We start from the raw sequence: 113,342 nt of genomic DNA, 5'->3' as shown, positions 1-113,342 counted from the left end.
GCGGCTCGGGGGTCCTGGTGGGCCACGAGACCGCCCCGGAAGAGTGGCGAGAAGGACTCGCCGAAGGTGTCCGGCGCGGCGACTTCCTCCTTCAGGACTACGTCCGGCCGGATCGCCTGACGATGGACTTCACCAACCTGGAGACCGGCGAACACCTGCGGACCGACGTGCCGTACTCGGTCGGGCCGTACACGTTCGGGCGGCAGTCCTTCGGGTGCTTCCTGCGCGTCGGGTCGCACGAGCACGGCGAAGTACTGAACCTGAAGCGGGCCGTCCATGTCACCGGGCCGTTGCTGGTGTCGCCGCGATGACATCGTTCGACTGGGCCGGCCGGCCAGGGTTCGATGCCTGGGGCAACTTGCCGGACGGCCTGCGAGCGGACATCCTGGCTGCCGGGGGCACGGGGTGGCAGGACGTCTTCCACGAGATCGCCACTTACAACGAGACCTGGCGACCGCTGCGGCCGGTCCTGATGGACAAGACCTGGCTCGAAGAGCTCTACGCGCTGAGCGATCGGATGCTGCAACTGCTCTTCGAGTGCTGCCGCCGCCGGGCCAGTACGGCGGGGGAGCTACGGAAGCTGCTCGGGATCCCGGACGGCAGGGTCGAATTCCTGGACGACTCCGAGCCGCTCGGTGAGCACCTGCTGATGTCGGGCCGGCCGGACATCCTGCTGACCGACGGGGTGCCGAAGTTCGTGGAGTTCAACGTCGGCAGCGATGTCGGCAGCGTCTGGGATTCCGAGAAGGTCTCGGCGCGCTTCCTGGACCTCTTCCGTACTGCGGGGTTGGCGGGGCGCCTTCCCGTGGAGGCGCCGCTGTCCGCGGTCGACCGGCGTTACGCCGCGATCCGGGAGACGCTCGGGCTACCGGCCGGCGCCCGGCTGACGATGGTGTTCCGGACCGACGGCGAGTATCCGGAGTCGCACGACCCGGAGAAGCTGGTCGAGTTGCTGCAGCCGTTCGTCGTACGGGGGCGGGAGAACGGCTACGACATGGATGTGCAGCCGGTCGACTGGCTGACGCTGGGGCCTGACGACCAGTTGATCGGCCGGGGGCGGCGGGTCGAGGCGATCCTTCGGCTGTTCGTTTGCTCGGAGATGCCGCCGACAGTTGGTCTGCAGGCGATCAAGGACGCCTTGCAGGCCGGGACGGCAGCGTTGTTCACGTCCGCGGCGTCGTGGTTGATCAGCAACAAGCTCGTGTTCGCGTGGTTGTGGGAGGACGCGGCAGAGCTTCCTCCTGAGGATGCTGCCTTGGTTCGTGCGCACCTGCCGCGGACGCGGATGCTGACCTCGGCGCTGGTGCCGTCCGTCCTGGCCGAGCGGGAGCAGTTGGTGCTCAAGCCCGCGGACGAGTTCGGTGGCTCGGGTGTCGTGGTCGGGCGGGAGGCGTCGCCCGAGGAGTGGACGGCGTTGGTTTCGGAGGGCGTCACCGAAGGGCTGCACCTGGTGCAGGACTACACCCGTCCTGACCGGATGACGATGGATTTCGTGCACCTGGAGTCCGGGGTACACGAGGAGGCCCAGGTGCCGTTCTCCATCGGGCCGTACACCTTCGGCCGGCAAGGAGCCGGTTGCTACGTCCGGATCGGGAGCCAGGGCGAAGGCGAGGTCCTGAACCTCAAGCGCAACGTGCACGTCACCGGCTCGCTGCTGCTCGGTGACGCGTGATGTCAGCGGTACTCCAGCACCCGTGGCCCGATCGCCGGTTGGTGGATCGCGCTTCTCGTCAGCCCGGCGGCGGCCGCGATTTCGTCGTACTCGGCCAGCGTTCGTTCCCGGCCGTGACCGAGGACGAGCATCAGCAGGTCCATGGAGGCGAAGGCGACGGGTGCGGTCTCGGCGGATTCGATCACCAGCACGCAGCCGCCTGGCTGGAGGGACCGCGCGGCCCGGCGCAGCGCGTCGGTGGCGGCCTCGTCCTCGAAGGAGTGCAGGAGGTAACGGAACACGAAGACGTCCGCGCTGGGCAGGTCGAGCTCGAACAGATCACCGGCCAGTACTGCGGTGCGCTCGGTGAGGCTGTGGGTGCGGAACCGTTCCAAGGCTGCGGGTGCGCTGACGGGCAGGTCGACCAGAGTGCCGCGCAGGTGCGGCAGTGCTTCGAGCAGGCCGACCATTTGAGCGCCGGTGCCGCCGCCGACGTCGACGACATGCTCGTACGCCGACCAGTCGAGCGCCTTGGCGAGCAATGGTGCCTCCTGGACAGCGCGGATCTCCATCAACTCGTCGTACGACGCGGCGGCCTTGGGGTCGAGGCTGGTCTTGTTGCCAGCGGCAACAGGTCCGCCGGCCTTGACGGTGCCGAGCAGTTCGAAGAAGGCGCGGTCCATGTGGCCGCCGAAGCCGTCCAGGTCCAGCCAGCGACGCAGGCCGCCGGGTGCGTCGTCGAGCAGCCATTTGCCGGCCTCGCCGAGCTCGTAACCGGTGGCGGTGCCGCTGAAGATGCCGCGGGCGACCAGGTAGCGCATCAGCCGGCCGAGCGCCTGCTCGTCGGCTCCGGCCTTGTCGGCCAGCGCGCTCAGCTCGATCGGGCCGGCGGCGAGCAGATCGGCCAGCCGCAGAGTGGCGGCCGCCCGGAGCGCCATCGGCGGGATCAGATCGGACATCGCGGCCAGCTCGGCGGGACCCAGTGGGTCGGTCATCCTGATTCTCCTGTCGATTGCGCTACGGGGGTCGGCTCGGACTTCTGTGTGGCACCGCGCAGGTGCCTGGCCAGCGGAATCACGGTGGCGGCCAGCAGCACCAGCGCCGAGACGAGGATGGTGGCCTGCAGCCCGATCCCGGCGACGGCCGCGCCGGTCAGTGCGCTGCCCAGCGGGATGCCGGCCACCGCGACCGCACCGACGACGCCGAAGACCCGGGTCTGGAGCTCGACCGGGATCCGCTCGTACAGCACCGCGCCGACGACCGGGTTGACGCCGGCCATTCCGAGGCCGGCGAAGAATGTCACCACCAGGACCACGGTGAGGTTGCCGGTGAGGCCGAGGACGAGAATCTTCGGTGCCCCGCCGATGGCCGCTCCGACGAAGAACGCCAGCATTTGCGGAATCTTTGTCGCAAAGATCGTGAAAAGCAGGTTCCCGGCCAATGAACCGGCCGCGAAAACACCCATGATCCAGCCCAGCCCGGTGGCCGAACCGAATTGCCCGCGAACCCACAGCGGAAGCAGCACGACGCCGTTCGCGTATTGGAAGAAATTCACCATGAACAGCATTCCGAGCATGCCGAGCAGAATGCGGTCGGAACGCAGGAACGCGAACCCGCCCGCGAGTGCTCGCCAGTACGGCTCCTTGGCCGGTGCGGCCGTCTCGGGCTCGGGCGCGGGGTTGACCAGCAGGCCGACCAGGAGCGCCGCCACGGCGTACGTGCCGGCGTCGATCCAGATCGTGTGGTGCGGCCCGATGGTCGCGACCAGGACGCCGGCCAATGGGCCACCGACGAGCCCCGAGGTGCGGTTCATCGCCTCATATGCGCTGGTCACACGCAACATCGGGATGCCGGACTCGGCCGTGGTGGGTCGCAGCAGCACGTGCTTCGTGCGGTCGCTGACGCCGCGCAGACCGCCCGAGACGCCGATCAGCAGGCACAGCTGGACGAAGCCGAGGTGCCCGATCGCGGCCACCAGGCCCATCGCCAGCGCGGAGCCCAGGTCGCAGCAGACCGACGTACGGCGCATGCCGAAACGGTCCGCGATCGGCGCCGCGAGCACGCTCGTCAGCAAATACGGGATCATTTCCGATGCGGCCACCAGGCCCATTTTCGCCGCACTGCCGGTACTGATCAGGACGAGCCACGGAACAGCCACCAGAGAAAACCGGCTGCCGAACGTCGAGAACACATCGGCGGTGAGCAGTGCGTAAAGACCGAGTCGTTTGCCCCGGACGTTTTCCGGCATGGTCACCCCCTGCTGCGTCGAGACCGCCCCCGGGGCACACAGTACGACATGGAAAAGGTTCAGGTAAACGCTCCGGTGGGGGATTCAGCGGAGATGTTGAGAATGCCGAGGCTGCATTTTGCCGCGCCCGGAAACGGGTGCGTTCAGGGGAGGAACAGATGGCGGAGATCACTGGGGACGCGGATCGGATCGTGGCGGCGCTGGCGGCCGGCGGCGGGCAGTTGGACCCGTACCCGCTGTACGCCGAGCTGCACGAGCTGGGGCAGGCGAGCGCGTTGACCTCCGGCAAGCTGCCGTACGCAGCGGCCGCCTACGGGTACCGGGCGGTCGACCAGATCATGCGGGACGCGACCTTCGAAGTGCACGACGCGCTCCGGCTGGAGCCGATGAGCCCGACCTGGCGCGACCACCCGGTGCTGGTCACGCTGATGAACTCGATGATGTTCAGCAACGGCGACCGGCACGGCCGGATGCGCGCCCTGTTCCGCAAGGTGTTCACGCCTCGCCGGGTACAGGAGATGGAACCCGACGTGATCGCGATCGCCGCCGAGCTGCTGGACCGGATCGAGCTACTGGGTGCCGACGGCGCCGAGGTCGACTACATGGCCGAGTTCGCGTACCTGCTGCCCGCGCGGGTCGTCGGACGGCTGCTCGGCCTGCCGGACGACGACATCAGCTGGTTCCGCGCACAGGTCGACGTGATCAACGACTGGCTGGACTTCCGCCGCAAAGGGCCCGAGGTGCTCGCCGCTGCAGACAAGGCGGCCGCCGACATCACGACGTACTACCTGGACCTGATCGCGCAACGCCGGGCCAAGCCTGAAGGAGACCTGATCAGCGACCTGGTCCGCGCGGTTGCCGACGGCACCCATCAGGTCACCGATCTGGAGCTGGTCGGCAACCTGCTGGTCCTCTTCAACGCCAGCTTCAGCACCACGATCCACCTGTTCGGCAACGCGATACCGCTACTGCTGGGCGGCTCTGACGGGCGTGCACAGCTGTTGAAGGATCCGGCGGCGTACGTCGAAGAGGTGCTGCGGTACGACACGCCGGCGCACGTGTTCATCCGTCTGGCGAGCAGGGACACCGAGTTCCTCGGCGTACCGCTGAAGGAGGGGCAGCTGGTCGCAGTACTGACCGGGGCGGCGAACCGGGATCCGCGGCGGTTCGCCGATCCGGCCCGGTTCGATCCGGCCCGGCCGGACAACCAGCCGATCAGCTTCGGCGCCGGCGCGCACTACTGCCTCGGCGCCGCGCTGGCCCGGACCGAGGCACAGCTGGCGCTGCCGATGGTGGTCGAGCGGTTCCCGCAGTTGGCCCTCGGCAGCGAGCCGGTCCGCACCGACCAGTTCATCCTGCGCGGCTACAAGTCGCTGCCGGTCACCGTGTCGTCGCTGGTTACGGCCGGGGGTAGTGCTGATGCATCAGGGTGATGTCCTTCAGTTCCGCGTCGCGCGGCGTGTCCAGCACGTTGCGGATGGTCCGGGCCATCGTCTCGGGCTGCACCCACTCGTCCGGGTGGTACTCCTTGCCCTCCTGCGCGTGCACCTTCGCCTGCAGCGGGGTGGCGACGCGGCTGGCGAAGATGCTGCTCACCCGGACACCCTTGTCGAACTCCTCCAGCCGGAGCGTCTCGGCGAACGCTTTGAGTCCGTACTTGCTCATCGTGTAGCCGATCCAGCCCGGCCACGGGTAGAGCCCGACGAGCGAGTTGACCAGTACGACGGTGCCGCGGCCTGCCCGGAGCGCCGGAAGCGCGAGCCGGGTCAGCTCCGACGGCCCGACCAGGTTCACCTCGAGATGCTCCCGGATGATCGCCGGATCGCTGTCCTCGAACGGGCGGCCCTCGCAGATGCCGGCCGCATGCACGACGCCCGCCAGCCGGTCGGGGAACGTGAGGGTGCCGGCCAGGGTGTCGGCGTGGCCGATGTCCCCGGTCAGCACCTGGCTGCCGGGCAGTTCCACGGCCAGCTTGTCGAGCGCCTCGCGGTTGCGCCCGAACAGCACCAGGGCGCGGCCATCGGCGTACAGCAGCCGGGCCAGCGTGCTGCCGATGCAGCCCGAGGCGCCGGAGATCAGGATCGCGTCGTTGTCAGCCATGGCCGGACTGTAGACGAAGTCGGGCATTTTCGGCAGTGTTCGGAAATCACCATCAGAGGATCACCGTGAGCGAGGAGCAGCCAGTGTCGAGTGCGCCCAACCCAAATGTCATCTACCCATTCTCCGATCGTCGGCGCACTGTTTTCCTGAAACCCCTGATTACGGTTCCCTATGTCCAAATCGGGGAATTCACGTATTACGACGACCCGGATGATGCGGCCGGTTTCGAGCGCAACAATGTGCTTTATCCGTTCGGCCCGGAGAAGCTGATCATCGGCAAGTACTGCCCGATCGCGGCCAAGGCGACCTTCCTGCTCTCCTCGGCCAACCACCCACTGGTCGGCGTCACGGCGTACCCGTTCTTCATCTTCGGCGGCGAGTGGGCCGAGCGGACGCTGGAGCCTGCCCTGGGCGCCCCGCGCAAGGGCGACACGGTGATCGGCAACGACGTCTGGATCGGGTACGGCGTCACCGTGATGCCCGGCGTGACGATCGGCGACGGCGCCATCATCGCCACCGGAGCGGTGGTGACGACCGACGTCCCGCCGTACTGCGTCGTCGGCGGCAACCCTGCGCGGGTGATCAAGCACCGCTACCCCGAGGAAGACGTAGCCCGCCTCCTCCGAGCCGCGTGGTGGGACTGGCCAGTCGACCTGGTCACCGAACACGCCCACACCATCTTCACCGGCACCCCACGCGACGTGGAGGAGATCGCGCTCAAGGCAGGGCTGATCGCGGAGGAGTAGGTGCGAGCCGCGCCTCGCCGCCGGCTGCCTCCCTCCCGGCTGCGCCCCTCCCGGCTGCCTCCCTCCCGGCTGCGCCCCTCCCGGCTGCGCCCCGCCCGGCTGCGCCTCCGCCGCCTTCGACCTGGCACCGCGTACCGACGGACAGGAGGTAGTCGCCCCCACCGCCGGCAGCCACGCTCACCACCGCCTCTTCACAGGCCGCGCCGCCCGCTACCTCCTGTCCGTCGGTACACCCCTAGGCGGCGAGGGCTACACCTGCTGCAGGTGTTCGCCCAGGCGGCGGATGGTGACGGCTGCGGCCACGGCGTCGCTGCGGGCGTTGCCGTGGCGGCCGTCGGCGCTGTAGAGGGTGGGGTCGGTGGACAGCGGGTGGTCGGTCAGGTGCACGTGGATGGTGCCGAGGCGCTCGGCCATCGATTGGGTGCGCTCAGCCAGCACCGCCATCCGGGTGCGGAGGCCGGGGCGGAGCCAGTCGACAACAGCCGGCGAGTAGCCGACGTTGAACATGCCGAGGGTGATCACGTCGGCGCCGGCCGCCTGCAGCGCGGCGACCATTGCGGTCAGCTCGGCGTCGACAGCGTCCGGGTTGTAGCGGGCGCTGAAGGCGTCGTTCCCACCTCCGACAACCAGCGCCAGATCCGGCGCAAAGGCGAGCGCAGGCTCCAGTTGCTGAGCGCGGATCTCATGTGCCCGCAGCCCGCTCACACCCAAGTTCAGATACTCCAGCGACGGCGCTGCTGCCCGCAGCTCACACGCCAGCCGATCAGCCCACTGCAGGTCGCTGTAGCCCGGCACTGGCTCGCACAGCCCCTCGGCGACGCTGTCACCCAGTACTACGAACCGCCGCCACGGGTGACCCGCCAGCAGCTTCAACGACTCGCCCTCGGCCAGGCAGTACTCGTCGGTCGCCTCGGTGATCATGCCGCCTCCTCAGGCGTCGGCGCCTTGTAGTGCGCGAGCTCAACAGGTCGTCGCCACAGCCGGTACACGGGCACCAGTGTCACCAGCAGCAGGATGACTCCGGACGCCACCACCGCGGGCCGCAGCCCGAACACAGCGACGCCCCACCCGGCGAGCACCCCACCGATCGGAATCCCGATGAAGGCGATCGCCCCGGTCACGCCGAACACCCTGGTCTGCAGCGCAGCGGGCACCCGCTCGTACAGCGTCACGCCCATCACCGGGTTCACCGCTGCGTTCGCGACGCCACAGCAGAAGCTCACGGTGACCACCAGCCACAGGTGATGCGACAGCCCGAGCGTGAACAGCCGGGGCGCTCCACCGACGGCAGCGCCGATCACGAAGGACCCGTACTGCGGTAGGCGCGGCCCCAGCACGGTGAAGATCACGTTGCCGAGCAGTGCCCCAGCAGCGAACCCGCCGAAGAGCAGCCCGAGCGCAGCGGGCGACTTGAGCACCTGCTCGACCCAGAGCGGCACGAAGACCGCAGTACTGGCCTGGTTGAACACGTTGAGGAAGAAGATCATCACGATCATGCCCAGCAGCAACTGGTCCTTGCGGATGTAAGCGAACCCACCGCGCAGCGCCCGGAAGTACGGCTCCCGCTCAGGCGCCGGCTCATCCGTGGCGGCAGCCGGTGGGAGCCGGACCAGCGTGGCGATCAGCGCGGCGCAGACCAGGAACGAGATCGCGTCCACTGTGATCGCCTTGTTCGGTCCGATCCAGCTGATCAGCAGTCCGCCCAGCGGCGCCCCGATCAGCGTGGCGGTCCGGGTGAAGCCCTCGTACGAGGAGGTAACTCGGATCATCTTCACGCCGGCCGCGTCGGCCATCGGCTTGAGCATCACGTGCTTGACCCGGTCGCCGCACCCGCGCAGTGCACCCGCGACGGCGACCAGCAGGCACAAGCCCACGAACGACGACCCGGGCGAGAGCACGATCACGGCCATCGCGAGGGCGCTGCCAAGGTCGGTGACGATCGACGTACGGCGCAACCCGAACCGGTCGGCCAGGGGAGCCGCGAGCACGCCCGATACGACGTACGGGAGCATCTCCGCGCCGGCGACGAGGCCCATCTTCGCGGGGCTGCCGGTGGTGGTCAGCACCAGCCAGGGGATCGCCACCATCGACACGCGGTCGCCCAGGACGGACAACACGTCCGCCGTGAACAGCGCGATCAACCCGGTCTTGCGGCTCATGAAGCGCCTACGGCAGCTGTGCGGCTAGGCGGCCGGATGAGGTGAGGAAAAGCGGTGGGGTGAGTGGTCATGACTCGGAGGCGTATCTGGCTCGCAGGGCGACCTTGTCGACCTTGTGGGCGGAGGTGAGCGGCAGCTCGTCCAGGAACTCGACAGTGCGCGGGGTCCACATCTCGTTGAACTCGTCGCGCACCAGCTTGCGCAGCTCCTGGTCGGTGACGACAGCACCCGGGTAGCGCACGACATACGCGTGCGGCACCTCACCGAACGCCTCGTCCGGTACGCCGATCACAGCAGCGGCCTGCACACCGGGCACCGACTGCAGCAGGTCCTCGATGGGCCTGCAGTACACGTTCCAGTTGCTCGCGCCCGTGACGATCGTGTCCTGCACCCGGTCCACCACGTACAGGTAGCCGTCGGCGTCCAGGTAGCCCAGGTCACCGGTGCGGACCCAGCCGTCCACGATGGCCCGCTCGGTGAGGTCCGGACGCCCCCAGTAGCCGACGAAGCGCAGTTTGCTGGTCGCGTAGATCTCCCCGGTCTCGCCCGGCTTCAGGACGTGCCCATCGGCGTCGCGGATCTCCACCCGGACGTCCCCGTACGGCGCTCCCGAGGACCGCAGTCGCTCGGGGTGCTCCGGGTCCTCGGTGAGCCCCGGCTGGGCAGTGACCACGATGACTTCGCTCAGCCCGTAGACGATCCGCAGTACGGGGCCGAACCGCTCGATGGCCTGCCGTAGCCGTGACGGCGCCGCCGGTCCGGCCCCGACGTTGAGCATGAACAGGCTGCTCACGTCGGTCGTCGGCAGGTCGGGATGGTCCAGCAGCTGGTACAGCAGGGGCGGTGACACGTACGTCGAGTTGATCCGCTCGCGCTCGATCGTGGCGAGCGCGCGGCCCGCGTCCCACTGGTCCTCGAGGAACAGCACGCCGCCCATGAACAGGTTGAAGAAGCTGGTGATCTGGCCGCTCGCGAACGCCATCGGCGAGTGCGACAGGTGCCGCAGTACCGGTAGCCCGGCCGCCAGGTAGTCGGCGGCCAGGGTCAGGATCTGCTCGTAGAACGCCTGCCGGTGATGCACCAGCTTCGGCTCGCCGGTGGTGCCGCTGGTCTGCAGGCAAGTGGCGGGCTCGTAGTCGCCAGGCTCCGGCCGGAACGGCTCGGTAGCTCTCGCCGTGAGCAGGTCCGGCCCGAGCCCACCAGGCCCGAGGCAGTGCACCGGTACGCCGAGTTGAACGGCCAATCGCTCGCCGAGCACCGCCTTGGTGGTGGCGTCGTAGACGAAGACATCGGCCTCGGACAGCCGGGCGAACGCCTCGATCTCCCGCCGGCCCGCGATCGGTGCGATCCACATCGTCCGCGCGCCGACCAGATGCAGTGCGAGTTGCAGGGCCGGCAGCTCGATCGTGTTGCCCGCGAGCACCAGCACACCGGTGCCGTGGCCGATCCCGCGCTCGGACAGCACAGCGGCCAGGTCGAGCACCTGCTGACGTAACCCGGCGAAGCTGATTCGTCGCTCACCGGCAACGATCGCGTCGGCATCGCCGTACTCCGAGAACAGGCGCAACGCGGCCACGACATAGGACCCGGACTTTTCCAGGCTTTCGCCCAGCACGAAATCGACCGACATACACCCCACCCCTCCTCGATCCGGCCCGAGCGTACGTCGAGAATTCCGCCGCCACCAGTTCTCGGTGAATTCAAGCGACTAATTCAAGGCGCCCGTTGACGTGTCAGGGATCCGGAACTAGGTTTCCGTCACCGCCATACGCGCAGGGCAATTCTGGCCCGTCGCGCGCCAACCCATTGGGGGGTTGTTCCATGCGCATTCCCAGTAGTCTCCGTACGGCCGCGGTGGCCGCGGCCGTCTCACTCGCGGGCTCCAGCCTGGTGTTCACCGGATCGGGGGCGTCGGACTCCTCCGACGGTCACCGCTCCGAGTGGGTCGGCAGCTGGGCGGCCGGTGTCTCGCACGGCGAGGCGACCGGCTTCACCGCCACCGGCCTCAACAACCAGAGCGCCCGCTACGTGGTCCGGCCGTCCGTGGGGGGCGACAAGGTCCGGATCCGGTTCTCCAACATCTACGGCGACCGCCCGATCCAGATCGGTGCCGCCACCGTGGCCAAGGCGGACACCAGTACGCCGGTCGCTTCCGACATCGACACGTCGTCGCTGCGGACGCTGACCTTCAACGGCTCGCCGACCGCGGTGATGAACAAGGGCGCCGAACTGCTCAGCGACCCCGTCAACCTGCGGGTGCCCGACCTGAGCACGCTGGTGATCAGCGTCTTCTACCCGACCGCGACCGGCCCGACGACCTGGCACGCCTCGTCGACGCAGCAGAACTTCTTCGGTCCGGGCGACCTGACCAGCGCGGCCGACGGTACGCCGTACATCACGACGCGGGCCTGCTGCTGGACGTTCCTGTCCGGCGTCGACGTGCAGACCGACCACTCCGACGGCGCGATCGTCGTGCTCGGAGACTCGATCGCCGACGGTCTGCTCAGCACGCTGAACGGCAACAACCGCTGGCCCGACCAGCTCGCCGAACGGCTCGCGGCCGACCACCGCCACGACACCCCGGGCGTGCTGAACGTCGGCATGGCCGGCAACCGGCTGCTGCACGACAGCCCCGACCCGATCCTCGGCGCCCCGAACGGCATCGAGCAGCTCGGCGTGAACGCGCTGGCCAGGCTGAACGAGGACGTCTTCGCCCAGACCCAGCCGAAGGTCGTCATCACCCACCTCGGCGTGAACGACATCTGGATGGACGACGCTCCGGCCGACCAGATCATCGCGGCGCTCAAGCAGATCAACAGCCAGCTGCACGAGCGGGGCATCCGCAGCCTCGGCGCCACCATCACGCCGTACGGCGGTTTCACCACCCCCGGTGGCTGGACCCCGGAGCGTGAGCAGACCCGGCAGACGGTCAACGCCTGGATCCGCAGCACGCACGAAACCGACGGGTTCATCGACTTCGACAAGGCCGTTCGCGACCCTGCCGACCCGACCAGGACCCTGGCCGCGTACGACGGCGGTGACCACATCCACATGAACGACGCCGGTTACCAGGCGATGGCCGACGCGATCCCGTTGCAGCTGGTGCGGTGAGGGATGACCACCGCCGCACAGGTGCTCAAGGGGCTGTTCAGCGCAGCCGGTCTGGACGACCCGTACCAGTACTACGCCGAACTGCACCAGCTCGGACCCGTCTGCCTGCTCGACGACGGCGGCCCCTATGCGGCGGTGGTCACCGGTTACGAAGCCGCCGATCAACTGCTTCGTGACCAGCGCTTCCGCGTCACCGACGACGCGTTCACCGACGAACGCAGTGGCTCGGGGTGGCGTGAGCATCCGTTGCTGGCGGTGCTCAACAACTCGATGATGTACAGCAACGACAGCCGCCATACGCAGGCGCGGCGGCTGTTCCACCAGGTGTTCACTCCGCGCCGGGTGGCCGACCTCGAGCCGGCCGTCAGCGAGTTGGTCGACGGCCTGATGGACGCGATGGCGGACCGCTTCGACGCCGACGGGGAGGCGGACTTCATGACGGAGTTCGCCTACCTGTTGCCGAGCAGCGTGGTCGCCGCGCTGCTCGGCATCCCGCAGAGCGACCTGTCCTTCTTCAGGCCGCGGGTCGAGCGGATCAACGACTTTCTCGACGTGACCGGCAAGACCGACGAGGTACTGGCCGCCGCCGACCAGGCGACGGTCGAGCTGTCTGACTACTACCGGTCGCTGATCGCCGAACGGCGGGCCGCGCCCGAGAACGATCTGATCAGCCAGCTCGTCGCGGCGATCGACGCCGGTGAGCATCAGGTCTCCGACGACGACCTGATCTGCAACCTGTTGGTGTTGTTCAACGCCAGCTTCGTCACCACGATCCACCTGATCGGCAACGGGATGCAGTTGCTGCTCGACCGGCCCGAGGTGCGGAAGGCCGAGATCCCGCCGTTCGTCGAAGAGGTACTGCGGTACGAGGCGCCGGTGCAGTTCGTCGCGCGCTTCTCCAACGAGGAAACGACGGTGGCCGGCACAGTGATCCCCGCCAAGCAGTTGGTGCTCGTCATGCTCGGCGCCGCGAACCGGGATCCCTCCCGCTACAAGGATCCGGACCTCTTCGACCCCGCGCGGACCGACGTGAAGCCGCTCAGCTTCGGTGCCGGGCCGCACTACTGCCTGGGCGCCGCGCTGGCCCGGGCGGAGGGGCGAATCGCCTTCCCGCGTTTGCTGGAACGGTTCCCGTCCTTGCGGCCGGCCGGACCGACGGTTCGCAATCCACAGCAGTTCCTCCGTGGCTACAAGTCGATGCCGGTGGCGCTATGACGATCAACGGGACGGCAGATGAGATCCTCGCCGAGCTCCAGACCGACGCCGGTCGGCGCGCGCCGTACCCCTTGTACGAAAGGCTGCACGCGCTCGGGCCGGTCAATCTGACCCCCGCCAGCCCGGCGTACGCCGCGGTGGCCAACGGGTATGCGGCGGTCGACCAGATCCTGCGTGATCCTCGCTTTGTCAAAGGTGGTCCGCCGCCTGCGCCGGATGCGGATCCGATCACCAAAGCGCTGAGCAACTCGATGATGTTCCGGACCGAGCCGGACCACGGCCGGATGCGGCGGGCTTTCCATGCCGCGTTCACGCCCAGGCGGGTGGCGGCGCTGGAGCCCGAGATCACCGCACTCACCGACGACTTGCTGGATCGCCTTGCAGGCTTAGGTTCTGACGGTCCGGTCGACTTCATCGCGGAGTTCGGTTATCTGCTGCCGGCCGGGGTGATGAGTGCGCTGCTCGGCATCCCAGCACCCGATCTGGACTGGTTCCGGACCCGGGTGCAGCGGGTCGAGGACTACCTCGACTTCGGGGGCCGTACTCCGGAGAAGGTTGCCGCTGCCAACAACGCTGCCACCGAAATGTCGGAGTACTACGCGTCGCTGATCGCCGCCCGTCGCTCCGAGCCGGGCGACGACCTGATCAGCGCACTGGTCCAGGTGATCGACGCAGGCGATGGTGATCTCACCGACGACGAGCTGATCGGCAACCTGCTGGTGCTCTTCAATGCAAGCTTCGTCACCACCATCAACCTGCTCGGCAACGCGATCCCGCCGCTGCTCGAGAGGCCGGAGTTGGTGAAGGCTCTCGCGAGCGATCCCGCGGTGGCGGAAGCCTGTGTGGAGGAGGTACTGCGCTGGGACGGCACCGCGCAATTGGTGGTGCGAACAGCGTCGGAAGACCTCGAGGTCGCAGGGGTGACCATCCCTGAGGGCGGTCTGGTGCTCGTCATCCTCGGCGCCGCCAACCGTGATCCCGCGCGCTTCCCCCATCCGGAGGTGTTCGACATCGAGCGTCCGGACAAGCGGCACATCACGTTCGGCGCCGGAGCGTACTTCTGCATCGGTGCGGTCCTCGCCCGGGCGGAAGGCCGGCTGGCGCTGCCGCGGCTGTTCCAGCGATTCCCCGACCTGGCGCTCGCGAGCCCGCCGGTGCAGAGCGCCGGACTCGCGCTCCGCGGCTTCGCCGCCATGCCTGTTGTCTTGGGCAACTAAAACTTCCTGGAGAATTCTGATGCCGTTGGATCCGCAGGTCGAGGCGATGCGCTCGCAGCGCGAGGCCGACCAAGTTCCCCAGCTCTATACCCAGACGCTGGCCGAGGCGCGAGCGGCAGACCTGGCCTCGATCCAGGCGGCCGGTGGTTCGCTGGAGCAGGTCCACCACGTCGAGGACCTGGTGATGGAGGAGTCCGGCCTGCCGTTGCGGATCTACCGGCCTGAAGGGACCGATCCGCTGCCGACGCTGGTGTACTTCTTCGGCGGCGGCTGGACGCTGGGCAGCATCGACACAGCCGACGGCATCTGCCGGCAACTGGCCAACGCCGTTCCGTGCCAGGTGATCACCGTCGGCTACCGGCTGGCACCGGAGAATCCGTTTCCGACAGCCGTCAACGATTGTCACCAGGCGGTCCAGTGGATCGCCGCCCACGCTGCTGAACTCCAAGTCGACCCTGCTCGCATTGCTGTCGGCGGAGACAGTGCCGGCGGCAACCTTGCGGCCGCAACCACCTTGCTGGCAAGGGACTCCGGTCCAGCGCTGGCTGCTCAGCTACTTGTCTACCCCAACACTCTCTACGGCTCGGACACCGCCTCGATGCGGGCCGGTGACGACCCGTTCCTCTTCAACCGGACCTCGGTCGACTGGTACTGGGGCCACTACCTCACCGACCCTGCAGACGGCCGGAACCCGCTCGCCTCTCCGCTGCTGGCCGAGTCGCATGCGGATCTCCCACCCGCTCTGGTGATCACCGCGGAGTACGACCCGCTCCGCGACGAAGGCGAGTTCTACGCCGAGAAGCTGTATGCCGCGGGCGTGCCGACGCAGCTCAGCCGGTACGACGGGATGGTGCACGGCTTCTTCGCGATGTCGGGCGTACTGGACGGCGGCCGGAAGGCGATCGCGGAGGCCGCCGAGTTCCTGCAGCGGACCTTCGCCGATGGCTAGCTCACTGGACGACTACGAGGCGATGGCTTCGCTCCTGCTGTCCGCCGGAGTACGAGATTTCGTTGCCGGGGGCAGCGGTTCGGAGACGACGCTGCGACGCAACCGGTCGGCGCTGGACGCGGTCACGGTGACTCCGCGGGTGCTGACCGGCGTCTCGTCGCCTGACCCGTCGACGCGGCTGCTTGGGGCACCGGCCGCGATGCCGGTGGCGGTTGCTCCGATGGCCTATCAGCAGTTGGTGCATCCGGATGGCGAACTCGCACTCGCTCGCGCCGCCGCGGAGGCCGGAATCCCCTACGTCATCAGCACTTTGAGCAGTCGGCCCCTGGAGAAGATCGCGGCCGAAGCCACCACGTGGTTCCAGCTGTACTGGTTGCGGGATCGCGCGATGGTCGAGTCGCTGATCGATCGGGCCGAGCAGGCGGGGTGTGCCGCGCTGATGGTGACGGTCGACGTACCGGTGATGGGACGACGGCTGCGCGACGTACGGAACTCTTTCCAGCTTCCCGCCGAGGTCGTCGCCGCCAATCTGGTCGGCAGTCGCACCGAGGCGCATGTCGGGGTTGCCGGGGCGTCGGCCGTTGCGACCCATACGGCGTCGGCGTTCGAGCCTTCGCTGTCGTGGAACGATCTGGAGTGGATCCGGCGCCGTAGCCGGCTTCCCCTGGTGGTGAAGGGGATTCTCGACCCGCGGGATGCCAAGTGTGCTGCGGAGGCAGGTGCTGAGGCTGTCGTCGTGTCGAATCATGGCGGCCGTCAACTGGATGGCGCCCCGGCCTCGATCGATGCGCTGGCCGCTGTGGTCGAAGTGGCCAATTGCGAGGTGCTGCTGGACAGTGGCGTGCGTAGCGGCACCGACGTACTGCGTGCGCTCGCGCTCGGGGCATCCGGCGTACTGGTCGGGCGACCGTTGCTCTGGGCAATGGCTGTCGACGCTGCTACCGAAGCGCTGGGGTTACTCGGCACCGAACTGACGCAGGCGATGATGCTCGCGGGCTGTGCGACGGTGGCCGATGTCGCCGAGTTGACGACCGGGAGGGCCTGATGGCTGATCTGCAAGTGGTGGACCTGCACGCCTCGCTCACCGATCGCGCGCTGAACTCGATGAACTTCCTCAACGAGATCTCGCACCACTACCCTGACGCGATCTCGCTGGCGGCCGGCCGCCCCTCGGAGGAGTTCTACGCGATCGAGGACCTGCATTCGTACTTGGACATCTTCAGCCGGCATCTGTGCGACGACCTCGGGTACGACGAGGCGGCGGTCCGGCGCACCTTGTTCCAGTACGGCCGGACCAAGGGCATCGTGCATCACCTGGTCGCCCGCAACCTCGCGCTGGACGAGGGGATCGAGGTCGACCCCGAAGCGCTGGTGATCACGGTCGGCTGCCAGGAGGCGATGGTCCTGGTACTGCGGGCACTTCGGGCCGACCCGAAAGATGTCCTGCTGGTCGTTTCGCCTGCCTATGTGGGCATCACCGGCGCGGCTCGGCTGGTCGACCTGCCGGTGCTTCCGGTTGCTGGAGGCAACGATGGGGTGGACCTGGAGGATCTGGTCGCCGTCGTCAAGGCGGCCCGGGCCGAAGGGCTCCGGCCGCGAGCCTGCTACGTGATGCCCGACTTCGCCAACCCGTCCGGGCTGAGCCTCGACCTGGAGACCCGGCGGCGGTTACTTGCGGTCGCGGCAGAGCAGGAGCTTCTGCTGCTCGAGGACAACCCGTACGGGCTCTTCCCGGCCGCCGGTGTGGATCGGGTGCCGACGCTGAAGTCGCTCGACACCGGACGGCGGGTGATCTACCTGGGCTCCTTCGCCAAGACGGCCCTGCCCGGTGCTCGCGTCGGCTATGTGGTCGCGGACCAGACGGTGGCCGCGCCGGACGGCTCGGTCGGCCTGCTCGCCGACGAGTTGTCGAAGATCAAGAGCATGGTGACGGTCAACACCTCGGCCGTCGCCCAGGCGGTGATCGGCGGCAAGTTGCTGGCGAACGACTGCAGCCTGATCGCGGCGAACCAGCGCGAGCGGGCGATCTACGCGGACAACCTGCGCGCGGTGACCGATGGTCTCGCCGCTCGCTTCCCCGGCGGGGAGGTGACCTGGACTGTTCCGTCCGGCGGCTTCTTCGTCGTCGTCACGGTCCCGTTCGCGGTGGACGACGCCTTGCTGGAGAAGTCGGCCCACGAGTACGGCGTGCTGTGGACGCCGATGAGCCACTTCTACGACGGCGACGGGCCGATCAACGCGCTGAGGCTCTCCTGCAGTTCGGTAACCCCCGACCAGATCGACGCCGCTCTGAACCGCCTGGCCGCACTCATCACCGATCAGCTCTGAATTGGTCCTCTCGCCGGGTCGAGAACTGGATCTGTAGGGCAGACCGGTTCGCTTCTACCGTGAAGGTATGACTGAGATCGCATGCGAGGCGCCCCTGCTCCCCGTCGTTGCGCAGCGGGAGCGTCTGATCACCCGGCAGTTCGCGCTCCTGCTGCTGATGGTGCTCGGCTCCGGGCTGAGCATGTACCTGCTCACCTCGGTCGTGCCGCTCTACCTCGCGACGAACGGCGCCGGCGGTGTCGGCGCCGGCCTGTCGACCGGCGCGATGATGCTCTCAGCTGTCGCAGTGGAACTGCTCGTACCGCGGATGCTGGGCCGCTTCGGTTACCGCGGCACCATCGGAGTCGGCCTCGTACTCCTCGGAGCGCCCTCGCTGGTGCTGCTCCTGACCGCCTCGCTGCCGGTCGTGCTCGCCGTCTGCGTAGTGCGTGGCGGTGGCCTGGCGATCATGGTCGTCGGCGCGGTCGCCCTGGTCGCCGACCTCACCCCGGCACACCGCCGAGGCGAGGGTCTCGGCCTGTACGGCGTGGTGGTCGGCGTACCGGCGATCATCGGCCTGCCGCTCGGCGTGTATCTGACCAACGTGATCGGATTCGGAGCGCTCTTCGTCGTCGCGGCGGTTGCGTCGTTGGGTGGCCTGGCGTTCTTGGCCGGCCTGCCAACTCGTAGTACGGAAGCCGAGCCGCAGCATGTGAAGGTGCTCGGCGGATTGCGGGGGAGCGGGCTGCTGATGCCGACGCTCGTGTTTGCCGCGGTGACTGTGGCGGCGGGGATCAGCGTGACGTTCGTACCGCTCGCGGTTTCCGCCGATCGGCACGCCCTGGTGGCTGTCGCGCTGCTCGTCCAGGCGATCGCGGCTCCGGCGGCACGCTGGGTCGCAGGCCGGTACGGCGATCGGGTCGGGCCGGCCAGGCCATTGGTCGTCGCTTTGCTACTGGCCGCGCTCGGTGCGGGCGCGCTGGTGTTCATCGGCAGCGGCGTCGCCGTGGTGGTCGGCGCCGCTGCTTTCGGCCTGGGCTTCGGCGCCGCCCAGAACCTGACCCTGGCGATGATGTACGACCGCGTCCCCCGATCCCACTTCGGCCAGGTCAGCGCCCTGTGGAACCTCGCGTACGACGGCGGCTGGGGCCTTGGCGCCATCCTCTTCGGCGCCGTAGTAGCCGGGACCGGCTACTCACTTGCCTTCGGCTTGACCGCAGCAGTAGTAGCCGTGGCGATCGTCCCCGCACTCCGAGCAGCCCGCACAGCAGCCAATTGAAGAAGTTGAAAACGGAGGAGGTGCGTGGGGAACGGCGTACGGGGGTCAGAGTTTGCGGAGGCGGACCCAGCGGACGGCGTGGTCGGCGCCTTTGCGGAGGACGAGGGTGGCGCGGGAGCGGGTGGGGAGGATGTTCTCGCGCAGGTTCGGGCCGTTGATGCCGTCCCAGAGCGACTCCGCCTTCGCGATCGCCTCGTCGCGACTCAGTTCGCCGTAGCGGACGAAGTACGACTCCGGGTTGCGGAACGCCGTCTCCCAGAGCTTGAGGAAGCGGTGCACGTACCAGGACCGGATGTCGTCGGCCGCCGCGTCGACGTACACCGAGAAGTCGAAGAAATCACTCACCGCGAGCCCGCTCTTGCCGTCCGCGTGCCGGGGCGCCGGCTGCAGCACGTTGAGACCTTCGAGGAGCAGGATGTCCGGCTGCTCGACCGTGGTCCGTACGCCGGGCATCCGGTCGTAGTGCAGGTGGGAGTAGACCGGCGCCTCGACGCTGTCCATCCCGGACTTCACCTCGACCACGAAGCGCAGCAGCGCCTTGCGGTCGTACGACTCCGGGAATCCCTTGCGCAGCATCAGCTTGCGACGCTCGAGCTCCGCGTTCGGCCAGAGGAATCCGTCGGTGGTGACGAGCGCCACCCGCGGGTGCTCGGGCCAGCGCGCCAGCAACTCGCGCAGCAACCGGGCCGTGGTGGATTTGCCGACGGCAACCGAGCCGCCGATGCCGATCACGAACGGTGTCCGCATCGCGGCAGGCTTGCCGAGGAACGCCTCGGTGTCGGAGTGCAGCGCGCGGGCGTGCCGGACGTACAGCGACAGGATCCGCGACAGCGGTAGGTAGACCTCGCGGACCTCGTCGATGTCGATCTCGTCACCGAGACCGCGCAGCCGCTCGATCTCCTCGGCCGTCAGCGGTGACTCGGTGGTCTCGGCCAGTTGCGCCCAGGCGGCGCGATCCAGCTCGGTGTACGGGGTCACCTCCCGCGGCGGCTGCAGCATGGGGCCCATTCTTCCCATACCCGGCCGGGCTACGCTGACCGGCATGTGCGGCTACGAGACTGCGGGTGTGTCAGTTGTCACACCTGGTCCCTCATGATCGTCGGCGTGGGCATCGATGTGGTCGACGTCGAGCGCTTCATGAAAACGCTGGAGCGCACGCCCGGACTGCGGACCAAGGTGTTCACCCCGGCGGAGGCGAGCAGGCCGCCCGCGTCGCTCGCTGCCCGGTTCGCGGCGAAGGAAGCGCTGGCGAAGGCGCTGGGTGCGCCGGCCGGAATGCACTGGCACGACGCCGAGGTCCGCACCGATGACACCGGTCGGCCGTGGCTGGAGATCACCGGCACTGTTGCCGAGCGCGCTGCGCAGCTGGGGGTTCAGAGCATGCACCTGTCGCTGAGCCATGACGCCGGCATCGCGTCGGCGGTCGTCATCCTGGAGGGTTGAGATGCGGCACGCCCACACCGTCGAACAAGTCCGCTCCGCCGAGGCCGACCTGATGACGCGCCTTCCTGAGGGCACGCTGATGCAACGCGCCGCCAGCGGCCTGGCTGTTGCCATCAGCAACTACCTCGGTCACACGTACGGCGCCCGCGTGGTGCTCCTCGTCGGCTCCGGCGACAACGGCGGCGACGCCTTGTACGCCGGTGCGCACCTGGCCCGTCGAGGCGCCCAGGTGACGGCGATCCTCCTGTCCGACCATGCGCACGAGGCCGGCGTCGCCGCGCTGACCGCCACCGGCGGCCGAATCCACTCGCTCGACTCGACGGCCGAAGGTGGGTGGGCGGCGGCGATTGCCTCGGCGGACATCGTCGTTGACGGGATCGTGGGGATTGGTGGGCGACCGGGGTTGAAGCCGGAGGCGCAGAACGTCGTACAGGTTGCTGTTGACCACGACGTACCGATCGTTGCCGTGGACATGCCTTCCGGGGTGGATGTCGACACCGGCGAGACCCCGGCCGAGCATGTGAAAGCCGCCTTCACGGTGACCTTCGGCACGCACAAGATCTGTCACTTCGTCGATCCGGCCGCCGCCGCGTGCGGTCCGGTCCACCTGGTGGACATCGGCCTGGACCTGCCAGAGCCTGCCGTTTCGGCGATCCAGGACGCGGACATCCGCGAGCGCTACCCGGTCCCGCACGGCGAGTCCGACAAGTACTCCCGTGGCGTGCTCGGGTTGATGGCCGGCTCCACGCAGTACCCGGGCGCGGCCGTCATCGCCACCTCGGGTGCTCTGGCCGGCCCGATCGGCATGCTCAGGTACATCGGACCCGACGAGGTCGCGACCGCGGTCCGCGCCGCCCACCCCGAAATCGTCGCGGGTGAAGGCCGCGTCCAGGCGTGGGCGATCGGCTCGGGGCTGGGCGACGAACTCGAGGTCGACAAGGTCCGCGACCTGCTGAACGCGGAGGAGCCGGTCCTGCTGGATGCCGACGGATTGAAGGCGCTCGACGATTCGGGCGACCACATCGGCGTACTGGCTACTCCGCACGCCGGTGAGCTGGCCCGACTGCTCGGCGTCGAGCGCTCCACCGTCGAGGCCGAGCGGCTGAAGCACGCAAGGCTGGCGGCGGAGCGATTCGACGTGACGGTCCTGCTGAAGGGCGCGACAACCGTCATCGCCGCCCCCGACGGGCAGATGCGCGTCAGCAGTAACGCCACCCCCTGGCTCGCCACCGCCGGCGCGGGCGACGTACTGGCCGGCCTCTGCGGATCCTTCCTCGCGGCCGGCCTGACCCCGCTCGATGCCGCAAGCCTCGGCGCCTACCTCCACGGCGCAGCCGCCCACCTGGCCTCCGCCTCCGGCCCCCTCACCGCCATGCAGGTAGCAGCAAAACTCCCCGAGGCAACCCGGCTGCTGCTGGACGGTCCCGCCTGAGGTGTACCGACCGACAGGAGGTACGGCGCGCACTCGTCAGGTGTCACGCTCAACGACGCCGGCCTTGGGCCGCTTCTGGTGGACACCTCCTGTCGGTCGGTACACACAACTACCGGCCGACGAGGTCGAGCCCGCTTCCATCAGAGCGGCGAAGCTGGAGGTGGTTGGCGTCGATGGTGTAGGTGACGTCGCCCCTGAGCGTTGAGTAGACAGCTACCTGTACGGCGTTGGCGTCGGTCGGACAGGGGACGGTGTTGGTGACAGCAAGCTCGCCGAACGTGATCTTGGAACCGGTGATCGAGACCGGGCCCTGGAAGTCGTTGCAGCCCGTCGATCCGGTGACCCGCTCGCCGTTGATCGTCAGGTGAGCCTGGGCGACACCGGTCGAGTGGGAGGCCGTCTCGCCGCTGACCACTGCATCCAGCGTCCACCGGGTGCCGTCGAGGGTCAGGTCGGGCTCCGCCTTCTCCTTGTCGACCAAGGAGATCTCCGTGCTACCCGAAGAAATCTCGAGCTTGTCGCCGGTCAGTTTCCAGGTCGGGCTGGACGTCAGCAGCTTCGCCAACCAGTTGTCCTGGGCGGCCCGCGGGGTGTCGCAGCCCATGTCGGTGATGGCGAGATCCTTCACCCCGAGCTTCCCGCCGCTCATGGATACCTTCTCGGCACCCATCGAATTGCAGCCGGCGTTCGCGCTCAACCGTCCGTCCGGCAGGAACTGCAACTGGATCCGGGTCTTCGGCGCGAGCTGCTTCGGCTTCCCGTTCTCCGTCACGGCCGTCGACAAGTAGGACTTCCCCTGCAGGGACGACCCGGCGCCCGACTCGTCGCCGCATCCACTCAGGACGACGACCAGTCCGGCAACGACGACAGCAGCACTCATCCGCATCCTCACAACCTACGGACGCCGTCGAGTCTCCGGACGTTGCAGAAGTCCGCAGCCTCAGTCCGAAACGTGATTCCGTAGCACCGCCGCCGCATGGTCGACGTCTTGGTCCGTGGTCGACAGGTGGAAGCCCAACCGGAGACGGCCGGCCCGGAAGGACGCGACGATTCCGGCCTTCTCCAGCAACGCCGGCACCTCGTCGTCAGCACTGGCCGACACGATGGCCGAGGCGAACGCGGGAGCCTTCAACCCGGTCTCGGCACGGAACCGCTCGGCCAGACCGATGCTGTGCTCGTACAGAGCTCGATTCCCTACGTCTCGAAGGAGTTCCAGCGCGGGCGCGGCCGCGAGCCAGCAGTGCCAGGCCGGCGACAGATCGAGGCGGCGAGCACTCGCGGCAAGCCGCAAAGGTGAGCCGTAGATGCTGCTCCATGGCTCCTCGCCGGCGTACCAGTTGGCGTTGAGTGGCGTCAGCTCGTCGAGCAGTTCCGGCTGCACCGTGAAGTACGCCGTACCGCGCGGGGCGAGCAACCACTTGTAACCGCCCGCTGCCGTGAACGCGTACTGCGAAGCGTCGATCGGCAGCCATCCGATCGCCTGAGTGGTGTCGAGCAGGATTCGTACGCCGGTCTCCCGCAGCGCCTCGAGATCGGCGACCCGGCCGTCCGACGACTGCACGGCGGACACGGCGACCAGGCTCGTCTCGGGCCGTACCTCGTCCGCGAGCCGTTCCAGCGGCACCTCGCGAACTCGATGCCCGAGCGCGAAGAACGGGAACGTGAGACTCGTGAACTCACCCTCCGCCACCAGAACCTCCCCACCAACCGGCAGCCACTGCGCGACCAAGCCCACGAAGCCCGACACCTGACTGCCCACCGCGACCAGCTGCGGATCCACCCCCACCAACTGCCCGTACGCCGTACGTGCGCGCTGCAGCGGATCGTCATAGCTCACCGGGTTCGCTGTGCCGCCTCGCCACTCGGCAAGCCCCTTCTGCAAGGCATCCCAGCTGCGTCGCGGAGGCAACCCGAACGTCGGGGTGTTCAGGTAGGTCACCGTCGAATCGAACTCCTGCTGCGCTTCGGCCACTGATCTCATGACTCCAGCCTCGGCACGATCCAGCTCAAGCGCCAGACCGTCCTCCTGTGACAAGACCAAAGCTAGGCTTTGAGGATGGATCCTCGGAGACTGCTGATCTTCCGTGAGGTCGCGCGGCTCGGCTCGCTGTCGAAAGCGGCCGATGCGCTGGGCTGGACGCAACCGGCCGTAGGCCAGCACATGCAGCGACTGGAACGTGAGATCGGTATCCCGCTGCTCCTCCGGTCGGTTCGGGGGATCACCCTGACCGAGGCCGGCGCGGCTCTTCTCGTCCACGCGGACGCGATGGCGGCCCGTCTCTCGGCCGCGGAATCCGAGCTGCAGGCGCTGGCGACGCTGCAGCAGGGCACGCTTGCGCTGGTGGCGTTCCCGTCGGCCGCGGCCGTACTCGTCCCGCCCGCACTCGCCGACCTGGCCGCTCGCGCACCCGCTCTCGACGTACGGCTGACCGAGGCCGAACCGCCTGAGGCGCGGGCCGAGATCCTCGCCGGAACCGCGGACCTCGCGCTGGTCTTCGATCACCTCGGCCAGTCGGAGCACTCAGACCTGGTGACCGAGGAGCTGTTCAAGGACCCGCTGCGCGCAGTACTGCCGGCCGGACATCGACTGGCGCGGCGTGGCAAGCCGGTCGCGTTGGGGGATCTCGCGGGCGAGCGGTGGATCGCGGGGTGTCCGCGGTGTGAGGCGCATCTCCTGAGTGCGACCGCCGAGGCCGGGTTCGTGCCCGACGTACGGCATCGGACCGATGACTATGTGGTGGTGCAGCGGTTGGTCGCTGAAGGACTCGCCGTGACGTTGTTGCCACAGCTCGCGTTGACTGCCGCGCCTGGGCGAGGTGTCGTCGCGTTGCCCGTTCGTACTTCGCCTCGCCGGGTGGTGTCCGCGTTGCTCCGGGCCGAGATGAGACAGAACGCCGCGGTCGTCGCGGCCATCGAGGCCCTGCGTAGGGTTGCGGTGTGACTCGACCCGCGCTGGTGATCTTCGACAACGATGGTGTGCTGGTTGACTCCGAGCGACTGGCCAACGGGATCCTGGCTGAACTGCTCACCGAGGCCGGGCTGCCGTACACCTTGGAGGAGGCGGTCCGCGACTACATGGGCGGCAGCATGGTGTCGATGCGGCAGAAGGCCGAGGCCAAGCTGGGCGCGCCGTTGCCGGCCGACCTCGAGGACCGCTACCACCACCGGTTGTTCGAGGGCTTCGAGCACCTGCAGCCGGTGCCCGGCGTACGAGAGGTCCTCGATGGACTGGATGCCGACGGTACGACGTACTGTCTGGCCTCGTCGGGGACGCATCAGCGGATCCGTACGGCGCTGACGACGGTCGGGTTCTGGGACCGGTTCGAGGGGCGGATCTTCAGTGCCGACGATGTCGAGCACGGGAAGCCGGCGCCGGATCTGTTCCTGCACGCGGCGCACACGATGGGTGTGAAACCCGACGAGTGCGTGGTCGTCGAGGACAGCCCGCTCGGCGTCGCCGCCGCCAACGCCGCCGGCATGCGCGTCTTCGGCTTCGCCGCGATGACTTCGCGCGACAAACTCGCCTCCGCCACCGCGATCTTCGCCGACATGAGAGAGCTTCCAGCTCTGATCGAGAGTGCCTGAAAGTGTCCGCCGGGATCGTTCTGGGTATTCTCTCGGGACCGACCGGAGGAGGGGTGTCCGGACCGCCTGGGGGAGTTGGGCCGGAGGGCCTGAGAGACTAGGTGGGCTATGTATGACGCTGCCGAACCACTGACGGTGCGGGCCGAAGCAGTGGTGGACCTCGCTGCGATCCGCCACAACGTCGCTGCGCTGCGCTCCCGGGTGGAGTCCGCGCAACTGATGACCGTGGTGAAGGCCGACGCCTACGGCCACGGGATGGTCCCGGTTGCCCGGGCAGCACGCGAGGCCGGTGCCGACTGGATCGGCGCGGCCGTCCTCGACGAGGCACTCAGCCTCCGGGCCGCCGGCGACACCGGGCCGATCTTCTGCTGGCTGACCACACCGGGTGAGCCGGTCGGCGAAGCGATTGCCGCCGGCATCGACCTGTCCGCCGCCGCGCCGTGGGAGATCGCCGAACTCGCCGGATCGGTGACCGACCGGCCGGCCCGCGTGCACCTGAAGATCGACACCGGCCTGAGCCGCGGCGGTGCGGTAGCGGAGGAATGGCCGGCGCTGCTGCGGGCGGCGCAGCGCGAGGAGAAGGCCGGGCGGATCGAGATCGCCGGGATCTGGTCGCATCTGGCCAATTCGGACGAGCCGAAGAGCCCGGTGAACGAAGCCCAGGTGGCCGCATTCGTCTCGGCCATCGAGGTCGCGGCCTCGCTCGGCGTGGAGCCGCCGCTGAAGCACCTGGCGAACTCGGGCGGCACGCTGGCGCTGCCGGAGACCCATTTCGACCTGGTGCGGCCCGGCATCGCGACGTACGGGCTGTCCCCGTTCGGGCACGCGCTGCCGTCGGCCGAGCTCGGGTTGCGGCCTGCGATGACGTTGCGGGCCCGGCTCGCCATGGTCAAGCGGGTGCCGGCCGGGACGGGCGTCTCGTACGGGCTCACCTGGACCGCGCCGAGGCCGTCGACGCTCGGGCTGGTCCCGCTCGGGTACGGCGACGGGCTGCCGCGGCACGCCTCGAACTCGGCCCCGGTCCAGGTCGCCGGTCAGCGGCGAGGGATCGTCGGGCGGATCTGCATGGACCAGTGCGTGGTCAACCTCGAGGACGACCCGGCGAAGGCCGGCGACGCCGTCGTACTGTTCGGCTCGGGCGCGAACGGTGAGCCGACCGCCGACGACTGGGCGGACGCCGCGGGGACCATCAACTACGAGATCGTGACCCGCCTAGGCGCCCGCGTGCCCCGGCGGTACGTCGACACCGCGGAGGCGACCGGCTGATGTCGAAGGCAGGACGCACCGCGGGGTTGATCGGAGCCGCGGTCGGAGTGCTGGCTGCGGGAGCAGCGGCCGGTGTCGCGGTCGAACGGCAGATGATCGGCCGTCGTTCGGGCCAGCGCGCCCAGCTGGAAGCCGAGCCGTTCGGTTCACTGCGCGGTACGCCGCACGTCTTCACCGCGGACGACGGCGTCGAGCTGTACGTCGAGATCGACGAGCTCAAGCGCTCCCGGCGACCCGCCGCGCCGCCGAAACGCAGGCTGCGGCGCAAGACGCCGGACGGGCCCGAGGACCTGACGCTGATCTTCGCGCACGGGTACGGGCTGAACATGGACTGCTGGCACTTCGAGCGTCGCGACCTGGCCGGGATCGGCACGATGATCTTCTACGACCAGCGCTCGCACGGGCGGTCCGGACGGTCGCCGAAGGAGAACGTCAGCATCGAGCAGCTCGGTCGCGACCTGTACGGGATCCTCGAGAAGTATGCGCCGACCGGGCCGGTGATCCTGATCGGTCACTCGATGGGCGGCATGTCGATCATGGCGATGGCCGAGCAGCACCCGGAGATCTTCGGCGACCGGATCATCGGCGTCGGACTGTGTTCGACCAGCGCCGGTGCCCTCGACCAGACCCCGATCGCCTTACCAGGCAGGGCCGGCATGCTGGTACGCCGATTGGCCACCCCCACCGTCGCCGCGCTCGCGCGCATCCCCGATGTGGTCGAGCGCGGCCGTAAGGCCGGGACGGACATCAGCTACCTGCTGACCCGGAAGTACTCGTTCGGCTCCGAGGTGCCGCCGGCCTTCACCGAGTTCGTCAACGAGATGATCGCCGCGACGCCGATCTCGGTGATCGCGGAGTTCTACCCGATCTTTGCCCTGCACAACAAGTACTCCGCGCTGGAGCCGTTGCAGAAAGTGGAGTGTGTGGTGGTCGGCGGCGACTCCGACCACCTGACGCCGTTCGAGCACTCCGAGGAGATCGTCCGGCACGTGCCCGGCGCCGAACTGGTCGAGGTGAAGAACTGCGGTCACCTCGGCCTGATCGAGCACCACCGCGAGTTCACCGCCGCTCTGCTCGGGATGATCGAGCGAGCCGAACAATCCCTGGGACACAGATGACCGACCTGCACGTGGTGGACGCCACGGAAGCCACCGTCGACGAGATCGTGACGGTGATCCATCACGCCTTCGCGGCCCGGCGAGTCCTCGATCCGCCGTCGACCGCCCTGTCCGAGAACGCCTCCACCGTCGGCGCCGCCGTCGCGGCGCACGGCGGCCTGCTCGCGCGCATCGACGGCGTACCGGCCGGTGCGATGCTGTTCGACGTGGCCGGCGACGTGCTCGGGCTGCGACGAGTTTCGGTGAACCCGCGCTTTCAGGGCCGTGGCGTCGCGTCGGCGATGGTGGGTTGTGCCGAGGACACTGCCCGGCTGCGTGGGTTGCGTCGGGTCAGGCTGATCGCTCGCGAGGAACTGCCCGAGACCGTGGAATTCTGGCGCCGGCGCGGGTACTCGGTGGTGGAGCAGCGCGGCCACGACCTGATCTACGCGAAGGCGATGCCGATCGAGCTGACCGTGCCGACGGCCGACGAGATGCGCTCGTACGGCGAAGAGCTCGCCGGGCAACTGCGGGCGGGCGACGTACTGGTGTTGTCCGGTGACCTCGGTGCGGGCAAGACGACGTTCACGCAGGGACTCGGCGCGGGGCTGAAGGTGCGCGGCGACATCACCTCGCCGACGTTCGTGATCTCGCGGGTGCATCCGTCGCTGTCCGGTGGACCGGCGCTCGTGCACGTCGACGCTTATCGGCTCGGCGGGATCGCCGAGTTGGACGATCTCGACCTGGACGCCAGCCTGGACGACGCGGTGACCGTGGTCGAATGGGGACACGGGCTGGCCGAGACGCTGGCCGCGGACCGGCTCGACATCGTGGTGACGCGCGGCGACGACGACACGGACGAGACCCGCGACCTGCGGGTGACACCGGTCGGCCGGCGCTGGGCCGAGACCGGCGTACGGCTTTCTGTTGTGGAGGACTGAAGTGCTGCTTGCTTTCGATACGTCCAGTGCTGCCGTGACTGTCGCGCTGGCAGATGCTGTTTCCGGCGAGGTCCTTGCGTCGTCGTCGACGGTCGACGCCTTGCGGCATGGTGAACTGCTGGCGCCGGCCATCGCTGCGGCGCTCGCCGAGGCCGGTTGCACACCACGAGAGTTGACGAAGATCGCGGTCGGCGTCGGGCCGGGGCCGTTCACTGGTCTGCGGGTCGGACTGGTCACCGCGCGGACGATGGCGGACGTGCTCGGCATCGAGGTTGTGGGGGTTTGCAGCCTGGACATCCTCGCTCTGCAGTCGCCTGTCGAGCAGCCGGTCGCGGTCGCCACCGACGCGCGTCGCAAGGAGATCTACTGGGCGCTGTACGACAGCCCTGCCGAGGACGGCAGCCGTCGCCGCATCGAGGGCCCTGCCGTCGATCGCCCCGCTGATGTCGCGCATGTGCTGGCCGGCCTGCCGATCACCGGGCGCGGCGTCACCCTGTACGCCGAGGCGCTCGGCCGCGGCCCGTCTGCCGAGGTCATCGAGTACCCATCCGCCGAGGTGCTCGCTTCCGGCGTCGCAACTGGTGCGCTACCGACCGTCCTTCCGGACCCGCTCTACCTCCGCCGCCCGGACGTCACCGTGTCGGGCGGCCCGAAGAGCGTGCTGCCCACATGAGACCCAACATCCGCCCGGCGACCGCAGCAGACCTGGATGCGGTGGTCGCTCTGGATCAGGCGTGCTTCGCCTCAGCGGTTGGGGGCGCTGCTCTGACCGCCACGCCTTCCTTCACCGGCCCTTGGAGTGCAGGTGCGTGGGCGGAGGAGTTTGCTCGCGTGGGGAACGATCGGGTGGTGCTGGTTGCGAATGAGGGCGAGGTTGTCGGATATGTAGTACTGCTGGTTCCTGCTGCTTTGGAGGATCCGGTGGATCTGCTGCGGATCGCGGTGGCGCCGGCGGAGCGGCGTACCGGGATCGGCCGGCAGTTGATGTCCGCGGCACTGCAGCGATGCACGGGACGGACCATTTTGTTAGAAGTTGCTGAGAGCAACGAATCCGCGAAGGCGTTGTACCGCGGGTTCGGATTCACCGAGATCAGCCGGCGGCGCGGGTACTACGCCGGCGGCGAGGACGCCGTCATCATGCGATGGCAGGAGGACCATGACTGAGAACGAGCCGCTGATCCTGGGCATCGAGACGTCGTGCGACGAGACCGGGGTCGGCATCGTCCGCGGGCAGACCCTGCTCGCCGACGCGATCGCCTCCAGTGTCGAGGAGCACGCCCGCTTCGGCGGCGTCGTACCGGAGGTCGCCAGCCGCGCCCACCTGGAAGCGATGGTGCCGACGATCCGGCGCGCCTGCGAGACAGCCGGGATCAAACCGACCGACGTCGACGCCGTCGCCGTCACGAGCGGCCCGGGCCTGGCCGGCGCCCTGCTGGTCGGCGTCGCCGCCGCCAAGGGACTCGCGCTGTCACTCGACAAACCCTTGTACGGCGTGAATCACCTCGCCGCACACGTTGCCGTCGACACCTTGGAGCACGGCGATCTGCCGAAGGGCTGCGTGGCGATGCTCGTCTCCGGCGGCCACTCGTCGCTGCTCGCCGTCGAGGACATCACCGACGGCGTACTGCCGATGGGCTCGACCATCGACGATGCCGCGGGGGAGGCGTTCGACAAGGTCGCGCGGGTGCTGGGCCTGCCGTTCCCCGGAGGTCCATATATCGACAAAGCGGCTCGCGACGGCGGCGACCGGCTGTACGTGAAGTTCCCGCGCGGGCTGACCAGTCAGCGCGATCTGGAGCGGCACCGGTTCGATTTCTCCTTCTCCGGCTTGAAAACCGCGGTTGCCCGCTGGGTGGAGGCGAAGCGTCGCGACGGCGAGGACGTGCCGGTGAACCACGTGGCGGCGGCCTTCCAGGAGGCGGTCTGCGACGTGCTGACCCGCAAGGCGATCGACGCCTGCAAGGACCGCGGCTACGAGCACCTGCTCATCGGCGGCGGCGTCGCGGCGAACTCGCGACTGCGGACGATGGCCGAAGAGCGTTGCGCGGAAGCGGGCATCGCAGTACGGGTGCCACGGCCGGGTCTGTGTACCGACAACGGCGCGATGATCGCCGCCCTCGGGTCGGAACTCGTCCGTGCCGGCAAGGCCCCGTCCCCGCTGGACCTGCCGGCCGACTCGTCCATGCCGATCACCACGGTGCTCAACTGATGATCCGCGAACACCCGGCCGGCTTCGTCGCCGACGACGATGTCTCGCGGATCGATCTCGACGTGGTGCACGGCTTCCTGCGTACGGCGTACTGGTCGCCAGGCGTTCCGCGCGAGGTCGTGGCGCGGGCGATCGCCAACTCGGTCGTCGTCGGCGTCTACGCACCGGACGGAGCCCAGGTCGGCTTCGCGCGGGCGACGACCGACCGCGCGACGTTCGCCTGGATCGGCGACGTCTTCGTGCTTCCGTCGCACCAGGGTCAGGGTCTCGGCCGCTTCGTCGTGGAGACATTGCTGGACCACCCGGACCTGCAAGGTCTGCGCCGCACGATGCTCGCGACGGCCGACGCCCACGAGTTGTATCGCTCGTACGGCTTCGAGGATCTGCCCGATCCGAGTCGCTTCCTCGTGATCCAGCGACCTGCGGCCAGCCTGTACGGCGCCGTCTCCGAGAGCGCTCCTGCCGAGCGGGCATGACCGACGCCGAGCCGTGGATCGATTTGCTGGCTGCTCCTGCGGGAGCGACCGATCTCGTGCTGCTCGCACACGGCGGCGTGGTGGACTCGTTCAAGAACCCGCATTCCTGGCGTGCGCCGCTGCTGCGGATGTGGCCCTTCGCAACCGCTGCTCGCTCCGCCGCGCCTGGTGCGGCCGTCGGGTTGATGCGCTACCGGTATCGCGGATGGAACGGCGCCGCCGCGTCGCCCGCGGCTGACCTGCGCACTGTTCTGGACGGGCTTCCGCCGCGGATCCGTCGCGTCGTCCTGATCGGGCACTCGATGGGTGGGCGCGCAGTGGTTGCTGCAGGCAATCATCCCTTGGTGTCGGGTGTGCTCGCACTGGCGCCATGGCTCCCGCCCGGCGAACCGCTCGTGCCGCTCCGCGGCCTCGTCGTCTTCGCCCACGGCACGCTCGACCGGATCACCTCACCGGCCCAGACCGCCGCCTACGCCCGCCGACTCCGCAGTACGGGAATCCCCGTCGCCATGCTCACCGTCGACGGCGACAAACACGCGATGCTCCACCGCGCCGCGGACTGGAACACCCTCGTCCACCGCTTCACGACAGCAGCCCTGAGCGCCCACGCCGAACCCGCCGACTGTGATGCACTCACCACGGATCCCGGTCGCACCGATCCACTGCCGGCCTGGAACGGACGCGCATCTCTCTCGTCCGGCATCGCCTCGATCGCCAAAGCCCGCTTCGGCACCCGCCTGAAAACCTGGTAGCCGCGCGCAGGAAACCTGCTAGCCGCGCGCAAGGACCTGCTAGCCGCGCGCAAGCTGAAAGAGCTGGGGACGCCTTACGCCGCTCCGCCCCCAGCTAACGGCCAGCGACCAGCCGGTTCGACAGCCAGCCTGCCGGCCCGACATGAACATCCGCCTGCACCGACATGACCGCCACAAGAATGACGATGAGGTCGTGTCGAGGCTCGAGCTGACGACGAAGCCGCCAGAGACGGGCTGAGCCGATGCGGAGCTGCTGGTATGCGGCCTACGCAGGGGTGCGGCCTACGCGGTGTCCGGCCTAGCCGGGGAGCGGCTACTCAGGGTCCGGCCTACTCGATGTCCGGCCTACTCGGCGTGCGGCCTACTCGGGGAGCGGCTACTCGGGATGCGGCCTGCTCGGGGTGCGGCCTGCTCGGTGTGCGGTCTACTCGCGGCGCGGGCGGCTTCAGTTGTTGCGGTAGTGGGCGATTTTGTCGTCGAGGACGTCCAGGGCGACGGTCATCTTGGCGATCTCGGCGCGGAGGCGGTCGCGGTTGCTCTCGAGCAGTTCGACCACGTCCGCGTTGCCGTTCGAACGGTCCCGGAGCCGCCCCATGAACCTCTGCAGGTCGGTGATCCCGAGGCCGGCCCGACGGAGGCAGACCAGTAGTCCCACCCACGCCACGTCGTGATCGGTGTAGACCCGCTGGCCGCTGGAGTTGCGCTGCACCGGGCCGAACAGGCCCAGGCGCTCGTAATACCGCAAGGTGTCCAGGCTGAGACCGGTGCGCTCGGATGCCTCGGCCGGTGCGTATGCCGTCATGACCTCCATCCTCCGACCCGGAGCGCACTCCAGGTCAAGCCGCCGTCCGAGAACCGATTAGCGGCGAGTGCCCGGCCGGGAGCGGCAACGTACGCAGCACCTCGTCCGTCGGCTGGTCGACCGGACACTCGCTCATGTGTTCGAAGATACATTCGAATACAGCGCGAACGCAAATCCTCGCCGACGTCAGCCGGGTTCTCGCCGACCTCAGCCAGAGCTCAGCCTGAGATCCGCCGGCAGGAGAAGGCGACCGCGTCACGGCCGATCCGGGTGACGATGAGAGTAGCGGTCGCCGCCCCCTTCGGCGCGAGCCGCTTCCGCAGTACAGCGGGATCCAAATCCACGCCCCGCTTCTTGATCTCCAAAGTCCCGATCCCCTCCGCGCGCACCCAGGCCCGGAGCGCCTTCTCGCGGTACGGCAACTCCTCGATCACCTCGTAAGCAGAGGCCAGCGGCGTCGCCACCAACGCGTCCGCAGTGACGTACGCGATCCGCAGATCAAGCAGCCACCCACCGACCGCCTCAGCAACAGCGGTGACCAGTCCAGCGCGCACAATCGCGCCGTCCGGCTCGTAGATGTACCGCCCGACAGGTCCCTCAACAGCCTCAGGCGCAGCCGCCACAGTCGCTCCGCCCGGCAGCAACGTCGCGCGCCGCGCAACACCGCCGTACAGCTTCCCCGACCACAGCGCGGCCTCCTTGACCTCCCCTGCGTCGCTCACCCACTCCGCTTCAACCCCTGCCGGTACTGCGTCGTGCGGGATCCCCGGCGCCACCTTCACGCACGCAGTCCGCTCCAGGAGCTCACTGATGAAGGACCACGGGGGCGAGTACGCGTTGTGGTCGAACACCCGCCTCCCATCCGCCCGCCGCGCCGGATCAGCAAAGACCACCTCGTACTCCGTGACGTCCTGCGCCTCCGCGTCTCCCACGACGACCTCACCAGGCAGCCCGAGTGCGGCAAGGTTCGCCCGAGCCGCAGCGGCCGTCTCGGGATCGCGCTCGACGCCAGTGACCCGCAATCCCGCTCTAGCTGCGCTGATCAGGTCACCACCGATCCCGCAGCCCAGGTCGACCACAGATGCGCCCGGCAGAGTCGCAGCGATCCGCGCAGCCCGGTGTATCCCCACAGTGGAACGAGTCGCCTGCTCCAGCCCGTCAGGCGTGAAGTACATCCGCGCAGCGTCCTCCGCCCCGAACTTGGCGACGGCCCGATGACGTAGGGAGGCTTGTGTGACGGCTGCGGCCACCACGGGAGCGTCGTACCGGCGTCTGAGTTGCTCGACGAGCTTCAGCTCGCCGCCTGGCGCGTACGCCGAGCAGGCCTCGGCCAGCACTGTGCTGCCGATCGGGTCGAGCAACAGGGTGAGCGTCACTCGCCCCAGTCTGCCTGGACGGTCACAGCGGGCTGTAGCAACCCGTGCTCCACTGACTGGTCGACTCCTTGAACAGACGCCAGTTCATGGCCGACCGGGTCTTCGGGCCGTAGATGCCATCCGCGGTGAGCTTGTGCTTGCTCTGCACCGCCTTCACCACGGCACGCGTCTTGCTGCCGTACATCCCGTCGACTGCCAGGTGGCTGCCGTAGCAATAGTTGAGATTGCGCTGCAGTGTGCGAATGGCGAGATCCGGATCCCCGGCTCGGGAGGAGCCCCGGTGCGGGCTGTCGCCGTACATGAGGTTGCAGTTCGTACTGCCGCTCGCCGACACCGACGGCGCCGGCGCACCCCAGCCGTTGCCGATCGGGACCAGCCGAGCCGACTGACACTGTCCCAGCGCGGCCGCTGCCTGGGTCTCCGCTTGCTTGTCTGTCTGCGCCGCCGACTGAGGCGCCTGTACTGCGGGCGCCGCGGCCGGTCCGGCACTGCCCGTCTCGGAGGAGTGCTTGCCCGCAGCGGCCAGACCGGCCACTGCGACCGGGCTGATCGCGAGCACCGCGATCACGGCCAGCGCCTTCGGGGGAAGCTTGCGGAGCGAGAGATTGCGCAGCGAGAGTGCCATCGTGCTCTCCTGGTTCGATCCCGGCGGGAACCCCTTCAGACACGACGGTCCCACGTCCACGCGCCCGGGCCTAGTGCTCGGTCGCGGAAAGTACGGGAGTGGTGACGAGCGGTACGAGCGTTCGCCGGGGGCGAGATTCTGGCACTCGAGTTGACCGAGTGCTAATCGCGGCCTAGATTCGGTGTTGGCACTCTCCACTCGAGGGTGCCAGCGGCCCGGCCTCTGATCCCCGCGACGGCAGAGGCGGACGGCCGCCTGCAGCACCCCGAAAACACGAGAAACTCGACCGTGGAGGTCAGCAAGTGTCGGTCACGATCAAGCCGCTCGAGGACCGTATCCTCGTAGCGCCGCTCGAAGCCGAGCAGACCACGAAGTCCGGCCTGGTGATCCCGGACACCGCCAAGGAGAAGCCGCAGGAGGGCGAGGTCATCGCGACCGGCCCCGGCCGCATCGACGACAACGGCAACCGCGTCCCGCTGGACGTCAATGTCGGTGACAAGGTCATCTACTCCAAGTACGGCGGCACCGAGGTCAAGTACGACGGCCAGGACTACCTGATCCTGGGCGCCCGCGACATCCTCGCCATCGTCAGCAAGTGACGATCGCTCGCAGCAGCTGACTGACACCGCTCCGGTGCCCGGAACACCGGCGCCGGAGCGGAGTCGGTTCTGCCCGCGGGCACCATGATCGCCAGTAACCCAGAGAGGGACAGAGTTTTCCATGCCGAAGATCCTCGAGTTCGACGAGAACGCGCGGCGCGCCCTTGAGCGCGGCGTCGACAAGCTCGCGAACACGGTGAAGGTGACGCTGGGGCCGAAGGGCCGCTACGTCGTGCTGGACAAGAAGTGGGGCGCCCCGACCATCACCAACGACGGTGTCACCGTCGCCCGTGAGGTCGAGCTGGACGACCCGTTCGAGAACCTTGGCGCGCAGCTGGCCAAGGAGGTTGCCACCAAGACCAACGACATCGCCGGTGACGGAACCACCACGGCGACGGTGCTGGCCCAGGCGCTGGTGCACGAGGGCCTGCGGGCCGTCGCCGCCGGGGTCAACCCGATGGGTCTGAAGAAGGGCATCGAGGCGGCCGTCGAGGCCGTGTCGGCGAAGCTGATCGAGACCGCGCGCCCGGTCGACGACAAGGGCGACATGGCCCACGTCGCCACCATCTCCGCGCGGGACGCCGAGATCGGCCAGCTGATCGCGGAAGCCTTCGACAAGGTCGGCAAGGACGGCGTCATCACCGTCGAGGAGTCGAACACCTTCGGTACCGAGCTGGACTTCACCGAGGGCATGCAGTTCGACAAGGGCTTCATCTCGCCGTACTTCATCACCGACGCCGAGGGTGGCGAAGCGGTGCTGGACGACCCGTACATCCTGATCCACCAGGGCAAGATCTCCGCTGTCGCGGACCTGCTGCCGCTGCTGGAGAAGGTCGTGCAGTCGGGCAAGACCCTGCTGATCATCGCCGAGGACGTCGAGGGCGAGGCCCTGTCGACCCTGGTGGTCAACAAGATCCGCGGCAACTTCACCTCCGTCGCCGTCAAGGCGCCGGGCTTCGGCGACCGCCGCAAGGCGATGCTCGAGGACCTGGCCGCGCTGACCGGCGCCCAGGTGATCGCGCCCGAGGTCGGCCTCAAGCTCGACCAGGTCGGTCTGGAGGTGCTCGGCACCGCTCGCCGGATCGTCGTCACCAAGGACAACACCACGGTCGTCGAGGGCGCCGGCAAGACCGACGACATCGACGCCCGGGTCAACCAGATCAAGGCCGAGATCGAGCGCACCGACTCCGACTGGGACCGCGAGAAGCTCCAGGAGCGCCTCGCCAAGCTGGCCGGCGGCGTCTGCGTGATCAAGGTCGGCGCGGCCACCGAGGTCGAGCTCAAGGAGAAGAAGCACCGTATCGAGGACGCCGTGTCGGCGACCCGTGCGGCGATCGAGGAGGGCATCGTCGCCGGTGGCGGCTCCGCTCTCGTCCACGCCGCCGCGGTACTGGAGAACGGCCTCGGCCTCGAGGGCGACGAGCTCGCCGGTGTCCGGATCGTCCGTAAGGCGATCGTCGAGCCGCTGCGCTGGATCGCCGAGAACGGTGGCTACGAGGGTTACGTCGTCACCGCCAAGGTCGCGGAGCTCGAGGTCGGCAGCGGCTTCAACGCCGCCACAGGCGAGTACGGCGACCTGCTGGCCCAGGGCGTCCTGGACCCGGTCAAGGTGACCCGTTCCGCGCTGGCCAACGCCGGCTCGATCGCGGCCCTGCTCCTCACCACGGAGACCCTGGTCGTCGACAAGCCCGAAGATGAAGAGCCCGCCGCAGCCGGTCACGGCCACGGCCACGGTCACTGATCTTCACCCCGCACCACCCAACTGCCCGGCCGGTCCCCCCCTCGGACCAGCCGGGCAGTTTCGTACTACGAACACCCCCACGCCGTGATCACCCACCAGATCAGCGACCCCGGCCGGACGGTCAGTGCCCACCGCTCGCCTTCGAATACGCGGCTGGGTGGGGTTAACACCTCCTCTGCGGCTTACCCCACTGCTATGGCAATGGGGTAAGCCGCAGAAGAGGAGTGGCGCCCACAGAACCGAGGGCCGCGGGGCGGCTCTGCGAGGTGACTCGTGGGTAGTGACAGGTTGTGATGAAAAAAGCTCAGTGATTACCGATTGCCACTATGCAAGGGGAGTTGGCGGCCGTACTATCTTGCAGGCTGACCGGTCCGATACGAGGGGGGCGAGGTGACCGAGGTCCAATTACCGCACACCCCTGACCGGGTTGAGCTGCGTGATCTCGCCGCACTGGCGAGCGGCGGCGACCGGACAGCGTTGAACGATCTGCTGACGCGGGTGCGTGCTGTTGCCCACCGCTACGTGCGGTCGAGGCTGTGGACTTATCCGGGTGGCGCCGACATGGTCGATGACGTCGCTCAGGAAGTGTGCGTCGCGGTGTTCGGCGCACTGGGCCGGTACCGTGACGAGGGCAGGCCGTTCGAGGCGTTCGTGTACGGCATCGCGGCGAGGAAGGTCGCCGATGCCCAGCGTGCGTTCGCGGTGGCCGACGTGTCGACGCCGGATCTTCCGGACGGGGCGGACGAATCGCCGACGCCGGAGGAGCACGCCGTACGGTATGCAGAGCTCAGGCACGTGATGAGCCTGATGGACAGGTTGCCGGAGAAACTGCGGGAGATCCTGCGGCTCCGGGTGGTAGCGGGGATGTCAGCCGAGGAGACCGGCCGGGCACTGGGGATGACACCGGGGGCGGTGAGGGTCGCACAACATCGAGCGTTGAACACGCTCAGGGGGTTTGTGGGGCATGAGGCAAAGGTGGAACGACGGGCAGGGGAGGAGCGACATGGCTGAACGATTCGATCTTGACGCGATCGAAGCCGATGACGCGCTGCTTGATCTGCTCGCAGCCGGTGGCACGACCGCCTGGGAGGCGGCCGAGCACGACCCGGCCCTGATGTTGCTGGCCGAACTGCGGCTGGCCGTCGAGGTCGAGGACGAACTGCCGGTGGAGACGATCGACGATCCGGAGAGTTTCCTGGCGCGGTGCGCTGCGCTGAACCCGGTGACCGACCCGTTCGCTCGCAAGATGGCGGCCCGTGGCCTGGCGCTCGGCGTCGCCGCGGTGGCCGCATTGTCGGTGTCCGGTGTGGCCGCGGCCTTCACGGGCAACCCGCTGTCGCCGTACGAGAAGGTGATCGAGAAGGTCGTCCAGGGGCTCAGCCCGGAGACGACGGTCCCGAAGGAACAGCTCGACGGGATGCCGATCTTCGACAAGACGAAGATCGTCAAGGTCCAGAAGGACTACCAGAAGAAGCAGGAAGAGCAGCAGGCCGCGAAGGACGCCGAGGAGAAGGACGACCCGGCGATCGCCGGCCCGGTGCTGCTGAAGGACCTGTTCAAACCGCAGCCGCTGGCCCGGCCGGTTCCGGCGCAGGTGGAGAAGCCGACCACGACGAAGGACCCGGATCCGCCGCAGGTGGTCGAGCCGACCCAGCCGTCCGACCCGGGTGATCAGCCGACGAGCGATCCCACCGATCAGCCGACCGGTGACCCGACGGATCCGCCGACCGAGCCGACCACGCCGCCGCCGAGCGACCCGACCACCGACCCGACGACGCCGGCTCCGACCGATCCGCCGAGCAGCGATCCGACCCAGCCCGCCGACGGCGGTTCGAGCGAGCACGGCACGACCGGCGAGGGTTCGACGGACAACCCGGCCACCACGCCCGTACCGACCACAATCCCGAGCGATTCCACCGGTGAGAACACGACCGGCGACACCACCACGGGTGACCCCGCGACTGGTGGAACCACGACGGGTGACACCACCGTCGGAGACACCACAACGGGTGACACCACCACCGGGGACACCGCGACTGGCGGTACCACGACCGGTGACACTGCAACTGGTGACACCGGCGGTCAGACCGGCTCGGATACTACGGAGAGCACCAAGCCGACCGACCAGACCGACGCGGCCATCCTCAGCGAGGTGCTGCCGACGCCGAGCGGTGGACCGACGGAGCTGCCGAAGCGCCTCGAGCAGTATTTCGGCGGATCGCTGGCCTCCCACGCGAAGCACTCGAGCGGCAAGGTGTCGCTGGGCTACGCCAAGGGCAAGTACCAGCCGGGCAAGCACTCGAACGGCAAGTACATCGAGGGCAGGCACGCGGCGATCGCCCGCGCGCACGGCTCGATGGCCCCGATGACGCTGCGCCAGATCCTCAGCGTCCTCAACATCCCGATGACCGAGCGCTGACCGGACCCACTCCGCGCTGAGCGGCGAAGCCTGTACTGCGTACGCAAGGTCGTGCCCCGGGGCGCGGCCTTGCGGGCCCTGTGGATGACCGATTGAGGGCTCGGGGCGGGTGCGGCATAGGATGGGGTCCCGTTCTCGCCGTGCAAAGGTGCTTGCCTCCCTCATGGACATCACAGCCTCCGGAGTTCCCGACAAGTTTGCCGTCCTCGGTCTGACCTTCGACGACGTGCTGCTGCAGCCCGAAGAGTCCGACGTCATCCCGTCCGAGGCGAACACCCGGTCCCGGGTCAGCCGCAACATCGAGGTGAACATCCCGCTGCTGTCCAGCGCGATGGACACCGTCACCGAGGCCCGGATGGCGATCGCGATGGCGCGCCAGGGTGGTCTCGGCGTGCTGCACCGCAATCTGTCGATCGAGGACCAGGCCCAGCAGGTCGACCTGGTCAAGCGGTCCGAGTCCGGCATGATCGCGCAGCCGATCACGATCGGTCCGGACGCCACCATCGGCGAGGCCGACGCGCTCTGCGCGCAGTACCGGATCTCCGGCGTGCCGGTGGTCGACAACGCCGGGGTGCTGGTCGGCATCGTCACCAACCGTGACATGCGGTTCGAGACGAGCCAGGACCGCCCGGTGCACGAGGTGATGACCAAGCAGCCGCTGATCACCGGCAAGCAGGGCATCTCCGCCGACGACGCGATGGCGCTGCTGAGCAAGCACAAGGTGGAGAAGCTGCCGCTGGTCGACGCCGACGGCAAGCTGACCGGCCTGATCACGCTGAAGGACTTCGTCAAGCGCGACCAGTTCCCGCTGTCCACCAAGGACCACACCGGGCGGCTGCGGGTCGCCGGCGCGATCGGCTTCTTCGGCGAGGCTTACAAGCGCGCGATGACCCTGGTCGAGGCCGGCGTCGACCTGCTCGTCGTCGACACCGCGCACGGTCACTCGCAGGCGCAGTTGGAAATCATCCGCAAGCTCAAAGCCGATCCCGCGACCGACGGCGTCGACGTGGTCGGCGGCAACGTCGGCACGCGCGCCGGTGCGCAGGCGCTGGTCGACGCGGGCGCGGACGGCGTGAAGGTGGGCGTCGGCCCGGGCTCGATCTGTACGACGCGAGTCGTCTCCGGCGTCGGCGTACCGCAGGTCACCGCCATCTACGAGGCATCCCTGGCTTGCAAGCCCGCCGGCGTACCGGTGATCGGCGACGGCGGCCTTCAGTACTCCGGTGACATCGCCAAGGCGCTCGTGGCCGGCGCGGACACCGTGATGCTCGGCTCGCTGCTGGCCGGGTGCGAGGAGTCGCCGGGCGACCTGGTGTTCATCAACGGCAAGCAGTTCAAGGCGTACCGCGGGATGGGCTCGCTCGGCGCGATGCAGTCCGGCGGCCTGCGCAAGTCGTACTCCAAGGACCGCTACTTCCAAAGCGACGTCGGCAGCGACGAGAAGCTGATCGCCGAGGGTGTCGAAGGCCAGGTCCCGTACCGCGGCCCGCTCGCCGCCGTCGCCCACCAGCTGATCGGCGGCCTGCGCCAGTCCATGTGGTACTGCGGTTCGCGCACCGTCGCCGAACTCCAGGAGAAGGGCAAGTTCGTCCGAATTACCTCGGCCGGCCTCCAGGAGTCGCACCCGCACGACATCCAGATGACAGTAGAAGCCCCGAACTACTCCGGCCGCTGACCCGATCGCGGCGTTGGTCTGCGCCGACTCCCACGTCATCACTGTCACGGTGACCCCCCGCCCGCCCCGCCGACGACCACACTCGACGGGGTGAGCCGGCGATGAACGACCCACGCCGGCCCGCCCAACGAGCAAGCACCACCAGCGGATCCGCCCAACGAGCGAGCACCACCAGCGGATCCGCCCGACGAGCGAGCACCATCAGTGGGTCCGCCCGGCGAGCGAACACCACCAGTGGACCCGCCCGGTGAGCGAGCATGACCAGGCGATCGGCACGATGATCCGGCGTCGCTGGCCAGCTACCGCGGGATGGTGGCGCCGGGACGGGAGGTCGTCAGCGCAGGTTGAGCGCGCCGGTGCCCTGCTGATGAGCGAGTGCGACGAGGCGGCGTGGTGGTGAATGAGCGCGGGTTTTTGCGGCGGTTGTTCAAGGCGGTGCCTGCGCTGCGGGGCGAGTGGGATCGTGCGCAGGCGGTCTACGTGCAGAACAAAAGCGCGGGGCTGAGGCCGCTGACGCCGGGGAGTTTCCTGATTGGGCTCGGGTTCGGCACGGTTCATAGCTGGGCCGAAGGCGGTGCCGAGGCGGGTGATCAGCTGCGGGCGTTGCTCGCGTTCCTGGAGAACGAGGCCGCGGACCCGGAGACGGCGGAGTTCGTCGGCAGGTTCGTCAGCTGCCTGCCCGATCCCGGGGAGCGCGACTCCGCAGTACTGGAGTTGCTCGGGCCGCGGTTGCGGGAGCTCAAGGACGAACAGGTTCGCCGCGAAGATGAGTCCGTCTCCCCAGCTGTGGTTGCTTTCCTGCGTCGGTTGGCCGACGAGGTCCCGTTCTTGCGGCAGCAGGTGCTGGAGCACTTCGGGGAGTACCGGAATCCCCTCGGGCATGTGGTCGTGGGCGGTCTCGTGCGTGAGGTCTGCGACCGGTACGCCGACGGTCAGGTCGACCTGATCCGCCCGCTGCTGGCGTTTCTGGAGCGCGAGTTCGAGCAGGACCCGGACGTCGACAACGTCATCGCCGTCTCGTTCGTGGAGATGCTGCCCGCACCTGGTCAGCCCGGGGCCGGGATCGAGCACGCGCTCGGCCCGAAACTCCGCGCCGAGCTGAACCGCCAACGCGCCTGGCGCCCCTGACCGCAAAGCCACCACCCCTGGACCGCCAACGCCCCTCCCGCCCCTGAGGCGAGCTGGCGCCGGGTTGGGCGGCTGACGCTCCTCTCGCCTTTGAGGCGAGCCGGCGTGGAGCTGGACGGCAACGCCCCTTCCGCTCCTGAGGCAGGGCGGCGCCGGGTTGGGCGGCTGAGGCTCCTCTCGCCTTTGAGGCGAGCCGGCGTGGAGCTGGACGGCAACGCCCCTCCCGCTCCTGAGGCAAGGCGGCGCCGGGTTGGGCGGCTGACGCGCCCCGGCCCTGACCGGCAGCGGTTGGTTGACTGCGAGGGGTGTGCTGGACTGCGACAGTCGTCCCTGTCGCGACTGCTGGTGTGGACTGAAGTAGGTCTCGTCGGTGCCGCTCGGTAGGCTGCGGGCATGACCGAGATCGAGATCGGCCGGGCCAAGCGCGGTCGGCAGGCGTATGCGTTCGACGACATCGCGATCGTGCCGTCGCGGCGGACCAGGGATCCCGAGGAGGTCTCGGTCGCCTGGCAGATCGACGCGTACCGGTTCGAATTGCCGATCCTGGCCGCGCCGATGGACTCGGTGATGTCGCCGGCCACCGCGATCGCGATCGGCAAGGCCGGCGGCCTCGGCGTGCTGAACCTCGAAGGTCTGTGGACCCGCTTCGACGACCCGACCTCGCTGCTGGAGGAGATCACCACCCTCAGCCGCGAGCAGGCCGTGCACCGGCTGCAGGAGATCTACTCGGCGCCGATCAAGCCCGAGCTGATCTCGCAGCGCGTGCAGGAGATCCGCGACTCGGGCGTCACCGTGGCCGGCGCGTTGTCGCCGCAGCGCACGAAGCAGTTCGCCAAGCACGTCGTGGATGCCGGCGTCGACCTGTTCGTCATCCGCGGTACGACGGTGTCGGCCGAGCACGTCTCCGGTCAGGCGGAGCCGCTCAACCTCAAGCAGTTCATCTACGACCTCGACGTACCGGTCATCGTCGGCGGTTGCGCGACCCACCAGGCCGCGCTGCACCTGATGCGGACCGGCGCCGCCGGCGTACTGGTCGGCTTCGGTGGTGGCGCTGCGCACACGACTCGCAAGGTGCTCGGCGTCGCGGTGCCGATGGCGTCGGCGGTCGCGGACGTCGCGGCGGCGCGCCGGGACTACATGGACGAGTCCGGCGGCCGCTACGTGCACGTCATCGCCGACGGCTCGGTCGGCCGGTCCGGCGATGTGGCCAAGGCGATCGCGTGTGGCGCGGACGCCGTGATGGTCGGATCGCCGCTGGCCCGGGCGAGCGACGCACCCGGCGGTGGCTTCCACTGGGGAGCCGAGGCCTGGCACGCGGATCTGCCGCGCGGCGAGCGGGTGGAGGTCGGGGTCACCGGCACGATGCAGGAGATCCTGTTCGGCCCGTCCTGGGTCCCGGACGGCACGATGAACCTGGTCGGCGCGCTGAAGCGGGCGATGGCGACCACGGGATACACGGAGCTCAAGGAGTTCCAGCGCGTCGAGGTCGTCGTCGGTTGACCTTGGGCCGGGCGATGCGGAGCGGGTACGCCGCGTGAGTACCGGGATCCTGCTGCTACACGGTTCGAGCGGCATACCTGACCTCGAGAGGGCCAGGACTCTGGCGGCGCACGGGTACGACGTGCTCGCGCCGAAGTGGTTCGACGAGCGGGTCAGCGAGATCCCGCTGGAGTCGTTCCCGCTCGACGAGCTCGCGGCCCGCAACGACCGGCTGGCCGTGATGGGGACCTCCTTCGGTGCCGAGGCAGCGCTGCTGCTCGGCACGGTGGACGACCGGATCGACGTGGTGGTCGCCCAGGCACCCAGCGCCTATGTGTGGGGCTGGATCGAGGACGGCGTACAGACCTCACATTGGAGTTGGCGGGGTGAGCCGCTGCCGTTCGTACCGTTCGACCTGGACTGGCGGCCCACTGACGATCCGCCGAGTTACGTCGACTCGTACCGGTACAGGCTGCGGAAGTATCCCGCCGAGGCGGCCGCGGCGCAGATCCCGGTTGAGCAGGTCAAGGGCGCCCTCGTAGTGATCGCCGGGGGTGACGACAAGGTGTGGCCGTCGGTGGAGTTCGCCGAGCAGATCGCGCTGCGGCGCGGAAGTCTGGAGACGCGGACGATGATCGATGCCCAGGCCGGGCACCGGATCGTGTTCCCGGGCGAGCAGCCGAAGGCCGGCGGTCAGACGATGGCGCGCGGCGGCTCCGAGCAAGCAGACCGAGCCTTCGGCGCCCAGATCTGGCCCGACCTGCTCCGGACCCTCGCCGGCTGACCGATCAGCTGGAGACCCTCGCCGCCTGATCGTCCTGTGAGGCGGCCCACCTCGGGTGGCGAGCGCCTGGGATGGTGGGCTCTGGAAGGATTGGGGGATGGGATTGTTCAGCCGCCGCAGCAAGGACGCCGACAACGTTGCCCTCGCCGCCGCGAGGGCGAAGCTCTCCTCGCAGGACGTGGATCAGATCCGCTTCCTGCTCACCACGAAGAAGACGCTCTTCGCGGTCAAGTACGTGCGGGAACGCACCGCCGTCGAGCTCCACGTGGCCCGCGACCTGGTCGAGGATATCCGCCTCGGCCGGTACGTCCCGCCCGTCACCGACACCCCCGTACTACGGATGCCCGGCACCAACCTCGCCGAGCGCACCCGCGCGCTGAAGGCAGCCGGTGAACTGCACCAGGCGACAGCGCTGGTCGTCAGCGAGACCGGCATGACCGAGGCCGAGGCCGGCCTGTTCGTCGGCGCGCTCAACCTCGATCTGCAGGACAACTAGCCCTTCACGTAGGACAGCTTCTCGCAGACCTTGCCGTCTCGCAGCCGCAGCACGTCCACGCCCCGAACGTGACCGCGCTGCCCGTCCGCCTCGTTCCACGAGAACCGCCAACGCACGACCGCGCGGTCGCCAAGGACGACCGTCTCCTCGGTCTCGAAGACGGCGTCGTTCGTCTGGTCGAACAACTGCTCCCACTGTTCGCGGACAGCCTTACCTCCGACGACGCGGGTCCCGTCCGGTGCCGGTGAGGTCGACTCGAAGACGCAGTCGGGGGTCATCTCGTACATGATCGCGTCGACATCTCCCCGCGCGAAGGCCGCGCTGAGCCTCTCTACGGTCGCGTGCGCGGGAGTCCAGGCCGGATCCCGGCCGAAGGCACCCAGCAGAGTGCTCGTCGGATCGGAGTAGCCCTCGAGTCGCGCGCCGATCGCGCCGCCGCCGTGGTAGAGGTCCTCCCGCTCCTTGAACCAGGTCGAGATCCCGTCGACGACCTGCGGATCCAGGTGAACCGGCGCGCCGATCGCGACGGCGAGGTCCCAGCTGTGCACGAGATGGTCGGCAGCGAGTTGGTAGACGTATTCGGCCGCCTGCTCCTCGCCGTACGAGAGGTGGACGGTGGCGCCTCGGAGTACGGGTTCGGTGACGGCGTTCTGGGCGGCGCGGGCGGCGTGGGACGCGGCCGATGCGGGGTCGTCGCCGAGCAGGTCGCCGTCGAGCGAGTCACCGACGTCCTCGATGGTCCGCCCGGCCAGCAACGGTACGGTCCAGCGTTCCTCGCCGACGACGTGGTTGACCAGGTCGCGCACGGTCCACTCGGAGCAGGGCGTCGGATCACCCCACTGCGCCGGGCGCACCGAAGCAACCTGACGGACGAACTCTTCGCTGGCACGCCGATGCAGCTCTACGACATCCATGGCCAACCCCCTTTGCCGCCAGCGTGCTCCCAGCGGCGGGAGGCGTCAATGTTGCAGTTGCGCGGCCGCGTCGTGGGCGTGCTGCGAGGCGGTGAAGTCACCGGTCGCTGCGAGCAGGTCGCCGTGGTGGCGGTAACAAGCGCCCGCCAGGTCCTTCACCTCGCCGTCGGTCATCGTGAACGGGATCAGCGCGGTCGCCACCTCGGCGCTCCAGCCTGCCAGGTCGAGTGCCATCTCGGTCCGCCCGGCCGCGTGGTACGCCTCGGAGATGTCGAGCAGCACCTGCGCCCAGACCGGCGCGTACGTCGAAGTCTCGTAGCGCATCCGGTGCGACTCGCGCTCGGACGAGATCGCGAACAGGTAGTGCGCCTCCAGCCCGAGCGTGAGGGCGGTCTCGGTGTCGTGCACGAGCATCGGGCGGACCAGTTCGGCCAGCTCGGTCGCCCGGACCGCGGCCGACTCGGGGTCGGTCCGGCCGGACACGGTCGCCAGCGTCATCCCCGGTGCGGGTTCGCTCAGCGCGAGCAACCGGTAGTACTGCTCGTACGGTCCTAGCTTGATCTCCGCGTTCTCGAGCGCGGTCGTCAGCGACGGCGGGATGCCGCGATCCAGCTCCTCCGACACCCGGGCAGCAGTCTCCGGATCGGTCGCGACCGCGGTGCGCAGGCAGGTCTCGCCTTCGATCAGCCGGCCGACGATGCCGAGATGCTTGCCCTTGCGGGTGAGTGCGGACACCAGGGTGCGCAGGTCGGTCGCCGATTCGGAGTCGGCGAGGGTGTCGGCCGTACTGAGGCCGATCTCGTCCGCCTCGAGCGCGAGGTCGAGCCGCCCCTCGGCCGCGTGGATGTCGGCGGACACGGCCGTCGACGAGCACAGGTAGCGCGCGTACGACAGCGACTGGGGACTCGCGTTGATCTGGTCGGCCAGTTGCAGGAACAACTGAGTCGCCGCGTCGGCGGAAGCCACGGCCAGGTCGGGATCGCCGTACCGGCGCAGGATGAGCGCGTTCATCGCGAGCACCCGGGCGAAGTCGGGCTGGTGCTGGATGCCGTTCTCGCCGCCGACGAGTTGCCCGTACGCGATCACCGCGCCGTCCATCTCCAGTACGGCGGTCGCTCCGAAGCCGCGATGCGCCTGGGTCATCGCGCGCCGGGCGCGGACGTCCGCCAGGAACGAAGTCGCGTCCAGTACGCCGGCATCGCTGAGCTCGGTGTAGCCGAGCTGGGCCTCGTGCAAGGCGGCCAGCGCTTCCTCGTGCCGGCCCGAGGCGTTCAGCGACCCGGCCAGCTCGTACTGCGTGGCTGCCATCAGGTGCTTGGCCTCGTAGTGGTCCGGGCGGTCGCCGGCACGCTCTCGGGCAAGCTCGATCACACGCTGCTGGTACGGCCCGGCCTCGTCGGCCCGGCCCTCCTCGATCAGCACCTGGGCTGTCTGCAACGCTTCGCCGAGCTCGTCCTCAGGAGGCGTCCAGAGCCCCCCGCTGTCCACCATCTTTACAACCCCGCCCTTCACCAGTTCAGTCGCTCACACTAGCGTTTAGTTCGCCGGTATGCCTCACGTCTGCGACATCAGGAACACAACTGCTGACACAGCTGTTACCGGCAGGTAGCCTGGGCAGATGAGCGAGCAGACCTCGATTCCTGCCGACCCCGAGCTCGACCCCACCGCGTCGTACGCGACCGACCAGTCGGTGATCCGCCGGCTCGGTGGTCTGCTGCGCGCCACGGCAGGAACGCGTACGTCGTACGCGCCCGCCACCGGGCAGCCGGTCGCCGAGCTGCCGCTGTCCAGCCCCGACGACGTCCTCGCCGCCGTACGGACGGCTCGCAGGACCCAGCGGAGCTGGAAGAACACGTCCCTGGACGACCGCGCCGCGATCCTGCTGCGCTACCACGACCTCGTCCTGGACCACCGGCACGAACTGGTCGACCTCGTCATCGTCGAGTCCGGCAAGGCCCGCAAGCAGGCCTTCGAGGAGGTCGCGCACGTCGCGCTCACCGCCCGGTACTACGCGCGCAAGGCCGCCGAATTCCTTGCACCGCAGCGGAAGCTGGGCATGTTCCCCGTGCTCACCCGCGCCGAGCAGCGGTTCGTACCGAAGGGCGTCGTCGGCATCATCTCGCCCTGGAACTACCCACTCAGCATGGCGATGGCCGACGGCATCCCCGCGGTTCTCGCCGGCAACACTGTGGTGCACAAGCCCGACAGCCAGACGCCGCTGACCGCTCTGCGGGCGATCGAGTTGCTGTACGAAGCGGGCCTGCCGCGCGACGCCTGGCAGGCCGTGAACGGCGACGGCCCGACTGTCGGCGGCGCGATCATCCAGAACACCGACTACGTCTGCTTCACCGGCTCGACCAAGACCGGTCGCCTGGTCGCCAAGCAGGCCGGCGAACGCCTGATCGGCTGCAGCCTCGAGCTCGGCGGCAAGAACCCGATGCTCGTACTACGTGACGCCGACGTGCACCGTGCTGCCGAAGGGGCGGTGCGGGCCTGCTTCTCCAGTGCCGGCCAGCTCTGCGTCTCGATGGAACGCCTGTACGTCGCCGACCAGATCTACGACGCCTTCGTCACCGCCTTCCTCGACCGGGTGAAGAAGATCCGCCTGTCGGCCGGCACCGGCTGGGACGTCGACATGGGCTCGCTGATCTCCAAGGCGCAGCTGGAGACGGTCAGCAGGCACGTCGAGGACGCGAGGTCGCGCGGAGCCGTAGTACTGGCTGGTGGAAAGGCCCGGCCGGATCTCGGGCCGCTGTTCTACGAGCCGACCGTGTTGTCCGGGGTGACGCCAGAGATGGAGTGCTTCGACCACGAGACGTTCGGGCCGGTGGTGTCGATCTACCGGTTCTCCGACGAATCCGAGGCGATCGAGCGGGCCAACGAGGGTGAGTACGGGCTGAACGCGAGCGTCTGGACCAAGGACGGCCGGCGCGGCCGTCGCGTCGCGGCGCAGCTCGTCGCCGGCTCGGTCAACGTGAACGAGGGCTACGCCGCCACCTTCGGCTCGATCGACACCCCGATGGGCGGGATGCGCTCGTCCGGCCTCGGCCGCCGCCAGGGCGTCGAGGGCATCCGCCGGTACGTCGACCCGCAGGCGATCGCGACCCAGCGGATGCTCCCGATCGCCGCCTCGCACGGCCTGAAGGACGAGGCGTACGCCGAACTGATGACCGGCGCGCTCCGGATCCTGAAGAAGCTCGGCCGGGCATGAGTTTCGACCACGACGTCGTCGTCATCGGATCCGGATTCGGCGGCTCGGTCAGCGCGCTTCGCCTGGTGGAGAAGGGGTACGACGTCGCCGTACTCGAGGCCGGTGCGCGCTACGAGGACGCCGGTTTCGCGAAGACCTCGTGGGACAAGAGCCGGTTCCTGTTCGCGCCGAGGCTCGGTTGGTACGGGATCCAGCGGATCAGCGCGCTCCGGGACGTGATCATCCTGTCCGGCGCCGGAGTCGGCGGCGGCAGCCTCGTCTACGCGAACACCTTGTACGAACCGCTGCCCGCGTTCTACGCCGACCGGCAATGGGCGCACATCACCGACTGGAAGTCCGAGCTGTCCCCGTACTACGACCAGGCGAAGCGGATGCTCGGCGTCACCACCTATCCGCATTTCACCCCGGCCGACAAGGTGATGAAGCAGGTCGCCGACGACATGGGCGTGGGGGACACCTTCCACCCGACCCCGGTCGGCGTCTTCTTCGGCGAGCCGGGCGTCGAGGTGGACGACCCGTACTTCGGTGGCGCCGGGCCACGGCGTACGGGGTGTATCGACTGTGGCGAGTGCATGACCGGATGTCGCCACAACGCGAAGAACACGCTGACGAAAAACTATCTGTACCTGGCCGAGAAGGCCGGGGCCAAGGTGTTCCCGATGACCACGGTGACGTCCGTGACGCCATTGGCCGAGGGCGGCTACGCGATCGAGACGCGGCATACGTCGAACCGCAAGCTGACGCGCAGATTCACTGCCCAGCAAGTGATTTTCGCCGCCTCGGCACTCGGCACGGCCAAGCTCCTGCACCGGTTGAAGGACGAGGGCAAGCTACCGAAGCTGTCCGACCGGCTCGGCGTGCTGACCCGGACGAACTCCGAATCGTTGCTCGGGGCAATCGCTCGCGACCGCACCGTCGACTACAGCCGCGGCGTGGCGATCACCTCGTCGTTCCACCCGGACGACATCACCCACATCGAGCCGGTCCGGTACGGCAAGGGCAGCAACGTGATGTCGCTGCTGCAGACCGTGCTGACCGACGGCGACGGCGACCGGGCGCGCTGGCGGGTGTGGCTGAAGGAGATGGCCGTGCAGCGGAAGAACCTGCGCCGGCTGTACGACCTCAAGCACTGGTCCGAGCGGACCGTGATCGCGCTGGTGATGCAGACCGCGGACAACTCGATCACGACGTTCGGCAGGCGGGACCGGTTCGGTCGCTGGCGGCTGTCGTCCAAGCAGGGGCACGGTGCGCCCAACCCGTCCTGGATCCCGGTCGCCAATCAGGTGGTCCGGCGGATGGCCAAGCTGATGAACGGTACGCCGGGCGGCACGATCGGCGAGCCGTTCAACGTGCCGATGACCGCGCACTTCATCGGCGGTTGCGCGATCGGCGACTCGGCCGAGACCGGCGTGGTGGATCCCTATCACCGGGTCTACGGGTACGACGGCCTGCACATCGTGGACGGCTCGACGATCTCGGCGAACCTCGGCGTGAACCCGTCCCTGACGATCACCGCACAGGCTGAGCGGGCATTGTCGTTCTGGCCGAACAAGGGCGAGCAAGACGCCCGGCCGGCCCTCGGTACGCCGTACCAGCGTCTGACCCCGGTCCGGCCGGCTCACCCCGTGGTGCCTGCCGACGCGCCTGGAGCGCTGCGGCTGCCGATCGTCGAGATCCGGTCGACGACGGACGCAGGGTAGGCCTCACACTTCCCGCGCTGCCGCCGTTCTATCGGCAGCGGGGCATCCGCTCCGCGCCAGACGCAGAGAGGTGTCCCGATGTCGAACGAGGTCAATCACCCCGCCGGACAGCTCATCGAGGCGACGGCCGGTCGCCGGCTGTGGGTCGAGCGGGACGGCGCCGGGGAGCCTGTGCTGCTGCTTTCCGGACTCGGCCCGGTGGGCTCCCACGTGATCTTCCATCCGCACCTGGACTCCCTCGCCGAGGACCACGAGGTGATCTACCTCGACCTGTACGCGCGCGGGCGCTCGGAGGCGCCGACCGACCTGCGCGAGATCACCTTCGCCACCGATGTCGCCGACGTCGCCGCCGTCATCGAACGACTCGGCATCGGCCCCGTCCACCTCTACGGCTTCTCGTACGGCGGGTTGCTCGGCCAGGCGCTGGCGCTCGAGCACCCCGAGCTGGTCCGGTCGCTCGTGCTCGCCAACACCCTGCACAGCCCGGAGATGTGGCAGCTGAACCACGCCAACATCAACCGCGAACTGGCCGCTCAGTTCCCGGAGGTGTGGGAGCGGATTCTTGCGTTGCGCGCTGCCGGAGTTCGGTCGACCGACGCGGAGCTGCAGCGCGAGTTCGCCGCGGCGGTCAAGCTGGTGCGGTTCTACAACCCGGACAACGCGGCGCTGCTGACGACCGAACCGGGTGCCCGCAACGTCGAGCTGTATCCGCTGTTCTGCGGTGACGACGTGGATTTCGTCATCGGCGGCGAGGTCGCACGGATCCCGGACTTCCGGCCGCGGCTTCAAGGGCTGCAGGTGCCCTTGATGGTGCTCGCGGGTCGCTATGACCGGGCGCTGTATCCGGAGCTGCAGCGGGACTTCGTCCGGTTCGCCCCGGGCGCCCGCTTCGAGGTGCTGGAGCGGAGTGGTTCCTTCGGGCATGTCGAGGAGCCGGCGGCGGTCAAGGAACTACTTCGAGACTTCTGGTCTGCTGCCCCGCCGGAAGAAGTCAGCTCTCGGCCTGAAGGGCTCGGCTCCCGGCTGTAATGGAACTGTGACGCTTCGACAACAATGCGGTGCGGCTGGTGGGAATGGCGGGGCTGAATGACATCAGGGGGAAAATGAAAAACCCTCAACCTTGGTCAGGGTGAGGGTAAAAGGTGGAGAAAAGGGAGCAGGTCCCTCGGGAACGTTTCCGCCCAAATCGTTTCCCGAGGGACCCACTCAAGCCGGGGTGAGGCGCCCGGCGCTTTGGGATCGGGTCACCAGCCATAGCTGGCGACCCGAGCTCATGTGCCTCACTCTACTACCGATTCGAGCCATTTTGACCGGCTCACGGTGACCGTAATCACTCTGCGTGCTGATCGTAATGTGCGACATTTCAGTCGCTCCTCGTAACCGGAGACTGTGTTCTTGCGATCACCGCCTCTGCACACATCAACGAGGCCACTCACAAGGGGTTACGAGGTTCGCAAAAACTTTTCTGGAGAACTTCTGCGGCGGGCCTCGCAGTACTCGCTGAAGCACTTCGGTGACGGGTGTTCCAAGGTGACGCCCCTCGCAGTGCGGCAGGGCGGTGCTGGCTTACTGTGGGCCGACCGTTCGATGAGGCAGGAGAACCATGACCGACATCCTCGAGGTGGCTCGTGAGCAGGTACTGGGAAGAGGCGTCGGCCTGTCCCAGGAGCAGCTGGTCGAGGTCCTGCGATCGCCGGACGAGCAGCTGGACGACCTGCTCGCGCTGGCACACGAAGTACGGGTGAAGTGGTGTGGTGAAGAGGTCGAGGTCGAGGGGATCATCTCGCTGAAGACCGGCGGCTGCCCCGAGGACTGCCACTTCTGCTCCCAGTCGGGCCAGTTCACCTCGCCGGTCCGGTCGGTCTGGCTGAACATCCCCGAGCTGGTCGAGGCCGCCAAGGAGACCGCGAAGACCGGCGCGACCGAGTTCTGCATCGTCGCCGCCGTCCGCGGCCCCGACGAGCGGCTGATGGCCCAGGTGAAGGCCGGCATCGAGGCGATCAACGCCGAGGTCGACATCAACATCGCCTGCTCGCTCGGCATGCTCACCCAGGCTCAGGTCGACGAGCTCAAGGCGATGGGCGTGCACCGCTACAACCACAACCTCGAGTCCGCCCGCTCGTACTTCGGCGACGTCGTCACCACGCACTCCTTCGAGGAGCGCTGGGAGACCTGCCTGATGGTCCGCGACTCCGGGATGGAGCTGTGCTGCGGCGGCCTGGTCGGGATGGGCGAGTCGCTGGAGCAGCGCGCCGAGCTGGCCGCGCAGTTGGCCGAGCTCGAGCCGCACGAAGTACCGCTGAACTTCCTCAACCCGCGCCCGGGCACCCCGTTCGGCGACATGGAGATCATGGCCGGCAAGGACGCGCTGCGCACGATCGCCGCGTTCCGGCTCGCGATGCCGAAGACCGTACTGCGGTACGCCGGTGGCCGTGAGCTGACCCTGGGCGACCTCGGTACCCGCGAGGGCCTGCTCGGTGGCATCAACGCGGTCATCGTCGGCAACTACCTGACCACCCTGGGCCGTCCGGCCACCGCCGACCTCGACCTGCTGGCCGACCTCAAAATGCCGGTGAAGGAACTCCAGAAGACGCTATGACCACAGTGCTCTACTGCGGCCACTGCGGCCGGGAGACAGGCGACGGCGCGCACGAAGCGTGCCGTCGGGCCCTCACGCTCGAACCACCCCGGTACTGCGACCAGTGCCGCCGCCGCATGATCGTCCAGGTCCACCCGATGGGCTGGACCGCCCGCTGCTCCACCCACGGCGAGCTGTTCTCCTCATGACAGTCGCAGCTGACCTGCTGGCCGCGGATGCCGAGTCGCTGTGGCATCCGTACTCGTCGTTGAGTGAGCCGTCGCCGATGCGGCTGGTGCGCGGGGCGTCCGGCGTACGGCTGTCCCTGGACGACGGCGACGGCGGCACCGTCGAGGCGATCGACGCGATGGCCTCGTGGTGGTGCATGATCCACGGCTACCGCAACCCGGTGCTGGATGCCGCGCTGAAGGCACAGGTTGACGACTTCAGCCACGTCATGTTCGGCGGCCTCACCCACGAACCGGCGATCCGGCTGGCGTCGCGGCTGATCGAGATCACCCCGCCGTCCCTGCAGCACGTCTTCTTCTGCGACTCGGGATCGGTATCCGTCGAGGTCGCGATCAAACTCGCCCTGCAGTACCAGGTCGCCCGCGGCCGGCATGGGCGGACCAGGATGCTCACCGTACGCGGCGGGTACCACGGCGACACCTTCGCGCCGATGAGCGTCTGCGACCCGGTGAACGGGATGCACTCGCTGTTCACCGGCGCGCTGAAGGAGCAGGTCTTCGGCCCCCAACCGCCGAGCGGCTTCGACCGTCCTGACGACGATCCCGAGTTCCTCGCCTGGGCGTCGACGATGCGGCAGATCGCGGCGCAGTACAAGGATGACGTGGCGGCGATCATCGTCGAGCCGATCCTGCAGGGCGCCGGCGGGATGTACCCCTACAGCCCGGCCTGTCTGCGGTTGCTGCGTTCGCTTGCCGACGAACACGGCTTCCTGCTGATCCTGGACGAGATCGCCACCGGCTTCGGCCGCACCGGCACGCTCTTCGCCTCGTCGCATGCAGAGATCGAGCCGGACATCCTGTGCATCGGCAAGGCCCTCACCGGCGGCTACCTGTCGATGGCCGCCACACTCTGTACTACGGATGTGGGGCGGGTTGTCTCCGACGGACCGGGCGGCGCGTTGATGCATGGGCCCACCTTCATGGCGAATCCCTTGGCCTGCGCCGTCGCACTGGCCAGCATCGACCTCCTCCTGGCCTCGGACTGGGCTTCTGGGATCGCTCGAATCTCGGCGGGGCTGTCCGCTGGTTTGGCGCCGGCCGCTTCGCTGCCCGGCGTGAAAGATGTGCGGGTACTTGGTGCCGTCGGTGTCGTGCAGTTGGCCGGCCCGGTCGACATGAAGCGGATGACGGACGCGGTACTGCGCCGCGGCGTCTGGGTTCGCCCGTTCCGCGACCTGGTCTACACGATGCCGCCGTACATCTGCACGGACGAAGAGATCGCCACCATCACCTCGGCCATCACCGAAGCGATTGCCGAGGGCAACTGATGTCGGGTGGCGGCGTTGCCGGGCCATCGGACAGCGGGCTCCTGGCGGAGTGGCTGGCGCCGAAGGCGGCCGCGCTGGAGTCCCGAGGGCTGACCCGGCGACTGCGGGCGCGCGCGGCTGACGAAGTACTGATCGACCTTGCCAGCAACGATTATCTCGGCCTGGCTCGCGATCCGCGGGTCATCGAGGCAGCGGTTGCCGCCGTACGGGAGTGGGGCACGAGCGCCACGGCCTCGCGGCTGGTGACCGGTACGACGGCGCTGCATGCCGAGCTGGAGTCGTCGCTTGCTTCCTATGCGGGCCAGTCGAGTGGGCTCGTCTTCTCCTCGGGCTACCTCGCCAACCTCGGCGTCATCACTGCCCTCGGAGGTCCGGGAACTCTCCTGGTCTCCGACGAACACGTCCACGCCTCCATCGTCGACGCCTGCCGGTTGTCGCGATCGCGTGTCGAGATCGTCCCGCACAACGATGTCGAGGCCGTCGGCAAAGCGCTTGCCGAACGCAACGAACCTCATGCCGTCGTCCTGATCGAATCCGTCTACAGCGTCCTCGGCGACGCCGCGCCCCTGGAAGCTCTGTCCGCCGTAGCCCTCGACCACGGCGCCGTTCTGCTGGTGGACGAGGCGCACGGATTAGGTGTCACCGGCAACGGCCACGGCTCGGTCCACGCCGCCGGCCTCGCGGGTCTCGACCACGTCATCGTCACCATGACCCTCTCCAAATCCCTGGCCAGCCAAGGCGGCGCGGTCCTAGGCCCACCGGTCCTCCGCGAACACCTCATCAACCGAGCCCGCCCCTTCATCTTCGACACCGGCCTCAACCCCGCCGCCTGCGCCGCCGCCCTAGCCGCCCTCCGCGTCCTCATCGACGAGCCGACCCGCCCCGACACAATCCACACCACCGCAGCCCGCCTAGCCGCTGCCTGCAACGTCACCCCCTCCGCCGGCGCCGTCGTCTCAGTCCCCATGCCCGGCCCCCGCGAAGCAGTCCACGCCGCATCGCTGTGCCTGGACAACGGCGTACGGGTCGGCAGCTTCCGCCCCCCAAGCGTCCCCGACGGCATCTCCCGCCTCCGCCTAACCGCCCACGCCGCCCTGTCCCCAGCAGACCTGAATCGCGCTTGCGACGTAGTCACCACCGCCATCAAGGAGACGTCATGGTGAGGGGAGTCACCGACACACCGGACGACCTGCCATCGCTGCTGTTCGTAACCGGAACGGACACCGGCGTAGGCAAGACGGTTGTCACGGCCGCGCTGGCCAGCTACCTGGATCGTGCCGGGCCGGTCGGAGTTTTCAAGCCGTTCCAGACCGGGGTGGGCCCGGACGAGCCCGGCGACGCCGCCGAGGTGGAACGGCTCATCGGTGGGCGGGGGATCGGTATCGAGGAAGGCGTGAGGCTGCGCGACCCCCTCGCGCCGACTACCGCAGCGCGCCGCGAGGGCGTTGAGTTACCGAGCATCCTGCAGATGGCCGATCGTGTCGTCACGCATTGCCTGCACTATTGGTGGTCGATCGTCGAGGGTGCCGGTGGTCTGCTCGTCGGGCTCGACGCGGAGGGACGGAACCTGGCGGATCTGGCTGCCAAGGTGACCGGCTGGCCGCTCGGATTCGTCATCGTGACCCGGTCCGGATTGGGGACACTGAACCACACGATGCTCACCGTCGAGGCGCTGCGAGCCCGGAACCTGCCGATCGCCGGCCTGGTGATCGGCTCCTGGCCGGAGGAACCGGACCTGGCCGATCACTGCAACCTGGAGGACCTCCCGACGCTGACCGGCGTACCGATCATCGGCAGTATCCCAGCCAACGCCGCCGCACTCACCCCCACCGACTTCCGCGCAGGCGCGGAAACCTGGTTCGACCTCCCCTGGCGCGAAATCTCCACCGGCCGCATCTACCGCCACTAACTACCTGTACCGGGCATCTCATCGTCACAGCAGCGCCCACCAAGCTCCCGAGATGAGCGCTGCTGTCGTACCGACCTCTGCTCAGGCGCCGACCGGCTCCTTGACGCCGCGCACCTTGTCCTCGGCGTTCTTCCGCACGTTCTCCATCTTGTTGGCGTGGGCAAGAAACTCATCGCCGGTGAAGGTCTGCGCGGACTGCACGGAGAGCTCCTTGAAGATCTTGTTCGCGATCGTGCTGACCGTCGTCTCGTTGATCGCGTCGAAGACCGTGTCGGCGAGATTGAGCGAGGCGCCGACCGCGTTCTCCTTGAACTTCTTGGCGATCCGATCCTCGACGTCGTCGAAGTAGTTCTGCCATTCCTGATCGAATCCGACCACCACTGCGGCGGGAGCCGGCCGCCCGGCCGCCTTTCGCTTGGCTTCCTCGATCTCCGCGGCGGCGGCGTCGAGCCTGGCATTCTGGAACGAGGTCGCGATCTCCACGACGACCATCTCCAGGATGTCCCAGGCCTTGCTCAGCAGAATCGTCGCGGCACCGGCGCCGACTTGGTCGAGGCCGACGCCGGCCGCGGTGAGGCTGAGCTTGATGGCCGGACGAGCCATCGCGAGGTTGTACTTCACTGTGTTGATGTACTTGTCGGCCAGCATCTGCGCCATTGCCAGCGGCTTGGCGTTCAGCTTGGCGGCGACGTCGTCCATCGCCTGCTTCTTGTTCTTCTTCTGCTCCTCCATCGCGGCCTTGGCCTGACGCTTCCAGTCGGCGGCCTCGATCGCGTGGTCGATGAAGGCCATCCCGGCGTCGGAGATGGTGAGCGCGACGTCTATGGCCATCCCCGCGGTCCCACTGACATAGCCGACGCCCGTGCCGGCGCCACTCGCGGCGCTCTTTGCGTTGTTGTACAGCTTCTGGACGTTTTCGCGGTCCTTCTTCAGCTTCAGGCTCGCCTTGTCCGGATCCATCTTGGCGAGAGCCTTGTAGACCTCGAAGTGGAAGCCCTCGGAACAGACGTCGGAGATGCTCTGCAGCATCTCCACCCGGAGCTTCTGCGCGTACTGAACCGTCAGCTTGGCCGAGTGGTACCTGGCCGCGATGGCCTCGTCGGCCAACTCGTTCGGCGGTCGGCCGTCGGCATAGACCTTGACCGCCTCGGCGACGGCGCCCAGTTCAGCGCTCTCCGCCTGGAACTGTCTGTTGATCCGGTGACCGGTCTGGCTCGCCTCGTGGAGGGCCATCTTGCCGTGCTCTGTGTACCGCATGAACTCCAGCTTCTCGAGACCCTGGACCAGGTCAGCAAGCGCGTCGAGCTGAGCGACCTCGATCCGGCCCTCTTCCAGCATCGCTTGCAGGGTGGAGACCATGACCCCGTACCGAAGGTCGTCGCTTTTGGCCGCCAGCAGTTCTGTTGCCTCTTCCTTCGCCTCCAGTTGGATCTTGAGTACGGCGCCCTTGACCCGAGTGGCCTCCGCCTTGTCCTTGAAGAGGCTGGTCAGGGACTTGCGCAGCGTCTTGTCGTAGCGCAGATCGAGGTCGGCGAGCCGTCCGAGCGCGCCCTCCTTGAACTTGGTGAGATGCCTCTTCATCTTTTCGCGGTTCGCTGCCTTCTCCGGGCTTTCTGCAGGCGCAGCGGTTGCGTTCACCGTCATTGATCAGTTCCCTCCGTTCCGTACGGTTAGTTGAGGTCGCCGGCATCGGCGAAGACTTCGTCGACGATCTCCGCCAGCTCTTCCGGCGTGAACTCACTGGCAAGTAGCTGGAACTCCTCATCGGAGTCCAGACCGTCCAGGACCGTCATCAGCTCCTGTTCCGCATCAGGCAACGCCAGGAAAGGCAGCAGGTCGTCGAACCAGCCGCCGATCTGCTGCTCGGACAGGTCGGTCCAGTCCGGCCTGCGCCGGTCGAGGTCAGCGATCAGCCACTCGTGCCAGTCGCCACGGATCTCGGTCAGGTCGTCCAGAGCCGACTGCTGCTCGGCACTGAGCCAGAGGAGGGCACGAGGATCGAACTCCGCCGGGTCCGCGTCGAGTTCCGCGGGGTCGGGGTCGAGCAGGAGATCTTCGACAGTCGGCCGGTTAGCGGGAACGCCCTCCTCGGTGTCGCCCGCCTCAGCCTCAGCCATGGCGCCCTCTGCTGCCTGGGCCTCCGCGACGCCGCCTATCGGATCTTTCGGATCTGCTGGTACGAGGGTTGGGAGGGCGGTGTCGAACCAGGTGGTGAGTTGTTCCGCAGTGGATCGGGTCCAGTCGGCCCACCACTTGTCCATCTGGAGCGGGAGCCACGCGTGCCAGTCGCCCCGGACAGGGGTGAGTTCATCCAGCTGGGCTTGTTGTTCCGGGGTGAGCCAAGCCAGGTCTCGGACATCCGGCGACTCGGCGGTTGCCTGTTGGGTCAGGCCTGGGAGGGCGCCGTTGAACCAGGTGGCGAGTTGGGTGGGGTCGGCCGCGGTCCATTCGGGCCACCATTCGTCCATCTGTGGTGGTAGCCAGGTGCGCCAGTCGCCGCGGGTTTCGGTGAGGGTGTCGAGGTGGGCCTGCTGGTCTGGCGTGAGCCAGGTGAGGTCGCGGGGGTCTGCAGCGGGCTCGGATGCGGCTGCGGGCTGCTCGGGGAAGAGACCGGGGAGGGCGCCGTCGAACCAGGCGGTCAGTTCGGCGGGTGATGCCTTTGCCCAGTCGGGCCACCATTCGTCGAGCTGCACCGGCAGCCACTCGCGCCAGTCGCCGCGCTCGGAGCTGAGTGAGTCGAGCTGAGCCCGCTGCTCCGCGCTGGTCCAGCCGAGAGCGACCGTCTGGGCGCGGTCACGCAACCACTCGCTCTTGACCTCGTCGCTCTCCCGCTCCCACCCGGACCAGCAGTGGTCCAGATACCTGCCCAGGTACTCGGGCCAGGCGCTCTCCCAGGCCGACGTCTGGCTGTCGGCGAGATAGCGCTCCTCTTCTTCGTCGATCCAGTGAAACTTCTCCACGTCGGACACGGGATGCTCCCTCTCGGTCAGGATTCAGCACCCCTCACTATCGACAGCCGAACCACCGCCCCCCGAAGCCACCGGCCCAGAGACCGTGCATCCCACGTTGCCCGATCAGGTCGGCCCTGGTTGCACGATTTCCGGTCCGGTGGCTTAGCCACGGCCGGCCGCCGAAGCCCAAGAGTTGATTGAGAGAAGTGCCGATCCGGGAGGGGCAGTGATGACACCCAACGAATCCGATCCGCCCGATGTTGTCGATGCGGAGGCGTACTACAACTCGCACATGGAGGGTGGCAGCGAGGAGTCCAGAGACGCGTACGCGGGAACGTACAGCCGCAACGTCGGTCCGGACTACAGCGGCAGCGATTCCGACGACACTCCGGCCTCTCCGAGCGACGGTCCCAATCTGATCAGCCTCTTAGTGGATGGCGTCAAGGCGATCCTCGGAACGGCGGAGTTCAGCGGGCTGAAGAAGGATGTGCAACAGGCCGGCGGCGACACCGTCGGTACGGAAGAGCAGGCCAAGCTCTTGGACCTGGCGTCCCGTGCCGAGGAGGCCAAGAGGTTGGCGGAAGCTTACGCACGGGTGCAGGCCGGGGAGAAGTCCAACTACGAGAAGCCGGTGATGCCGGTGTTGGTGGATCCGGGTGGAGCGCAGCAGTTGGTGCAGAATCCGGAGACCGGTGGGTATGTCGAAGCGCACAACAGCGAAGAGGACAAGTATTCGATCCAGTTCTTGACCGCAGCAGCCCGTGGTAAGGCGGAAGCCGAGCGGCAGAGCAAGGAGCACCTGGGTGCGGCTGACGCAAATCCGGTTCTGCATGGACTTCACCCGGAGTCGGGGGAGAACCCACTCGGATTCGGCGCGGCACCGGCCGAGGGCAAGCTCGCCGAGCATCTGATCGGGACGACGGCCGATCACGCACTGCAGAAGGCTGTGCGGGAGAACCCGGCGGTCCGGCGAGGGATCGAGAATCTCGTCAACGAGAGCCTCAAGCGGGTGGCGCCGAAGATGATGAAGGAGTCCGAACATCTGCAGAAGGACTCGCGGGCGCACGACGAGGCGGAGTACCAAGAACTGAAGGAAGCAGATCGGGAGAAGGTGCGGTCCGAGCGCGACCGCCGCTATCAGGAGCAGTTGGACAAGGTGACGCGCGGCGGCGCGGCTGCTGGAGCGGCCGGCCTCGGTGGCTCTGGCAACGAGTCCGGGACAGGGCAGGAATAGGCGGCGGTCAAAGTTCGGAAGGGATGGACCATGGAAGAAGTCGAAGCGCTGGAGTGGGTGTCGTCCGAGCAGATGGACCGGCTAGAGGGATTGTCCGGCCAGCGCGGCGACTGGCGGGAATGGTTGCCGTTAGCAATGGATGAGACCTGGCCGGACTGGGTTCGGTCAACCCCGGACGAGTTGGTGCGGTGGCTCGACGACCTCTTGCCTTCGTTCGAGGCGGTTCCTGATCAGGAGGTGTTGTCGGTCGCCGATCAGGAATTCGCAGTGGGCGAGACGGCCACCGACCAGGGCTCTGTCGAGAATCTTGGCTGGGTGACGCAGGACCAGCGGGGGCTGCTCGAGCAGGTGAGCGGGGACCGCGGGGACTGGTGGGTCTGGTTGCCGGCCGCGCTGAGCGAGCTGTGGACAGACTGGGTCCGATCCACGCCGGACCAGCTGGCTCAGTGGCTGGACGAACTGCTGCCGTACTTCGCCACGACCAACAACGCGGCGGAAGAAGCTGCCCCGATCGAGGAGGCGGTGTCGATCGAAGCTGTCCCGGCGGGCGACACATCCCACACCGATCCTCAGGCTCGGTCCGAGGTGGTGGAGTTGGATCCGGCGCTGGAAGCGGCCGCGATTCGGATGGCCGAGTTCCTCGACCGGGCGTTGGCCGCCCAGTTGGAGCTGAACCCAAAGCTCAGGGAGATTCCCGAAGAGCAGTTGCGAAGTGTGCTGCGGGAGCAACTCGCTGAACACCTGGCCTAGCAGCGGTTCAGATCAGGCGGTGGAGGTCGCGGCGGGATCTTATGGATAGTTTGGTGAAGATGTTGCTGAGGTGGTATTCGACTGTTTTTTGGGTGACGAAGAGGGTCGCGGCTATTTCTCGGTTGGTGAAGTTGCGGAGGACCAGGTCGACGATTTGTTGTTCGCGGGTGGTCAGGTGCGGGAGGGGGCGGGGGTGGGGCTCGCTGGTGAGGGCGGCCAGGTCTGAGGCGGCCCTTAGCTGGTAGGGGATTGCGCTTAGGGCGGTGAAGCAGTGGTTGGCGGTGGTCAGCCAGCGGGTTGCTGCGGAGATGTTGCCGGTGGCAAGTAGGCGGCGGCCGTGGGCGTGCTGGAGTTGGCCGTCGGCGAGGCGGGGGCGGGAGTCCGAGGCGGTGGCGAGTTGGTCTTCGGCGATGGCGACCGCGCGGGATTGGTTGCCTTCAGCATCGGCTTGCTGGGCGGCGAGGCGGGTGACGGTGCTGGCCAGGATGGTGCTGCCGTGGGCGCGTTCGCGCAGGGCTGCCAGTTCTCGGGCGGACTCGACTAGTTGGCCGGTTTGCTGGAGGACGTCGATGAGGAGGGGACCCCACCAGGTGCTCCACCATTCGTGGGTGCCGCCGGGTGCGCCGGTGGCGGTGCGGAGACCCGGGACGGCGCTGAGGGCTCGGAGGGCGCCGCGTGGGTCGTTGCGGGCCTGGCAGAGCGAGGCGGCGGCGATCGCGGCGTACTTCATGTCCTGGGGGCCGCCGAGTTGCTGGGCGGCGGTCGTGGCGGCTCGTACGAGGTCGTCGGCGGTGTCCCAATCGCCGCGCGCAGCGGGGACCAGGGATGCGACGAAGTAGCGGATCACCTGGTTCATCGCAGGCTGGTCGTCGTCGGCGAGGAGGGCAGCCCGCCGCATCGTCTGCTGACACGCATCCCACTCACCGAGTTGATACTGCACCGCGGCGAGGTAACAGTGCGGAGTGACGCCGGAAAGCATCGGCGCGCCCGCCTCTTGCCGGCGTACCACCTCGAGCAGGTCTCCTCGCGCCTCCTCGATCAAGCCGACCATGGTTCGCAGCGATCCCCGGCAGGACAGGGCTTCCAGGTCGTGAGTGGAGATGTCCGATGGATGCTCGGACAGGTGCCGGAACTCCTCCAGCCCGGCCAGCAGACCATCCCGGCGCCCACGAGCGACTCCGCGCAGGCAGCCGACATAGTCCCGCAAAGGAGCCGGTACGCCGGATGCCCGGAGCGCCAGGTCGGCGTACATCAGCGCGTCGTCGGCATCGCCGCGCCAAACGCTGATGCCGGTCAGACCGGCAGCGGCGGATCCTCGGACCCAGGACTCGGTGGAGTCGTCGGCCGCGAAGGCGTGCAGGAGATTGGCCTCGGCCTTGCTGCGTTCGCCGGTGATGTACAGCTCGCAGAGACCGAGTGCGAGCGAGCGGAGGGCCGACGGCGCGCAGCGCGTCGCCCGCTCGTGCAGGAGACGCGCGCGGCCGCGGTCCGAGCTGAAGAGCAGGTGGATCATCGAGGTCAGCTGGAGTTTTTCTTTCTGCAGGCTCCAAGGCGCCAGTTCGGCCGCCCAGCTCAGGAAGGTGGCAGCGGTGCCGTGGTCACCATTCTCGGCTTCGTCGGCCGCTGCCTTCTCCAGCTGGGCGGCGAGCGCGGCGTCCGTAGTACTGACGGCTGAAACCCGGTGCCGCCAAGCGAGGAACGGTTCGACAGTCGTGGCGGCTCGCTGGTGCAACTGGCTGCGCCGAAGCGGCGAGAGTGCGGAGTAGATCGCCTCGCGTTGCAGGTCGTGCGTGATCGCGACAGGGCAGGTCGGCTCACTCGGTGACCAACTGGCCAAGCCTGCATCGATCGCGGGACCGAGCGCTTGCTGGGCGGCCTCGAGGCCGGCGACGGTGGCTGCCTGGGCGAGCGACGGCCGGCCGCCCAGCACAGCCATGGCCTCCAGCAACGATCTGGACGCCTCGGGCAACTTCTCGAAGCTGCGCCGGATCGCTGCTGTGACCGAAGGCGGTACGGCGAGTCGCCAGTCGACACCTGATGGCTGTGACGAGATCTCGGTCAGCATCGTGCGGAGCAGCAGCGGGTGTCCGCCGGTGAAGGAGTGGTATCTACGGGCGGCGCTGGTCGGAAGCCGATGGCCCGCGATGGTACGAGCCAGATCACTCACGTCGACCAGATCGAGGCCGGTCAGTTCGAGTTCCAGATCGGCGGGAACGCCCCGGACCAGCCGCTCGAGTCCCGTATCGGTCGACTGGTCCGTCCCGGTCCTGGTGACCAGAACGACCAGGAACTGCTCGACCCACATTCGCCGGAGCAGGAACCGCAACGCCTGCAGGGATGAACGGTCGGCCCACTGGATGTCGTCGATCACCAGCGCGACCGGTGAGCGCTGCTGGATCTCGCCGAGGAGTTCGAGGAGCTGGCTGCCGATCGCCAGCGGATTGGCGCCGGCCGGTGTCCTGCGGCCGAGCGAGGCTGTCCGGGCGCGGATGTCGGCCGGGGTCTGGGCCAGGAGCTGGTCGATCAGCCCTAGTTCAAGCTGCGATTCGGCCGGATCTCCGGTGGCCGACAGCACCACGAAGTCGGTCAGGTCGTTGACGAAGTGGCGGACCAGGCTCGACTTGCCGATTCCTGCCGCGCCCTGGATGACCGCGGTCTGGTGTTGGCCGGCTCGGACCTTGGTGGCCAGGTCGGCGAGCCGGGCGAGTTCCTGACCGCGGCCGACGAAGTCGCCGTGCGAGGGCCGGTGAGCGGTACCAGTGCTCATAGGCGCCTCACTCCATGCAAAGGAGCCGATCTCCGGCTCGCCCCCGAGACGCGGCAGGTCAATCAATCAACTGACCTGTCAGCGATCTGGTTACGCGTTGCCCGTGACTCCTTCGGTGTGATTCGGGTCACATTTGGCGCGACTCACCCAACCAATACCTGGCCGGAGGCAACAAGTGTGCAGGTGGGGGCCGGGGCTGGATCGTTGCAGCTGAGCACCTTGTCGCCCGATTTGGCCAGCGGTTTGCCGTTGACCAGGACGAGCGGGTTGATCGCGATCACGGTGCCGCGGTTGTCCGGCGGTTTCTGGAAGTAGCCGCCGGTCGGGACGTGCGGCGGCAGGTTCACGGCCGCGCTGCCGTGCACGGCGGCCGGCTTGCCCTCGATCAGTACGTCGCTACTGCAGCCGGTCATGATCCGGCCGCTGAAGGGCATCGATCGCGGCGTCGGCACCGGCCCGCCCGACGACGGGACCATGACGATGTGGACATCGGTGCCGATCACCTGATCACCCAACTTGGCTGCCGGACTGGCCACGACGCCCTCCTTCGGTGATCCGGGCGGTCGGCCGCCGCGGCTCCGGGTGAGGTTCACGCGCTGAGCCGAGCCCGGCGGAGCCAGGCCGCTGATCGACGCCCAACTCGAGGACATCCGGTGGCGGAGCGAGTTCGGTCTGGGCGATCGGAGCCACGGCCGCAGTGACCACCAGATCGAGGCAGGTTCGCGGGCGGAGACCGAGCGCAGCCCAGATCTCCGGTACGCCGGTTGGCGCGCCGACAGTGACCGTGACCGGGCTGCGCGTCTCGGCGAGCGAGCCCGCCAGACATGTGACGGGCACCAGTCCGTCGTTCGCGACAGCACTCAGTACGCCGCCGAGCAGTGCGAGCTCCTGATCGGCTCCAGTGCCCCACGCTGTGACCAGGTAGTAGAAGTCGTAGAGCCGCTCAGGCGACGTACGCCGGGAAACCCGGCCCGTGGCATCCCGATCTTCGGTCCACAAGGCCGCCGACCCGTCCGACGAGTTCGCCAGCACGCGGTGCAGGAACAGGCCGATTGTTGCCTCTGACCCCGACCACGACTGTTCCGGCGGATCGAACCGGAACATGGTGTCCGCCGGCAACCGATCCCGCAGTACTGCGCCGAGGCTCGAACCCAGGTCGTCCAGCATGCCCCCACTGTCGGCCGCGCCAGGACCTCGCAGAAGAAGCCGAGGGCCAACGGTCCGGGCCGCTCAGCTGGCCCGATGAGGCATCCGTTCGTGCACCGGCTCTTGTGGTGCGGCACCGCCTCGCCGACGCACAGTTTCGGCAGGCCGATTCGTCGGCACAGCTGCTCAGCCAGGAGGTCGAGGATGCCGTCGTACCTGTCCCCGGGTGTCTATGTGGAGGAAGTGTCCTCCGGGTCCAAGCCGATCGAGGGAGTCGGTACGGCGGTGGCCGCGTTCGTCGGGTTCGCCGCCAAAGGGCCGCTCAACGAGCCGGTGCTGGTGACGAACTGGACCCAGTACGTGGAGAACTTCGGCCAGTTCGTCGACGGCGCCGTCCTGCCCCACGCGGTCTACGGCTACTTCCTGAACGGCGGCGGTACGGCGTACGTCGTACGGGTCGCGGGTGGGCCGGGACAAGCCGATCACACCGAGCTCGAATCCTCGGCGGTCCGCACCGAGCTGCCGAGCCGGGCCGAGGGCAAGCCGCTGGCGATCCGCGCTCTCGACGGGGCGGCTGCCAACGGCAAGCCGCTGTCGGTCGAGGTGCAGGAGCCGTCGGAGCCCGGCGAGGACGTCTTCAAGCTGGTGGTCCGGTCGGGGTCCGACGAGGAGGTGTACGACAACGTCACCACCCGGCGCGGACCCGCCAACGTGGTCACCGCGCTGAGGAAGTCCAAATGGGTGGTCGCCGAAGAGGTCAAGGGCGGTGCGCTCGCCGTCCCCGAGCGCGGACAGGTCGTGCTCGATCGGCCGGCACCCGAACACCGACCGGCCAAGGTCGAGGACTACGTCGGCGACGCCGACGAGCGGACCGGGTTCTCCGGGCTCGAAGCGATCGACGACATCACGATGCTCTGCGTCCCCGACCTGATGACCGCATACCAGGCGGGCACGCTCGACCTCGACGGCGTCAAGGCGGTGCAGCTCGCGATGATCGGGCACTGCGAACTGATGTCCGACCGGGTCGCCATCCTCGATCCGCCGCCAGGTCTGCGCCCGCAACAGGTGAAGGAGTGGCGACAGGTCACGACCGGCTACGACTCGAAGTACGCGACCTTGTACTGGCCCTGGATCAAGGTGCCCGACCCGCTCAGCGGCAAGCCCGTGCACATCCCGCCGAGCGGGCACGTGGCCGGCGTCTGGGCGCGCAACGACGCCACCCGTGGCGTGCACAAGGCGCCGGCGAACGAAGTACTGCGGGGTGTGCTCGAACTGCAGTCGTCGCTGACCCGGGCCGAGCACGACCAGCTCAACCCGATCGGGGTCAACTGCCTGCGGTTCTTTCCCGGCCAGGGGATCCGGATCTGGGGTGCGCGCACGCTGTCCAGTGATCCCGAGTGGCGCTATCTCAATGTCCGCAGACTCTTCAACTATCTGGAGAAGTCGATCCTGGGCGGTACCCAGTGGGTGGTGTTCGAGCCGAACGACGAGTTCCTGTGGTCGTCCGCGGAACGCATCATCAGCATGTTCCTGCGCAGGGTCTGGCGAACCGGGGCGTTGTTCGGACGGACACCGGAAGAGGCGTACTACGTCAAGTGCGACGCCGAGAACAATCCGCCGGAGAACCGCGACGCGGGCATCCTCACCGTCGACATCGGGGTCGCCCCGGTCAAGCCCGCGGAGTTCGTGGTGTTCCGGCTGTCGCAGTTCGCCGAGGGGCAGGAGTTGCAGGAATGAGGCCGTCGGCAGGGGACTCGACCGCGGTCGCCGTGGTCTCGCGGATGCTCGAGCCGCCGGTGGTCAGCGCGCCGCGGTTCGTGGTGATGTGCGAGGGCTGGACCGTCGGCGTCGGCTTCTCCAAGCTGGCCGGCTTCACCTCCGAGGTCGAGTTCCAGGAGTACTCCTACAACAGCCGGAACGGCAACGTGCACACCAAGCAGTTCGGCCGGGCCAAGGCACCGACGCTGGTGCTCGAACGCGGGCTGGACCGCAACGGGTTCGCCCAGCTCTACGGCTGGCACCAGCTGGCCCGGATGAACAATCCGCTGGCCAAACTACCGGCCAGCTTCGACATCCTCACCAAGGGCGGCGACCCGACCCTGGCCTGCCTGCTGGAGAACGCGTGGTGCTCGAAGCTCGAGCTCGACGCGGCCCAGGCCGGCGGCCCGGCGGTCGTGATGATGCGGGCGACCATCGTCTGCGACGCCCTGGTCCAACTCTGACGAACGACCGGACAAACCCAGCACAGAAAGGGCCGACGAGATGGCACCGACTGTTCCGCCCTCCCCAGGCAACGTGGTCAGCGCGGCCAGGTTCGTGGCCGACTTCCCCGGATCGCCGATGGGGCGGATGGCCTTCTCCGAACTTGGCGGCATCAACTCCAAGGTCGCCACCCAGGAGTACATCTACAACGACGAGACCGGCAGGACCGTCCACACCAAGCAGTTCGGCAAGACCGATCCGCCGATGATCACGGTCAAGCGGGCCGTCGACCAGGCCGGGACCAACGCCATCCTGCTGTGGCACAAGATGGCGCGGGAGGGCAATCCGCGGGCCCGGGTGCCGGGCACGCTCACCGTGTACGACGCGTCCGGCCAGCAGCAGGCGATCTACTTCCTCACCAACGCCTGGCTGTCCGAGGTCAACATCTCGTCGCTGAAGGCCGGCGCCTCGGACGTCGCGCTGATCGAGTGCAAGATCACTTGCGAGGAGATCAGCGGAGACCGGACATGATGCCGGTCGACGCCCCGGAACGGCCGGCCGAGGCCGGGTTGCGGACGGAGTACCCGTTCGTGTTGCCGCGTGGCTTCGTCGACGAGCAGGGCACCCTGCATCGCAACGGGGTGATGCGGCTGGCGACGGCACGCGACGAGATCAGCACCCAGACCGATCCCCGGGTCCGGCAGAACCCGGCGTACCTGACTGTCCTGCTGCTGGAGCGGACGGTGGTCCGGCTGGGCACGCTGCCGATCGTCGATCCGCTGGTGGTGGAGTGCCTGTTCGCCTCCGATCTCGCCTTTCTGCAGGACCTGTACCGGCGGATCAACCAGAGCGGGCACACCGAGGTCGATGTCGCCTGCCCGTCCTGCGGGCAGGACTTCGCGGTCGATATCGCGGGTGATGCGCCGGGGGGAGCCTGACGACGTACTCGCCCGACCGGCTCTGGGACGAGGTCGTGTACGTCGCCTACTACCTGCACTGGTCGAACGCCGAGATCCTCGACCTCGATCACGCCACCCGGACGAGGGTCATCGACGGCATCGGCCGCATCCACACCGAGCTCGACGCACACCACGGAGGTGACTGATGCGCTGGCCCTTCCACCTCCGCCGGACACCGGCGGCCCCGGCGTCGGCCGAGCCCGAAGCCGCGCCGTACGCCGTGTCTGCGGTCGCTGCGGCCGGGAGTGCGCCGTACGCCGGGTCCGAAGTCGCGCTGGAAGGTGGCGCATCCGCCGAGGTGAGGAGGCCGCGTGAATGGGCGCGCGGTGAGACGTTGGCACCGACGATCGATCTGCCGGCGCCTTTGACAAGCAGGCCGAGTGTCGTCGGTACGCCGGACCTCCTCCGGCATCGCGTCGAGGGCCAGGCGATCCCGGTGCCGCGAGCGCGAGTCGACGGCCTTGCTCGGGCCTGGGCGGCACCTTCCATGGCCGAGGCCGACGATGTCGGGACGATTCCTGTGTTCGAGGCGGTGCCTGCCCGCAAACCCCTTGTACTTGGAGGAGATCGGTCGGCTCGGGTGCCTCTGACGACCGTGACCGACGATTCGGTCGGCCCACCGCAGGAGCCGGCGCAGCCGTTCCGCAGCATCGGCGAATTCGAGCGGATGCTCGCCGACTTCGAGGCGAGCGACGTCGCGGGTGTCGCGATGCTCACCGGCTTCTCCTCGTCGGCTGCACCTCCGCCGCTCCCTACCCCCGTCGCCCCGTCCGCGGTCGCCCGGCCGAGTTCCCGCCGATCCCTGGCGGAGAGCCGCAAACGCGGCCTTCGCGCCGAAACCGTCGTCGTCCCCACCGAGCCGGCCGATGCCGGGCCCGCGGACGAACCTTCAGCCCCGGCCGATCCGCTCCTCGACCACGCGACCTCGCGCGATCACCAGCAGGCAGCGCCGACTGCCTTGTCGGCGACTGCACCCTCGGCTGGGCACCAGCAAGCCCCGCCGACCGGTGAGTCCCTGCCGACGACTGCGTCTGCGGTTGATCACCGCGACCCGGCCGCAGGCACCGCCACGCATCCGAGGGTCCATTCCTTCGGCCAGCTCGACGCAACAGACCGTGCCGCTGGGCATCCGGCGCCGCCGGACGATGCTGCCGAGGCGCAGTGGCGGCTGCCGCTGCATGGAGGTGGTTCCGTTGCAGGTTCGGAGTCGCCGGGCGGCGGTGTCGTGGGGCGTTCGAAGTCGGTCGAGGGGCGTTCGGAGTCGGTCGAGGGTCGGCTCGGTGAGCAGTCGGGTCTGCAGAGGGCCCGGTCGGCGGGGCAGGCCGCCTCGGGTGGGCAGCAGGCGGATGAGCAGCCGATTCTCTCGTCACCGCTGCCCGCGCTCGTGCAACGGAGTACGCCGGATGCCGACGGCGAGCGGCGGACGGCCAGAGGCGCCGAGCGGTGGACGGCAGGCGCTGGCGATTCCGGCGCTGGACGCGCGGAAGTATCCGACGAGGGTCTCCGGTCGGACGGCCTTGGGGATGGTCTCCGATCGGACGGCTCCGGCGAGGGGCGCCGGTCGGACGGCTCCGGCGAGGGCCGCCGGTCCGACGGCTCCGGCGAGGGTCTCCGGTCGGACGGCTCCGGGGATGGTCTCCGGTCGGACGGCTCCGGCGAGGGGCGGCGGTCCGATGGCTCCGACGAGGGGCGCCGGTCGGACGGCTCCGGGGATGGGCACCGGTCGGACGACTCCGGCGATCGGCTCCGAGCGGACGGAGTCGACAACCGCTTCCGGGGCGATGGGGCCGGTGGCGATCTCGGGAGCGATCGGGATGTGCTGGGCGACGGTGTGCGGGACAGCCGTCTGGACAGTGCTGACGACGCTGAAGTCGAGCGGACGGTCGTTGCTGGGGGCATCGAAGTGAGGCGGCTGGAGGTGTCGGCCGGTGGTCTTGCAGCGGGACAGGGGGCGGAGTCGGGTGAGGGCCTGCGAGGCGATGGCGCCCAGAGCCGGGGGCTGCCTTCGGGCAAACGGGCGTTGGTGTTGCCCCGTGGACGGGTCGGCGGAGTGCGGGCCGACGTGAGGAGTGAGGGCACGAAGCCTGCCGGGTTGGGTGGCGGTGCGGAGCCTGCCGGGTTGGGTGGCGGTCCGGAGCTTGCCGGGTTGGGTGGGGGCGCGGAGCCTGCTGGGTTGGGTGGCGGTGCGGAGCCTGCTGGATGGGAGGAGGGGGCAGGGGTTGGGGAGGCGGCTGGTGGGTGGAGTGCGGCGTTGGGTGATCGGGTGGAGGAGACCGGCGATCGGGAAGGAGGTGGGGACGGGCGTCGGGTGGGAGCTGGAGAGGTGGTCGCGGGGGAGGGTGACGGCAGCGGTCGGGAACGGGACGTGGTCGTTCCCCGGGGGGTTCTGGCGGCGGTGGGAGCGCGGTTCGGCGTAGTGGTTGAGCAGTTGCCGATCAGGCGGGGGCGGGTGGTCGGTGCTCGGGCGGGGGCGCTGTCGGCCCGGGCGTTCACGGCCGACGGGGTGGTCCAGTTGCCCGATGAAGCGGGGCCGTTGACGGATCCCGGTGTCCAGGCGTTGGTGGCGCATGAGCTGACTCATGTACTGCAGCAGCGGGCGTTGGGCTCGCAGCTGCCGGCAATGGATTCCGTGGCGGGGCTCGAGTTGGAGGCTGCCGCAGTACGGACCGAGGAGTGGTTCCGCACCCAGGCCGCGGAAAGCGCGCCGTTGCTGCATCGCCGGCCGCCGAGTCCGCCGCCGACTGGAGAGCGGATCCAGACGGCGCCTGTTACGGCGACCACGGTCGCGTCGTTCGAGCTTCCCCAAGCGCCCGCCGAAGCGGATATCGATCTGGCGGAGCTGGCCGGGATCTCGCTCCCCCAAATGTTGCCTCCAGCAACTGAACCTGAATCGCCGGCGCCGGCCGCCGAGCTCACCAATCCCGATCCGCAGCTGCTCGACCGGCTCGACCGGTTGGAGAGCTCGATACGCGAGCTGGCCGAGCAGCAACCCGGCGATCCGGTCGTCCGGCTCGACGATCCCGGCGGGCTCGGACGGCTGGCGGAGCGGCTGTACGGCGTACTGCGGCAGCGGCTGCGGAACGAACTGATCATCGACCGCGAGCGCCGTGGCGTGCTCGCCGACCTGCGTTAGGAGATCAGCCCATGGCACCGTCACTCATGTCCGCCGGCCGAGCGCTCGAGCAGCTCAGCGGCCAGGTCGCGATGTCGCACCGGTACGTGATCGACATCGACGCGTCCAACTACCAGCTGGGCGGCTGGTCGAAGGCCGCCGGGCTCGGGGTCAGCTGGCAGAAGTACAGCTACCGCGGCGGCGACGCGACCCACGACACCTTGGTCCCGGGCAACGTCAGCTACCCGAACGTCAGTCTCTCCCGGGCGGTCGGCCGGGACTCCGCCAAGGTGCAGGCGTGGCTGGTCAGCGTCACCCGCGACCGTCGGTCGTTGAGTGGTGCGATCCATCTGGTCGACTTCCTCGGCTCGCCGGTGGTGACCTGGCGGCTGAACGAGTTCTTCCCGATCGGCTGGCGGCTGACCGAGTTCGACTCGGCCGGCTCCCGGCCGGCGATCGAGACACTCGAGCTCTGCCACACCGGGTTCCTGCCGGCCGAGGGGCGGGCGAAATGACGACGATCGGGTTCCAGCAGCTCGCCAATCCGGTGCAGGCACTACGGTCCGGCGACACCGGGGCAAGGAACGTGCACGCGACCGACCCGCAGTACGGCATGACGATGTGGTTCAGCGTCCTGGTGCCGGGCCTGGACTCGGTCAGCACCTCGCTCGGCTACTGGTCAGGTTGTTCGGGACTGGGCGTTGAGCTCACCCCGGAGGGACCGGTCGCCGAGGGTGGCAACCACGGCACCCAGCGGTACCTGCCCGGCGAGATCAAGTACACCAAGGTGACGCTCGAGCGGGCGATGACGGCGGAGGGCAGCGCGAAGGTGCAGCGGTGGCTGGAGGCACAGGTGGCCGGCTGGGCGCAGGGCTGGCCCGCCGGACCCCAGCGCCCGGTCGTCATCGAGTTGCGCAGCGGTCTGGGCCGGCAGGACCGGGTGATCCACAAATGGGTTCTCAACGACGCGATACCGACCTCCTGGACCGTTCCGCCGTTCTCGACCGGCAGTGGTGGCGGCATCGCGATCGAGAAGCTCACGTTCGTCCACAGCGGCTTCCTCAAGGCGGCCGAGCCGGTGCCGGGCAGTCAGCTGGAGCTGCACGAATGGGGAAACCGGACCGACCGGCTCACCTTCTTCGCGAACCCCTCGAAGATCGGCATCGAAAAGTCGCGGGTGGCCGACACCAAACGCGCGTCGGTCGACTCGCACACGGTCGTGGTGGACCCGAACGCCCTGAAGGTCGAACTCCCCGAGCTCCGGCTCGAAGGCTGCGAGGCGATTGCCCGGGCGGTGCCGCTGCTGAAGAAGTGGCTCCAGCTCAAGCCCTCCTCCGCGGCGTCGGCCGGCAAGGCGCCGGCGGCACCGGACGACGATCCGAAGGACTGCGATCTCTGTAACCGAAAGTTGCCGTCGGCATCGGATGGCAAGGCGGCCGGATCGCCGTGGGTGCTCGCACTGGGCTGGGGCCAGGCGGGAATCGCGTTGCCCGGCGCGGTGCTGCTGAAGCAGTTCAACCTCCAGTACACCAGGTTCACCCCGGCCGGTGAACCGAGCCGGGCGACCGTCAAGCTCACCTTGCAGGAGTGCGAGCAGAAGACGCTGGTCGGTGCCCACCGTGAGAAGAGCGTGCACCGGTGACGCTGACGATCGGGACCGAGCCGGACCAGGCGGTGACCGCGGCCGTGTACGTCGGAACGGCTCAGCGGCCGCTGGCCGACGAGCTGGCCGAATCGATCGTCCGGGTGGTGGTCGATCTGAGTTTGCGATTGCCGGGGATGTTCGAGATCGTCTTCGACGACCGGGGCCTGAGTGACCGGCTGACGGCGGCGCTGGCGATCGGGACCGAGGTGGGCATCGCGGCCGCCTCGCCGCTACGGATCGGGGATCCGCGCCTGCTGATCACCGGGGAGGTGACGGCGCTGGAGGCGGAGTACGGCGAGGCCGCGTCGATCGTCGTCCGCGGCTACACCCACGAGCACCGGCTGCAGCGCGCCCGGCGTACCAGGACATTCGTCAACTCTTCCGACGCCGACATCGCGAAGAAGATTGCTTTGGGCAACAAGCTGACGATCGGCGAGATCACCCCGACCCGGGCGGTGCACGAACATGTCGGTCAGGTGAACCAGACCGACTGGGAGTTCCTGGTCGCCAGGGCGGCCGCGATCGGGTTCGAGACCGGTGTCGAGCACGGCCGGTTCTTCTTCCGTGCGTGGGCAGGCAACGGCCGGCCGGTGTCGCTGATGCTGTTGTCCAACCTGCTGTCCTTCGCGCCGCGGGTCACCGCCGGCAACCTTGCCGGTGAGGCCGAGGTCCGCGTCTGGGATCCGCTGACCGCGAAAGTGGTGAGTGAGCGGGTGGAGGTGACGCCCGGCGCGACCGCGATCGGTTCCCGGCTCACGACCGCGGTGACAGCGGTGGCTCCGGCCCCGACCGGTACGCCGTCCGGTACCGCGGGCGACCGGTGGGGTCCGAAGCCGTCGGAACGGGCAACTGTGGTGCCGGATCGACCGGTCTCCATCGGCACGGCGATCGGTGCGTCCGTCCGGGATCGTGCGGACGCGTTGGCGGACCGGATGGCGGACACCTTCGCGGAGGCGGTCGGCGAGAGCATCGGCGATCCCTGGTTGTCGGTCGGGCGGTTGGTGGAGGTCAGCGGTGTCGCGGCACCCTTCGCCGGCCGATGGCTGTTGACGCGGGTCCGGCACGAGGTGGCGTACGGGCGCTATCGCACGGGATTCGAGGTCAGTGGCCAGCAGGATCGCAGCCTGCTCGGGCTGGTCGCCGCGACGCCGGTCCCCGACCGCCGGATCCCGGGTGTGGTCTGCGGCATCGTCACCAACACCAACGATCCGCTCGCCAAGGGCCGGGTCAAGGTCGTGCTGCCTTGGCTGTCACCCGACTACGAGACCGGCTGGGCCTGCGTGATCCAGCCCGGTGCGGGACAGACGAGCGGCACGGTGTTCCTACCTGAACCGGATGACGAGGTGCTGGTCGGCTTCGAGTACGGCGACCTGCAGCGCCCGTACGTCCTCGGCGGCATCGTCAACAACCACAGCAGGTACACGCTGGGCGCTCAACCTGTGCAAGCCAACGGAAACAGCGCGGCCGTGCACTGGCGAGGTGTCGTCGCGCCGTCCGGCAACCGCTTGGCCTTCCACGACGACGTACCGGCGCCTGGTCGGGTCGACCAGGCGGAGATCCTGCTTGGCAGTGGCGACGGCAATCTCACCCTGCAGATCGACCAGGTCGGTGGGGTGGTCGCGCTGCGGTGCCTGCCGGGCCAGGCGACCAAGCCTGGTGAGAAGGGCCGCTTGACGATCGAGTGCGGGCCCGGCGGCGCGATCGAGGTGAAGGCGGGCGCCGGCGGCTCGGTCACCATCGACGGCGGCGCGGAGCTCAATCTCAAAGCGCAGAAGGTGAAGCTGGACGGCGCGCTGGTCAGCGTCAACGGCACCGGGCCGGTCCAGCTCAAGGGCAAACCGATCCAGCTCAACTGAACTCGAGGACACAGCGATTCAGCTCGACCGAGCTCGACAGGACCGCGATCAGGTCGACTGAACGGCCGACGAAGGAGAGGCGATGAGCGCAGAGGCGGTGGCAGGTTTGCGGTACCCGGTCGATTGCGCCGGACGCGGCGACTTCACCGTCGTCCGTGGCGCGGAGAAGTTGGAGCAGGGGATGCGGTTGATCCTGCAGACCTACCCGGGCGAACGGGTGATGCGGCCCGACTTCGGCAGCCGGTTGCGGGACTTTCTCTTCGAGGCGGCGACGCCGGCGACCAGGGTGTTACTCGCCCGTGAGGTCGAGCGCGCGATCTCGGCCTGGGAGCCACGGGTCGAAGTGCTCGGGGTCGACGTCAGCACGGACGACGGCGTAGACGGTCTACTGCACATCGCGATCGGCTACCGCGTTCGCGGTACGGCGACCTCGCGCGAACTCGTCGTGGACTTCGGGACCGATCGCTACCAGCCCGAGGGAGGTCAGAGCTGATGGCGCTGCCCGCTCCCGGTCTCGACGACCGGCGGTATCCGGAGCTGGTCGAGGACGCCGTCCGGCTGGTCCGGCAGGCGTGTCCCGAGTGGACCGACGAGAATCCGGCCGACGTGGGGATCGCGTTGATCGAGGCGTATGCCTATCTCACCGACCAGCTCTTCGGCCGGCTGAACCAGGTGCCGGACCGGCTGCAGCTCAAGTTCCTCGACCTGATCGGCCTGCGGATGGTGCCGCCGACACCCGCGCGCGCTCCGATCACGTTCTGGCTGGCGACTCCGGCCCGGTCCGCCTTGACCGTTGCCAAGGGCACCGAGACGGCGACGGTCCGGTCCGGCGCCGAGGCGCCGATCGTGTTCGCGACCGGTGCGGACCTGGTGATCCCGGCGGTCGCGGCTACCACATTGATCACCAGGACAGAGGAGGAGCCGGACGGTACGGAGTACGAGCCGGGCGGGCCTCCGTTCGGAGCGTTCGCCGTGCCGCCGCAGCCAGGCGATGAGTTGCTGATCGGGTTGGACGTCGCCGCGCCGTCCGTCGCCGTGCGGCTCGACTACGCCGGGCAGACCGAAGGGCTCGGCATCGATCCGCGCCGCCCACCATTGGTCTGGGAGGCGTGGACCGGGACCGGCTGGACGGAGTGCGAGCTGGACCGCGACGACACCGGCGGACTGAACAGATCGGGTTCGCTGGTCCTGCATCTGCCGGCGAACCACCAGACCAGCATCGTCGACGGCCGCCTGGCCGGCTGGATCCGGGCGCGCGTGATCGAGGCCGAGGACGGGCAGCCGGCGTACACGGCCACGCCGCAAGTCCGCCGGCTCGACGCTTGCAGCGTGGGCGGCACGGTCGAATCGGTGCACGCGGAACTGGTCTTCGACGAAATCCTGGGTGAGTCGGCGGGAGTGCCTGGGCAGGTGTACGCCGTACGGTCGGCGCCAGTGCTCGGCGGCCTGGGCTCGCCGGTGGTGGAAACCAGCTCCGAGGAGGGCTGGCAGGAGTGGAGCGAGGTCGACGACTTCGCCGCCAGCGGTCCGGACCAGCGGCATTTCCGGTTGGACGCGGTCACCGGCGAGGTCGCCTTCGGGCCGGTCGTCCGGCTGCCGGATGGTTGCCTGAAGCAACATGGCGCCGTGCCGGCCAAGGACGCGACGGTACGGATCCGCGGCTATGCGACCGGGGGCGGCCTGCGCGGCAATGTGCCACGCGGTGCCGTGGCCGAGCTGAGGTCGTCCATTCCCAGTGTGTCGGTGGTGGAGAACCGGCACGCGGCGCACGGTGGTACGGACGGCGAGAGCCTGGCCGAGGCCCGGGACCGGGCGCCGATCCTGCTCCGGACGCGGACCCGTGCGGTCACGGCCGAGGACTACGAGGCGCTGGCGCGGGAGGCCGTGCCGGAGGCCGCGCGGATCAGGTGCATCACGGCCGACGGGGAGCAGGTTCCGGCCGGCACGGTCAAGGTGCTGGTGGTGCCGGCGGCCGCACAGCGCGACGGGGTGATCAGCTTCGCGGATCTGGTGCCGTCGCCGGAGTTGATGGAGCGACTGGCCGAACGGCTGGAGAACGTGCGGTTGATCGGTACCCGGGTCTCGGTGGAGCCACCGCGCTATCGCGGCGTCACGGTGGTGGCGCGATTGATCGCCCGGCCACGGGTCGATCGGGCCCGGGTACGCCGGGACGCCGTCGCGGCCCTGCACGGCTTCCTCAATCCGCTCCCCGGCGGCGGATTGGATGGGCGCGGCTGGGAGTTCGGGCGCGCGGTGCGGTCAGGCGACGTGTACGGCGTACTGCAGGCAGTGCAAGGAGTCGAGGTCGTCGAGGACATCCGGTTGTTCAGTGCGAATCCGGTCACGGGCGAGCGGGGGAGTGAGCAGCAGCGGATCGAGCTCGAGCGCAACAGTCTGGTGTTCTCGTTCGAGCACCTGGTCAGGGTGGAGGAGAACTGATGCTGGTCTGCGGCGAGTGTGGACACCACAACGGGTCCCGCGACACCTTCTGCGGTTCGTGCGGCGAGTTCCTCGAATGGAACGCCCACGCGATCCAGTCCGAGCCCTCACCCGAGCCGGCCGAGGAGCCGGAACCCCTCCCGCAGCGACGAGGCTTCCTGGCCCGCCTCAACCGAGCCGCCGCCGAACTCGTCGGCGGTACCGCAATCCCCGACCCCGGCACCCCCAAGCCGTCCACCGCCGCCGGCGCCCCTGCACGCCCGCCCACCCCAGGCGCGCCGCCCCCACCCACCCCAGGCGCACCAGCCCTACCAACCACCGCCCCCCGCGCAGTCCCACCGCCTCCGCCGGGTGCACCCCGCGCAGTCCCACCGCCTCCGCCTCCACCTCCGCTGCCCGCTGCTACGGGAGCTGTTCCGCCGCCTCTGCCTCCGCGGCTCGGCGCTGCCGGAGCGGCCCCATCGCCTCCACCTCCGCCGCCCGCTGCTACGGGAGCTGTTCCGCCGCCTCCACCTCCGCGGCTCGGCGCTGCCGGAGTGGTCCCGCCGCGTCTACCTTCGCCCGGTGTCGCCCGAGCGGTCCCGCCGCCTTCACCTCAGCCGCCCGCTGCTGCGGGAGCGGTCCTGCCTGCGGCACCGCCGGAGCCCGCGGCCATCACGCGTGGAGTCCAGCTTCCGCCGCCGGCCGCTCAGGTCGTGTCGCCGGTTCCGACGACGCCGACTGGGCCTGAGGTTTCTGAGGGGAACGCGGCCGCGGTGAAACTGGTGGTACCTGTGGAGGACGAGCCGACGGCGGTGGTGCCGCAGGCAACCAAGGAGCGTCCCGCGCCGGTACGACGGTCGGCGCCGGTGAACCGGCCGAAGCCCGGTGAACTGATCTGCGGCGAGTGCGGTGAGGGAAACGTCCCGTCGAGGAAATTCTGCCGCCGGTGCGGGCACACGCTGGCCGAGGCAGAAGTGTCCAGGCTGCCCTGGTGGCGGCGATTGCGCCTACGCCGGCGACCGCGGGTGCTGGCCGCCGGATCAAGGCCCAAGCGCCCAAGCGACGGCAACGGCCGCCGCGCCCTTCAGTCGACAGCGCGGCGGATCAAGGCGACCCTCGGAGCCGCCGTGCTGGTCTTCGGGCTGCTGGCCGGCTTCTATCCGCCCTTGCGCACGCTCGTCAGCCAGCAGGTCGGGCACGTCAAGCAGAAGGTGGCAGGTGTCGCCGAAAACGCCCTGACACCGATCCGTCCGGTCTCCGTGCAGGGTCCGCGGACCACGGCCGCCGACCATCCGCCCAAGGCCGCGTTCGACACCTTCAAGAACACCTCGTGGACGGCACCCTGGGAGGAGAACAAGGCGCCGACCCTCGCCGTCCAACTCGATCATCCGGTGGCTCTGCGCAAGGTCATCGTGACGAACGGGGACGCCAGGAACTTCGCGGCGTACATTCGTCCGGCCGTACTGAAGTTCACCTACTCGAACGAGAAGTCCGACGTCGTCCAGCTCACCGATACCGCCGGTCCACAACAAGTTGCCCTGCGCAACGCTGTGGGTGTCAGCAGTCTGAAGGTCAGCGTGGTCAACGTCTATCCGGCTGAGGGTGCGAAACTCCTCGCGCTGTCGGAGATCGAACTGTTCGGCATCGGATGAGGTGGCGCCGATGAGTCCCGACCAACTCCGTTCGCCGTACCCGCTGGGAGAACTCCTACCGGCAGTACTGCAGGAGGACGAGTTGCTGATGCGGTTCACCGCCGGGATCGATCACCTGCTCGCCCCCGCGATCGCCGCGCTGGACTGCATCGCAGCGTACGTCGATCCGTTGCTGGCGCCCCCGGATTATCTCGGCTGGCTGGCCGGCTGGGTCGGAGTCGACCTCGACGAGGCGTGGCCGGTCGAGCAGCAACGGGCCGCAGTCGGCGGCGCGGTCGCCTTGCATCGCAGTCGTGGGACCAGTGCCGGCCTGCGGGAACAGCTCGAGTCGGCCTCCGGGGGCGAGGTGGAGATCGCCGACAGCGGCGGTGTCACCTGGTCACTGGAGCCGAGCGACGAGCGATCCGAGGAGATCGCCGCCGAACTCGTCGTCGTGGTCCGCGGCGGCAGGCTGAGCCAGAGTGCGATCGAGCAACTCGTCGACGCGGCCAAGCCGGCGTACGTCGTCCACCGGGTGCAGGTCGTCTGAGCTGGAGCACCCGGGACGAGTCAGCCGCGGGTGAGGTGGAAGTCAGCGGCGTGAGGTGAAGCCTGGGGGTTGGTAGCTGCCGGGGACGATCAGGAGCGGGGTCTGGGCACGGATGGAGGTGCCGCCGGCGGTCGCTACAACGGGAGAGGTGCCGGCGCTCGTTTGCGGGAAGACGAGGAGTGGGATGGTGAACGTGCCCTCGGCTGTCGTCTGCAGGTTCAGGAAGGTGCGGCTGCCTGGAGTCGCCAGAGCCACTGTCACCGGGTGGTTCGGTGGGAAGTCGCGGCCGCTGATCTGGACGACGCGATTCAGTCGTACTACGGCGGGGTTGACCACCAGGACGGGTTGGATTCCCTGGCTGTGCAGGGAAATCAGCTTGTCGTACTGCGGATCTGTGGTGCCGATTCGCAGGACGCCGTTGCGCGGTCCCGCGTTCTGCGGAGTGGTGGAGAGGTCGATCGAGCAGGTTTCGCCAGGATCCAGGGTCGTCGAGGCGCAGGTGGTGCGACGAACCGTGAAGTCGCCGAGCGTAAGAAGTCTGCCCTCGAGCAGCTTGATCGAGGTCACGGCGATCGGAACCGTGGCGGCGTTGCGGACGATGATCGTGCGTGCACTGCTTTCGACCAGGCTTCGTTGTGGCGTGGTGAAGGTGACGGGATCGGGTGTGATGACCAGTGCTCCGGTGGGCTGCGGCGGTTGTCCGGGCTCGGCCGGGACAGCTTCGGCGGTCAGCGGGGTCTCGCTGAACGTCCCGCCGGAAAGAGAGATACGCAGTACGGCCTGGAGGTTGCCGGTTGCGGTCGGAGCGAACGAGATCTCGACGGCGCAGGTGTCGGTCTCGTGCAGGATCGCGGCCGCACAGGTTCCGGCGCCGGTCAGTTTGAAGTCGTCGGCGTTCGGGCCGGTGATACTCAACCCTTGGACGGGAAGCGGCCCGAAGCCAGTGTGCTCGAGTACCACCGTCCGGGCCGTTGTGTTGCCTAAGGCAACAGTGCCGAAGGTGGGTGGCGCACTGGTCAGGCCAGGGTGGAACTCGCGGGCGAAGGCGGCTCCGGCACAACATGGCTCCGGCTGGACGTCGTCGCCTGCCGAGGTGAAGGTGACGACCAGCCCGTCGGCCGACAAGCCGGGAGATGCGCTCGGCCCGGCGGCTGGGCACGCAAGCGACTCGGCCGCGTCTTCACAGTGGGCAGCGGGGGAGCCGAGCTCGCCCGGCAGGCGCGGCAGGCCGTTCTTCTCGCGCTCGTTGTCCAGAGTGAGGTCTCGCAAGACGATCGCCATACGACCGGTGCCCTGCTGGTCGGCATGCATGCCGTCGGCCGAGCTGGCGAAGGCGATGTATCGGCCGTCGGCCGACAGCGCCGGACTCAGGCCCTCCTGCGGTTGTCCTGTCACAGCGCGGGAAGCGACGGAAGTCAGTACCGGCAGGCCGTCGGCCGGGCCGAGACGGCCGGTAGCGGCCGGGTCGCGATCGACCACGACCGTGACAGTGGGGCCTTCCGGCCGGGGGAGTTGTTCGAAGGCGATCAGTCGGCCAGAGCCGGAGACGACCGGATGGCTGCCCAGGCCGGAGTAGCCGCCGTCGGTGGTGAAGTCGACTCGGCTGCTCAGACTCGTCGACAAGTCGTAGACCTGAACGCTCGCGACCGGGCCGTCCGGCTCGTTGGGAGCGCAGAGTTCGCAACACGTGCCCTGGCAGAGGTTTGCCGTGAAGACCACGTGCTGTCCGTCAGCTGACAGCTTGGCCGCTTGCTGGGTGCCGACAGCGTTGTCGATGTCCTGCAACGGGCGACGGAAGAGGGCCGGATCAGGTGCCAGGGGGCGACCCTGAGCGTCCTTGTGCAGTTGAGTGATCACCACGCCGGCGGATGACGATCCGGCCGCGCGTTCGGTCCAGGCGACGGTGGTGGCGTCGGCCGACAGGCTGGGAGCCGTACCCTCGGGAGCCAGTTCGTCTTCGGGCGGCGTGCTCAGGTAGCGGAATCCGAAGTCCATCGTGCCGTCGGGCCGGCGCTCGTCGAAGAGGCCGTCGCCATCGGGATCCCGGTCGCACAGGACCACATGCACGCCGTACGCCGGGAAGCTGTCCGGCAGGTTTGTGGCGCTGCTCTGGAAGGCGATGTAGCGGCCGTCGGCGGAGATCGACGGGGCGGCGCTGTCGCGATTGCCGCCGTCTTCCACGGCCGTCGCAGACCGGTCGGCCGGGGCAGCGGGCCGGCGGATCGGGACGGAGTTGCCTCTGGTGGCCGTCAGGTACGTCGTGAGTGGCGCGCGACTGACTTGGACGGTCCGGTTCTGGCGCCGGTCCCGGACATAGACGTTCTGCACGCCGGGCGGGCTCGCGAGGACGGTCGGATCGAGAGTCGCGGCCGACTGGAACGCGACATACCGGCCGGTGCCGGAGATCGCCGGGGAACCGGCCGCCGATGCAGCGGACTGTGCGCCACCGTCCGGGACAGAGATCGCCTGCGTGTCTGCGCGCGAGACCGCGACAGAGGTGGGGAGGCCGGCAGACGTGGTGCGACCGGTGGACGCGCCAGCGTACGTCGTGCCGGCCGAAGTCTCGCCAGCAGACGTGGTGCCGGCGGAAGTGTGGCCGGCAGACGTGGTGCGCGCAGACGTGCTGCCGGTGGAAGTCTCGCCGGTGGTCGGGCGGGTGAATGCTGCGCTAAGTGGTGGGGTGCCGGTGCCGGTGGCGGGGGTGGTTGTTGCTAAGGGCAATGATGCGGCGACGGTCAGGGCGACCAGCCGGCGTAGGTTGTGGCTCATCGGGACCCCCTGGTCGGCTGGTTCGATCCTAGGGCCGGGCAGGCGGTCGCCGGTGCCCGATCGCGGGAGCCAAGGGGATGGCTGGATTGCCTTATCAGGCAGGAATCGTGTCGCGTCCGGTTAGCCCCGTGCCGCTGCCTGGCCGGTGCCGCGCCAGGGCACGCTGAGCGGCATGGCAGCCACCGTTTCCTTGTCGAGTGAGTTCCTCGAGGTCGTCCCGGGCGAGACCGGCCGGTGCGAGCTGGCGATCACCAACACCGGCCGGCTGGTCGACCAGTTCACGTTCTCGCTCGTCGGTGACGCGGCGGAGTGGGTGACGATCGAGCCGCCGGTGGTCAATCTGATGCCGGCTGCCAGTGCGACCGCCGCGGTCGTCTTCAAACCGCCGAGGTCGGCTGAGGTCACCGCCGGGCGGCACCCCTTCGGCGTACGGGTCGGTTCGCGGGAGGAGCCGGCTGCCTCGGTGGTGGAGGAAGGGGCGGTCGAGGTCGCCGCCTTCCAGCAGGTGGTCGCCGAACTGGTGCCGGCCAAACGGAGAGCCAAACGCCGTGCGAAGTTCCGGCTGGCCGTGGACAACCTCGGCAACACCCCGACACCGGTCGAGATCACCTTGCACGACCCTGAGGACGAGCTGCGGCTCGAGACCGATCAGCCGCTGGTCACGACAGCGCCCGGTACGGCGACGATCGTCAAGGTCCGGGCGATCCCGCATCGTCGGTTCCTGCGCGGCCAGCCGCGATCGTTGCCTTTCCAGGTTGTCGCCACGGGCGGACCTGAACCCGTCGAGCTCAACGGCGTGGTTCAGCAGGAGCAGCTGATACCGAAGTGGTTGCTGCCTGCCCTTGTCGCTTGCGCTGTGCTGGTGGTCGCGGCGATCGGTGCCTGGTATGCGTTGCTCAAGCCTGCGGTGGTGTCGACTGCGACTGAGCAGACTCAGCAGCAGGTCGCCAAGGCGGAGACTGCCGCTTCCAAAGCGACCGCCGCGGCTCAGCAGGCCGGCGCTGCTGCGACCGTTGCGCGGCAGGCGGCCGGTCTTGAGTCGAGCCCGACGCCGGGACCGAAGCCGTCCTCCGCCGCCGCGAGCAAGCCGGCGGCGAAGCCGAGCCCGACACCGGCGCCCGGCAAAGCATCCGGTACGCCGGCGCCGAACGGACCGGTCAGCTTCCGCATCGCCACCAGCGCCAAGGTCGTGACGGACGGGTCGTTCACCGACTTCAAGTACACGGCACCGGACCGGCGCAGCAAGGTCGACATCGCGGATCTGGTGTTGCAGAACCCGCGCGGTGACAACGGCATCCTGCGGATCGCGATCGGTACGGACATCGTCTTGGAGACCGGCCTGGCGAACTTCCGGGACCTCGACTACCACTACCTCGAACCGCTGCACGCGAACCCCGGTCAACCGGTCGTGGTCTCGGTGAACTGCACGACACCCGGGACCGGATCGGACCACTGCACCCCGTCGGTGTCGTTCTCGGGCAAGCTGTCGTGAAACAGTGTCTCTGCGACGAGAACGCTGTGTCAGTTCTCAGATCAGGCCTTCGCGGAGGGCGTAGGCGACCGCGTGGGAGCGGTTGCGGAGCTGGTAGCGGGTGGTCACGCCGTGCAGGACGTTCTTCACGGTGCGCGGCGAGTACGCCAACTGGCCGGCGATCTCGTCGGTGTCGAGCCCTTCCGCGACCAGTTTGAGGATCGCGGTCTCGCGCGGTGAGAGGCCGGCGAGCCGCAGGCCGCGCGGGGTCAGGACGTCGTTCTGGACGTGGGAGACCTGGCGCAGCAGCCGGGTCAGCAGGTCGGGTGGGAGTTCGGCCTCGCCGACGGCGGCGCGCTTGACCAGGTCGGCCAGTTTCGCGGGGGTGACATCGGCGCGGCGGATGAGCGAGCAGACGCCCGCCTCGATCACCGCGATCAGATCGCTGTCGTTGAGGTTCGCCACGACGAGGATCAGCTTGTCCAGCCCGCGCCGGCGGAGCTCGCCGAGCCGGTCGAGCGTGGGCCCGTCGGGTGTCTCGGCAGCGACCACGGCGACCACGGCGTCGTCGAGCTGGTCCTCCTGGACGACCCGGAGATCGGGCTGGAACCGCAGCTGACTCTCGATCCCCGACCGGGAGATCGGATCGGACGAATACGCGTAAACCGGCCAACGAACACTCATTGGTGCCTCCCTGGTGTGCGGTAGCACCACGATGCGCGTTCGGGCGATCACAGTCCCTAGGGCTGCTCCCTAGGGCATCCCCAGGCCCGGCTCGCCACCCGGGTGAACACCCCAGGGCGCAGCTCGCGACCGGGGTGGGCACCGCAGGGCCCGGCTCGATATCCGGGTGGGCACCCCCGACCGACTGTTCGGCCCGGCCGATCCGGACACTAGCTGCGTGACTCGGTGTCCGGCTCGGTATGACGAAGTGCTCGGGATGTGGGTTGTCGATGATCCGGGCGAGGTTCGAGGGGTGCTGCTGGATCCGGAGCGGTTTCGGCCGGACAACGCGGTGGTGGCGCATACCGCGTTGAGCGTGAAGGCGTTGCGGGTGTTGCAGGGGGTTGGGTTCGCGTTGCCGCCGACGTTGGCCAACAACGCGGGGGCGTCGCACCGGCCGATTCGGGCGGCGGTGGCGCGGTTCTTTAGCCCGGCTCGGGTTGCTGCGGTGGAGCCGTTGACTCGTCGGCTGGTGAGTGAGCGAATTGCCGTTGCGACGGGGTTGTTGGCCAAGGGGCCGGTGGATCTGGTCGAGGTGGTGGCCGCGGAGCCGCCGGCGCTGGTGTTGCTGGAGATGCTCGGGGTGCGCGACGTCGACGTACCGGCGTTGAAGGCGTGGGGGCGGGAATCCCTGGAGTTGTTCTGGGGGTGGCCGGACGAGGATCGGCAGCTTGAGCTTGCGCACAGTGCGGCCGAGTTCTACGCGTGGTTGCGGAAGCGGGTGACGGCGGCACGCGTGCAGCCTGCTGACGATCTGTTCGGGGTGCTGGTCGGACTCGGGTTGAGCGACGAGGAGGTGTGCGCGGTTGCGTACTTCCTGTTGATCGCCGGCCAGGAGACGACGACTCAGCTGATCTCGGCGGCCTTCCATCGGGCGGTCGGCTCGGTGATCGGGGACGTGGCGGAGCTGGTCGAGCTCGTACTGCGTGAGTCGTCCTCGGTCCCGACTTGGCGACGGGTCACCGCTGAGCCGGTTGCGCTCGGGGACGTCGAGCTGCCTGCTGGTGCGCCGGTGCTGCTCGGATTGTCGGGGCACGGCGGTCCGGCCGATCTGGCCTTCGGGCTCGGGATTCATCGCTGCCTCGGGGCAGGTCTTGCCCGGCTCGAGACCCGGGTGGCGCTGGAATGCGCCGGGCCGCTGCTGGCCGCAGTACGGGCTGTCGAGGCGGAGCCGCCGATGATCGAGCTGTTGTCGTTCCGGGCTCCGGCGCGCGTGCTGGTCGCTCAGCGGTCGCCGGGGGACACCAGGCCGGTTTCGTAGGCGAGGACGACGGCCTGGGCTCGGTCGCGGAGGGTGAGCTTGGCGAAGATCCGCGCGACGTGGGTCTTGACCGTCGCCTCGCTCAGCGTCAGCTCGGTGGCGAGCTCGGCGTTCGACAGCCCATGGCCCATCAGGGTGAGGACCTCGAGTTCGCGTGGCGTCAGGGCGGCGAGGTCGCGATGGATCGCGGGCTGGGTCGGTGCGGGCGTGGCGAACCGCTCCACCAGTCGCCGCGTGATCGAGGGAGCCAGCAGGGCGTCGCCAGTGGTGACCAGCCGGACCGCCGCCGCCAGGTGCTCAGGGGTGACGTCCTTCAGCAGGAACCCGCTGGCTCCGGCCGCCAAGGCGGCGTACACGTAGCGATCCAGATCGAAGGTGGTGAGGATCAGGACCCGGCAGCCCGTCTGCTCGGCCAGGATGCGGCGGGTCGCCTCCAGGCCGTCCATCGTCGGCATCCGGATGTCCATGAGTACGACGTCCGGCCCCAGCCGGCGAACCGCCTCGACGGCCTCGGCACCGTCGGCCGCCTCGCCGACGACCTCGATGCCGTGCGCGGTCAGGATCATCCGGAACCCGGTCCGCACCAGGGCCTGGTCATCGGCGATGACGACCCGGAGGGCGGTCGTCACAGGCGCTCCAGCGGGATCTTCGCGCGGACCCGGAACCCGCCACCCAACCGGCGCCGCGCATCCAGATCGCCGCCGTACACGGCCACCCGCTGCCGCAACCCCACCAGCCCGCGTCCCTCGCCACCGGCGACCGGTGAACGCCCACCGGTCAGGATGCTCGGCCCGGTGTTCAGGATCTCGACCCGCAACGCGTGGTCGGCGTATCGCACCGTCACCTCCGCCTTCACCCCGTCGCCATGCCTGAGTGCGTTGGTCAGCGCCTCCTGGATGATCCGGTACGCCGTGACGTCGACTCCGGCCGGAAGTGGCCTCGGCTCACCCGAGATCCGCACCTCCACCGGCAATCCGGCGAAGGCGATCCGGTCGATCAGCGGACTGAGCCGGCTCAGGCTCGGCTGTGGAGACAGCCGATCGTCTTCTTGACCATCGGACGGCGGTGCGAGCAGACCGAGTAGATGCCGCAGCTCGGCCATCGTGTCGCGCCCGGCCGCCTCGACCGCGAGCAGCGCTGCCTCGGCTTCAGCCGGCTCGGTCGCCAGCACGTGCCGCGCGGCCCCGGCCTGGATCACCATCACGCTCACGTTGTGGCTGACGATGTCGTGCAGATCGTGGGCGATCCGGGCCCGCTCGGCGTCGACCGCGGTCTGCGCTGCGCTCTCCCGTTCGCGCTCGAGCAACCATCCGCGCTCCTCCAACGCGCGAGCGTGCGCCCGCCGCGCCCGGACCAGGGCCACCGCGAGCGCCCCGGCGGCCAGGCAGGCCAGCACAGCGACGAGCAGCCAGATCGTGGTCACGAGAACCACTCTCCCAAAGGCGCTTCGGATTCGGCATCATCCGCTGGGGGCACGCCGTACATCTGCGGGATGACCGGGCGCGGACAGTACGCCGGCAGGCTGACGTCCAGCGTGCGCCGGCGGTTCTAGCGTGAGCGCATGACGGATGACGAAGGCAACGGGCAGGCGGTTGTACGGCTCACCGCAGTACGCAAGGAGTACGGCGACTCTGTCGCACTGGACGGGGTATCGCTGGAGATTCGCGCCGGCGAGGCCGTTGCGGTGATGGGACCGTCGGGCAGCGGCAAGTCCACGCTGCTCAGCATGGTCGCCGGACTGGACCGGCCGACCTCAGGGTCCGTCATGGTGCACGGCGACGACCTGGGCAGGCTGGACGAGAAGGGCCTGGCGCTGTACCGGCGCCGGCGGATCGGCATGATCTTCCAATTCTTCAACCTGTTGGACGATCTGTCCGCCCTCGACAACGTCGCACTGGCCGCGCAGCTGACCGGTAGGTCGGCCTCGGCTGCCCGGAAGCGTGCCGAGGAACTTTTCGAGGAACTCGGCATCGCCGACCGCCGGAACATCTACCCAGCCCAACTGAGTGGCGGCGAACGGCAACGCGTTGCCGTCGCCCGGGCGCTGATGAACCGCCCAGCCGTGCTGCTGGCCGACGAGCCGACCGGTGCACTGGACACGCGCGCCGGCGAACAGGTGATGGATCTCCTGCTGGACCTCAACCAGATCGGCCAGACGCTGCTCCTGGTGACCCATGACCAACAACTCGCGACGCGCTGCGCCAGCCGCGTCATCGAGTTCGTCGACGGGCAGATCGCGGGCGAGCGCAGCCTGGAGCGTACGTCGTGAGCGCCGTGTGGCCGGTGTCGCGAGCAGCGGTCCGACGGCGCCGGATGCAGACCTTGATCATCGGAGTGGTCGTGATGCTGTCCACCTCGATGATCGTCGTGGCGCTGGGACTGCTGGCGGCGTCGAGTGGTCCCTTCGACCAGGCGTACGCGAGGCAGAGCGGTGCACACTTGGTCGCGTCGTACGACCGGACCAAGGTCAGCGACGCCCAGCTCACCGAGTCGGCTCGTACTGCGGCCGCCGTGGCGGGACCGTTCGGCCAGGCGACCCTCGACATGGACACCGGTGGACCAGAGACGTCTCTGGTGGTGGTGGGACGCGCGGACGCCGGCGGGACGGTCGACCGGCTCAACGTGTGGAAGGGACGCTGGGCAACCAAGCCGGGCGAGATCGTGATGAACCGGAACCCGACCGACTCCAGCGGGCGTGGTGCGCCGACGTTGGGTGGGACGCTCACCCTGGCCCGCAGCCACCGGATGACCATCGTCGGGTTCGCCTACAGCGTGAGCGGATCGGCCGACGCCTGGGTCGCGCCGGCGCAGATGACGTCGTTGGAGCCGACGTCGACGCAGATGCTGTACCGCTTCGCCCAGGCCGCGACCAACGAGCAGGTGTCGGCTGGTCAGTCGGCGGTGACCTCCGGTCTGCCGTCCGGCGCACTGGTGGGCACCCAGTCCTACCTTGCGCTGCGAGCACTCGCCACCGGCGAACCGAACACCTTCGTGCCGTTCTTGATGGTGTTCGGCTGGCTCGGGTTGGCGGTCGCCGTACTGATCGTGGCGAACGTGGTCAGCGGTGCTGTGGTCGCCGGCTTCAAGCACATCGGCGTACTCAAGGCGCTCGGGTTCACCCCTACCCAGGTGATGACGGTCTATCTGGCGATGGTGTCCATCCCGGCGTTCGCCGGCTGCGCGATCGGCACGGTCCTGGGCAATGTGCTCGCAGAGTCGTTGCTGACGAGGGCCTTCGAGAACTACGGCGCGGGTGGTGTCGGCGTAGCGGTCTGGGTGGACGTGGCCGCGCTGCTCGGCGTACCTGCCCTGGTCGCGCTGTCCGCTCTGGTCCCTGCGCTTCGAGCGCGGAGTCTGTCGGCGGCTGAGGCGATCAGTGCGGGTAGTGCGCCGCGAGCCGGCCGCGGGCTGCGGGCCCAGCGCTGGCTGAGTGGCACTCGGTTGCCGCGGGCGGTGAGCCTCGGGTTCGGGCTTCCGTTCGCCCGGCCGGCGCGTACGGCGTTGACGCTGGCGGCCGTCGTACTCGGGGCCACCAGCGTGACGCTGGCGGTGGGGCTCGGGAAGTCGTTGACCTCTTATCAGACTGCTGCGAGCCGGGTCGGTGCTGTCGACGTGACGATGTTCGGAGGTCTCAAGGGGAGCGGTCCGCCACCACCTGGTGAGGTGGCGCCACCGGTCGCCAAGCTGACTGACGCGCAGGACGAGGCGTTGCTGCGGTCGACTCCGGGCGCTTCGGCGGTGATCGCGAGTGCGGAGCTGCCGATGCGGCTGGCTGGGACGAACACGGACCTGCGGGTGTCCTTCTATCGCGGGGACTTCGAGCAGCTCGGCTATCGGATGCTCAGCGGGCGATGGTTCGACGGGCCAGGGCAGGTAGTCGTGTCCGAGCGGTTCCTTCGCCAGCACGGGCTGGCGATCGGCGACACGATCACCCTGCAGTCGGAGGGCAAGAACGTTCAGGCACGGATCGTCGGGAAGGCGCTCTACAACTCGGGTGAGGAGGTGCTGTCGAACTGGCAGACGCTGGCGTTGGTTGCACCGGACTTGCGAGCGTCGCTGTACGAGATCAAGGTGAAGCCCGGCACGGACCTGGACAGCTATGTCAAGGCCGTGCAGGCCGGGGACTCAGGGTTGGAGGAGACTTCGGGTCAGGAATCGGGCAGCTTCGTTGCGATCGTCCTGGCGACCGTCGTCCTGCTGACCCTGATGCTGGGGACCGTGGCCGCGCTCGGCGTCTTCAACACAGTCGTCCTCAACACCCGCGAACGCCGCCGCGACCTCGGCATGCTCAAGTCGATCGGCATGACCCCCGCCCAGGTCGTCGTGATGGTGGTGACGTCCATGGCCGCGCTGGGCGCGATCGGTGGCCTCCTGGGCATCCCACTCGGCATCATCGCCCACCGCCTGGTCGTCCCCGCCATGGCCAACGGCGCCCAGGTGGCGATCCCCGACTTCATGCTGCAGGTCTACCCCGCCCCGCTGCTCGCCCTGCTGGTCCTCGCCGGTATCGCGATCTCCGCCCTCGGAGCCTTCGTCCCGGCCCGGTCCGCCGCCCACACCACCATCGCCGAAGTCCTCCACAACGAATGAGCGATTACAGCCTTGCTGACCTGCACCGATACGCTTTGCGGGTGAGTGAGCATGAGCTGGTTCTGGTCGTCGACTTCGGGGCGCAGTACGCGCAGTTGATCGCGCGACGCGTGCGCGAGGCCAAGGTGTACTCCGAGATCGTGCCGCACTCGATGCCGGTCGAGGAGATGCTGGCCCGGAGTCCGAAGGCGATCATCCTGTCCGGCGGGCCGCAGTCGGTGTACGCCGAGGGTGCGCCGCGGGTCGACTCGGCGCTGTTCGAGGCGGGGGTGCCGGCGTTCGGGATCTGCTACGGGTTCCAGGCGATGGCGCAGACGCTGGGCGGCGACGTACGCCGTACGGGACTGCGCGAGTTCGGGCGCACCCCGGTCACGGTGAGCGAGGCCGGCGCGCTGCTCGCGGGGATCCCCGCCGATCTGAACGTGTGGATGTCGCACGGGGACGCTGTGCACGCACCGCCGGTCGGATTCTCCGTACTGGCTGCGTCTTCAGGTGCGCCGGTCGCGGCGTTCGAGAACCTGGACAGCAAGCTGGCCGGTGTGCAGTGGCACCCGGAGGTGCTGCACTCGCAGGCTGGGCAGGCGGTGCTGGAGCACTTCCTGTACGACATCGCTGGTTGCAGCGGCGACTGGACGACCACCAATGTCGTCGAGGAGCAGGTGGAGCTGATCCGGCAGCAGGTCGGCGACAAGCAGGTGCTGTGCGCGCTGTCAGGTGGTGTGGATTCGGCCGTCGCCGCAGCTCTGGTGAGCAAGGCGATCGGCGACCAGCTGACTTGTGTGTATGTGGACCACGGGTTGCAGCGCTCGGGTGAGTCGGACCAGATCGAGAAGGACTTCGTCGCTGCTACCGGCACGCGGCTGGAAGTCGTGGATGCCGAGGATCAGTTCCTGGGCGCTCTGGCCGGGGTGACCGATCCGGAGCAGAAGCGGAAGATCGTCGGGCGCGAGTTCATCCGGACCTTTGAGGCGACCGCGCGGAAGCTGGACGCTGATCGGCACATCGAGTTCTTGGTGCAGGGGACGCTCTACCCGGATGTTGTGGAGTCCGGTGGCGGGACCGGTACAGCGAACATCAAGTCGCATCACAATGTTGGTGGGCTGCCTGATGACCTCCAGTTCTCGCTGATCGAGCCGTTGCGGACGCTGTTCAAGGACGAGGTGCGGGAGCTGGGGATCGCGCTGGGGCTACCCGAGACGCTGGTTTACCGGCACCCGTTCCCGGGGCCTGGGTTGTCGATCCGGATCATCGGTGAGGTGACCAAGGAGCGGCTGGAGATTCTGCGGGCGGCCGATCTCATCGCCCGGACCGAGTTGACCGCGGCTGGGCTGGATCGCGATATCTGGCAGTTCCCGGTGGTGCTGTTGGCTGACGTTCGGTCCGTTGGTGTGCAGGGGGATGGTCGGACCTACGGTCATCCCGTCGTACTCCGGCCGGTGACCAGCGAAGACGCGATGACGGCCGACTGGGCGCGCCTGCCGTACGAAGTACTCGAGAAGATCTCCACCCGCATCACCAACGAGGTCGACGAGATCAACCGGGTAACCGTCGACATCACCAGCAAGCCGCCGGGCACGATCGAGTGGGAGTAGGTCGTACGGCGTAGAAGCCCGCCCACCCGTCGCGAGCTCCTACGTCGCCCGTCTCCACCCACCCCGGACGCTGGCTCCTTCGTCGCAGCTGAATACGCCCGCCCGGTCGCGGCCTCCTACGTCGGCCGTCTCCACCCACCCCGGGACGCTGGCTCCTGCGTCGCAGCTGGAGACGGAGGGCCGCCCGGTCGCGGCCTCCTACGTCGGCCGCCTCCACCCACCCCGAACACCGGCTCCTCCGTCGCCGGTTGGAACGGCGGTGGGTGCTGGCGTTGTCGAGGTGGTGTGGGTTAGCGCGCCCGTTGCCCTCGGCTCCTGCGTCGCCGCTCACCGGCCCCGGGCACCGGCTCCTGCGTTGCCGGTTGGAACGGCGGTGGGTGCTGGCGATGTCGAGGTGGTGTGGGTTAGCGCGCCCGTTGCCCTCGGCTCCTGCGTCGCCGGTTGAAACGGCGGGTGGGTGCCGAGCCTCGTCGAGGCTGAGGTGGTTGACGCGCCGGGTTGTATCGACTCCTGCGACGCCTCGCCTTCACCAAGCTGGACACTTGGTGCGGCTCGCCTGGTCTTCACCAGCTGGACAGCGGCTCCTGGATCGCCGGCTCACCGGCCCCGGGCACCGGTTCCTGCGTTGCCAGCTCACCGCCCCGGGGCACCGGGTCCTGCATGCCGGTTGGAAGGGTGGTGGGTGCCCGGGCGTTGTCGAGGCTGGTGTGGGTTGGCGGGCCGCTTGGTGCTGGCTCTTGTGTCGCCTCGCCTCCGCCACGCTGGGCACCGGCTGCGGCGTTGCCTCGCCTCCGCCACGCTGTGCAGTGGGTCCTCCTCGATCCTTCCACCTCTGCGCCGGTTACTGCATCGGGCCGTAGGAGTCAGAGGTGGAGTGTGACGGTGGCTGTGGTGCCGTCTCGGTAGGTGACCTGGACGGAGGTGCCCTTCGCGCCGCCGGTCAGGTCGTTGCCGGGGAGCCAGAGGGCGAACTGGCCGCCGGAGACGGTGGCGTTGACTTTTCCGCGGGTGGGGCTGGTGTAGGTGACCGCGGTGACGTCTGAGCCGGCGGCACCGGCAGCGACCGAGAGTTCGTTTCCGTCGATCGAGCCCGTACCGAGGACGAGGGGCGCGAGGCCGCGGTTGCTCGGTCGGTTGGCGGGAGGTGTCGAGCCGATGGCACCGAAGTACGAGCGGAAGAGGTGCTTCGAATCGTCGGTGATGCAGAGGGCCGAGAAGCCGTCGCGGCCCGCGAGGATCACCAAGGTCCAGGCGCCGCGTCGCTCGGAGATCGCGGTGCCGGCGGACTTCAGCTGGTCGGCGTACTCGTGACTTCCCGACTTCTGGTGGCTGCGGCAGGAGTTCGCCGCGTCGGCGCGCTTCGATGCCGACATACCTGAGGGCGAACTTGTCCAGCTCGCGAAGGCTTTGTCGCCGCCGAGCGCGGAGGGGAGTACCAGCGCGGCGACGGTGGCGGCGGCTGCCGCGCCCAGGGCGACAGAGACGGCGAGTCGTCGGCTCCGCCGGGGCCTCAGAGCAGGCAGCGCTGGGTCGGTCGCGAGGATGCGCTCGAGATCTGCGCGGGCGCGGGGGCTGTTCGGGTCGATCTCGCGGTCGGCGGGGTCGAGGGTTCGTAGTACGGGGAAATCGTCTGTGAGATTCATGAGGACTGCCTTTCGGTCACGCTCGCGGGGGCGAGCGCGGGTTCGGGGCGGTGGTCGAGGTGCGCGCGTAGTGCTCGTCGGGCGCGGCTGAGGCGCAGGCGGAACGCGACGGGCGAAATCCCGAGGACCACTGCGGCTTGAGGTGCGGTCAGCTCATCCAGTACTGCGAGGGCGAGCGCCTCCTGGTGGACTTCCGACAGCAGGTTCCACGCGGCCGCGAGATCGACTTGCTGAGCGACGAGATCGGCAGCACCATCAGTTGCGGTCGAGGCGGAAGTAGCCAGCCGTACTGCGAGCGCTCGGCGCCGGTCGGATCCGCGTCGGCTGTTCATGATCGTGTGCCGAGCAACCCCGAAGAGCCAGGCGCGAGCGTCGTCGGCCTGCTTGGGCAAATCATCCAACCGCCGCCACGCGACCAGGAACGCCTCGGCGACGACGTCCTCCGCGTGACTGTGATCGACCCGCCGCTGAGCAAATCGAACCAGGTCGGCATAGGTCGCCCGATAGAGCGCACTGAACCGAGCCTCCCGATCCGGAGCGCGTGAACTGTTGGTCATACCCCGAACCTGTCCACCACACCACCAAGTGTGTCGCCCACCCGGAAACGAGGCCGCGATCGGGAAATCGCGATGCGCCGCCGGCGGAGCTGGTCGTATTGTCTTGGCCATGTCGGAGCGGACCGCGTCGCGCGTTGTGCTCGATAACCGGAGGTACTGGGAGGCACTGGCTCCGCACCGCAAAGGAGAGCCGGTCGAGTCCGTCCGGTCCGGCAGCGTGCTGAACGAGCACGAGCGGGCAGCGGTCGGGCATGTTGGAGGGCGCCGGGTTCTGCAATTGGCCTGCTCGGTTGGGGACGAGGCGCTGACGTTCGCTCAGATGGGGGCAGATGTCACCGCCGTCGACCTTGCGCCGAGCCACCTGGCTACAGGGAGGGCGAAGGCCGAAGCTCTGGGCCTGGTCGTGGACTTTCAAGAGCAGGACATGATGAATCTGGACCAGCACCTCACTGGCTTCGACCTGGTCTTCATCTCCTGGGGTGGTTTGTGCTGGGCACCCGACATCGACGCTTGGGTGCGGCTGGTAGCTCAACGGATCAATCCCGGCGGCTCGCTGGTGATCAGTGAGCATCATCCCCTGTGGGAGGTCCTCACTGTTGCGGGCGATGGTCATCTGAGCGTCAGTGCCGACTACTTCAATTCGGATCGCGACGGCTATGCCGACCCGTTGAAGGCACCGGAGATCACCAGGACGCTTGGAGTTCCGGATCTTCCTCACAGGAGCTTTGTCTGGAGCATCGGCAGCGTCGTCAGCGCGGTGCTGGCGGCAGGCATGACGGTCCGGTCGTTGCAGGAGTTTGCCGAAGCGGATATGTACCCCGGTCTCGGCGAGGGCAATGGTTGTATTCCGGCGACCTACCTCCTGACCGCGGTCCGCTGACTTCGTGCGGTGCCGGATGCGAGAACAGACAGCCGGCACACGATCTGGTGATGGTCCGGCCGGCTGATCAGGACGCCGGCGGTGACGCGAGTCCATCGCGTCCACCGCGAGCGGTCATCGGCCGGACCGGGAGAGGCACGATTTGGGCCGAGCGCGTCGAAGTCGGCGACGGAGGAGCCGAGGATCGGGGTGGGAGGAGTCGGGCGACGTAGGAGCCGGCGACTGGGTGGGCTATTCCAGCCGCGACGAAGGAGCCGGCGTTCAGGGTGGGAGGAGTCGGGCGACGTAGGAGCCGGCGACTGGGTGGGCTGCCTTAGCCGCAACGGGGGTGGCTTCTCAAGCCTGTAGTTGTTTCTCCAGGGCTTCGGCTTCGGTTGTTTGGCCGAGGGTGCGGAGGCGGTCGGCCAGGAGCCAGCCGGTGCGGTGCCAGGATTCGTCGCCGGTGGGGAGGGTGGTGAAGATTTCCTGGAGCATGGTGGCGTCGGTGGTGCTGTGTTCGGCGATCAGGAGGCGGGCGTTGAGCAACTGGCCCTCGAAGCCGCCGCGTTCGTAGTACTCCGCTGCGTGGCGCGCCTGCTCGACTGCCTCACCCACCGAGCCCTGTTGCATCTTGAGCATCGCCAGGTCCCAATGGATCCCTGCCTGCTGGAAGAGCACGGGCTGCTCGGCAGAAGGGAGCGAATCGAGTACCGGCCGCGCGCGGTCGAGCAGTTGGTCCACCATGTCGAACTCACCGGCGTACCGGGCCGACTGCGCAGCCAGCCGAACAGCTTGGACGTAAGCGAGTGGCAGCTCGGCCGCCTCGAAGTGCTCGGCGGCGGCGAGGAAGGTGTCGACGGCTTCCTTGTCGCGGTCCATGCGTTCGAGCAGCAGGCCCTCGTCCTGACGGAGGTTGCCGAGCCATTGCGGGTGGGCGTCGGCCGTTGCCTCGGTGAGCAGCAGGCGAACCTGTGCCAGCGCGGAGTCCAGCTCACCCAGAGCTCGATACGCATCGACGAGTACGCCGCGTACGTCGGCTTGGAGACTCGCGAGCGACGGATCCCGCAGTACGGGCAGTGCCTCTTCGCCGGTCTCGGCCGCTTCGAGGGCGCGACCGGTGAGCAGGTAAGCGCGGGCGAGTTCCAGGCGACAGATCGCGATGTGTACGTCGGCGTCGGTGGCGCCCGTCGCCAGGGCGATCGCTTCCTCCAGATCGGCGACGGCCTCGTCCGGCCGGTCCAAGGCGATCCGGATCCAGCCGCGCTGCCGATACGCAAACGACCTCGGCAACTCATGCCTGCTGGCGAGTCCGGCAGTTGCGGCGTCCTCGGCCTCGTCGAATTGTTCGCGTTGGATCAAGAGATTGCACTGAAGGATCCCCGCGGCCGCGCGCAGATCGTCCTCGGTGCCGGGCCCGGAACGGAGAATCGCCAACTCCTGCAGGGATTCCTCGACCCGACCGGCTTGGGCAAGCAGCGTCGCGAGCGAGTACCGCCAGCCGCCCTGGCGTCGAGGTTCGTCATTGGCGATCAGCCGGCGCAGTGGTTCCTCACCGGTTACCAGCGCTTCTTCGATCCGGCCGGCTTCGCCCAGAACCCTGGCGATCCGGCCGCGGTCGCGCAGGAGCCGAACCTCCTCGCCGAGCTCGGAGTACAGCGCGAGCGCCTCGCGCCAGGCGTTCAGTGCCTCGTCGTCTTGGCCAAGCGACGCCAGGCCGCGACCGTCGAGCAGGCGCGCCTGGTCGAGCTTGGTCCGCTCGCTCTCGGGCACCTCGCGCTCGAAAGCCTGCCAGGCCGCGATCGCCTGCTCACGACGATCGTTCTGCCACTCTTCCTCGGCCCGATCAAGCCAACCGCTTCCCGACGGATCGGGGCCCACAGCAACATCTTCCACCGAAGCCACAGCCGATGCCGAGGCCGACGACGCCTGGCTGCGTGCATAAGCCCGCCGAGCGGTCTCCGACAAGGGCAGGTATTCCAGCCACGGCTCGGCCCCGAGAACAGAGCAGATCTGGTCGCTCTGATGGCTGGTCCCGTTCCGTACGTCGAACTGCGCCGCCAACTCCAGCGCCCGCTCAGCCAACTGGGCGGACAGTTCCGCCGAGGCGATGTCGGGCTCCTGCGGACGCCGGATCATCAGGTCGACCCGGCTCAACGCGAGCGCGGCCGCGGCAGCGAAACGCATTTCGGCGTACGGGCTGGGTGGTTCCGCGAGATCGGTCAGGTGACGTTCCACCAGTTCCACAGCGCGCGTCTCGTTGCCGGTGCGGGCGCAGAAGAGCACGTGTTCGGCGTACGTCTCCAGCTCGCCTGGGTTGTTACGCAGCGTCCGATAAGCCCGCCGATGCGCGTCGACCGCCTCGGAATGCATGCCCTCGGCAACATAAGCGGGAAGCAGTGTCGTCAGCAGTTGCTGCGGCTGCTCGTTGCAGGTCAGTTGGCCGTCCAGTACGCCGACTGCGAGCGCCAGCGCGTCGGCCGGCTGCCCGATCTCGATCAGGTGCCGCGCCTTGCCGGTCGGGTCGCACCCGACGCAGTCGGACAGGTCATCGCGCGGCGTGGTCGACCAGAGCCGGAACTCTTCGGCCGCAGCGGCCTCGTCACCGATGTGGTTCGCGACGAGCCACCGGTAGTGGTGGACGACCTGCATGCTGTGCCCGCCGGCTCGCCACCTTCGTTCCATGTCGTCCAGTACTGCGTAGGTCTGGTCGAGCGAGACTTCGGGGAACTTCGCCAGCGTGTTCGGCGTGTACTTGAAGCACCACAGGAACGTGTGCTCGTGCCGCTGAAACTTCGCCGGATCCGCATCCCAGTCCGCCACACAACGAGCGAACGGCACGAGCAACTTCCGCGGCTCCCCGCCCATCACGTACGCCGTGACGAGCGTCAGCCGCGCGAAGAAGGCCAGCTCTTCGTCGGCGGACGCGTCCGCCCGGCGTACGACGTCCTCCAGCAGGGCCGAACGCGCTTTCCCGTACGGCGTACTCATGGCGCGGTCGAGTCGCTCGAGCAGGTCGCCGTCGCTCATCGCGGGTCCTCCTGGGTCGGGACGGCCTGATCCAGCAGGCCGAGGAAGGATCGATTCACCAGTGCGGAGTCCGCCGGGCCGATCGGGTGGTAGCCGAGCATCAGGGCGTGCCCGTAGAGACCTTCGACCGCGAGACGCGCGAGCTCTGGATCCGCCAGGCCGGCCATCCGGCGTACGAGGGGACTGCGGTGGTTCAGGACGAGTTGCGGGCGGCTGTCGTCATGGGTGTCGAGGGCACCCAGTACTTCGGACCACAGCGCGTCGGCCTTGCTCTTGGTGGATCGTAGCTCGGCGGCGAACTGCGCGGACCGGTCGACCAGATAGATCGCGGGCAGCCCGGCCGGGTCGAACGCGCGGACGACGACCTCGCAGCCGACCCCGTCGAGCGCCTCCTGGGCGAGCCGGACGAACGGCCTGAGCGCGAGCTCGGTCTCCGGGGCGAGACTGTCGAAGCTGGTGCTCAGCTCGGTCGGATCGAACCGGCTGACGGCCAGGCCCGGTACGACGTCGGGCAGCCGTTCGAGCAGTTCGGAGTCGTAGGTGTAGCCGCCGTTGACGACCGTGAGTTGCTGAGCGGCGGCGACCGCGGCCAGCTGGCGGAACTCCTCGATCGTCGCGGCGTACCGGATCTCGCCGTACCGCTCGTGCAGTTCGGCCGAGGTCATCCGGCCGTGGTTGGTCTCGAACTTGAGCCAGCGGTGGACCAGCCGGAGCAGCTCGTCGTCGTGCAGCGCGAGCGCCTTCACGCCGAGCTGGTGAATGGCGAGGAAGCGGTCCAGCTTCTGCGGATCCGTGCTGCCGAGGCGTACGAGCCAGCCTCTGAGCTGTGCTCCGAGAGCTTCGCGGGTTTCCTCGAGATTGCCGTCGTCGAAGAGCGCCTCGCGGCTCGCGGTCGGACGCAGCTCGGAGGTGTCGATGACAGCCCGGACGAAGAACGCCCAGTCGGGCAGGAGACCCTCGACGCCTTCGGCCAGCAGCATCCTCTTGAGGTAGACGCGGTGAGTAGCGCGCTCGGCCGGGTTCGCGGGGAAGGGCAGCACGAACGCGACCCCGGTGAGCCCGGCGGCCGGGTTGTTGAGCGGAATGACGTCGAACGGGGTGAACCCGAGCTTGTCCTGCGCATACCCGACGAGCTCTGCCCGCTGGGTCGCGCCGGTGCTTTCCCAGGGCGCCTTGCCTTCGGTGACTCGCTCACCGTCCACGCGGATCTCGAGCGGGAGCAAGGCGCCGAAGAGCTTGATCAGCTCGATGACCGTGGCCTGCTTGAACCACTGCTCGGCGCCACGGCGAGCCTTGAGCGTCACCGTAGTACCGGTTTCTGCGGCCGCGTCTGCCTCGCTGATGGTGTAGCGGCCGTCCGCCGCACCGATCCAGCGGGTGGTCCGCCCGGCTGTGGGTTGTGTCAGTACTTCGATCTCGTCGGCGACCATGAAGGCCGACAGCAGACCGATGCCGAACTGGCCGAGGAACTCGGTCCGCGCGAACCCGATCTCGTCCCGCTTCGAACTCCGCCCGATCGTCGCCAGCAGTTCCCGTACTTCGTCCGGCCTGAGCCCGATCCCGGTGTCGGTGATGCTGAGCCGATCCGGGCCGGTCCGTACGTCGATCCGCCCCGGCGCCTGTGGCTCAGCGGCCTGACGCGCGGTGATCGCGTCGACCGCGTTCTGTAACAGCTCTCGCAGGTAGACCCGCGGACTGCTGTACAGGTGATTGCTCAGCAGATCGACGATCCCGTGCAGATCGACCTGAAAGTTCTCGCTCCCCATCCCCAGCCTCTCGCTCCGCCCCGGCTGCCACACGGTACGCCATCACAGGGGCTGGGTCTTGCCCGTATCGGTCAGGGGACGCGCGGCAGGAAATGGATCCAGTTCAGGACGCGGGCGCCCAGTTTGGCGGTGCTCAGATGACTCTCGGCCGCTTCGAGAACCTTGGTCTGACCTTTGAGCTCGGCCAGCTCCTCCGACAAGGCGATCGGGCGATTCGAACTGTCGTAGATCCGTACTTCGGCGGCGCGCTCGCGGCACTTGTTCACCGCGACGCCGGCGCCGAGACCGTCGACCAGCAGGTCGGACATGTCCTTGTCGGCCAGGTCGGACGTCTTCTCGGCGAGTTCGTTCATCGTGAAGGCGCACTGGGCGATCGCCGCACCGGCTCTGGTCCTGCCTTTCAGCGCATCGATCAAGGCTGCTTGGCCGAGTGACGCGACTTTGGCGGCGACGAGTTGATGCGCTTCCCAGCTGAGGCTGAGCGGAAGATCGATCGTCCATTCGAGATCGGCGGTGGGAATGCTGGTGGTGATCACGTCTTTCGGTGGCAGCAGGGCCCTGGTGGTGAAGACATTGCGGAAGGACGTGATGTTCAGGGTGGGCGACCAATGGGTGACGCCTGCAGTGGTTCTCCCGTTGTTGTGCAGCACCCAGACCGCGTCGCTCTCGTTCCGCAGATAGGTGGCCGTGCCCGTATCGTTGACGCAGGCAACGATCTTGTCGACGTACTCGAGCTCTGCCGGCGTTTCGGTCATGATGTCGAGGCCGTGACCGTAGTTGCCTGGGCAGTCCTTGTCGGGTACCTGGTAGGTGGCGCGTTCTGGCCGTTCCGAGCTGGGCCCGGACAGCGGCGATGACGGCGGCGATGACGGCGGCGTCCAGGTCGTTGACGGTGGCGGGAAGCCGCCGGTGTCTGTGCCTCCACCTGTGCCGGCGCCGGTGCCTCCGCCTCCGCTGCCGGTTCCCTTGCCGCCGCATGCGGTCAGGCACAGCGCTAGCAGCATGATGAGGACGATGCCCCGCGTGATGACCTTCATCTCGAACCCCCCGGTCCTGATGATTGTGACTGTAGGTCACGACGGTCGATGACGGAAGGTGACAGGTCCTCCTTGGTGACTCACTGATGGCCGACTTGAAAGCGTGGCGAACATATGTTCGACTGTCGTCATGCGATGGGCTGGGCAGCAGATCGACGCGGAGACCCCGGGAGCACTGCCGGGGTTGGGGTCGATCGCGGGCCTGGTGCGGAGCGTGACGACGCCGGAGTTCCGCGGGGTGACGTTCCACGAGGTGGTCGCGAGATCCGCGCTGAACTCGGTGCCTGGCACCGGGCTCCCCTTCAACTGGACCGTCAATCCGTACCGCGGTTGCACGCACGCCTGCCGCTACTGCTTCGCCAGGCCGACCCATCGCTACCTGGAGCTCGACCAAGGCCTCGACTTCGACCAGCAGATCGTGGTGAAGACCAACGTCGCCGACGTACTGCGCCGAGAGCTCGCCAGACCGTCATGGCGCGGCGAGCAAGTTGCCCTGGGCACCAACACCGACCCGTACCAACGAGCCGAGGGCCGCTACCGCCTGATGCCAGGCGTCATCGAGGCACTGGCAGACTCCGGTACGCCGTTGTCGATCCTCACCAAGGGCACGCTCCTCAGGCGCGACCTCGCCCTGCTCACTGCGGCCGCCGAGCGCGTGCCGGTCGGAATCGGCATCTCGTTGGCCCTCGGCGACGAAGACCTCCGCAAACGCCTCGAACCAGGCGTGCCGTCCGTCCGCGGCCGCCTCGACCTGATCCGCGCAGTACGCGAGGCCGGCCTGCCCTGCGGGGTGATGGTGGCGCCCGTCCTCCCGTGGATGACCGACTCCTCAGATCAGCTCGACGCCTTGCTGGGCGAGCTTGCGGACGCCGGCGCGACCGGAGTGACCACTCTCGTCCTGCACCTACGACCCGGCGTGAAGGAATGGTTCATGGGCTGGCTCGCTCAGGAGCGCCCGGACCTGGTGAAGCGCTACGAAGACCTGTACTCCCGCGGCACCAACGCGTCGCCGAGCTACCGCCGCGCTTTCACAGAGAAAGTGCGCCCCTTGCTCGACAAACACGGCTTCGGCTCCTCGTCCCGCCATCGGTCGCGCGCCAACAGCACACCGGTAACTCCACGCAAGCAACTCGGAATCGTCGACGTCCCGGGAAATGGCTCAGAGTCCGGCTGGGGAGAACCAGACCCCACCCACACCCGCTTCCGAGGCCCTCGCAAACGCACTGCTCCCGTCCCAGCAGTCGCCCCAGACATCAACCAGGACACACTTTTCTAGCACCTCCCGCCCCGCCGGCGTAGGAGGTGTGTGGGGTCAGCGTTGGGTGAGGATTTGGGGGCCGGCGTCGGTGATGGCGACGGTGTGTTCGGCGTGGGCTCCTCGGGTGTGGTCGGCGGAGCGGAGGGTCCAGCCGTCTTTGTCGATGACGTAGACGGAGCCGGGGCCGTGCCAGAACCAGGGTTCGATGGCGATGACGTGACCGGGGCGGAGTTTCAGGCCGCGGCCCGGCTGGCCGCCGTTCGGTACGTGGGGGTCTTCGTGCATGCGCCGCCCGATGCCGTGGCCGCCGAAGTCCAGGTTGGTGCCGACGCCGGCGCGGTGGCCGACGGCGCCGATCGCTGCGCCGATGTCGCCCAGTCGAGCGCCCGGAACCGCGGCGGCGATCCCTGCTGCCAGCGCCTCCTCGGTGGTGGCGATCAATGCGAGGTCCTCCGCGTTCGGAGTACCGATGATGAAGCTGGTGGCCGAGTCGGCGCACCAGCCGTCGATCGAGGCGCCGCAGTCGACGTTCAGCAGGTCGCCGTCGGCCAGGCGGAGGTCGCTCGGGAGGCCGTGCAGTACTGCGTCGTTGACAGAAGTGCAGATCACGCCGCTGAACGGGATGGTCGCGAAGCCGGGCTGGTACCCGTCGAACAGTGACACGGCTCCGGCGGACCGGAGTACGTCGCGGGCGACCTCGTCCAGTTCGCGCAGCGAGACGCCGACCGCTGCTTCCTTCTTCACTGCGGTCAGCGCCGAGGCGACGACCTGGCCGGCGGCGCGCATCTGATCGATCTCGCCCGCCGTCTTCAAATCGACCATCTGCTTCTTCCTCAACCTCACGTGATAGTTATACCGGTACTACTATCACGCTTACGGTGCGCCCTCGGTTCTCCCGGCGGGCGGCCGAGCCGGAGCTGGGCGGAAAATCCTTTGTGTGCTGAGGATTTCGGGCCTTAGGGTCCAGGTATGGCTATGAACTGCTTTGTGATGGTTCGTCGTGCCCGGCTCCGGGCAGGCGAGGGGTGCCTGGGGATGGCATCCGCTCGATAGTCGTTGGGCCCAGCGGGTCGTGGACTCGGCCGGGATCAGTCCCGGTGAGCTCGTCCTCGATGTCGGAGCCGGCCTCGGTGCGTTGACAGCGCCGCTGGTTCGGGCCGGGGCTCAGGTGGTCGCCGTGGAGCTCCACCCTGGCCGTGCCGACCGATTGCGCCGGCGGTTCGCGGATGCACCGGTGACGGTGGTTCGTGCTGATGCTGCCGATCTCCGGTTGCCCAGCAGACCGTTCCGGGTCGTCTCCAGTCCGCCGTACGGGATCTCCACCTCGTTGCTGAAGAGGCTGCTCGCGCCGGGTTCACGCCTGGTCTCGGCCGACCTCGTCCTGCAGCGCGCCGTGGTGAACCGGTGGACCGCCGGAGCCGCACCAGGAGCCGCCCGCTGGTCGCAGTACTACGATCTGTCGATCGGGATTCGCCTTCCCCGCAAGGCTTTCACCCCACCGCCCCACGTCGATTCCGCCGTCCTGCTCATCCGTCGTCCTATTCGCAGCACAACTCGCAAAACATGAAAGGCCCCGCCTTCCTGAAACAGGAAGGCGGGGCCCAACTATCGGATCAGCCGTGCCAGGAGTGCCAGAGCGCCGCGTACGAACCGTTCTGGGCGACCAGCTCGTCGTGGCTGCCCAGTTCCGTGATGCGGCCATCCTCGACCACGGCCACGCGGTCGGCGTCGTGGGCCGTGTAGAGGCGGTGGGCGATCGCGATGACGGTGCGGCCTTCCAGTACTGCGGCCAGCGAACGCTCCATGTGCCGCGCGGCCCTCGGGTCGATCAACGAGGTCGCCTCGTCGAGCACCAGCGTGTGCGGGTCGGCCAGCACCAGTCGCGCCAACGCCAACTGCTGCGCCTGGGCGGGAGTCAAAGTGTGCTGCCCCGACCCAACCCGCGTGTCCAGACCGGAAGGCAGCGCGAGCGTCCACTCACGTGCGTCCACTGCTTCCAATGCTGCGAGTAGCTCGTCATCCGAAGCATCCGAGCGCGCCATCGTGAGGTTGTCTCGCAGCGTGCCGACGAAGACGTGGTGCTCCTGGGTGACCAGTGCGACCTGCTTGCGCAGCTCGTCCAGCGGCAACTCGGTCATGCCGACTCCGCCGACGTTCACCGATCCGGCCCGTGGTGGATGGATCCCGGCGACCAGCCGGCCGAGGGTCGACTTGCCGGCACCCGACGGGCCCACCATGGCGATCCGTTCGCCCGGCTGGACCACCAGATCCACGCCGTGCAAGACGTCCCGCCCGTCGACGTACGAGAACCGGACGTCGCGCGCCTCGACCAGCTCACCGTTCGGCGTACGGCCTGACGGTGTCCGGTCGTCCGGTACGTCGGTGATGCCGAGCAGCCGGGCGAGCGAGGCGCCGCCGATCTGCAACTCGTCCATCCAGGAGATCAGCCGGTCCACCGGGTCGATCAACTGGTTGACGTAGAGCACCCCGGCCGTGACAGCACCCAGCGAGACGTGCCCACCGAGGTGCAGCCAGCCGCCGAACAGCAGGGTCCCGACGACCGGAACCAGGTAGCCGATCTCGACCACGGGGAAGTAGATGGTCCGGAGGAACAAGGTGTACCGCTCGGCGTCGTACGAGCCGCGGATGTCCTTGTCCGACTGGCGCACACGCTGCTCGTACCGCTGGAGAGCTTCGACCGTGCGAGCACCCTCGACTGTCTCGGCGAGCGAGCTCGTCATCTGCGCGTACGCCGCGTTCTCGCGCAGGTACCCGTCTTTCGCACGGCGCAGATACCACCTGGTGCTCAACGCGAGCACCGGGACGAGAGCGAGCAGCGGCACAAGCACCCACACGCCAACGAGCAGCGCGGCACCGACCGTGAACAACACCGTCACGAAAGCGACGATCGTCTCCGGGATGGCCAGCCGTACGGTCTTGGACAGGGCGTCGACGTCGCGCGACGTCCGAGTCAGCAGGTCACCCGTACCCGCGCTCTCGACCGTGCCGATCGGCAGCGCCAGCGCGTTGTCGACGAAGTCCTCGCGAAGCTCGGCGAGCACCTCTTCACCGAGCGCGAAGGAGCGGAACCGAGCCCACCGGGTGAGCAGCGACTGCACCACGACAAACACGGCGATCACCAGGATCACCTGGTTGACCTTGCCCGCGGTCGTGCCGTGCTGCACGTCCTCGACCAGTCCACCGATCAACCGCGGAGCGACCAGACCGGACACCGCGGCCAACGCGTGCAGGCCGAGCGCGATCAGCAGAGCACGCGGGTGCCGCCGGGCCAGACTGCGCGCATACCGGCGGACGTCCGCCGAACTCGCGACAGGCAGGATCTGTCTCACGCCGGCACCTCCTCGTCCTCGGTCTGCCTGGTCACGGTGCTGCGGTACTGCGGTTGCTCCTCGAGCAGGTCCCGGTGCTTGCCGACAGCAACCACTCGACCGTCGGCGACGAAGATCACCTCGTCGACGCGATCCAGTAGCAACGGGCTGGAAGTCAGTACTACGGTGCTTCGGCCGGCCCGGTGCTCCGCCAGCCGCTCGGCGATCCGCATCTCCGTGTGCGCGTCCACCGCGGAGGTGGGCTCGACCAGCACCAGCACCGACGGGTCCGCAAGCAGCGCGCGGACCAGGATCAGCCGCTGCCGCTGCCCACCCGAGAACGAGCGGCCCTTCTCCTCGACATCGGAGTCGAGCCCGTCGGGCAAGGCGACCAAGACGTCCTCGGCCGACGCGGTCCGGATCGCAGCCAGCAACTCCTCATCCGTACGCCGGTGTGCCGGGTCGAGTTCGTCGCGCAAGGTGCCGGTGAACAACTGAGTGCCCGTGTCGCTCACCAGGATCCGCCTGCGCACGTCTGCCCGGGTCGCACTGGCCAGCGTGACCCCGCCGTACCGGACCTCGCTGGTCTCGTCGTACCGGCCGAGGCGGTCGGCCAGCACAGCGGCAAGGTCGGCCTCGGCGGACACGATCGCGGTGAGCACGCCGTTGCGGGCGCGGATGCCGGAGACCGGGTCGACCAGGTCGCCGCGGTCCGGCAGCGTGACCGGCTCGGCCGGATCCACCACGTCCGGGGTCAGCATCATCACCCTGTTCACCCGGCCGGCCGCGACCAGGCCGCGCATCAGCTGGTTGGCGAACTCGGTCGCCGTCCGCAGGGGCAGCACCAGGAACATGGCATAGCCGTAGAACGCGAGCAGAGTGCCCGCGCTCAGCTCGCCCTTCAACGCGAAGTGGGCGCCCAGACCGACGACGGCCACCACGAAGATGCCCGGCAAGAGTACCTGAGTGGCGTCCAGAGCCGACTGGATCCGGGCCACCTGCACACCGGCGCGGCGGACCCCTTGCGACTCGTCGCGGTACCGCCGGGAGAAGGAGTCCTCGCCGCCGATGCCACGCAGTACGCGCAGACCGGAGACGATGTCGGAGCCGAGCGAGTTCAGCTCGCCGACCGCCTGGCGCTGGGCGAACTGCTTGCGGTGCAACGGCCGCAGCATCGGCCCGAGCGCGAACAGCATCACCGGGACCCCGATCAGCACCACCAGGCCGAGCACGGTCGACGACTGCAGCAGGATCACCGCGACCACGGCGAAGGAGACGATCGAGCCCGCGAACCGGGCGCAGACCTCCATCAGATTGCCGATGTAGGACAGGTCACCGGCGCCGATGCTGACCACCTCACCGGTGGCCAGGTTCTTCGGCAGGGTCGCGCCGAGGTCGGCCGACTTCCGGGTCACCACCTGAACCGTCCGGTACGCCGCGGAGAGCCAGTTCGCCACGGCGAACCGGTGCCGCATGATGCCGGCCAGCGCCTGCACGACCCCGACCGCGGTCAGCGCGACCGTCCACAGCACCAGCCGGTCGCCGTTGCGATCAGCGACGCCCTGGTCGATGGCCTTGCCGAGGATCGCTGGGATGAAGGCCTGCGACCCCATCCACAGGATTCCGAACGCCATCCCGCCCAGGAGCGTGGTCTTCTGACCGCGCGCCACCCACCACAGATAGCGGGCAGGCGAACGGTGATCGGGCGTACCGGGATCGGCGACAGGAAGCTGTTTCATAGCCCTCTCAGGCTAGGTGGCCGCACCGACAGAACGCATGTGATTAAAAGCTGCCCCGAGCCCTGCGCTATCGATCTGTTGGTGGCGGAGCTTCATCTTGCGTTGGGCAACGAGTTCCCGGCCCGCCATCTGCACCGCCTGTGCTGGATCCATGCTGGTGATCGCGCATCGTGGAGCGAGTGGCTACCGACCGGAACACACCCCCTCGGCGTACCGCCTGGCGGCCGCGCTGGGGGCCGACTACCTGGAGCCCGACCTGGTCGCCACGCTCGACGGCGTCCTGGTGGCCCGGCACGAGAACGAGATCTCCGGTACGACGGACGTCGCCGACCAGGCGGTGTTCGCGGACCGGCGGATCACCAAGATCGTCGACGGGACGGCCATGACCGGCTGGTTCGTCGAGGACTTCACCTACGAGGAACTCCGCACGCTCCGGGCCAGGGAACGGATGCCGGCGCTGCGGGCGGCCAACACGGCGTACGACGGCCGGGAGCTGATCCCCACCTTCGACGAGGTGGTCGCGCTGGCGCGGCAGGAGTCCGCCAGGCTCGGCCGCCCGATCGGGGTGATCCCGGAGATCAAGCACCCGGCGTACTTCCGGCATCTGGGGTTGCCACTGGAGGAGCTCCTCGCGGAGCGGCTGGCAGCGCTGGGGCTGCACAAGGGCGAGGCGATGGTCCAGTCGTTCGAGCCGACGAGCCTGCGGCGGCTGTCGGTGATGACGAGCGTGCCGCTGGTGCAACTGGTCGACTCCGAGAACGCACCGAACGACTTCCTGCGAACCGGTGACGGCAGGACCTTCCTGGACCTGATCGCACCGTCCGGGCTGCGCGAGATCTCGACGTACGCGCAGGTACTGGCGCCGCACAAAGACCTGGTGATCCCACGCACGGCCAGTGGCGCCTTGGGGGAGCCGACAAAGCTGGTGGATCATGCGCACCGCGCAGGACTGGCTGTGCAGCTCTGGACCTTCCGCGCCGAACGCCGCTTCACCCCCACCGGCCTCGACATGGCCGCCGAACTGGCCCGCTTCGCGGCCACCGGCATAGACGGCGTCTTCGCCGACCACCCCGACATCGCAGTAGCAGCAGCCGCAAGAACAGCAGTCAAGGTCTAGCGCAGCTCAGCCCGCAATTCCTTCAGTACTGCGTCAGCCGTCGGCGCCAGCTCGCGGTCGATGGCGCGGCTCCGGTCATCGGTGAGTACTACGAGCGCGTGCTGTGCGGACCTTGTCCGGATCAGCCTGGTCCGCAGGTACGTCGGTGGGTGAGTGGAGTCGATCCGGGTGTCTCGGAGCCGGCTGACCCGGTTACAGCGCTCGATCTCACGCGCGGGTACGTCGGCGACAGCACGACGTACGGCCTCCAGAGGTTCGATGCCCTGGTCGAAGCGCAGAGACCGCTCGAGCGCGCGGTAGGAAGCGTCGGCGAGCAGCGTCCGCTCGAGTGCCCAGGCGGTCGCGTCCGAGCCGGCGACCTCGGCTGACTTGCGGTCGGCGAGGTACTCGGCTCGCTGGCTGCTCCGCAGGTTCAACTTGCCCAGCAGCCAGGAGCAACTCCGCACGACACCGCCCACGGTGGCGTTGATGATCCTGGTTGCCAGGCTCGCGGGGGTCGGATCCATCCACAGGTCGTGGGCCAGTGCCCGCCGGTACTGGTCCAGCGGCTGCTCGCTGAAGGTGTTCCGCAGTTCGTCGAGCACGGATTCGGCGGAACCGACGACCCAGCCGTGCCGGGCGTCGCCGTTCTTGCCGTGGCCGAGCTCGTGCGCCAAGATCGCGACCCGCTCCTGCGGCCGGAGTCCGGCCCAGAGTGGCAGCCCGAGACCGATCACCGGCCGGAAGCGCCAGCCGACGCGTGCGAAGTAAACGTTGGGATCGGCCTCGACGACCACCGCGGTGACCGGCTTGGTGCCGATGGTCCGAGCGAGTTCATCCAGCAGAGCGAAGAGGGTCGGCGCACTGTCCCGCTGGACGATGTGCGCATCGGGCTCGAGGCGATGCGCTCGCGGCCGCAGCAGGAATGCCAGGCCGAGGGGGATCGCGGCCAGCAGGATGCTCATCCACAGCGGCCGGTAGAAGATCAGTAGGGCAGTTCCGGCCAGCAGCCCGGTCAGCGGAAGCAAGAGGATCAAGCCGGACAGCAGCCAGGCGGCGACGCGGGCGGCATCCCAGCCTGGGCGGTGCAGGTGGCCGTGTTCCAGTTCGCGGTACAGAGTGTCGGCGAGCCGGTGCTCCAGGCGCTGGCGCCAGGCGGGCTCCGGGCGATCAGTCCCGGTCGAGTCGACGTTCCAGTCGCACTTGTCGCACCAGGTGACGTATCGCGGGTTCACGGGGACTTGCTGGGAGCACTGTGGGCAGTGCGTCACCCCGGCTTCGGTCTGCACCGGGGAAGTGTGGCAGTAGTTCTTGTACTGCGGCAGCACGGTGACGGTTTGTCGGGGCCTACCGAGGAACCGTCACCGTGCTTCCAGGGTTCCCGCTGCTGGTTGGGCTGCGGGCCGGTCGACCTGGCGCGGCTGGGCGGGGAGCCCGGCTGGTGCGCCCGGTCGACCGGGCTGGTTGTGCAGTTCGGCCAGCTGTTGCCGGCGCAGCTTGAGCAAGCGTGCGCGGTACTGGCGCCGGCGCCGGGCCAGGTCGGCCCGGACCGCCGGGCTCACGCGGCCGGCGGCTTGTCGTCGTAGATGCGGGCGGCGATGTCGGCCTCCTGGGTCGGCTGCTGCTGGAAGTTCTGCTGAACGTCCTGCCAGACCGCCTTGCCGTCGGCCTCCGGGATCACGATCCAGGCGATCACGTAGCCGAGCAGCGCGGTACCGCCGGTGATCAGGGTGAGTCCGACGATGCCCAGCCGGACCAGCGTCGCGTCGATGTTGAGGTACTCCGCGATGCCGCCGGAGACACCGGAGAGCATCCGCTGGTTGCGCGAGCGGCGAAGGACCTTGCCGGACAGATTCGAGAACGGTGCAGTGGAGTTCGTCATGTCACCAACTGTGCCGCCGCGGACCCCCTCGCCACATCAGGATCCGACCCGACCCACCCCTGACCCGACCCCTGCCCACACCTTCACCCCACCCCTGACGACTTTCGTCATGATCGGCCGGATCAGAGGTCTCGGCTGACCAGGACCCAGGACGGGGAGGTGCGGCTGACTTCCTCGAAGCCGGCGGCCAGGTAGATGGAGAGCGGGCCGCGGTAGAGGCTGGCGGAGGAGATCTTGCCCGTCTGGCCGACGTCGACGGCGCAGGCCTGGAGGGTGGTGGCGCCGTGGGTGCGGGCGAGGTCGATCGCGGCGGTCAGCAGCTCGCCGGCGACTCCCTGGCGGCGATGAGCTACCGGTACTACGAAGCAGGTGACCACCCAGGCCTCGGGGTCGGCACCTCGCCAGTTGGGTGACGCGATCACTCGGGGGTACTCGGCGCGGGGTGCGACGGCGCACCAGCCGACCGGCGTACCGGACTCGTCGCTGGCCAGTACGCCGGGAGGCCGGTCCGAGTGGAGCTGAGCGTGCAAGGCGTCGCGGTGGGTCGCGGGACTGGCATCGGACCATTGCTTGCCGCGGAGCCGGAAGTACTGGCAGAAGCAGCGCGACGGGTCACCGCGCTCGCCCATCACCTGGACCAGATCGTCCCACCGATCGGCCGTCGCGGGACGCACCTTGAGACTCATCGAACCAAGGTAACCGCCGCTCCGCCGATGGTCGCCGGAAGCTGGTGCTGGAGGGGGCTGGCTTGCACTCGGTTGGGGCGAGTGCTAATACTTGGTTAGCACTCGCTGGGTGAGAGTGATAACTCTCGTGCCCAGCAGGTGTGACCATAGACGGCCTCGATGAGGTATCGGAGACGTGGCGGGACGTGACCGCCACGACGACGGTGCCGTCCGTCGCGGGCATCCGGCCGGCTGAACAAAAAACTCGACGCGGGAGGACTCGCGGAGAATGCCCAAGCTGATTTCTTTCAATGAAGAGGCGCGCCGCGGCCTCGAGCGGGGTATGAACACCCTCGCCGACGCCGTCAAGGTGACGCTTGGCCCCAAGGGCCGCAACGTCGTCCTGGAGAAGAAGTGGGGCGCCCCCACGATCACCAACGACGGTGTCTCCATCGCCAAGGAGATCGAGCTCGAGGACCCGTACGAGAAGATCGGGGCCGAGCTCGTCAAGGAAGTTGCCAAGAAGACCGACGACGTCGCTGGTGACGGCACCACCACCGCGACCGTGCTGGCTCAGGCGCTCGTGCGCGAGGGTCTGCGCAACGTCGCCGCCGGCGCCAACCCGATGGGCCTGAAGAAGGGCATCGAGAAGGCTGTCGAGGCCGTCAGCGAGCAGCTGCTCGCGCTGGCGAAGCCGGTCGAGACGCGGGAGCAGATCGCGGCCACCGCCTCGATCTCCGCCGCGGACACCCAGGTCGGCCAGATCATCGCCGAGGCGATGGACAAGGTCGGCAAGGAAGGTGTCATCACCGTCGAGGAGAGCAACACCTTCGGTCTGGAGCTCGAGCTCACCGAGGGCATGCGCTTCGACAAGGGTTACATCTCGCCGTACTTCGTGACGGACACCGAGCGGATGGAAGCGGTCCTCGACGACCCGTACATCCTGATCGTGAACAGCAAGATCTCCAGCATCAAGGACCTGGTCCCGGTGCTGGAGAAGGTGATGCAGACCGGCAAGCCGCTGGCCATCATCGCCGAGGACATCGAGGGCGAGGCCCTGGCGACCCTGGTCGTGAACAAGATCAAGGGCACCTTCAAGACCGTCGCCGTCAAGGCGCCGGGCTTCGGTGACCGCCGCAAGGCGATGCTCGTCGACATCGCCGTCCTGACCGGCGGCGAGGTGATCTCCGAGGAGGTCGGCCTCAAGCTCGACTCCGTCGACCTGGAGCTGCTCGGCCAGGCCCGCAAGATCGTCGTCACCAAGGACGAGACGACCATCGTCGAGGGCACCGGCGACGCCGACCAGATCTCCGGCCGGGTCAACCAGATCCGCGCCGAGATCGAGAAGTCGGACTCCGACTACGACCGCGAGAAGCTGCAGGAGCGGCTGGCCAAGCTGGCCGGTGGCGTTGCGGTGATCAAGGTCGGCGCGGCTACCGAGGTCGAGCTGAAGGAGCGCAAGCACCGCATCGAGGACGCCGTTCGCAACGCGAAGGCGGCCGTCGAGGAGGGCATCGTCGCGGGTGGTGGCGTCGCGCTGCTGCAGGCGTCGGTGATCGCGTTCGAGAAGCTGGAGCTCGAGGGTGACGAGGCCACCGGTGCCGCCATCGTGCGGTCCGCGGTCGAGGCGCCGTTGAAGCAGATCGCCGTGAACGCCGGCCTCGAGGGTGGCGTCGTGGTGGAGAAGGTTCGCAACCTCGAGCCGGGTCACGGTCTGAA

General features: G+C 68.5%; 101 protein-coding genes (2 of these 101 only partly in view). 66 read left to right on the top strand and 35 right to left on the bottom strand.

The genetic code is table 11. The features are described from left to right. Together DIZ26_RS18760 and DIZ26_RS18755 are read left to right on the top strand one after the other, a co-directional pair. On the top strand, positions 1-311 hold the 3' end of the coding sequence (locus DIZ26_RS18760; RefSeq protein ID WP_112243070.1) for an ATP-grasp domain-containing protein. 1,063 nt of this gene lie to the left of the window's left edge; the window shows 311 of its 1,374 coding nt (coding positions 1,064-1,374); the start codon falls outside the window, past its left edge; the stop codon is at positions 309-311. Beyond that, the gene (locus tag DIZ26_RS18755) at positions 308-1,672 is read left to right on the top strand and encodes a hypothetical protein (protein ID WP_112243068.1); all 1,365 of its coding nucleotides are present in this window, start codon (positions 308-310) and stop codon (positions 1,670-1,672) included. The genes DIZ26_RS18760 and DIZ26_RS18755 overlap by 4 nt, the downstream gene beginning before the upstream one ends. A gap of 2 nt (positions 1,673-1,674) precedes the next feature. Here the strand turns inward: DIZ26_RS18755 and DIZ26_RS18750 are convergent, their stop codons facing one another. After that, complete coding sequence (locus DIZ26_RS18750; protein WP_112243066.1) at positions 1,675-2,646, bottom strand: methyltransferase; 972 nt, start codon at positions 2,644-2,646, stop codon at positions 1,675-1,677. Next, the gene (locus DIZ26_RS18745; RefSeq protein WP_112243421.1) at positions 2,643-3,899 is read right to left on the bottom strand and encodes an MFS transporter; all 1,257 of its coding nucleotides are present in this window, start codon (positions 3,897-3,899) and stop codon (positions 2,643-2,645) included. Before DIZ26_RS18745 ends, DIZ26_RS18750 begins: the two co-directional genes overlap by 4 nt. A 158-nt stretch (positions 3,900-4,057) precedes the next feature. On the opposite strand from DIZ26_RS18745, the gene DIZ26_RS18740 reads away from it, so the two are divergent. Then, positions 4,058-5,332 (top strand): cytochrome P450, encoded by a 1,275-nt coding sequence (locus DIZ26_RS18740; RefSeq protein WP_112243064.1) that lies wholly within the window; start codon positions 4,058-4,060, stop codon positions 5,330-5,332. Here the strand turns inward: DIZ26_RS18740 and DIZ26_RS18735 are convergent. Further along, positions 5,298-5,999 carry an SDR family NAD(P)-dependent oxidoreductase gene (locus DIZ26_RS18735; protein ID WP_157979757.1) on the bottom strand — a complete coding sequence of 234 codons (702 nt, stop codon included), beginning with the start codon at positions 5,997-5,999 and terminating at the stop codon, positions 5,298-5,300. The genes DIZ26_RS18740 and DIZ26_RS18735 overlap by 35 nt on opposite strands. A gap of 239 nt (positions 6,000-6,238) precedes the next feature. Here DIZ26_RS18735 and DIZ26_RS38615 point away from each other — a divergent pair, with 239 nt between their 5' ends. After that, a complete protein-coding gene (locus DIZ26_RS38615; protein WP_269815394.1) occupies positions 6,239-6,745 on the top strand; it encodes a CatB-related O-acetyltransferase in 507 nt (168 codons plus the stop codon). A 249-nt stretch (positions 6,746-6,994) separates the two neighbouring features. On the opposite strand, the gene DIZ26_RS18720 is transcribed toward DIZ26_RS38615, so the two are convergent. The 3 genes from DIZ26_RS18720 to DIZ26_RS18710 all read right to left on the bottom strand — a co-directional run bounded on the left by DIZ26_RS18720 (position 6,995) and on the right by DIZ26_RS18710 (position 10,534). Continuing rightward, on the bottom strand, positions 6,995-7,666 hold the full coding sequence (locus tag DIZ26_RS18720; RefSeq protein WP_112243056.1) for an SGNH/GDSL hydrolase family protein: 672 nt from the start codon (positions 7,664-7,666) through the stop codon (positions 6,995-6,997). After that, the gene (locus DIZ26_RS18715; protein ID WP_112243054.1) at positions 7,663-8,904 is read right to left on the bottom strand and encodes an MFS transporter; all 1,242 of its coding nucleotides are present in this window, start codon (positions 8,902-8,904) and stop codon (positions 7,663-7,665) included. The genes DIZ26_RS18720 and DIZ26_RS18715 overlap by 4 nt, the downstream gene beginning before the upstream one ends. 67 nt (positions 8,905-8,971) lie before the next feature. Continuing rightward, positions 8,972-10,534, bottom strand: a complete 1,563-nt coding sequence (locus DIZ26_RS18710) for a class I adenylate-forming enzyme family protein (RefSeq protein ID WP_112243052.1) — start codon at positions 10,532-10,534, stop codon at positions 8,972-8,974. A 191-nt stretch (positions 10,535-10,725) separates the two neighbouring features. On the opposite strand from DIZ26_RS18710, the gene DIZ26_RS18705 reads away from it, so the two are divergent. The 7 genes from DIZ26_RS18705 to DIZ26_RS18675 all read left to right on the top strand — a co-directional run bounded on the left by DIZ26_RS18705 (position 10,726) and on the right by DIZ26_RS18675 (position 18,982). Further along, positions 10,726-12,015 carry an SGNH/GDSL hydrolase family protein gene (locus DIZ26_RS18705; RefSeq protein WP_112243051.1) on the top strand — a complete coding sequence of 430 codons (1,290 nt, stop codon included), beginning with the start codon at positions 10,726-10,728 and terminating at the stop codon, positions 12,013-12,015. 3 nt (positions 12,016-12,018) lie between these two features. After that, entirely contained in the window at positions 12,019-13,230 is a 1,212-nt protein-coding gene (locus DIZ26_RS18700; RefSeq protein WP_112243049.1) for a cytochrome P450, read from the top strand. Next, on the top strand, positions 13,227-14,447 hold the full coding sequence (locus tag DIZ26_RS18695; protein ID WP_112243047.1) for a cytochrome P450: 1,221 nt from the start codon (positions 13,227-13,229) through the stop codon (positions 14,445-14,447). Before DIZ26_RS18700 ends, DIZ26_RS18695 begins: the two co-directional genes overlap by 4 nt. Positions 14,448-14,466: 19 nt before the next feature. Next, entirely contained in the window at positions 14,467-15,396 is a 930-nt protein-coding gene (locus DIZ26_RS18690) for an alpha/beta hydrolase (protein WP_112243045.1), read from the top strand. Further along, the gene (locus tag DIZ26_RS18685) at positions 15,389-16,441 is read left to right on the top strand and encodes an alpha-hydroxy acid oxidase (protein ID WP_112243043.1); all 1,053 of its coding nucleotides are present in this window, start codon (positions 15,389-15,391) and stop codon (positions 16,439-16,441) included. The genes DIZ26_RS18690 and DIZ26_RS18685 overlap by 8 nt, the downstream gene beginning before the upstream one ends. Next, on the top strand, positions 16,441-17,724 hold the full coding sequence (locus DIZ26_RS18680) for an aminotransferase-like domain-containing protein (protein ID WP_112243041.1): 1,284 nt from the start codon (positions 16,441-16,443) through the stop codon (positions 17,722-17,724). The genes DIZ26_RS18685 and DIZ26_RS18680 overlap by 1 nt, the downstream gene beginning before the upstream one ends. Positions 17,725-17,791: 67 nt before the next feature. Further along, complete coding sequence (locus tag DIZ26_RS18675; protein ID WP_112243039.1) at positions 17,792-18,982, top strand: MFS transporter; 1,191 nt, start codon at positions 17,792-17,794, stop codon at positions 18,980-18,982. Positions 18,983-19,027: 45 nt separating this feature from the next. Here the strand turns inward: DIZ26_RS18675 and coaA are convergent, their stop codons facing one another. Further along, positions 19,028-19,981, bottom strand: a complete 954-nt coding sequence (coaA, locus tag DIZ26_RS18670) for a type I pantothenate kinase (RefSeq protein WP_232828434.1) — start codon at positions 19,979-19,981, stop codon at positions 19,028-19,030. Positions 19,982-20,074: 93 nt separating this feature from the next. Between coaA and DIZ26_RS18665 the strand changes: the two genes are divergently transcribed. Both DIZ26_RS18665 and DIZ26_RS18660 read left to right on the top strand, forming a co-directional pair. Further along, a complete protein-coding gene (locus DIZ26_RS18665; protein ID WP_112243035.1) occupies positions 20,075-20,425 on the top strand; it encodes a holo-ACP synthase in 351 nt (116 codons plus the stop codon). A gap of 1 nt (position 20,426) precedes the next feature. Beyond that, a complete protein-coding gene (locus DIZ26_RS18660; RefSeq protein WP_112243033.1) occupies positions 20,427-21,857 on the top strand; it encodes an NAD(P)H-hydrate dehydratase in 1,431 nt (476 codons plus the stop codon). A gap of 109 nt (positions 21,858-21,966) precedes the next feature. Here DIZ26_RS18660 and DIZ26_RS18655 read toward each other — a convergent pair whose 3' ends face one another. Then, positions 21,967-22,737, bottom strand: a complete 771-nt coding sequence (locus DIZ26_RS18655; protein WP_112243031.1) for an META domain-containing protein — start codon at positions 22,735-22,737, stop codon at positions 21,967-21,969. Positions 22,738-22,797: 60 nt separating this feature from the next. After that, positions 22,798-23,838: an aminotransferase class V-fold PLP-dependent enzyme gene (locus DIZ26_RS18650; protein WP_112243419.1), complete on the bottom strand. Its 1,041-nt coding sequence runs from the start codon at positions 23,836-23,838 to the stop codon at positions 22,798-22,800. Between the two features lie 75 nt (positions 23,839-23,913). Between DIZ26_RS18650 and DIZ26_RS18645 the strand changes: the two genes are divergently transcribed. From DIZ26_RS18645 to DIZ26_RS18600, 10 genes are all read left to right on the top strand, one after another. After that, positions 23,914-24,798, top strand: a complete 885-nt coding sequence (locus DIZ26_RS18645) for a LysR family transcriptional regulator (protein ID WP_112243029.1) — start codon at positions 23,914-23,916, stop codon at positions 24,796-24,798. After that, on the top strand, positions 24,795-25,442 hold the full coding sequence (locus tag DIZ26_RS18640; protein ID WP_232828433.1) for an HAD family hydrolase: 648 nt from the start codon (positions 24,795-24,797) through the stop codon (positions 25,440-25,442). The genes DIZ26_RS18645 and DIZ26_RS18640 overlap by 4 nt, the downstream gene beginning before the upstream one ends. Positions 25,443-25,550: 108 nt before the next feature. Further along, positions 25,551-26,708, top strand: a complete 1,158-nt coding sequence (gene alr, locus DIZ26_RS18635) for an alanine racemase (RefSeq protein ID WP_112243027.1) — start codon at positions 25,551-25,553, stop codon at positions 26,706-26,708. Then, positions 26,708-27,826, top strand: coding sequence for an alpha/beta fold hydrolase (locus DIZ26_RS18630; protein WP_112243026.1), 1,119 nt, complete (start codon positions 26,708-26,710; stop codon positions 27,824-27,826). The genes alr and DIZ26_RS18630 overlap by 1 nt, the downstream gene beginning before the upstream one ends. Then, positions 27,823-28,746 (top strand): tRNA (adenosine(37)-N6)-threonylcarbamoyltransferase complex ATPase subunit type 1 TsaE, encoded by a 924-nt coding sequence (gene tsaE / locus DIZ26_RS18625; protein ID WP_112243024.1) that lies wholly within the window; start codon positions 27,823-27,825, stop codon positions 28,744-28,746. Before DIZ26_RS18630 ends, tsaE begins: the two co-directional genes overlap by 4 nt. 1 nt (position 28,747) lies before the next feature. After that, positions 28,748-29,419: a tRNA (adenosine(37)-N6)-threonylcarbamoyltransferase complex dimerization subunit type 1 TsaB gene (gene tsaB / locus DIZ26_RS18620; protein WP_112243022.1), complete on the top strand. Its 672-nt coding sequence runs from the start codon at positions 28,748-28,750 to the stop codon at positions 29,417-29,419. Beyond that, positions 29,416-29,910, top strand: a complete 495-nt coding sequence (rimI, locus tag DIZ26_RS18615) for a ribosomal protein S18-alanine N-acetyltransferase (RefSeq protein WP_112243020.1) — start codon at positions 29,416-29,418, stop codon at positions 29,908-29,910. The genes tsaB and rimI overlap by 4 nt, the downstream gene beginning before the upstream one ends. Beyond that, a complete protein-coding gene (gene tsaD / locus DIZ26_RS18610) occupies positions 29,903-30,955 on the top strand; it encodes a tRNA (adenosine(37)-N6)-threonylcarbamoyltransferase complex transferase subunit TsaD (RefSeq protein ID WP_112243018.1) in 1,053 nt (350 codons plus the stop codon). Before rimI ends, tsaD begins: the two co-directional genes overlap by 8 nt. Then, complete coding sequence (locus tag DIZ26_RS18605) at positions 30,955-31,431, top strand: GNAT family N-acetyltransferase (protein ID WP_112243016.1); 477 nt, start codon at positions 30,955-30,957, stop codon at positions 31,429-31,431. The genes tsaD and DIZ26_RS18605 overlap by 1 nt, the downstream gene beginning before the upstream one ends. Further along, the gene (locus DIZ26_RS18600; RefSeq protein ID WP_112243014.1) at positions 31,428-32,183 is read left to right on the top strand and encodes a dienelactone hydrolase family protein; all 756 of its coding nucleotides are present in this window, start codon (positions 31,428-31,430) and stop codon (positions 32,181-32,183) included. Before DIZ26_RS18605 ends, DIZ26_RS18600 begins: the two co-directional genes overlap by 4 nt. Before the next feature lie 445 nt (positions 32,184-32,628). Here the strand turns inward: DIZ26_RS18600 and DIZ26_RS18595 are convergent, their stop codons facing one another. The 3 genes from DIZ26_RS18595 to DIZ26_RS18585 all read right to left on the bottom strand — a co-directional run bounded on the left by DIZ26_RS18595 (position 32,629) and on the right by DIZ26_RS18585 (position 34,986). Then, on the bottom strand, positions 32,629-32,985 hold the full coding sequence (locus tag DIZ26_RS18595) for a MerR family transcriptional regulator (RefSeq protein ID WP_112243012.1): 357 nt from the start codon (positions 32,983-32,985) through the stop codon (positions 32,629-32,631). Positions 32,986-33,203: 218 nt separating this feature from the next. Then, positions 33,204-34,361 (bottom strand): class I SAM-dependent methyltransferase, encoded by a 1,158-nt coding sequence (locus DIZ26_RS18590; RefSeq protein ID WP_232828431.1) that lies wholly within the window; start codon positions 34,359-34,361, stop codon positions 33,204-33,206. Between the two features lie 22 nt (positions 34,362-34,383). Then, complete coding sequence (locus DIZ26_RS18585) at positions 34,384-34,986, bottom strand: peptidoglycan-binding domain-containing protein (RefSeq protein WP_112243008.1); 603 nt, start codon at positions 34,984-34,986, stop codon at positions 34,384-34,386. 302 nt (positions 34,987-35,288) lie between these two features. Between DIZ26_RS18585 and groES the strand changes: the two genes are divergently transcribed. The 10 genes from groES to DIZ26_RS18540 all read left to right on the top strand — a co-directional run bounded on the left by groES (position 35,289) and on the right by DIZ26_RS18540 (position 45,307). Further along, complete coding sequence (groES, locus tag DIZ26_RS18580) at positions 35,289-35,585, top strand: co-chaperone GroES (RefSeq protein WP_112243007.1); 297 nt, start codon at positions 35,289-35,291, stop codon at positions 35,583-35,585. 121 nt (positions 35,586-35,706) lie between these two features. Continuing rightward, positions 35,707-37,326, top strand: a complete 1,620-nt coding sequence (gene groL, locus DIZ26_RS18575; protein WP_112243005.1) for a chaperonin GroEL — start codon at positions 35,707-35,709, stop codon at positions 37,324-37,326. 390 nt (positions 37,327-37,716) lie between these two features. After that, positions 37,717-38,337: an RNA polymerase sigma factor ShbA gene (gene shbA, locus DIZ26_RS18570; RefSeq protein WP_112243003.1), complete on the top strand. Its 621-nt coding sequence runs from the start codon at positions 37,717-37,719 to the stop codon at positions 38,335-38,337. Beyond that, complete coding sequence (locus DIZ26_RS18565; protein ID WP_112243001.1) at positions 38,330-39,745, top strand: hypothetical protein; 1,416 nt, start codon at positions 38,330-38,332, stop codon at positions 39,743-39,745. Before shbA ends, DIZ26_RS18565 begins: the two co-directional genes overlap by 8 nt. 163 nt (positions 39,746-39,908) lie before the next feature. Continuing rightward, on the top strand, positions 39,909-41,420 hold the full coding sequence (gene guaB / locus DIZ26_RS18560; protein WP_112242999.1) for an IMP dehydrogenase: 1,512 nt from the start codon (positions 39,909-39,911) through the stop codon (positions 41,418-41,420). Positions 41,421-41,667: 247 nt separating this feature from the next. Beyond that, positions 41,668-41,820, top strand: coding sequence for a hypothetical protein (locus DIZ26_RS37495; protein ID WP_157979756.1), 153 nt, complete (start codon positions 41,668-41,670; stop codon positions 41,818-41,820). After that, positions 41,811-42,548 carry a DUF7674 family protein gene (locus DIZ26_RS18555; RefSeq protein WP_157979755.1) on the top strand — a complete coding sequence of 246 codons (738 nt, stop codon included), beginning with the start codon at positions 41,811-41,813 and terminating at the stop codon, positions 42,546-42,548. The genes DIZ26_RS37495 and DIZ26_RS18555 overlap by 10 nt, the downstream gene beginning before the upstream one ends. Positions 42,549-42,941: 393 nt before the next feature. Next, complete coding sequence (locus tag DIZ26_RS18550) at positions 42,942-44,048, top strand: GuaB3 family IMP dehydrogenase-related protein (RefSeq protein ID WP_112242995.1); 1,107 nt, start codon at positions 42,942-42,944, stop codon at positions 44,046-44,048. 34 nt (positions 44,049-44,082) lie between these two features. Beyond that, on the top strand, positions 44,083-44,811 hold the full coding sequence (locus tag DIZ26_RS18545) for an acyl-CoA thioester hydrolase/BAAT C-terminal domain-containing protein (RefSeq protein ID WP_112242993.1): 729 nt from the start codon (positions 44,083-44,085) through the stop codon (positions 44,809-44,811). Positions 44,812-44,908: 97 nt separating this feature from the next. After that, entirely contained in the window at positions 44,909-45,307 is a 399-nt protein-coding gene (locus tag DIZ26_RS18540; protein ID WP_112242991.1) for a hypothetical protein, read from the top strand. Here DIZ26_RS18540 and DIZ26_RS18535 read toward each other — a convergent pair. Further along, positions 45,304-46,221, bottom strand: coding sequence for a TIGR03086 family metal-binding protein (locus DIZ26_RS18535; protein WP_112242989.1), 918 nt, complete (start codon positions 46,219-46,221; stop codon positions 45,304-45,306). The two genes, DIZ26_RS18540 and DIZ26_RS18535, sit on opposite strands and share 4 nt — an antisense overlap. A 45-nt stretch (positions 46,222-46,266) precedes the next feature. After that, positions 46,267-47,712: a tetratricopeptide repeat protein gene (locus tag DIZ26_RS18530; protein WP_232828430.1), complete on the bottom strand. Its 1,446-nt coding sequence runs from the start codon at positions 47,710-47,712 to the stop codon at positions 46,267-46,269. Positions 47,713-47,839: 127 nt separating this feature from the next. On the opposite strand from DIZ26_RS18530, the gene DIZ26_RS18525 reads away from it, so the two are divergent. The 8 genes from DIZ26_RS18525 to bioD all read left to right on the top strand — a co-directional run bounded on the left by DIZ26_RS18525 (position 47,840) and on the right by bioD (position 57,135). Next, a complete protein-coding gene (locus DIZ26_RS18525) occupies positions 47,840-49,432 on the top strand; it encodes a succinic semialdehyde dehydrogenase (RefSeq protein WP_112242987.1) in 1,593 nt (530 codons plus the stop codon). After that, positions 49,429-51,132: a GMC oxidoreductase gene (locus DIZ26_RS18520; RefSeq protein ID WP_112242985.1), complete on the top strand. Its 1,704-nt coding sequence runs from the start codon at positions 49,429-49,431 to the stop codon at positions 51,130-51,132. Before DIZ26_RS18525 ends, DIZ26_RS18520 begins: the two co-directional genes overlap by 4 nt. Before the next feature lie 78 nt (positions 51,133-51,210). Continuing rightward, on the top strand, positions 51,211-52,161 hold the full coding sequence (locus tag DIZ26_RS18515; protein ID WP_112242983.1) for an alpha/beta fold hydrolase: 951 nt from the start codon (positions 51,211-51,213) through the stop codon (positions 52,159-52,161). A gap of 574 nt (positions 52,162-52,735) precedes the next feature. After that, positions 52,736-53,731 carry a biotin synthase BioB gene (bioB, locus tag DIZ26_RS18510; RefSeq protein ID WP_112242981.1) on the top strand — a complete coding sequence of 332 codons (996 nt, stop codon included), beginning with the start codon at positions 52,736-52,738 and terminating at the stop codon, positions 53,729-53,731. Further along, positions 53,728-53,919, top strand: a complete 192-nt coding sequence (gene bsaP / locus DIZ26_RS18505; RefSeq protein WP_112242979.1) for a biotin synthase auxiliary protein BsaP — start codon at positions 53,728-53,730, stop codon at positions 53,917-53,919. The genes bioB and bsaP overlap by 4 nt, the downstream gene beginning before the upstream one ends. Then, a complete protein-coding gene (bioA, locus tag DIZ26_RS18500; RefSeq protein ID WP_112242977.1) occupies positions 53,916-55,226 on the top strand; it encodes an adenosylmethionine--8-amino-7-oxononanoate transaminase in 1,311 nt (436 codons plus the stop codon). The genes bsaP and bioA overlap by 4 nt, the downstream gene beginning before the upstream one ends. Further along, positions 55,226-56,389 (top strand): 8-amino-7-oxononanoate synthase, encoded by a 1,164-nt coding sequence (locus DIZ26_RS18495; RefSeq protein WP_112242975.1) that lies wholly within the window; start codon positions 55,226-55,228, stop codon positions 56,387-56,389. The genes bioA and DIZ26_RS18495 overlap by 1 nt, the downstream gene beginning before the upstream one ends. Further along, the gene (gene bioD / locus DIZ26_RS18490; protein WP_112242973.1) at positions 56,383-57,135 is read left to right on the top strand and encodes a dethiobiotin synthase; all 753 of its coding nucleotides are present in this window, start codon (positions 56,383-56,385) and stop codon (positions 57,133-57,135) included. Before DIZ26_RS18495 ends, bioD begins: the two co-directional genes overlap by 7 nt. A gap of 81 nt (positions 57,136-57,216) precedes the next feature. On the opposite strand, the gene DIZ26_RS18485 is transcribed toward bioD, so the two are convergent. Continuing rightward, positions 57,217-58,779: a hypothetical protein gene (locus tag DIZ26_RS18485; RefSeq protein ID WP_112242971.1), complete on the bottom strand. Its 1,563-nt coding sequence runs from the start codon at positions 58,777-58,779 to the stop codon at positions 57,217-57,219. A 26-nt stretch (positions 58,780-58,805) separates the two neighbouring features. Further along, positions 58,806-60,104, bottom strand: coding sequence for a hypothetical protein (locus DIZ26_RS18480; protein WP_112242969.1), 1,299 nt, complete (start codon positions 60,102-60,104; stop codon positions 58,806-58,808). A 211-nt stretch (positions 60,105-60,315) separates the two neighbouring features. Here DIZ26_RS18480 and DIZ26_RS18475 point away from each other — a divergent pair, with 211 nt between their 5' ends. Both DIZ26_RS18475 and DIZ26_RS18470 read left to right on the top strand, forming a co-directional pair. Continuing rightward, positions 60,316-61,320 (top strand): hypothetical protein, encoded by a 1,005-nt coding sequence (locus DIZ26_RS18475; protein ID WP_112242967.1) that lies wholly within the window; start codon positions 60,316-60,318, stop codon positions 61,318-61,320. A gap of 30 nt (positions 61,321-61,350) precedes the next feature. Further along, entirely contained in the window at positions 61,351-62,070 is a 720-nt protein-coding gene (locus tag DIZ26_RS18470) for a hypothetical protein (RefSeq protein ID WP_112242965.1), read from the top strand. A 7-nt stretch (positions 62,071-62,077) separates the two neighbouring features. Here DIZ26_RS18470 and DIZ26_RS18465 read toward each other — a convergent pair whose 3' ends face one another. From DIZ26_RS18465 to DIZ26_RS18455, 3 genes are all read right to left on the bottom strand, one after another. Continuing rightward, entirely contained in the window at positions 62,078-64,837 is a 2,760-nt protein-coding gene (locus DIZ26_RS18465; protein WP_112242963.1) for a helix-turn-helix transcriptional regulator, read from the bottom strand. Positions 64,838-64,980: 143 nt separating this feature from the next. Then, positions 64,981-65,373 carry a PAAR domain-containing protein gene (locus tag DIZ26_RS18460; RefSeq protein ID WP_112242961.1) on the bottom strand — a complete coding sequence of 131 codons (393 nt, stop codon included), beginning with the start codon at positions 65,371-65,373 and terminating at the stop codon, positions 64,981-64,983. After that, positions 65,345-66,004, bottom strand: a complete 660-nt coding sequence (locus DIZ26_RS18455; protein WP_112242959.1) for a Pvc16 family protein — start codon at positions 66,002-66,004, stop codon at positions 65,345-65,347. Before DIZ26_RS18455 ends, DIZ26_RS18460 begins: the two co-directional genes overlap by 29 nt. A 183-nt stretch (positions 66,005-66,187) precedes the next feature. On the opposite strand from DIZ26_RS18455, the gene DIZ26_RS18450 reads away from it, so the two are divergent. The 13 genes from DIZ26_RS18450 to DIZ26_RS18395 all read left to right on the top strand — a co-directional run bounded on the left by DIZ26_RS18450 (position 66,188) and on the right by DIZ26_RS18395 (position 80,359). Next, positions 66,188-67,720, top strand: coding sequence for a phage tail sheath family protein (locus tag DIZ26_RS18450; RefSeq protein WP_112242957.1), 1,533 nt, complete (start codon positions 66,188-66,190; stop codon positions 67,718-67,720). Next, the gene (locus DIZ26_RS18445; protein ID WP_112242955.1) at positions 67,717-68,205 is read left to right on the top strand and encodes a phage tail protein; all 489 of its coding nucleotides are present in this window, start codon (positions 67,717-67,719) and stop codon (positions 68,203-68,205) included. The genes DIZ26_RS18450 and DIZ26_RS18445 overlap by 4 nt, the downstream gene beginning before the upstream one ends. Positions 68,206-68,245: 40 nt before the next feature. After that, on the top strand, positions 68,246-68,716 hold the full coding sequence (locus tag DIZ26_RS18440; RefSeq protein WP_112242953.1) for a phage tail protein: 471 nt from the start codon (positions 68,246-68,248) through the stop codon (positions 68,714-68,716). Continuing rightward, positions 68,713-69,123, top strand: coding sequence for a hypothetical protein (locus tag DIZ26_RS18435; protein ID WP_198676153.1), 411 nt, complete (start codon positions 68,713-68,715; stop codon positions 69,121-69,123). Before DIZ26_RS18440 ends, DIZ26_RS18435 begins: the two co-directional genes overlap by 4 nt. Further along, a complete protein-coding gene (locus DIZ26_RS38610; protein ID WP_332872739.1) occupies positions 69,120-69,290 on the top strand; it encodes a DUF6760 family protein in 171 nt (56 codons plus the stop codon). Before DIZ26_RS18435 ends, DIZ26_RS38610 begins: the two co-directional genes overlap by 4 nt. Next, positions 69,290-72,277: an eCIS core domain-containing protein gene (locus DIZ26_RS18430; protein WP_112242949.1), complete on the top strand. Its 2,988-nt coding sequence runs from the start codon at positions 69,290-69,292 to the stop codon at positions 72,275-72,277. Before DIZ26_RS38610 ends, DIZ26_RS18430 begins: the two co-directional genes overlap by 1 nt. Before the next feature lie 11 nt (positions 72,278-72,288). Then, positions 72,289-72,771, top strand: a complete 483-nt coding sequence (locus DIZ26_RS18425) for a phage tail protein (RefSeq protein ID WP_112242947.1) — start codon at positions 72,289-72,291, stop codon at positions 72,769-72,771. Continuing rightward, positions 72,768-73,898 carry a phage tail protein gene (locus DIZ26_RS18420; protein WP_112242945.1) on the top strand — a complete coding sequence of 377 codons (1,131 nt, stop codon included), beginning with the start codon at positions 72,768-72,770 and terminating at the stop codon, positions 73,896-73,898. Before DIZ26_RS18425 ends, DIZ26_RS18420 begins: the two co-directional genes overlap by 4 nt. Beyond that, entirely contained in the window at positions 73,895-75,757 is a 1,863-nt protein-coding gene (locus DIZ26_RS18415) for a VgrG-related protein (RefSeq protein ID WP_112242943.1), read from the top strand. Before DIZ26_RS18420 ends, DIZ26_RS18415 begins: the two co-directional genes overlap by 4 nt. An 82-nt stretch (positions 75,758-75,839) precedes the next feature. Continuing rightward, complete coding sequence (locus DIZ26_RS18410) at positions 75,840-76,250, top strand: GPW/gp25 family protein (RefSeq protein ID WP_112242941.1); 411 nt, start codon at positions 75,840-75,842, stop codon at positions 76,248-76,250. Next, positions 76,250-78,196: a putative baseplate assembly protein gene (locus DIZ26_RS18405; protein WP_112242939.1), complete on the top strand. Its 1,947-nt coding sequence runs from the start codon at positions 76,250-76,252 to the stop codon at positions 78,194-78,196. The genes DIZ26_RS18410 and DIZ26_RS18405 overlap by 1 nt, the downstream gene beginning before the upstream one ends. 755 nt (positions 78,197-78,951) lie before the next feature. Next, positions 78,952-79,830 carry a zinc ribbon domain-containing protein gene (locus DIZ26_RS18400; protein WP_112242938.1) on the top strand — a complete coding sequence of 293 codons (879 nt, stop codon included), beginning with the start codon at positions 78,952-78,954 and terminating at the stop codon, positions 79,828-79,830. A 10-nt stretch (positions 79,831-79,840) separates the two neighbouring features. Continuing rightward, a complete protein-coding gene (locus DIZ26_RS18395; protein WP_157979753.1) occupies positions 79,841-80,359 on the top strand; it encodes a phage tail protein in 519 nt (172 codons plus the stop codon). Between the two features lie 42 nt (positions 80,360-80,401). On the opposite strand, the gene DIZ26_RS18390 is transcribed toward DIZ26_RS18395, so the two are convergent. Further along, positions 80,402-83,128 carry a choice-of-anchor D domain-containing protein gene (locus tag DIZ26_RS18390; RefSeq protein WP_112242935.1) on the bottom strand — a complete coding sequence of 909 codons (2,727 nt, stop codon included), beginning with the start codon at positions 83,126-83,128 and terminating at the stop codon, positions 80,402-80,404. A gap of 172 nt (positions 83,129-83,300) precedes the next feature. Here DIZ26_RS18390 and DIZ26_RS18375 point away from each other — a divergent pair, with 172 nt between their 5' ends. Then, on the top strand, positions 83,301-84,620 hold the full coding sequence (locus tag DIZ26_RS18375) for a COG1470 family protein (RefSeq protein WP_157979752.1): 1,320 nt from the start codon (positions 83,301-83,303) through the stop codon (positions 84,618-84,620). Positions 84,621-84,656: 36 nt separating this feature from the next. Here DIZ26_RS18375 and DIZ26_RS18370 read toward each other — a convergent pair whose 3' ends face one another. Then, entirely contained in the window at positions 84,657-85,283 is a 627-nt protein-coding gene (locus DIZ26_RS18370; RefSeq protein WP_112242929.1) for a helix-turn-helix transcriptional regulator, read from the bottom strand. Positions 85,284-85,539: 256 nt separating this feature from the next. Here DIZ26_RS18370 and DIZ26_RS18365 point away from each other — a divergent pair, with 256 nt between their 5' ends. Beyond that, a complete protein-coding gene (locus DIZ26_RS18365) occupies positions 85,540-86,583 on the top strand; it encodes a cytochrome P450 family protein (protein WP_112242927.1) in 1,044 nt (347 codons plus the stop codon). Here the strand turns inward: DIZ26_RS18365 and DIZ26_RS18360 are convergent. Both DIZ26_RS18360 and DIZ26_RS18355 read right to left on the bottom strand, forming a co-directional pair. Continuing rightward, positions 86,547-87,212, bottom strand: a complete 666-nt coding sequence (locus DIZ26_RS18360; protein ID WP_112242925.1) for a response regulator — start codon at positions 87,210-87,212, stop codon at positions 86,547-86,549. The genes DIZ26_RS18365 and DIZ26_RS18360 overlap by 37 nt on opposite strands. After that, a complete protein-coding gene (locus DIZ26_RS18355) occupies positions 87,209-88,006 on the bottom strand; it encodes a sensor histidine kinase (RefSeq protein ID WP_232828429.1) in 798 nt (265 codons plus the stop codon). Before DIZ26_RS18355 ends, DIZ26_RS18360 begins: the two co-directional genes overlap by 4 nt. A gap of 138 nt (positions 88,007-88,144) precedes the next feature. On the opposite strand from DIZ26_RS18355, the gene DIZ26_RS18350 reads away from it, so the two are divergent. From DIZ26_RS18350 to guaA, 3 genes are read left to right on the top strand one after another with little or no spacing between them, the layout of a single operon-like run. Then, complete coding sequence (locus DIZ26_RS18350) at positions 88,145-88,852, top strand: ABC transporter ATP-binding protein (protein ID WP_112242923.1); 708 nt, start codon at positions 88,145-88,147, stop codon at positions 88,850-88,852. Next, positions 88,849-91,173, top strand: a complete 2,325-nt coding sequence (locus DIZ26_RS18345; RefSeq protein ID WP_112242921.1) for an ABC transporter permease — start codon at positions 88,849-88,851, stop codon at positions 91,171-91,173. The genes DIZ26_RS18350 and DIZ26_RS18345 overlap by 4 nt, the downstream gene beginning before the upstream one ends. Next, complete coding sequence (gene guaA, locus DIZ26_RS18340) at positions 91,170-92,765, top strand: glutamine-hydrolyzing GMP synthase (RefSeq protein ID WP_198676151.1); 1,596 nt, start codon at positions 91,170-91,172, stop codon at positions 92,763-92,765. Before DIZ26_RS18345 ends, guaA begins: the two co-directional genes overlap by 4 nt. An 863-nt stretch (positions 92,766-93,628) precedes the next feature. Here the strand turns inward: guaA and DIZ26_RS18335 are convergent. Together DIZ26_RS18335 and DIZ26_RS18330 are read right to left on the bottom strand one after the other, a co-directional pair. After that, a complete protein-coding gene (locus tag DIZ26_RS18335; RefSeq protein ID WP_112242915.1) occupies positions 93,629-94,408 on the bottom strand; it encodes a hypothetical protein in 780 nt (259 codons plus the stop codon). After that, positions 94,405-94,965, bottom strand: coding sequence for an RNA polymerase sigma factor (locus DIZ26_RS18330; RefSeq protein WP_112242913.1), 561 nt, complete (start codon positions 94,963-94,965; stop codon positions 94,405-94,407). Before DIZ26_RS18330 ends, DIZ26_RS18335 begins: the two co-directional genes overlap by 4 nt. A gap of 109 nt (positions 94,966-95,074) precedes the next feature. On the opposite strand from DIZ26_RS18330, the gene DIZ26_RS18325 reads away from it, so the two are divergent. Then, a complete protein-coding gene (locus DIZ26_RS18325; RefSeq protein WP_112242911.1) occupies positions 95,075-95,845 on the top strand; it encodes a class I SAM-dependent methyltransferase in 771 nt (256 codons plus the stop codon). 336 nt (positions 95,846-96,181) lie between these two features. Here DIZ26_RS18325 and DIZ26_RS18320 read toward each other — a convergent pair whose 3' ends face one another. The 3 genes from DIZ26_RS18320 to DIZ26_RS18310 form a co-directional block, all read right to left on the bottom strand. Continuing rightward, positions 96,182-98,851, bottom strand: coding sequence for a tetratricopeptide repeat protein (locus tag DIZ26_RS18320; protein ID WP_112242909.1), 2,670 nt, complete (start codon positions 98,849-98,851; stop codon positions 96,182-96,184). Further along, a complete protein-coding gene (locus DIZ26_RS18315) occupies positions 98,848-100,617 on the bottom strand; it encodes an HSP90 family protein (RefSeq protein WP_112242907.1) in 1,770 nt (589 codons plus the stop codon). Before DIZ26_RS18315 ends, DIZ26_RS18320 begins: the two co-directional genes overlap by 4 nt. 71 nt (positions 100,618-100,688) lie before the next feature. Next, positions 100,689-101,654, bottom strand: coding sequence for a hypothetical protein (locus DIZ26_RS18310; RefSeq protein WP_112242905.1), 966 nt, complete (start codon positions 101,652-101,654; stop codon positions 100,689-100,691). 130 nt (positions 101,655-101,784) lie between these two features. Here DIZ26_RS18310 and DIZ26_RS18305 point away from each other — a divergent pair, with 130 nt between their 5' ends. Continuing rightward, on the top strand, positions 101,785-102,930 hold the full coding sequence (locus DIZ26_RS18305) for an Rv2578c family radical SAM protein (RefSeq protein WP_112242903.1): 1,146 nt from the start codon (positions 101,785-101,787) through the stop codon (positions 102,928-102,930). Positions 102,931-102,966: 36 nt separating this feature from the next. On the opposite strand, the gene map is transcribed toward DIZ26_RS18305, so the two are convergent. Next, a complete protein-coding gene (map, locus tag DIZ26_RS18300) occupies positions 102,967-103,734 on the bottom strand; it encodes a type I methionyl aminopeptidase (protein ID WP_112242901.1) in 768 nt (255 codons plus the stop codon). A 178-nt stretch (positions 103,735-103,912) separates the two neighbouring features. On the opposite strand from map, the gene DIZ26_RS18295 reads away from it, so the two are divergent. Then, positions 103,913-104,479, top strand: a complete 567-nt coding sequence (locus DIZ26_RS18295) for an rRNA adenine N(6)-methyltransferase family protein (RefSeq protein ID WP_112242900.1) — start codon at positions 103,913-103,915, stop codon at positions 104,477-104,479. 46 nt (positions 104,480-104,525) lie between these two features. Here DIZ26_RS18295 and DIZ26_RS18290 read toward each other — a convergent pair whose 3' ends face one another. Then, the gene (locus tag DIZ26_RS18290) at positions 104,526-106,262 is read right to left on the bottom strand and encodes an ABC transporter ATP-binding protein (RefSeq protein ID WP_112242898.1); all 1,737 of its coding nucleotides are present in this window, start codon (positions 106,260-106,262) and stop codon (positions 104,526-104,528) included. Beyond that, on the bottom strand, positions 106,259-107,980 hold the full coding sequence (locus DIZ26_RS18285) for an ABC transporter ATP-binding protein (RefSeq protein ID WP_112242896.1): 1,722 nt from the start codon (positions 107,978-107,980) through the stop codon (positions 106,259-106,261). The genes DIZ26_RS18290 and DIZ26_RS18285 overlap by 4 nt, the downstream gene beginning before the upstream one ends. 151 nt (positions 107,981-108,131) lie before the next feature. Between DIZ26_RS18285 and DIZ26_RS18280 the strand changes: the two genes are divergently transcribed. Next, positions 108,132-109,097 carry a glycerophosphodiester phosphodiesterase family protein gene (locus tag DIZ26_RS18280; protein ID WP_112242894.1) on the top strand — a complete coding sequence of 322 codons (966 nt, stop codon included), beginning with the start codon at positions 108,132-108,134 and terminating at the stop codon, positions 109,095-109,097. Here the strand turns inward: DIZ26_RS18280 and DIZ26_RS18275 are convergent. The 4 genes from DIZ26_RS18275 to DIZ26_RS18260 all read right to left on the bottom strand — a co-directional run bounded on the left by DIZ26_RS18275 (position 109,094) and on the right by DIZ26_RS18260 (position 111,644). Then, positions 109,094-110,365: a M48 family metalloprotease gene (locus DIZ26_RS18275; protein ID WP_112243409.1), complete on the bottom strand. Its 1,272-nt coding sequence runs from the start codon at positions 110,363-110,365 to the stop codon at positions 109,094-109,096. The genes DIZ26_RS18280 and DIZ26_RS18275 overlap by 4 nt on opposite strands. Before the next feature lie 72 nt (positions 110,366-110,437). Further along, a complete protein-coding gene (locus DIZ26_RS37915) occupies positions 110,438-110,638 on the bottom strand; it encodes a hypothetical protein (protein ID WP_198676150.1) in 201 nt (66 codons plus the stop codon). Continuing rightward, positions 110,635-110,958, bottom strand: a complete 324-nt coding sequence (locus DIZ26_RS18265; protein WP_112242891.1) for a PspC domain-containing protein — start codon at positions 110,956-110,958, stop codon at positions 110,635-110,637. Before DIZ26_RS18265 ends, DIZ26_RS37915 begins: the two co-directional genes overlap by 4 nt. Positions 110,959-111,080: 122 nt before the next feature. Next, on the bottom strand, positions 111,081-111,644 hold the full coding sequence (locus DIZ26_RS18260; protein ID WP_112242889.1) for a GNAT family N-acetyltransferase: 564 nt from the start codon (positions 111,642-111,644) through the stop codon (positions 111,081-111,083). Positions 111,645-111,912: 268 nt separating this feature from the next. Between DIZ26_RS18260 and groL (DIZ26_RS18255) the strand changes: the two genes are divergently transcribed. Beyond that, positions 111,913-113,342, top strand: partial view of a chaperonin GroEL gene (gene groL, locus DIZ26_RS18255; RefSeq protein WP_112242887.1) — the 5' portion only. Its footprint extends 196 nt past the window's final position; the window shows 1,430 of its 1,626 coding nt (coding positions 1-1,430); the start codon lies at positions 111,913-111,915; its stop codon lies beyond the right edge, outside the window.

The sequence above is a fragment of the Kribbella monticola genome (assembly GCF_003261635.1).
Lineage (GTDB): Bacteria > Actinomycetota > Actinomycetes > Propionibacteriales > Kribbellaceae > Kribbella > Kribbella monticola.
The sequence above is the reverse complement of the archived record's forward strand: the minus strand, read 5'-3'. Positions and strand labels throughout refer to the sequence as shown.

What these genes read in the sequence shown, in the direction of transcription:
- DIZ26_RS18755 (WP_112243068.1), top strand. Translation starts at nt 308, where the DNA reads ATGACATCGTTCGACTGGGCCGGCCGGCCAGGGTTCGATGCCTGGGGC.
- DIZ26_RS18750 (WP_112243066.1), bottom strand. Translation starts at nt 2,646, where the DNA reads ATGACCGACCCACTGGGTCCCGCCGAGCTGGCCGCGATGTCCGATCTG.
- DIZ26_RS18745 (WP_112243421.1), bottom strand. Translation starts at nt 3,899, where the DNA reads ATGCCGGAAAACGTCCGGGGCAAACGACTCGGTCTTTACGCACTGCTC.
- DIZ26_RS18740 (WP_112243064.1), top strand. Translation starts at nt 4,058, where the DNA reads ATGGCGGAGATCACTGGGGACGCGGATCGGATCGTGGCGGCGCTGGCG.
- DIZ26_RS18735 (WP_157979757.1), bottom strand. Translation starts at nt 5,999, where the DNA reads ATGGCTGACAACGACGCGATCCTGATCTCCGGCGCCTCGGGCTGCATC.
- DIZ26_RS18720 (WP_112243056.1), bottom strand. Translation starts at nt 7,666, where the DNA reads ATGATCACCGAGGCGACCGACGAGTACTGCCTGGCCGAGGGCGAGTCG.
- DIZ26_RS18715 (WP_112243054.1), bottom strand. Translation starts at nt 8,904, where the DNA reads ATGAGCCGCAAGACCGGGTTGATCGCGCTGTTCACGGCGGACGTGTTG.
- DIZ26_RS18710 (WP_112243052.1), bottom strand. Translation starts at nt 10,534, where the DNA reads ATGTCGGTCGATTTCGTGCTGGGCGAAAGCCTGGAAAAGTCCGGGTCC.
- DIZ26_RS18705 (WP_112243051.1), top strand. Translation starts at nt 10,726, where the DNA reads ATGCGCATTCCCAGTAGTCTCCGTACGGCCGCGGTGGCCGCGGCCGTC.
- DIZ26_RS18700 (WP_112243049.1), top strand. Translation starts at nt 12,019, where the DNA reads ATGACCACCGCCGCACAGGTGCTCAAGGGGCTGTTCAGCGCAGCCGGT.
- DIZ26_RS18695 (WP_112243047.1), top strand. Translation starts at nt 13,227, where the DNA reads ATGACGATCAACGGGACGGCAGATGAGATCCTCGCCGAGCTCCAGACC.
- DIZ26_RS18690 (WP_112243045.1), top strand. Translation starts at nt 14,467, where the DNA reads ATGCCGTTGGATCCGCAGGTCGAGGCGATGCGCTCGCAGCGCGAGGCC.
- DIZ26_RS18685 (WP_112243043.1), top strand. Translation starts at nt 15,389, where the DNA reads ATGGCTAGCTCACTGGACGACTACGAGGCGATGGCTTCGCTCCTGCTG.
- DIZ26_RS18680 (WP_112243041.1), top strand. Translation starts at nt 16,441, where the DNA reads ATGGCTGATCTGCAAGTGGTGGACCTGCACGCCTCGCTCACCGATCGC.
- DIZ26_RS18675 (WP_112243039.1), top strand. Translation starts at nt 17,792, where the DNA reads ATGACTGAGATCGCATGCGAGGCGCCCCTGCTCCCCGTCGTTGCGCAG.
- coaA (WP_232828434.1), bottom strand. Translation starts at nt 19,981, where the DNA reads ATGCTGCAGCCGCCGCGGGAGGTGACCCCGTACACCGAGCTGGATCGC.
- DIZ26_RS18665 (WP_112243035.1), top strand. Translation starts at nt 20,075, where the DNA reads ATGATCGTCGGCGTGGGCATCGATGTGGTCGACGTCGAGCGCTTCATG.
- DIZ26_RS18660 (WP_112243033.1), top strand. Translation starts at nt 20,427, where the DNA reads ATGCGGCACGCCCACACCGTCGAACAAGTCCGCTCCGCCGAGGCCGAC.
- DIZ26_RS18655 (WP_112243031.1), bottom strand. Translation starts at nt 22,737, where the DNA reads ATGAGTGCTGCTGTCGTCGTTGCCGGACTGGTCGTCGTCCTGAGTGGA.
- DIZ26_RS18650 (WP_112243419.1), bottom strand. Translation starts at nt 23,838, where the DNA reads ATGAGATCAGTGGCCGAAGCGCAGCAGGAGTTCGATTCGACGGTGACC.
- DIZ26_RS18645 (WP_112243029.1), top strand. Translation starts at nt 23,914, where the DNA reads ATGGATCCTCGGAGACTGCTGATCTTCCGTGAGGTCGCGCGGCTCGGC.
- alr (WP_112243027.1), top strand. Translation starts at nt 25,551, where the DNA reads ATGTATGACGCTGCCGAACCACTGACGGTGCGGGCCGAAGCAGTGGTG.
- DIZ26_RS18630 (WP_112243026.1), top strand. Translation starts at nt 26,708, where the DNA reads ATGTCGAAGGCAGGACGCACCGCGGGGTTGATCGGAGCCGCGGTCGGA.
- tsaE (WP_112243024.1), top strand. Translation starts at nt 27,823, where the DNA reads ATGACCGACCTGCACGTGGTGGACGCCACGGAAGCCACCGTCGACGAG.
- rimI (WP_112243020.1), top strand. Translation starts at nt 29,416, where the DNA reads ATGAGACCCAACATCCGCCCGGCGACCGCAGCAGACCTGGATGCGGTG.
- tsaD (WP_112243018.1), top strand. Translation starts at nt 29,903, where the DNA reads ATGACTGAGAACGAGCCGCTGATCCTGGGCATCGAGACGTCGTGCGAC.
- DIZ26_RS18605 (WP_112243016.1), top strand. Translation starts at nt 30,955, where the DNA reads ATGATCCGCGAACACCCGGCCGGCTTCGTCGCCGACGACGATGTCTCG.
- DIZ26_RS18600 (WP_112243014.1), top strand. Translation starts at nt 31,428, where the DNA reads ATGACCGACGCCGAGCCGTGGATCGATTTGCTGGCTGCTCCTGCGGGA.
- DIZ26_RS18595 (WP_112243012.1), bottom strand. Translation starts at nt 32,985, where the DNA reads ATGACGGCATACGCACCGGCCGAGGCATCCGAGCGCACCGGTCTCAGC.
- DIZ26_RS18585 (WP_112243008.1), bottom strand. Translation starts at nt 34,986, where the DNA reads ATGGCACTCTCGCTGCGCAATCTCTCGCTCCGCAAGCTTCCCCCGAAG.
- groL (WP_112243005.1), top strand. Translation starts at nt 35,707, where the DNA reads ATGCCGAAGATCCTCGAGTTCGACGAGAACGCGCGGCGCGCCCTTGAG.
- DIZ26_RS18565 (WP_112243001.1), top strand. Translation starts at nt 38,330, where the DNA reads ATGGCTGAACGATTCGATCTTGACGCGATCGAAGCCGATGACGCGCTG.
- guaB (WP_112242999.1), top strand. Translation starts at nt 39,909, where the DNA reads ATGGACATCACAGCCTCCGGAGTTCCCGACAAGTTTGCCGTCCTCGGT.
- DIZ26_RS18550 (WP_112242995.1), top strand. Translation starts at nt 42,942, where the DNA reads ATGACCGAGATCGAGATCGGCCGGGCCAAGCGCGGTCGGCAGGCGTAT.
- DIZ26_RS18540 (WP_112242991.1), top strand. Translation starts at nt 44,909, where the DNA reads ATGGGATTGTTCAGCCGCCGCAGCAAGGACGCCGACAACGTTGCCCTC.
- DIZ26_RS18535 (WP_112242989.1), bottom strand. Translation starts at nt 46,221, where the DNA reads ATGGATGTCGTAGAGCTGCATCGGCGTGCCAGCGAAGAGTTCGTCCGT.
- DIZ26_RS18530 (WP_232828430.1), bottom strand. Translation starts at nt 47,712, where the DNA reads ATGGTGGACAGCGGGGGGCTCTGGACGCCTCCTGAGGACGAGCTCGGC.
- DIZ26_RS18525 (WP_112242987.1), top strand. Translation starts at nt 47,840, where the DNA reads ATGAGCGAGCAGACCTCGATTCCTGCCGACCCCGAGCTCGACCCCACC.
- DIZ26_RS18520 (WP_112242985.1), top strand. Translation starts at nt 49,429, where the DNA reads ATGAGTTTCGACCACGACGTCGTCGTCATCGGATCCGGATTCGGCGGC.
- DIZ26_RS18515 (WP_112242983.1), top strand. Translation starts at nt 51,211, where the DNA reads ATGTCGAACGAGGTCAATCACCCCGCCGGACAGCTCATCGAGGCGACG.
- bioB (WP_112242981.1), top strand. Translation starts at nt 52,736, where the DNA reads ATGACCGACATCCTCGAGGTGGCTCGTGAGCAGGTACTGGGAAGAGGC.
- bsaP (WP_112242979.1), top strand. Translation starts at nt 53,728, where the DNA reads ATGACCACAGTGCTCTACTGCGGCCACTGCGGCCGGGAGACAGGCGAC.
- bioA (WP_112242977.1), top strand. Translation starts at nt 53,916, where the DNA reads ATGACAGTCGCAGCTGACCTGCTGGCCGCGGATGCCGAGTCGCTGTGG.
- DIZ26_RS18495 (WP_112242975.1), top strand. Translation starts at nt 55,226, where the DNA reads ATGTCGGGTGGCGGCGTTGCCGGGCCATCGGACAGCGGGCTCCTGGCG.
- bioD (WP_112242973.1), top strand. Translation starts at nt 56,383, where the DNA reads ATGGTGAGGGGAGTCACCGACACACCGGACGACCTGCCATCGCTGCTG.
- DIZ26_RS18485 (WP_112242971.1), bottom strand. Translation starts at nt 58,779, where the DNA reads ATGACGGTGAACGCAACCGCTGCGCCTGCAGAAAGCCCGGAGAAGGCA.
- DIZ26_RS18475 (WP_112242967.1), top strand. Translation starts at nt 60,316, where the DNA reads ATGACACCCAACGAATCCGATCCGCCCGATGTTGTCGATGCGGAGGCG.
- DIZ26_RS18470 (WP_112242965.1), top strand. Translation starts at nt 61,351, where the DNA reads ATGGAAGAAGTCGAAGCGCTGGAGTGGGTGTCGTCCGAGCAGATGGAC.
- DIZ26_RS18465 (WP_112242963.1), bottom strand. Translation starts at nt 64,837, where the DNA reads ATGAGCACTGGTACCGCTCACCGGCCCTCGCACGGCGACTTCGTCGGC.
- DIZ26_RS18455 (WP_112242959.1), bottom strand. Translation starts at nt 66,004, where the DNA reads ATGCTGGACGACCTGGGTTCGAGCCTCGGCGCAGTACTGCGGGATCGG.
- DIZ26_RS18450 (WP_112242957.1), top strand. Translation starts at nt 66,188, where the DNA reads ATGCCGTCGTACCTGTCCCCGGGTGTCTATGTGGAGGAAGTGTCCTCC.
- DIZ26_RS18445 (WP_112242955.1), top strand. Translation starts at nt 67,717, where the DNA reads ATGAGGCCGTCGGCAGGGGACTCGACCGCGGTCGCCGTGGTCTCGCGG.
- DIZ26_RS18440 (WP_112242953.1), top strand. Translation starts at nt 68,246, where the DNA reads ATGGCACCGACTGTTCCGCCCTCCCCAGGCAACGTGGTCAGCGCGGCC.
- DIZ26_RS18435 (WP_198676153.1), top strand. Translation starts at nt 68,713, where the DNA reads ATGATGCCGGTCGACGCCCCGGAACGGCCGGCCGAGGCCGGGTTGCGG.
- DIZ26_RS18430 (WP_112242949.1), top strand. Translation starts at nt 69,290, where the DNA reads ATGCGCTGGCCCTTCCACCTCCGCCGGACACCGGCGGCCCCGGCGTCG.
- DIZ26_RS18425 (WP_112242947.1), top strand. Translation starts at nt 72,289, where the DNA reads ATGGCACCGTCACTCATGTCCGCCGGCCGAGCGCTCGAGCAGCTCAGC.
- DIZ26_RS18420 (WP_112242945.1), top strand. Translation starts at nt 72,768, where the DNA reads ATGACGACGATCGGGTTCCAGCAGCTCGCCAATCCGGTGCAGGCACTA.
- DIZ26_RS18410 (WP_112242941.1), top strand. Translation starts at nt 75,840, where the DNA reads ATGAGCGCAGAGGCGGTGGCAGGTTTGCGGTACCCGGTCGATTGCGCC.
- DIZ26_RS18405 (WP_112242939.1), top strand. Translation starts at nt 76,250, where the DNA reads ATGGCGCTGCCCGCTCCCGGTCTCGACGACCGGCGGTATCCGGAGCTG.
- DIZ26_RS18395 (WP_157979753.1), top strand. Translation starts at nt 79,841, where the DNA reads ATGAGTCCCGACCAACTCCGTTCGCCGTACCCGCTGGGAGAACTCCTA.
- DIZ26_RS18390 (WP_112242935.1), bottom strand. Translation starts at nt 83,128, where the DNA reads ATGAGCCACAACCTACGCCGGCTGGTCGCCCTGACCGTCGCCGCATCA.
- DIZ26_RS18375 (WP_157979752.1), top strand. Translation starts at nt 83,301, where the DNA reads ATGGCAGCCACCGTTTCCTTGTCGAGTGAGTTCCTCGAGGTCGTCCCG.
- DIZ26_RS18370 (WP_112242929.1), bottom strand. Translation starts at nt 85,283, where the DNA reads ATGAGTGTTCGTTGGCCGGTTTACGCGTATTCGTCCGATCCGATCTCC.
- DIZ26_RS18365 (WP_112242927.1), top strand. Translation starts at nt 85,540, where the DNA reads ATGTGGGTTGTCGATGATCCGGGCGAGGTTCGAGGGGTGCTGCTGGAT.
- DIZ26_RS18350 (WP_112242923.1), top strand. Translation starts at nt 88,145, where the DNA reads ATGACGGATGACGAAGGCAACGGGCAGGCGGTTGTACGGCTCACCGCA.
- guaA (WP_198676151.1), top strand. Translation starts at nt 91,170, where the DNA reads ATGAGCGATTACAGCCTTGCTGACCTGCACCGATACGCTTTGCGGGTG.
- DIZ26_RS18335 (WP_112242915.1), bottom strand. Translation starts at nt 94,408, where the DNA reads ATGAATCTCACAGACGATTTCCCCGTACTACGAACCCTCGACCCCGCC.
- DIZ26_RS18330 (WP_112242913.1), bottom strand. Translation starts at nt 94,965, where the DNA reads ATGACCAACAGTTCACGCGCTCCGGATCGGGAGGCTCGGTTCAGTGCG.
- DIZ26_RS18325 (WP_112242911.1), top strand. Translation starts at nt 95,075, where the DNA reads ATGTCGGAGCGGACCGCGTCGCGCGTTGTGCTCGATAACCGGAGGTAC.
- DIZ26_RS18320 (WP_112242909.1), bottom strand. Translation starts at nt 98,851, where the DNA reads ATGAGCGACGGCGACCTGCTCGAGCGACTCGACCGCGCCATGAGTACG.
- DIZ26_RS18315 (WP_112242907.1), bottom strand. Translation starts at nt 100,617, where the DNA reads ATGGGGAGCGAGAACTTTCAGGTCGATCTGCACGGGATCGTCGATCTG.
- DIZ26_RS18310 (WP_112242905.1), bottom strand. Translation starts at nt 101,654, where the DNA reads ATGAAGGTCATCACGCGGGGCATCGTCCTCATCATGCTGCTAGCGCTG.
- DIZ26_RS18305 (WP_112242903.1), top strand. Translation starts at nt 101,785, where the DNA reads ATGCGATGGGCTGGGCAGCAGATCGACGCGGAGACCCCGGGAGCACTG.
- map (WP_112242901.1), bottom strand. Translation starts at nt 103,734, where the DNA reads ATGGTCGATTTGAAGACGGCGGGCGAGATCGATCAGATGCGCGCCGCC.
- DIZ26_RS18285 (WP_112242896.1), bottom strand. Translation starts at nt 107,980, where the DNA reads ATGAAACAGCTTCCTGTCGCCGATCCCGGTACGCCCGATCACCGTTCG.
- DIZ26_RS18280 (WP_112242894.1), top strand. Translation starts at nt 108,132, where the DNA reads ATGCTGGTGATCGCGCATCGTGGAGCGAGTGGCTACCGACCGGAACAC.
- DIZ26_RS18265 (WP_112242891.1), bottom strand. Translation starts at nt 110,958, where the DNA reads ATGACGAACTCCACTGCACCGTTCTCGAATCTGTCCGGCAAGGTCCTT.
- DIZ26_RS18260 (WP_112242889.1), bottom strand. Translation starts at nt 111,644, where the DNA reads ATGAGTCTCAAGGTGCGTCCCGCGACGGCCGATCGGTGGGACGATCTG.